At 52.4% G+C, this 115,343-nt stretch carries 84 protein-coding genes and 1 pseudogene (2 of these 85 only partly in view); 39 read left to right on the top strand and 46 right to left on the bottom strand.

Annotated elements, in window-relative coordinates; genetic code table 11:
* The 3 genes from BUB30_RS06225 to BUB30_RS06215 all read right to left on the bottom strand — a co-directional run.
* Positions 1 to 90: the 5' portion of a hypothetical protein gene (locus tag BUB30_RS06225; RefSeq protein WP_143164787.1), read on the bottom strand. Its footprint begins 102 nt before the window's first position; 90 of the gene's 192 nt are visible here — the first part of the coding sequence; it begins with the start codon at positions 88 to 90; its stop codon lies beyond the left edge, outside the window.
* Between the two features lie 67 nt (positions 91 to 157).
* Entirely contained in the window at positions 158 to 724 is a 567-nt protein-coding gene (locus BUB30_RS06220; RefSeq protein ID WP_073132005.1) for an RNA polymerase sigma factor, read from the bottom strand.
* A 504-nt stretch (positions 725 to 1,228) separates the two neighbouring features.
* Positions 1,229 to 3,574, bottom strand: coding sequence for an ABC transporter permease (locus BUB30_RS06215; RefSeq protein ID WP_178377034.1), 2,346 nt, complete (start codon positions 3,572 to 3,574; stop codon positions 1,229 to 1,231).
* Between the two features lie 220 nt (positions 3,575 to 3,794).
* On the opposite strand from BUB30_RS06215, the gene BUB30_RS06210 reads away from it, so the two are divergent.
* Together BUB30_RS06210 and BUB30_RS06205 are read left to right on the top strand one after the other, a co-directional pair.
* Positions 3,795 to 6,767, top strand: a complete 2,973-nt coding sequence (locus BUB30_RS06210) for a ligand-binding sensor domain-containing protein (RefSeq protein ID WP_073132003.1) — start codon at positions 3,795 to 3,797, stop codon at positions 6,765 to 6,767.
* Positions 6,751 to 7,383, top strand: a complete 633-nt coding sequence (locus BUB30_RS06205) for a response regulator transcription factor (RefSeq protein WP_073132002.1) — start codon at positions 6,751 to 6,753, stop codon at positions 7,381 to 7,383. The genes BUB30_RS06210 and BUB30_RS06205 overlap by 17 nt, the downstream gene beginning before the upstream one ends.
* 138 nt (positions 7,384 to 7,521) lie before the next feature.
* Here BUB30_RS06205 and BUB30_RS06200 read toward each other — a convergent pair whose 3' ends face one another.
* Together BUB30_RS06200 and BUB30_RS06195 are read right to left on the bottom strand one after the other, a co-directional pair.
* A complete protein-coding gene (locus BUB30_RS06200) occupies positions 7,522 to 7,776 on the bottom strand; it encodes a hypothetical protein (protein WP_073132000.1) in 255 nt (84 codons plus the stop codon).
* Positions 7,777 to 7,882: 106 nt separating this feature from the next.
* A complete protein-coding gene (locus tag BUB30_RS06195) occupies positions 7,883 to 9,244 on the bottom strand; it encodes a hypothetical protein (protein WP_143164786.1) in 1,362 nt (453 codons plus the stop codon).
* Between the two features lie 514 nt (positions 9,245 to 9,758).
* On the opposite strand from BUB30_RS06195, the gene BUB30_RS06190 reads away from it, so the two are divergent.
* The 4 genes from BUB30_RS06190 to BUB30_RS06175 all read left to right on the top strand — a co-directional run bounded on the left by BUB30_RS06190 (position 9,759) and on the right by BUB30_RS06175 (position 17,509).
* Positions 9,759 to 10,577: a helix-turn-helix domain-containing protein gene (locus BUB30_RS06190; protein ID WP_073131998.1), complete on the top strand. Its 819-nt coding sequence runs from the start codon at positions 9,759 to 9,761 to the stop codon at positions 10,575 to 10,577.
* Positions 10,578 to 10,616: 39 nt separating this feature from the next.
* The gene (locus BUB30_RS06185) at positions 10,617 to 12,161 is read left to right on the top strand and encodes an FAD-dependent monooxygenase (RefSeq protein ID WP_073131996.1); all 1,545 of its coding nucleotides are present in this window, start codon (positions 10,617 to 10,619) and stop codon (positions 12,159 to 12,161) included.
* 478 nt (positions 12,162 to 12,639) lie between these two features.
* A complete protein-coding gene (locus BUB30_RS06180) occupies positions 12,640 to 15,873 on the top strand; it encodes a SusC/RagA family TonB-linked outer membrane protein (protein WP_073131995.1) in 3,234 nt (1,077 codons plus the stop codon).
* 16 nt (positions 15,874 to 15,889) lie between these two features.
* Positions 15,890 to 17,509, top strand: a complete 1,620-nt coding sequence (locus tag BUB30_RS06175) for a SusD/RagB family nutrient-binding outer membrane lipoprotein (protein ID WP_073131993.1) — start codon at positions 15,890 to 15,892, stop codon at positions 17,507 to 17,509.
* Positions 17,510 to 18,387: 878 nt separating this feature from the next.
* On the opposite strand, the gene BUB30_RS06170 is transcribed toward BUB30_RS06175, so the two are convergent.
* A complete protein-coding gene (locus BUB30_RS06170; RefSeq protein WP_221408665.1) occupies positions 18,388 to 21,729 on the bottom strand; it encodes a VCBS repeat-containing protein in 3,342 nt (1,113 codons plus the stop codon).
* Positions 21,730 to 21,734: 5 nt separating this feature from the next.
* Positions 21,735 to 23,270 carry an outer membrane protein assembly factor BamB family protein gene (locus tag BUB30_RS06165; RefSeq protein ID WP_084137926.1) on the bottom strand — a complete coding sequence of 512 codons (1,536 nt, stop codon included), beginning with the start codon at positions 23,268 to 23,270 and terminating at the stop codon, positions 21,735 to 21,737.
* A 235-nt stretch (positions 23,271 to 23,505) separates the two neighbouring features.
* On the opposite strand from BUB30_RS06165, the gene BUB30_RS06160 reads away from it, so the two are divergent.
* From BUB30_RS06160 to BUB30_RS06140, 5 genes are all read left to right on the top strand, one after another.
* Positions 23,506 to 26,718 carry a VCBS repeat-containing protein gene (locus tag BUB30_RS06160; protein ID WP_245804036.1) on the top strand — a complete coding sequence of 1,071 codons (3,213 nt, stop codon included), beginning with the start codon at positions 23,506 to 23,508 and terminating at the stop codon, positions 26,716 to 26,718.
* Complete coding sequence (locus tag BUB30_RS06155; protein WP_084137925.1) at positions 26,715 to 28,025, top strand: vanadium-dependent haloperoxidase; 1,311 nt, start codon at positions 26,715 to 26,717, stop codon at positions 28,023 to 28,025. Before BUB30_RS06160 ends, BUB30_RS06155 begins: the two co-directional genes overlap by 4 nt.
* Before the next feature lie 644 nt (positions 28,026 to 28,669).
* The gene (locus tag BUB30_RS35930; protein ID WP_073131988.1) at positions 28,670 to 28,867 is read left to right on the top strand and encodes a PLD nuclease N-terminal domain-containing protein; all 198 of its coding nucleotides are present in this window, start codon (positions 28,670 to 28,672) and stop codon (positions 28,865 to 28,867) included.
* A 140-nt stretch (positions 28,868 to 29,007) separates the two neighbouring features.
* Positions 29,008 to 29,547, top strand: coding sequence for a hypothetical protein (locus BUB30_RS06145; protein WP_143164784.1), 540 nt, complete (start codon positions 29,008 to 29,010; stop codon positions 29,545 to 29,547).
* 20 nt (positions 29,548 to 29,567) lie between these two features.
* Positions 29,568 to 30,080, top strand: a complete 513-nt coding sequence (locus BUB30_RS06140) for a TPM domain-containing protein (protein WP_073131985.1) — start codon at positions 29,568 to 29,570, stop codon at positions 30,078 to 30,080.
* Positions 30,081 to 30,088: 8 nt separating this feature from the next.
* On the opposite strand, the gene BUB30_RS06135 is transcribed toward BUB30_RS06140, so the two are convergent.
* From BUB30_RS06135 to BUB30_RS06100, 10 genes are all read right to left on the bottom strand, one after another.
* Positions 30,089 to 32,263 (bottom strand): xanthine dehydrogenase family protein molybdopterin-binding subunit, encoded by a 2,175-nt coding sequence (locus tag BUB30_RS06135; protein WP_073131983.1) that lies wholly within the window; start codon positions 32,261 to 32,263, stop codon positions 30,089 to 30,091.
* Positions 32,260 to 32,727, bottom strand: coding sequence for a (2Fe-2S)-binding protein (locus BUB30_RS06130; protein WP_073131981.1), 468 nt, complete (start codon positions 32,725 to 32,727; stop codon positions 32,260 to 32,262). The genes BUB30_RS06135 and BUB30_RS06130 overlap by 4 nt, the downstream gene beginning before the upstream one ends.
* A 320-nt stretch (positions 32,728 to 33,047) precedes the next feature.
* Positions 33,048 to 34,016, bottom strand: coding sequence for a DUF2931 family protein (locus tag BUB30_RS06125; protein ID WP_073131979.1), 969 nt, complete (start codon positions 34,014 to 34,016; stop codon positions 33,048 to 33,050).
* A 422-nt stretch (positions 34,017 to 34,438) separates the two neighbouring features.
* A complete protein-coding gene (locus BUB30_RS06120) occupies positions 34,439 to 35,644 on the bottom strand; it encodes a carboxypeptidase-like regulatory domain-containing protein (RefSeq protein ID WP_073131976.1) in 1,206 nt (401 codons plus the stop codon).
* 57 nt (positions 35,645 to 35,701) lie between these two features.
* Entirely contained in the window at positions 35,702 to 35,866 is a 165-nt protein-coding gene (locus tag BUB30_RS35075; protein WP_178377032.1) for a hypothetical protein, read from the bottom strand.
* A gap of 41 nt (positions 35,867 to 35,907) precedes the next feature.
* Positions 35,908 to 36,069, bottom strand: coding sequence for a hypothetical protein (locus BUB30_RS35070; protein ID WP_178377031.1), 162 nt, complete (start codon positions 36,067 to 36,069; stop codon positions 35,908 to 35,910).
* A 54-nt stretch (positions 36,070 to 36,123) separates the two neighbouring features.
* Entirely contained in the window at positions 36,124 to 37,302 is a 1,179-nt protein-coding gene (locus BUB30_RS06115; RefSeq protein ID WP_073131975.1) for a site-2 protease family protein, read from the bottom strand.
* Complete coding sequence (locus BUB30_RS06110; RefSeq protein WP_073131973.1) at positions 37,281 to 39,188, bottom strand: prenyltransferase/squalene oxidase repeat-containing protein; 1,908 nt, start codon at positions 39,186 to 39,188, stop codon at positions 37,281 to 37,283. Before BUB30_RS06110 ends, BUB30_RS06115 begins: the two co-directional genes overlap by 22 nt.
* Positions 39,189 to 39,250: 62 nt before the next feature.
* Complete coding sequence (locus tag BUB30_RS35925) at positions 39,251 to 39,451, bottom strand: HTH domain-containing protein (RefSeq protein ID WP_073131972.1); 201 nt, start codon at positions 39,449 to 39,451, stop codon at positions 39,251 to 39,253.
* A 437-nt stretch (positions 39,452 to 39,888) separates the two neighbouring features.
* On the bottom strand, positions 39,889 to 40,977 hold the full coding sequence (locus BUB30_RS06100; RefSeq protein ID WP_073131969.1) for a phytase: 1,089 nt from the start codon (positions 40,975 to 40,977) through the stop codon (positions 39,889 to 39,891).
* A 348-nt stretch (positions 40,978 to 41,325) separates the two neighbouring features.
* Here BUB30_RS06100 and BUB30_RS06095 point away from each other — a divergent pair, with 348 nt between their 5' ends.
* Entirely contained in the window at positions 41,326 to 42,276 is a 951-nt protein-coding gene (locus tag BUB30_RS06095) for an aldo/keto reductase (protein ID WP_073131967.1), read from the top strand.
* A 119-nt stretch (positions 42,277 to 42,395) separates the two neighbouring features.
* Here the strand turns inward: BUB30_RS06095 and BUB30_RS06090 are convergent, their stop codons facing one another.
* From BUB30_RS06090 to BUB30_RS06065, 5 genes are all read right to left on the bottom strand, one after another.
* Positions 42,396 to 45,545 carry an efflux RND transporter permease subunit gene (locus BUB30_RS06090; protein WP_073131965.1) on the bottom strand — a complete coding sequence of 1,050 codons (3,150 nt, stop codon included), beginning with the start codon at positions 45,543 to 45,545 and terminating at the stop codon, positions 42,396 to 42,398.
* A gap of 25 nt (positions 45,546 to 45,570) precedes the next feature.
* Positions 45,571 to 46,704, bottom strand: coding sequence for an efflux RND transporter periplasmic adaptor subunit (locus BUB30_RS06085; RefSeq protein ID WP_073131964.1), 1,134 nt, complete (start codon positions 46,702 to 46,704; stop codon positions 45,571 to 45,573).
* Positions 46,705 to 46,722: 18 nt separating this feature from the next.
* A complete protein-coding gene (locus BUB30_RS06080; RefSeq protein WP_073131962.1) occupies positions 46,723 to 48,069 on the bottom strand; it encodes a TolC family protein in 1,347 nt (448 codons plus the stop codon).
* Between the two features lie 19 nt (positions 48,070 to 48,088).
* Positions 48,089 to 48,748, bottom strand: a complete 660-nt coding sequence (locus BUB30_RS06075; RefSeq protein ID WP_073131961.1) for a TetR/AcrR family transcriptional regulator — start codon at positions 48,746 to 48,748, stop codon at positions 48,089 to 48,091.
* An 870-nt stretch (positions 48,749 to 49,618) separates the two neighbouring features.
* Positions 49,619 to 52,729, bottom strand: coding sequence for an efflux RND transporter permease subunit (locus BUB30_RS06065; protein WP_073131957.1), 3,111 nt, complete (start codon positions 52,727 to 52,729; stop codon positions 49,619 to 49,621).
* 148 nt (positions 52,730 to 52,877) lie between these two features.
* On the opposite strand from BUB30_RS06065, the gene BUB30_RS06060 reads away from it, so the two are divergent.
* Positions 52,878 to 53,441 (top strand): NTP transferase domain-containing protein, encoded by a 564-nt coding sequence (locus tag BUB30_RS06060; RefSeq protein WP_073131956.1) that lies wholly within the window; start codon positions 52,878 to 52,880, stop codon positions 53,439 to 53,441.
* On the opposite strand, the gene BUB30_RS06055 is transcribed toward BUB30_RS06060, so the two are convergent.
* Positions 53,407 to 53,904 carry a nitrate reductase associated protein gene (locus BUB30_RS06055; RefSeq protein ID WP_073131954.1) on the bottom strand — a complete coding sequence of 166 codons (498 nt, stop codon included), beginning with the start codon at positions 53,902 to 53,904 and terminating at the stop codon, positions 53,407 to 53,409. The genes BUB30_RS06060 and BUB30_RS06055 overlap by 35 nt on opposite strands.
* A gap of 3 nt (positions 53,905 to 53,907) precedes the next feature.
* Positions 53,908 to 54,681, bottom strand: a complete 774-nt coding sequence (gene cobA, locus BUB30_RS06050) for a uroporphyrinogen-III C-methyltransferase (protein WP_073131952.1) — start codon at positions 54,679 to 54,681, stop codon at positions 53,908 to 53,910.
* Between the two features lie 106 nt (positions 54,682 to 54,787).
* Here cobA and nirB point away from each other — a divergent pair, with 106 nt between their 5' ends.
* From nirB to BUB30_RS06015, 7 genes are all read left to right on the top strand, one after another.
* Entirely contained in the window at positions 54,788 to 57,280 is a 2,493-nt protein-coding gene (nirB, locus tag BUB30_RS06045; RefSeq protein WP_073131951.1) for a nitrite reductase large subunit NirB, read from the top strand.
* 9 nt (positions 57,281 to 57,289) lie between these two features.
* Positions 57,290 to 57,670 carry a nitrite reductase small subunit NirD gene (gene nirD / locus BUB30_RS06040; RefSeq protein ID WP_073131949.1) on the top strand — a complete coding sequence of 127 codons (381 nt, stop codon included), beginning with the start codon at positions 57,290 to 57,292 and terminating at the stop codon, positions 57,668 to 57,670.
* Between the two features lie 129 nt (positions 57,671 to 57,799).
* On the top strand, positions 57,800 to 59,644 hold the full coding sequence (locus BUB30_RS06035; protein ID WP_073131948.1) for a sensor histidine kinase: 1,845 nt from the start codon (positions 57,800 to 57,802) through the stop codon (positions 59,642 to 59,644).
* 29 nt (positions 59,645 to 59,673) lie between these two features.
* Positions 59,674 to 60,333 (top strand): response regulator transcription factor, encoded by a 660-nt coding sequence (locus BUB30_RS06030; RefSeq protein ID WP_073134837.1) that lies wholly within the window; start codon positions 59,674 to 59,676, stop codon positions 60,331 to 60,333.
* A 122-nt stretch (positions 60,334 to 60,455) separates the two neighbouring features.
* Positions 60,456 to 61,778, top strand: a complete 1,323-nt coding sequence (locus BUB30_RS06025) for an MFS transporter (protein WP_073131946.1) — start codon at positions 60,456 to 60,458, stop codon at positions 61,776 to 61,778.
* A 100-nt stretch (positions 61,779 to 61,878) separates the two neighbouring features.
* Positions 61,879 to 65,388: a nitrate reductase gene (locus BUB30_RS06020; RefSeq protein WP_073131944.1), complete on the top strand. Its 3,510-nt coding sequence runs from the start codon at positions 61,879 to 61,881 to the stop codon at positions 65,386 to 65,388.
* Positions 65,389 to 65,440: 52 nt separating this feature from the next.
* Positions 65,441 to 66,892, top strand: a complete 1,452-nt coding sequence (locus tag BUB30_RS06015) for a rubredoxin domain-containing protein (protein ID WP_073131943.1) — start codon at positions 65,441 to 65,443, stop codon at positions 66,890 to 66,892.
* A gap of 380 nt (positions 66,893 to 67,272) precedes the next feature.
* Here BUB30_RS06015 and BUB30_RS06010 read toward each other — a convergent pair whose 3' ends face one another.
* Positions 67,273 to 67,794 (bottom strand): hypothetical protein, encoded by a 522-nt coding sequence (locus BUB30_RS06010; protein WP_143164783.1) that lies wholly within the window; start codon positions 67,792 to 67,794, stop codon positions 67,273 to 67,275.
* A gap of 609 nt (positions 67,795 to 68,403) precedes the next feature.
* Here BUB30_RS06010 and BUB30_RS06000 point away from each other — a divergent pair.
* Positions 68,404 to 69,030 (top strand): hypothetical protein, encoded by a 627-nt coding sequence (locus BUB30_RS06000; RefSeq protein ID WP_073131938.1) that lies wholly within the window; start codon positions 68,404 to 68,406, stop codon positions 69,028 to 69,030.
* Between the two features lie 26 nt (positions 69,031 to 69,056).
* Here the strand turns inward: BUB30_RS06000 and BUB30_RS34790 are convergent, their stop codons facing one another.
* Positions 69,057 to 69,545, bottom strand: a complete 489-nt coding sequence (locus tag BUB30_RS34790; protein WP_143164782.1) for a hypothetical protein — start codon at positions 69,543 to 69,545, stop codon at positions 69,057 to 69,059.
* A gap of 252 nt (positions 69,546 to 69,797) precedes the next feature.
* Here BUB30_RS34790 and BUB30_RS05990 point away from each other — a divergent pair, with 252 nt between their 5' ends.
* Positions 69,798 to 70,616 carry an SUMF1/EgtB/PvdO family nonheme iron enzyme gene (locus BUB30_RS05990; RefSeq protein ID WP_073131935.1) on the top strand — a complete coding sequence of 273 codons (819 nt, stop codon included), beginning with the start codon at positions 69,798 to 69,800 and terminating at the stop codon, positions 70,614 to 70,616.
* A gap of 39 nt (positions 70,617 to 70,655) precedes the next feature.
* On the opposite strand, the gene BUB30_RS05985 is transcribed toward BUB30_RS05990, so the two are convergent.
* On the bottom strand, positions 70,656 to 71,012 hold the full coding sequence (locus BUB30_RS05985) for a response regulator (RefSeq protein WP_073131933.1): 357 nt from the start codon (positions 71,010 to 71,012) through the stop codon (positions 70,656 to 70,658).
* A gap of 388 nt (positions 71,013 to 71,400) precedes the next feature.
* On the opposite strand from BUB30_RS05985, the gene BUB30_RS05980 reads away from it, so the two are divergent.
* The 6 genes from BUB30_RS05980 (at position 71,401) to BUB30_RS05955 (ending at position 78,060) form a co-directional block, all read left to right on the top strand.
* Positions 71,401 to 72,366 carry a TolB-like translocation protein gene (locus BUB30_RS05980; RefSeq protein ID WP_073131931.1) on the top strand — a complete coding sequence of 322 codons (966 nt, stop codon included), beginning with the start codon at positions 71,401 to 71,403 and terminating at the stop codon, positions 72,364 to 72,366.
* A 333-nt stretch (positions 72,367 to 72,699) separates the two neighbouring features.
* Positions 72,700 to 73,449, top strand: a complete 750-nt coding sequence (locus tag BUB30_RS05975; RefSeq protein ID WP_073131930.1) for a sensor histidine kinase — start codon at positions 72,700 to 72,702, stop codon at positions 73,447 to 73,449.
* Positions 73,415 to 74,134 (top strand): LytR/AlgR family response regulator transcription factor, encoded by a 720-nt coding sequence (locus BUB30_RS05970; RefSeq protein ID WP_073131928.1) that lies wholly within the window; start codon positions 73,415 to 73,417, stop codon positions 74,132 to 74,134. Before BUB30_RS05975 ends, BUB30_RS05970 begins: the two co-directional genes overlap by 35 nt.
* Positions 74,135 to 74,287: 153 nt before the next feature.
* Positions 74,288 to 76,558 (top strand): cation:proton antiporter domain-containing protein, encoded by a 2,271-nt coding sequence (locus BUB30_RS05965; RefSeq protein WP_073131927.1) that lies wholly within the window; start codon positions 74,288 to 74,290, stop codon positions 76,556 to 76,558.
* A gap of 147 nt (positions 76,559 to 76,705) precedes the next feature.
* Complete coding sequence (locus BUB30_RS05960; RefSeq protein ID WP_143164781.1) at positions 76,706 to 76,996, top strand: hypothetical protein; 291 nt, start codon at positions 76,706 to 76,708, stop codon at positions 76,994 to 76,996.
* A 44-nt stretch (positions 76,997 to 77,040) separates the two neighbouring features.
* Complete coding sequence (locus BUB30_RS05955) at positions 77,041 to 78,060, top strand: NHL repeat-containing protein (RefSeq protein WP_073131924.1); 1,020 nt, start codon at positions 77,041 to 77,043, stop codon at positions 78,058 to 78,060.
* Here BUB30_RS05955 and BUB30_RS05950 read toward each other — a convergent pair.
* The 4 genes from BUB30_RS05950 to BUB30_RS05935 form a co-directional block, all read right to left on the bottom strand.
* Positions 78,055 to 78,864 (bottom strand): hypothetical protein, encoded by an 810-nt coding sequence (locus BUB30_RS05950; protein ID WP_143164780.1) that lies wholly within the window; start codon positions 78,862 to 78,864, stop codon positions 78,055 to 78,057. The two genes, BUB30_RS05955 and BUB30_RS05950, sit on opposite strands and share 6 nt — an antisense overlap.
* Before the next feature lie 148 nt (positions 78,865 to 79,012).
* Positions 79,013 to 79,609 (bottom strand): hypothetical protein, encoded by a 597-nt coding sequence (locus BUB30_RS05945; protein ID WP_143164779.1) that lies wholly within the window; start codon positions 79,607 to 79,609, stop codon positions 79,013 to 79,015.
* Positions 79,610 to 79,694: 85 nt separating this feature from the next.
* The gene (locus tag BUB30_RS05940; RefSeq protein ID WP_073131919.1) at positions 79,695 to 80,111 is read right to left on the bottom strand and encodes a hypothetical protein; all 417 of its coding nucleotides are present in this window, start codon (positions 80,109 to 80,111) and stop codon (positions 79,695 to 79,697) included.
* Positions 80,112 to 80,176: 65 nt separating this feature from the next.
* Positions 80,177 to 80,899: a hypothetical protein gene (locus BUB30_RS05935; RefSeq protein WP_073131917.1), complete on the bottom strand. Its 723-nt coding sequence runs from the start codon at positions 80,897 to 80,899 to the stop codon at positions 80,177 to 80,179.
* 190 nt (positions 80,900 to 81,089) lie between these two features.
* Between BUB30_RS05935 and BUB30_RS05930 the strand changes: the two genes are divergently transcribed.
* Positions 81,090 to 82,793, top strand: a complete 1,704-nt coding sequence (locus BUB30_RS05930; protein WP_073131916.1) for an amidohydrolase — start codon at positions 81,090 to 81,092, stop codon at positions 82,791 to 82,793.
* A gap of 388 nt (positions 82,794 to 83,181) precedes the next feature.
* On the opposite strand, the gene BUB30_RS05925 is transcribed toward BUB30_RS05930, so the two are convergent.
* The gene (locus tag BUB30_RS05925; RefSeq protein WP_073134835.1) at positions 83,182 to 83,586 is read right to left on the bottom strand and encodes a hypothetical protein; all 405 of its coding nucleotides are present in this window, start codon (positions 83,584 to 83,586) and stop codon (positions 83,182 to 83,184) included.
* 160 nt (positions 83,587 to 83,746) lie between these two features.
* On the opposite strand from BUB30_RS05925, the gene BUB30_RS05920 reads away from it, so the two are divergent.
* Together BUB30_RS05920 and BUB30_RS05915 are read left to right on the top strand one after the other, a co-directional pair.
* The gene (locus BUB30_RS05920; RefSeq protein ID WP_073131914.1) at positions 83,747 to 84,424 is read left to right on the top strand and encodes a head GIN domain-containing protein; all 678 of its coding nucleotides are present in this window, start codon (positions 83,747 to 83,749) and stop codon (positions 84,422 to 84,424) included.
* A gap of 66 nt (positions 84,425 to 84,490) precedes the next feature.
* Positions 84,491 to 85,282, top strand: a complete 792-nt coding sequence (locus BUB30_RS05915; RefSeq protein ID WP_073131912.1) for a sterol desaturase family protein — start codon at positions 84,491 to 84,493, stop codon at positions 85,280 to 85,282.
* Here BUB30_RS05915 and BUB30_RS05910 read toward each other — a convergent pair.
* Positions 85,279 to 86,106, bottom strand: coding sequence for a hypothetical protein (locus BUB30_RS05910; RefSeq protein ID WP_073131911.1), 828 nt, complete (start codon positions 86,104 to 86,106; stop codon positions 85,279 to 85,281). The two genes, BUB30_RS05915 and BUB30_RS05910, sit on opposite strands and share 4 nt — an antisense overlap.
* A 368-nt stretch (positions 86,107 to 86,474) precedes the next feature.
* Here BUB30_RS05910 and BUB30_RS05905 point away from each other — a divergent pair, with 368 nt between their 5' ends.
* Entirely contained in the window at positions 86,475 to 88,637 is a 2,163-nt protein-coding gene (locus BUB30_RS05905) for a glutamine synthetase III family protein (RefSeq protein WP_073131909.1), read from the top strand.
* A gap of 121 nt (positions 88,638 to 88,758) precedes the next feature.
* Positions 88,759 to 90,249 (top strand): M28 family peptidase, encoded by a 1,491-nt coding sequence (locus tag BUB30_RS05900; RefSeq protein ID WP_073131908.1) that lies wholly within the window; start codon positions 88,759 to 88,761, stop codon positions 90,247 to 90,249.
* Here BUB30_RS05900 and BUB30_RS05895 read toward each other — a convergent pair.
* Together BUB30_RS05895 and BUB30_RS05890 are read right to left on the bottom strand one after the other, a co-directional pair.
* Entirely contained in the window at positions 90,246 to 91,139 is an 894-nt protein-coding gene (locus tag BUB30_RS05895; protein ID WP_073131906.1) for an alpha/beta fold hydrolase, read from the bottom strand. The genes BUB30_RS05900 and BUB30_RS05895 overlap by 4 nt on opposite strands.
* A 2-nt stretch (positions 91,140 to 91,141) precedes the next feature.
* Complete coding sequence (locus tag BUB30_RS05890; protein ID WP_073131904.1) at positions 91,142 to 92,794, bottom strand: S41 family peptidase; 1,653 nt, start codon at positions 92,792 to 92,794, stop codon at positions 91,142 to 91,144.
* A 157-nt stretch (positions 92,795 to 92,951) separates the two neighbouring features.
* Here BUB30_RS05890 and BUB30_RS05885 point away from each other — a divergent pair, with 157 nt between their 5' ends.
* Positions 92,952 to 95,927 carry a M16 family metallopeptidase gene (locus BUB30_RS05885; RefSeq protein ID WP_073131902.1) on the top strand — a complete coding sequence of 992 codons (2,976 nt, stop codon included), beginning with the start codon at positions 92,952 to 92,954 and terminating at the stop codon, positions 95,925 to 95,927.
* 161 nt (positions 95,928 to 96,088) lie between these two features.
* On the opposite strand, the gene BUB30_RS05880 is transcribed toward BUB30_RS05885, so the two are convergent.
* From BUB30_RS05880 to BUB30_RS05855, 6 genes are all read right to left on the bottom strand, one after another.
* Positions 96,089 to 97,159: a dipeptidase gene (locus BUB30_RS05880; protein ID WP_073131901.1), complete on the bottom strand. Its 1,071-nt coding sequence runs from the start codon at positions 97,157 to 97,159 to the stop codon at positions 96,089 to 96,091.
* Positions 97,160 to 97,192: 33 nt separating this feature from the next.
* Positions 97,193 to 98,302: a D-TA family PLP-dependent enzyme gene (locus BUB30_RS05875; RefSeq protein ID WP_073131899.1), complete on the bottom strand. Its 1,110-nt coding sequence runs from the start codon at positions 98,300 to 98,302 to the stop codon at positions 97,193 to 97,195.
* Positions 98,303 to 98,305: 3 nt separating this feature from the next.
* Positions 98,306 to 98,776, bottom strand: coding sequence for a RidA family protein (locus BUB30_RS05870; RefSeq protein WP_073134833.1), 471 nt, complete (start codon positions 98,774 to 98,776; stop codon positions 98,306 to 98,308).
* Between the two features lie 377 nt (positions 98,777 to 99,153).
* Positions 99,154 to 100,467, bottom strand: a complete 1,314-nt coding sequence (locus BUB30_RS05865; RefSeq protein WP_073131898.1) for a gluconate:H+ symporter — start codon at positions 100,465 to 100,467, stop codon at positions 99,154 to 99,156.
* Positions 100,468 to 100,566: 99 nt separating this feature from the next.
* Positions 100,567 to 100,791 carry a hypothetical protein gene (locus tag BUB30_RS05860; RefSeq protein WP_073131896.1) on the bottom strand — a complete coding sequence of 75 codons (225 nt, stop codon included), beginning with the start codon at positions 100,789 to 100,791 and terminating at the stop codon, positions 100,567 to 100,569.
* Positions 100,792 to 100,843: 52 nt separating this feature from the next.
* Positions 100,844 to 101,845 (bottom strand): 3-oxoacyl-ACP synthase III family protein, encoded by a 1,002-nt coding sequence (locus BUB30_RS05855; RefSeq protein ID WP_073131894.1) that lies wholly within the window; start codon positions 101,843 to 101,845, stop codon positions 100,844 to 100,846.
* A gap of 669 nt (positions 101,846 to 102,514) precedes the next feature.
* Here BUB30_RS05855 and BUB30_RS05845 point away from each other — a divergent pair.
* Positions 102,515 to 104,023, top strand: coding sequence for a hypothetical protein (locus BUB30_RS05845; protein WP_073131891.1), 1,509 nt, complete (start codon positions 102,515 to 102,517; stop codon positions 104,021 to 104,023).
* Between the two features lie 20 nt (positions 104,024 to 104,043).
* Positions 104,044 to 104,604, top strand: a complete 561-nt coding sequence (locus BUB30_RS05840) for a hypothetical protein (RefSeq protein WP_143164778.1) — start codon at positions 104,044 to 104,046, stop codon at positions 104,602 to 104,604.
* Positions 104,605 to 104,764: 160 nt separating this feature from the next.
* Here the strand turns inward: BUB30_RS05840 and BUB30_RS05835 are convergent, their stop codons facing one another.
* Together BUB30_RS05835 and surE are read right to left on the bottom strand one after the other, a co-directional pair.
* Entirely contained in the window at positions 104,765 to 105,142 is a 378-nt protein-coding gene (locus BUB30_RS05835; protein WP_143164777.1) for a hypothetical protein, read from the bottom strand.
* Between the two features lie 183 nt (positions 105,143 to 105,325).
* On the bottom strand, positions 105,326 to 106,063 hold the full coding sequence (gene surE, locus BUB30_RS05830; RefSeq protein ID WP_073131886.1) for a 5'/3'-nucleotidase SurE: 738 nt from the start codon (positions 106,061 to 106,063) through the stop codon (positions 105,326 to 105,328).
* A gap of 89 nt (positions 106,064 to 106,152) precedes the next feature.
* On the opposite strand from surE, the gene BUB30_RS05825 reads away from it, so the two are divergent.
* Both BUB30_RS05825 and treS read left to right on the top strand, forming a co-directional pair.
* Entirely contained in the window at positions 106,153 to 107,061 is a 909-nt protein-coding gene (locus BUB30_RS05825; protein WP_073131885.1) for a diacylglycerol/lipid kinase family protein, read from the top strand.
* An 18-nt stretch (positions 107,062 to 107,079) separates the two neighbouring features.
* The gene (gene treS / locus BUB30_RS05820; protein WP_073131883.1) at positions 107,080 to 110,439 is read left to right on the top strand and encodes a maltose alpha-D-glucosyltransferase; all 3,360 of its coding nucleotides are present in this window, start codon (positions 107,080 to 107,082) and stop codon (positions 110,437 to 110,439) included.
* Positions 110,440 to 110,481: 42 nt separating this feature from the next.
* Here the strand turns inward: treS and BUB30_RS05815 are convergent, their stop codons facing one another.
* Both BUB30_RS05815 and BUB30_RS05810 read right to left on the bottom strand, forming a co-directional pair.
* Positions 110,482 to 110,820, bottom strand: coding sequence for a hypothetical protein (locus tag BUB30_RS05815; protein ID WP_073131882.1), 339 nt, complete (start codon positions 110,818 to 110,820; stop codon positions 110,482 to 110,484).
* 454 nt (positions 110,821 to 111,274) lie between these two features.
* Positions 111,275 to 113,443 carry a PAS domain-containing protein gene (locus BUB30_RS05810; RefSeq protein ID WP_073131880.1) on the bottom strand — a complete coding sequence of 723 codons (2,169 nt, stop codon included), beginning with the start codon at positions 113,441 to 113,443 and terminating at the stop codon, positions 111,275 to 111,277.
* Positions 113,444 to 113,848: 405 nt separating this feature from the next.
* Here BUB30_RS05810 and BUB30_RS35590 point away from each other — a divergent pair.
* A pseudogene (locus BUB30_RS35590) lies at positions 113,849 to 114,349 on the top strand (DUF6252 family protein); the annotation flags it as partial.
* 15 nt (positions 114,350 to 114,364) lie between these two features.
* Here BUB30_RS35590 and BUB30_RS35885 read toward each other — a convergent pair.
* Positions 114,365 to 115,343 carry the 3' portion of a Calx-beta domain-containing protein gene (locus BUB30_RS35885; protein WP_073131877.1) on the bottom strand. 182 nt of this gene lie beyond the right edge of the window, so 979 of the gene's 1,161 nt are visible here — the last part of the coding sequence; the start codon falls outside the window, past its right edge; its stop codon occupies positions 114,365 to 114,367.

Here is a 115,343-nt window from a genome sequence, read left to right as displayed (position 1 = left end):
CATCAGGATCATCAGCACCACGACGATCACCACATAGATCAGCGCCCGAAGCGTTCGCTGCCAGCGTTGGTTGCGTTCGTGGCGTGCCATAAGCTTCGCATAGTTCCGGTACCGTGCCAGGTTTCCGGAACTTGGTTTTTGCCGCCGAAGTCTTATCTCATTCCTTCCCATCGTACTTGATCCGTAAGTTAAAATTCTGACGTAATCTATCCAACGCACGGTAGGCGCGCATTTTGGCGCCACTCTCGGTGATGTCGAGGATGAAGGCGATCTCTTTGAAATCCTTGTCCTCAAAAAAACGCAGCTGCAACACTTCCAGCATTTCGATGGGCAGGTTGCCCAGGTATTCCAACAGCCGCATCACGATCTCCTCATCCCAGTCCTCATTCACTTGCTCGATGAGTTCGCGCACCCGCACCTCTTCAATACTGAATACCTTGTCGTGTTTGCGTTTGCGATAGTATTTGTTCACTTCATTGCTGGCGATCTTATAGAGCCAGGCCGAGAAGGGCACACCCCTGAACTGGTAGCGGTCCAGGTTCTTTAATACACTGAGAAAGGTTTGTGAAGTCAGGTCGGCCGTAACGTCTTCGTCGTCCATCTGCCGGTAGATAAAATGGAAGATGCGGTCGAAATATTTCTCATAGAGTTCGCCGAAGGCTTTCGGATTTTTCTTGGCCCTCTCCAGGATCGCATATTCTTGCCGTATCTCCGCGTCTGTCATGCGTTACAATTGTGTTAATAATGCAAAGCTTTTGGGAAAGTCACAAGGAAACCGGCATGAATTGTAGGGCAGGGATTTTTTTTAAAACTGGGTTGGCGCTTCGATGAGGGTGGGGGTTGTGTAAATGCTTGGTGGTCATTGGGGTTTGTTGTGTGCCGGTGGCCATAGGGGAGGGATGGCAAGGATTAAGAGATTTGTTGGCGGAACGCCAACAAATGGGTGTGGGGATTAAAAATGTTGGCGGGGACACCGAAAGGTGGTGGCGCGGCGCGATGTTTTGTTGGTGGGGAACCAGCACAGGCCAATGCCCCCCGCCGTTGTTGGTGTTCTTCACCAACAACATTGGATGGCGAGCATCATGGAGTGTACTGCACGACCCAATGGAGGTCCATGTATTTGTTGCTGAATTACAACGGCACGAGTCCGAATGGGTTGTTGGTGAAGAACACCAACAACGGCGATGGGGATGCCGTTATGTGCTCTTCACCAACATGAATTTCATGACTATTCGTTTCGCAAGGTATCCGCCGGATTAATAAGCGCGGCCTTGATCGCCTGGAATGCCGCGGTGCCATAGGCGATGAGCAGACACATTGCCGCCGAGGTGACGATGGGCCAGATGCCGATGTCTGTCTTGTAGGCAAAGTCGTTCAGCCATTGGCTCATCACCCAATAGGCTAACGGAATCCCCACGACGATCGCGAGCAACACCAGTCGTGTGAAATCTCTTGTGATCAGCAACACGATGCTGGAGGCGGTGGCGCCCAACACTTTGCGGATGCCAATCTCTTTTGTCTTCTGTGCGGCGGAGAATGAGACCAGTCCGAGCAATCCCAGGCAGGCGATCACTACGGTGAGGCCGGCGAAGGTGGTGCTGAGCGTGCGCATGCGTTGTTCGTTTTGATAGAGGGCGGCATAGTCCTGGTCGAGGAAGGTGTATTCGAAGGGGCGGTGTGGGGTGAGGGTTTGGCAGACCTTTTTCATTTGTGCGAGGGCGGCGGGGGTGTCGGTGCCTTTCAGCTTGGCGAAGATGTAGCTGTATTGGTTTTCTTCGGTGAACAACACCAGGGGTGAGATCTTTTGGTGGAGCGGTGCGAAGTGAAAATCCTTTGCCACACCGATGATCTCACCATTGCGTCCGTTCAGGCCCACTTTAGTGCCTACGGCCTTCTCCATATCGAGGGAGAGTTCGTGCAGGGTGGATTCGTTGACGATGAAGGTGTAGCTGTTGCCCGTGGTGTCGGCTTTTGTTTTTTGCATGTCGGCCTCGGTGAAGTTGCGGCCGGCGATCAGGGTGACGCCGAGCGTGGGGATAAATTCGTCGTCGATGGCCATGGCCGTGACGATCATGCCTTGCGCGTTGGTGCTGCCTTGTTGCAGGTTGATGGAGTAGCCGCCCTTGATAGCGATGGGCGATTCCGTAGCGCGCGCTACCGACGCCACGACGCCGCTTCGAAGCAACTCGGACTTCAGGGCGGGGAATACTTTTTCGGTCTGGTGATCGAGCGGGAGGATGACGGTATTTTCTTTTTGATAACCCAGCTTTTTCGCTTGCAGATAGTCCAGTTGGCGGATCACCACCATGGTGCCCACGATGAGCATGATGGAAATGCAGAACTGGAACACCACCAGGCTTTTTCGCAGCCACACGCCTTTGCCCGATGTTTTAAAATTTCCCTTGAGCACGCTCACCGGTTTAAACGATGTGATGGCCAACGCGGGATAAGCTCCCGCCACAAAAGCGATGACCAGTGCCATGACCACGGCCGCGCTCACAAACGGCGTGCTGTACAAAAGTTTAGCGGCGAATGATTTTCCGGTGATGGTTTCGAACGCCGGCAAAGCCAACCGTGAGAGGAGGAACGCCACTGCGAGGGCCAGCAGCGTGATGATGATGGATTCGCCGATGAACTGGGTGAACAGTTGCTTACGCATGGCCCCGATCACTTTGCGGATACCCACTTCCTTCGCGCGATCGGCCGCGCGCGCTGTGGCCAGGTTCACGTAGTTGATACAGGCGATGCTCAGCACAAGAAAGGCGATGACACCAAAAATATAGACATACTGAATGCTGCCCACGGGCTGATTTTCATTCATGTCAGAACGGAGATAAATATCGGTGAGCGGGAAGAAATTGTATTTCACATAGTCGCCGGGATTGGTGAGCTCGCTGGCGAGCGCCTTCTTGACCAGCTCGGAGGTTTTATCGGTAAGTGCCCGTACATTGGTGCCGGGCGCCAGTAGCACGAAGGTTTGATAGTTGGCGCTCCACCAGATCTGTTCTTTGGCTGCGGCCAGCGAAGCGAACGAGCCGACAAAATCGAATTGCAGCAAGGAGTTGCTCGGCACATCCTCCATCACACCGGTGACGATATATTCCTTGTCGTTATTGACCTGGAGCGTTTTTCCCATGGGATCTTCCTCACCAAAATATTTTTTTGCCGTCGTGCGGGTGAGCACAACGGAGTTGGGTTGGGTGAGCGCGGTGGTGGCGTTGCCGGCGATCAGCGGGAAGGAAAAGATCTTGAAGAAGGTGCTATCGGCATAAAAGAATTTTCCTTCCTGGAAAAGCGTCTCGCCGCGGCGGACGATGAAAGGATTCCAGGATGATGGATTGTATAGACGCACGCCGGCTTCCACTTCGGCAAAGTTTTTTTCCAGCGTAGGCAGCAGGGCCGTTGGCGAGACGGCGGTCTTGGCCGTTTGTCCCCCAAAACTGTATTCCAGCGATGACCGGTAGATGCGTGCAGCTTGTTGGTGAAACTTGTCGTAGCTCAGTTCGTGCACGATCCAGGTCACCAGCAGCAAGCAGGCAGCCAATCCCAGCCCCAGGCCGGCAATATTTATCATGGAATAAGAACGATGTTTTCGCAAACTTCGTAAACTGATGAGAAGGTAGTTTCGGAACATAAAGCTGGGATTTTAGGGAAATATGATGCTAAGACTTCAAAACCATGGACGAGGTTGCACCCTCCGGTCATTAAAGTACCGGAAAGGCCCCGAAAAATTATCCCGCCACACGGGGTATAACGGGGAAGGGGAGAAGCCCGTACTTTGCAAAGTGTTCCGTATGTCCAGGGTCTGCATCACCATAATTTTCTGCTGCCTTTCCGCCATTGCGCTCCGCGCCCAGGACGACACGTTTTATTCCACCCGCAACTACACCGCCATCGACGGCCTGCCCCAATCGCAGGTGATGGGCATTTTGGAAGACAAGAACGGCTACCTCTGGGTGGGCACCACGGGAGGTGGCCTGGCCCGCTATGATGGCCGTGAATTTAAAGTATACACCACGCTCGACGGCCTGCTGGCCAACCAGGTGGTAGGCCTCCGCTTCGATCGTCACGACAACCTCTGGATCTTGCACCCCCGCGGCGTGACCCGCTTCAATGGTCTTGAATTCAAACGCTTCCAGGCACCACAACAATTGCTCACCGACCGCCAGATGCGCCGCATCTATATGCTGGGCGACACTGTGTTCATGCTCAGCAACAGCGGCATGGCCAGCAAAATTTATCAAGACTCGGCTTACTATTGGGAAAAGCCACTCTACAGAGACTACCAGGTGTGGGGATCACACCGCGCGCCGTCGGGTGAGATTTGTTCGTTCACCAGCGATGGCCTGTTCATCATCCAATCGGGAAAGGAGCGGTACACGTTCGCGGCCGGCCAGGAAGTGGGCAAGATCTATAACCTCTTCAACTACAAACGCGATGTGCTGTTCCGTTCGGCCAATGGCATGTACAAGGTCAACATCAAGACCAGAAAAGTAGAAAAGCTGGACTGGGACATGCCCAACTTTGTGCTGCTCCACGACGACAAGAGCGACGTGTTCTGGACCGTGGGTGGCAGTAATCTGCTAAAGGAAACGATGCAGGGTACGGAGATCAAACGTGACACCGTGTTGAAAGACGTGAGCATCTACCAGGCGTTGGTGGACTCCGAAGGCAACACGTGGTTTGCATCCGATGGCCGGGGCCTCTACAAATACTACCGCCAGGATTTCAAGCGCTGCAGCTCCGACAACCTGCGTGGCGTCATGACGATCCTCAACGATCGGGATGGCGCCCGGTGGATCGGTACGATGGCCAAGGGCCTCTGGAAGATCCGCCATGGCAAAATACGATCCTATGTCGACCCGAAAGAACCCACGCGCAACACCATCACCACCGTGAAGGAGGCACCGGATGGCACGATCTGGGTAGGCTCCGCATCGGGCCTTGGCAAATACAACAAAGAGCGCGACGGCTTTCAGTGGTACTCCCGCGAAGACGGCCTGCCCGGCTGGGCCGTGACCTCGCTCGCATTTGATGGCCGCGGCGTGTACGTGGGCACCGGCAACGGCCTCAGCTATTTCGATGGCAAGACCTTTACCAACTACTCCACGAAGGATGGCCTGTATACCAACGGCATCTGGACGATCCTTTATGACCGCAAGGCACAAACCCTCTTCATCGGCACCGAGATCGGGGTGAACACCTTGCAACACGGCAAGATCGGCAAGCTGCCGTTGCCCGAGATCGTGAACACGTCGGTACTGAGCATCAACAGCTACCGCGACTCGCTTTTGTTGTTGGGCACCGGAGGATCGGGGCTGATGGTGATCAAACCCTACAGCGACGTGCGCAAACTCATCACCACCCGCGACGGCCTCGCCTCTGACTTCATCTACTTTGCCGCCCCCGATGAAAAAGGCTACACCTGGATCGGCACCGAAAAAGGCATCAACCGCATCAAGCTCGACAAACGTTTTGATCTCGTAGAGAACCTGCACTTCGACTACGACAACGGCCTGACCGGGGTGGAGACCAATCAAAATGCATTCTATATCAGTCCCAAAGAAAAATACTTTGGCCTCGTGGATGGACTCTATGAATTTAACGATCACAGCACCGACCGGCCCCGCTCCTTCGACGTGCACCTCACCAACGTGGAGATCCTCTACGGCGAATACTCGCCGCGACAATACAGCGACAGCACATTCGGATTTTTCAAGATCCCCTACAACCCGTCGATGCCCCCCGACAAGAACCACCTCACCTTCACATTTAACCGGGTGGACAAGCATTACTCCAAGTCGGTAAAATTCAAATACATCCTGGAGAACTTCGACAAGACCTGGTCGCAACCCTCGGCCCAGGACATGGTAACGTATAGCAACCTGCCTCCCGGCGACTACACCTTCCGTGTGATGAGCACCAACAACGAAGGCAGTTGGGCCGACACCCGCATTGCCTACGCCTTCACCATCCGCACACCCTTCTACCGGACGGCCAGCTTTTTGCTGGGCATGTTCATCCTGGTGGGTGGCCTGGTGACCCTCATCCTTTACCTGCGCGTGAAACAACGCGTGAACCGGGTGATGATGCTGGAACGCATCCGCCAGAAAGAGCAAGACAACCTGCGCAAAGAGATTGCCCGCGACTTTCACGACGAAATGGGCAACCAACTCACGCGCATCATCAACTACGTGAGCCTGCTCAAACTCAACAGCACCAGCAATGGCAATGGCAACGGCTACGCCAATGGCCACGACCTTTATACGAAGGTGGAGGATTCTGCCAAATACCTGTACAACGGCACGCGCGATTTCATTTGGTCTATCGACCCCGTGAACGACGAGTTGTCCAAGCTCTTCATCCACATCCGCGATTTTGGCGAGAAGCTGTTCGAGGAAAAGGAGATCAACTTCAGGGCCTACAACGAAGTGCGCGAAAAAATAAAGCTGCCCTATGGTTTTAGCCGCGAGGCCAACCTCATCTTCAAGGAGGCGATGACCAATGCCTTTAAATACTCGGGTGCGTGCAACGTGGCCCTTTCCCTGAAGCGCGACGAAAGTACCGGCTTCGAGATCTGTTTTGAGGACGACGGCGTTGGATTTGCCACGGAGGACATCGAAAAATCCAACGGACTACAAAATATTCGCGATCGGGCCAGCAGGATCAATGCTGTTTTACGTATACAAAGTGCGAGGAACGAAGGAACGAAGATCATTCTCAATTTTAAACTCACTAAAACACTGAAATATGGGCTTGCCATTTAAAAAACGCGTGATGATCGTGGAAGACGATCAGGAAATCCGCAACAGCTTCACCCTGATCGTGAACAGCTCCCAGAAGTTTATGGTTGTGAACGCCTACGGCTCGGCCGAAGACGCCATCGCCAACCTGAACCGCGACAAACCCGAGATCGTGCTCATGGACATCGAACTTCCCGGTGTGAATGGGATCCACGGCACCAAAGTTATCAAAGATAAAAGCCCCCACACCGACATCATTATGGTCTCGGTCTATGAAGACAGTGAACTTGTCTTCGAGGCCCTCAAGGCCGGCGCCAGTGGCTACATCACGAAGAGCGCCAATTATATGGAACTGCTGAGCGCGCTCGACGAGATCGTGAAAGGCGGAGCCCCCATGAGCAGTCGTATCGCCCGTATGGTCATAGACAACTTCCACGTGAACCCCAATTCCCCTCTAACAAAACGCGAAACGGAGATCCTCCAGTTGATCTCCGAAGGTAAGACGTACACGCAAATCTCCGAAGAGCTGTTCATCAGCAAGGAGACCGCGAAAACCCACATCAAAAACATCTACTCCAAGCTGCAGGTAAACAGCAAATCCGAAGCGATCGCGAAAGCGAACCTGGAGAAGTTAATTTAGACGAGGTTTATTTTTGCCGCCCGGTATCCAACCCCGTTCCAAGGGGGTCGCCCCGACGCCAGTCGGGGCGGGGGGTAAACGCTCGCCCGCTTCATCGTGGGCCATTTAGGCTTGTTGCTGCTTTCGTCTCTGACGGATCTAAAAGATCCCATAAATTACTAACAATAGGTTGAGGCGTTTGAGTACCCTGGCAGAGACATCATCATAAACATACCCCTCTTCTTTAAACTTATGTCTCACCCGTTTCACGCTCCTTTTATGATGCCGTTTCTTAGCGTGAAACCCCGCATGAATTTCAGTATCCGAATGGCGCTCACCCATGCCGTAGCCATGCGCCAAAGTCGCCCCGGAGGCGACTTGCAAGATCAAAACAAGAGTAACGATTCGTGACATATCTTTGGAAGGTTACAACAATATAGTAAAAACCAGGTCCGCGCTTCGCTACAAGGCGAAACCGCGGAGAAGGGTTGACCTTCTCCGCAGTTCCCCAATGCACATGTCACCGCCGTCCGTGCATACCCCCACCGTGAAAGCCGCCGCCACCACTAAAACCACCACCCCGGACACCCTGCCATCCGGAACTATGAAATGAGCTGGCATTAAAATGCTCGTACCCACGTGTATTAAAATTCCCCGGCCTCACATTCATCTGATTCACATGACTGCTTGATCGCGCAGGACTAACCACCCGTGCGTTTTGATGGCTTGCCGCAGGTGCCGTGGGCCGGTTGCGACCACCGGTGACTACCGGCCGGTTCGCGCCGGAAAAGTGACTGTAGGCCGCATTGTTGAATCCACGAAACACATTCCGCCGGATAATATCGGTCCGGTGAATATTGTAGTAAGCATTGTAGTGATTATACAGCCCCGGATAGCGATGGTAGCCATATCCGAAAAACCAGTTCGCATAAAACCGCGAGGGCAGTCCTACCACAACAAGACCTCCACCGGGACCATAGTAAAAGCCGGTCTGATAATAGAACGGTGTCGGATACCACATCGGGCTCGTATACCAATACGGATAGCCGTACCAGTAGGGATAAGGATAGTTGTCGTAGGAATTGTTGGCGACGTAGGTGGGATTGGTATCATCCTGGTCGTACTGTTGCGCGAACTCGCCGGCCGCTTGTTTCATTTCGGTCTGGAGTTTCGGATCCTTGGCCACAGCGTCCTTATATTCTTGCAGATCTTTTGCATCCTGGTCGGTCAGTTGTTTGTTCAAATCATCGAGCTGTTGTGTGACGGCGCCGGGATTGTTTTTATAGGATTCGCCCAGGCTTACTGTAAGATCGATGTGGTCGGTCAACAAGTTCATGACATCGGGTGTCTCGATCACCTTCTTGAAATCTTGCTGCACCTGGGCCGGATATTTGGCGGTGAGCTTGTCGACCGTGGCTTGCGAGGTTTGATAGATGTCGTTGATCTTCACCAGGTCATTGAAGTGATCCTGGTACACCGCCAGGATTTGTTGTTGTATGTTTTCAGGATAGTCCTTCAACAGTGCCTTCACCTCGTCGACGCTTTTCCGGTTGCCGCTGGTCAGCGTGTTGGTCAGCTCCGGGAAGCGCGTTACCTGGTAGAACTTCTCCTGCTCTTCACGCGGATACGATGCAATAAGATCCTGGAACGACTGGCTGGTGCGGGACTGTACCCTCTCCAGCTTTACCAACACCTGCGGATATTGAGCGACATCAAGGATGGCCGCACGCATATCGCTGGAATAAGGAGCAATGGCAGAGATGATCTGGCTTTCATCTTGTGAAAGACTGTCCACCATTCCCTGCGCAAACGAAAGACTTGTAGCCGCCATGACCATGAACGACAGCATAAGCATTTTTAAATTTCTATTTAAGGTTTTCATAAGCTTCTTCCTTTCTCTTAGGATGAATTTTTTGTGGTAAAGTCACCCGCTGCTCCGCGCTATTTTATCAGCGGCAGCAAGTCATTCTCCTCTAAGCATGACGTGATTTTTTTTCACGTCTCAGATTTAGGCAGTTGTATTCGGGGGGATCACGTCTGGGCTGGGGGATGTTTGCAAGACGTTTGTCGGCAGACTTGCCGGACTGGTCTACACTTTAAAACTTTTTTAAGGTGCCTGCGTTGTGCAGCCGGCGATAGGTTTGGCGATTAAGTAGCGAGTCATTTTTACTTAAAACCCAAATAACACCTAAAAAATTCACCACACCATTGTTGAAGACCACGCCGCTGATTGAGTGCCGTTGTTGGAGTGCCGTTGTTGGAGTTCTTCTCCAACAACACAGCTTCCTCACTCATTTTTCAACCACACCTTGTGGAATAGGATAAAGTGACTAGAACGCAAGCCGCCGATGCGGTCAGACTTTTTAGGTGACAATCAAATATGCTACCTTTAAAAAATGCAGCACCAAGAATTTGAACCTCCTCAAGAACTGCGGGACACCATAAAGTGCTTTTGGTACAACCGAAGAGACTACGGGGAATCACAATCGAGCTTTGAGGTAATGCCGGATGGCTATGCTGAAATTATTTTCCATTTTGGAAGCGGCTGTAGCATCTCTGACAAGGGAAGCTTGCAGCCCTTGCCATCACCGTTTATGATGGGACTACTCAATCAGCCTGTTATTTTTTACGCAAGAAACGTTTTAGAAATTATCGGCATCCGATGCTTCCCCTGGACCGTGTTCGATTTGCTCGGACTGCCGTCGGGTAAGGACAGCGTGCGCATCTTTGAGCATCCCATCGCCCAACTTCAACCGGCGTTGAATGAATTGATTCAAGCGGGTAGGAGAGATGACGCGCTCACGCACGTGAAGCAGTATTTCCTGAACGCGCGGTCGCGCGTTGCTATGGACAGCATGCTATTCAAAGCGGGCGTTGCCATGCGGGAAGCAAATGGCACGCTGCCGGTAAGCCAGGTAGCGGCGGCCGCGCATGCAACGGTTCGGACATTGGAAAGGAAGTTCAAGCAATCTGCTGGTCACAGTGTTAAAGACGTGTCTGGACTGATGCGCTTTGAACAGGTACGAAACCAACTATGGCTTTATCCCGATTCCAACCTTGCCGCTTTAGCCCACGAGTTTGGCTATACAGATCAACCTCACCTCAGCCGGGAATTCAAACGCTACAGCGGCACTACACCCGCCGCATTTGCCAGGAAAGGAAAAAAAGAGAAACGCGTTTTGGGGAATGATTTTGTCGCGTTTCTACAAGCCTAGCGCGGGAGCATTCCGGAATTTTGTGTTTCAATCATCCTTATGACAGAAACACTTAAAAACAAAAACACCACACCAAATTTCCTTCACGATGTAATCATTTCCGGCGCAGGGCCTGTAGGTTTGTTCCTCGCCTGTGAACTGGCGTTGGCCAAATGCTCCGTCCTGGTATTGGAGAAGGCAACGGATCCCCACTCGCCTTTAAAGCAAATTCCTTTCGGGATCCGGGGACTCTCAGCACCAACCATTGAAGCCCTTTACCGGCGCGGATTGCTCAAAGAACTCGAACTACACAAACGTCTTAAAAACCCCCACCAAAACGCCAAGCAGGGTGCTCAACGACAAGTGGGACACTTTGCCGGCATTCCATTTCAGGAAGGCGACGTTGACACGTCCCAGTGGATGTATCGCCTCCCAAGCTCGACCGAAACAAGTTTAATTTCCGAAATACAGGAGATAGAAACGGTGCTGACGCGCCGCGTCACCGCCTTGGGTGTGGAGATCAAGCGCGGACTTGCTGTTACTGATGTTCATCAAACCGGGAATACCGTAACGGTTCAGTCCGGCGATCAATTTTTTCAATGCAAGTGGCTCGTGGGGTGCGATGGTAGTCGAAGCGTTGTTCGGAAGGCGGCCGGTATTGAGTTCGCCGGCACGGAACCGGAATTTACCGGTTACACCACGCTGGTTGACATGGCCGACCCGGAGAAACTCCGCCCGGGTAGAAACGTGACCGCCACCGGGATGTACTTGCAATCTCAGCCCGGCTACGTACTCATACAAGATTTTGATGGCGGAGCATTTCACAGTTCAGACATGCCCATCACCCTTGAACACCTGCAACAGGTGCTGCGCCGCGTCTCGAACACCGACGTCACGATCAGCGCCCTACACATGGCGACCACCTGGACCGACCGGTCACGACAGGCCAAGACCTATCGTAACGGACGGATCCTTTTAGCGGGCGATGCCGCGCACATTCATGCACCGCTGGGAGGCCAGGGACTTAACCTGGGATTAGGTGATGCCATGAACCTCGGCTGGAAGCTCGCCGCAACGCTCCGGGAGAAAGCGCCGGAAGGCTTGCTGGACAGTTATTACACCGAACGGTATCCCATCGGTGCGCAGGTGTTGGATTGGTCACGCGCTCAGGTGGCTATCATGAAACCCGACCCCCATGCGCGCGCACTAAACGCCGTTGTCCGCGACCTCATCCAAACACGCGACGGCGCCACCTATTTTGCCGGACGGGTGTGGGGCGTTTTCACACGCTACCCTCTCGAGGGCAACCACCCATTAACAGGCTACAGCGTTCCCAACTTCGAGTTCGAAGACGGCACATGCCTTGGCGAGCTCATGCACGATGGCCAGGGGATCCTGCTTGATTTTGATGGGAATGCTTCACTAAAAACTTTCGCGAGTGAATATGGCGACCGGGTCAAGTACATTTCAGGTCGCGCTAAAGACCCACTGGACGTAAGTGCCGCGTTGATACGCCCGGATGGAATTATCGCCTGGGCTTCTGATAACGGCGCAGATTTCAGCCAACTCCAGAAGATAGCGGCGCACTGGTTCAATCGTCGTTAAGTATTTCCATCGCAATGAACCGCTGATCATTATTGAATTTTTCTTTTTTTTTGATGGTTTTCCGGAGCGCATCCTGCTCGCGCCTGGAGAATTTCAAACTCCAAAATATTGGTTTTTGATGGTCCTTTCCGGGGTGTGCGCGTGTGCTTTGCCTGGTATTCCTTTTTTTTCAAAAACCGTCCTGGGCCGTCGTGTGCGCGCAAACGTTTACTTTTTCGGTTTGTTTATCTGATCCTTTTTTCATAAGTTAAATCATCGTTTTCGGGGACCCCCAGCCCGGCGCATTATAACAAAGTGGAGCGAAAGAATATCTGTTAGCATTCTCATAGGCTTGTTCTCAGGCATTGCCGCAAGGCATCTTGAAATGAATCGCGCGAGGATTGACTAGTTGGGATTAGGTTGAAAGGATCATTTCAAGACATTAACACGAAACCATTTTTGGTCTTTATAGTTAACTGTCCACCTAAATCTAACCCGTATGAAAAAACTCTACAGGAGCATGGGGCTGCCAATAGCCATGCTACTACTGTTCACCTCCATGGCACTGGCGCAGAACCGGACTGTGACCGGGACAATCACGGATGAGAATGGCTCTGGGATGCCCGGGGTCAATGTCATTGTAAAAGGTACGTCAGCCGGTACAACCACCGACAGCGACGGTAAGTACGCCATTGCAGTGCCAGAGGGAAACGCAACACTCGTGGTTTCCTTTATCGGCTATGCAACGCAGGAAGTTGAAGTCGGAGCGCGAACCGCCATCGACGTAAAACTGGAAAGCGATGTAAAGCAACTCAGTGAAGTGGTGGTGACCGCTCTCGGTATTGAAAGAAACACCAAAGCCCTGCAATCGTCGGTTACGCAAGTGAGCGGCGACAACTTCACACAAGCCCGCGAAAACAGCATGGTCAACGGTTTGGCTGGTCGTGTGGCCGGCGTGAACGTGACCAAGATCGCCACCGGTCCCGCGGGATCCTCGCGCGTTGTTATCCGCGGCGCGAAGTCCATTGGCACGAACACAAATAACCAGCCCCTGTATGTTATTGATGGTATACCCATGGATAACACCAACTACGGTCAGGCCGGAGTATGGGGCGGCGGCGATCAGGGCGATGGCACAAGCAGCATCAGCCCGGACGACATCCAATCGATGACCATCTTGAAGGGCGCTAGCGCGGGAGCTCTCTACGGTGCCCGGGCCGCCCAAGGTGTTATTCTCATCACCACCAAAAAAGGAAGTGCACGTAAGGGGGTGGGTATTGAGTTCAATTCCAACTTTGTATTTGAGAAAATTTACAACCTGACCGACTGGCAACACAGTTATGGTTCCGGCGCTTATACCGGCGTTGGTTCTCTCGCCAACCGCGTGTCTACCAAAGCAAGCAATCCGGAGGATGTTCAAACCGCTTTTGACAACGGATGGTATGACCAGGCCTGGGGTCCCAAATTGGATGGTTCCACCGTTTATCATTTCGACGGAAAGGCTCACCCGTATTCCTATCAGGGAGACCAGTGGGACAAATTCTATAGGACAGGAACGTCATTCACCAATAGCCTTGCATTTTCAGGAGGCAGCGAAACACAGAATTTCCGTTTTTCGATGTCCAATCTGAATAGTAAGAGCGTGATCCCCAATTCCGGTTTTGACAGGGTGAATCTCTCGCTGGCTTCGAACTCGAAGTTTGGCAAAAAATTAACCCTGACGACGAAGATCATGTACTCCAACGAGAAGGCAAAAAACCGTCCCAATGTTTCCGATTCTCCGGGCAACGGCATTCAATCCGTCTATTATATCAATAATGACTACAATATTGACGAGTACAAGGGTGATCCCAACAAACCAGGTGCGGTTTATGCGGATGGTCCTGTGCCGCTGGATGGTAAAAGTAACGGCCAGGAATTGCAGGGTTCTTCCAACTTGTGGGGACAAAATCCCTATTGGGCAGCCTACCAATTTAAAAACACCGATATGCGCGACCGCATTATCGCCTCTGGCCAATTGCGTTATGACATCACCGATTTCCTCTATGCGCAGGTGAAAGGCGGTATGGACTGGTCAACGAAACGCGGCTCGCAACTCACACCGGAAGGAACAGGCTATCAACTCGGCGGTGCGCTCACCGAATATGAGGCACGCCAGCGTGAGATCAACCTGGAATACATCGTTGGTTTTAACAAAACCTATGGCAAAATAGGTGTCAACGTGTTTGGAGGCGGCAACAAAATGACGCGGGAATATGAAAAAACCGATGCCGTCGGCAACGGCTTCAATACACCTTTCTTAGCGGCTATCAATAACGCGGCTTCGAAAACGTTCAACTATGATTATAGAAAGTCGGGTATAAACTCACTGTTTGGATCCGCAGAAATATCATGGAACAACGTTCTATACGTGACCGGTACGATTCGCAACGATTGGTTTTCGGTACTCACGCCGAGAATCAATTCGATCAGTTACCCGTCCATCGGAGCATCGTTTGTCTTCTCCGACGCGTTCACGGGTCTGCCCACCTGGTTAAGTTTCGGCAAAGTGAGGGCTTCGTGGGGGCAAGTGGGTAGTGCTTTTTCAGTCGACCCCTATAGCACCATTACACAATACACCACAGGTCTGACACACCTTAGCCGGCCCTTGGGATATTATTCTTCCGCGACAACCACGAATAATGGAAACCTGAATAACCCCGACCTCGTGCCCTACACCTCTACCGAAACAGAATTCGGTTTGGACGTGCGATTCTTTGAGAACAGACTCGGTATGGATTTAACATACTATTCTCAAAAAACAACGGACGATATCCTGAATGCTCCGATTTCGAGAGCGTCAGGTTTTGGAACCACTTCGGTGAACCTGGGCCAACTGACGAATAAAGGCGTTGAACTCTTGCTCACCGGCCAGCCTCTCCGTGGTAACCTAACGTGGGATGTGTCCCTGAACTTTGCGAAAAACAATAGTAAAATTGTATCCCTCATACCGGGAACCACGGTTTTCAACATTGAAGAGCCCCGCACCAGGACGGTGTATGTCAGCCAGATCGTAGGGCAGCCGTTTGGTACCTTAACGGGACTTAAGCAAAGAACCACAGCCGACGGACAGTTGATCTACGACAAAGACGGTGCACCACTAACGGACAATACTTACCAAATCCTGGGCTCGGGTGTTCCTAACTTCACGGGAGGATTGAACAACTCGTTTACGTACAAGCAATTCAATCTGACGTTCCTCATCGACTTCAAATCCGGTGGCAAGATCTACTCGGGCACGAACGTGCGGATGACGGAAGCCGGCTTCCACAAACAAACGCTGGCGGGAAGGGATGGCGAGGCACCCCTCCATGTCAAAGGTGTTCAAGAACTTGTAGATGACGCTGGCAACGTGACACAAGAGCCTATCGACAGAAACCTGGCACCCGGTGAGGCGCAAAACTATTGGTCTCAGTTGGGTGAACGTGCACAAGATCATTTTGTATACGATGCATCCTTTATCAAATTGAGACAGGTAACCTTTGGTTACAGCATACCCAAAGTCATGTTACAAAAAACTCCATTCCAAACGGTCTCGCTTTCCTTTGTTGCACGCAACCTGGCGATTCTATATAAGAACGCAGAGAACATTGATCCGGAATCGTCCTATACCAGCAACAACGCACAAGGTTTGGATTATTTTGGCGTGCCGCCCACGAGAACGTATGGCTTCAATTTGAGAGTAACCTTCTAATTTAAACCGAAAGACCATGAAGCAATTACATAAATACTGTCTAACGGTGATCCTCGCAGCCGTTTTTGTCGCTGGATGCGACACTGACTCTTTGCATAACATGAATACCGCGCCGCAATATGTTGACGAACTCAATTTGAATTTCTTACTCACCTCCGCGCAGCTGGGCTCGGCTTCGGGCGGCTCGGCAGGTGACAATCGCTACATCGACTGGCGCACGAATATCGGGATGTGCTCTTATGCCATACAGCAGCTTGCCAATGCCGGCGGCGGAATTGCTCCGGGCGATAAGTACACCGACAATGCAGAAACCGCCAGTGCACCGTTTCAATTCATCTACGGCGACGAATTGAACAACCTGAGTATCATTCTAAAACAAACCGACACCGGTGGCTGGGCCGAGGGTAAAAACCTAAACCTTCGCCAAGCGGCTCGTATCCTGCGTGCCTTTCTTTTCCACAGGCTCACGGACTATTACGGAAGCGTTCCATATAGCGAAGCGCTTCAGGGCGTGGATAAGATCTACTTCCCTAAGTATGACAAGCAAAAGGATATCTATGCCGACCTGTTGAAGGAGCTCGACGAAGCTTCTGCAGCCCTTAGTGATGCCAATCCGGATGAAGGCTTTGGCGCCGCTGACCTGTACTTCGATGGCGACATTGCAAAATGGAAAAAGCTTGGCTATACGCTGATGTTGCGTCTGGCCATGCGCATTTCGAATGTGGATGCTGCCACGGCCGCAACCTACGTAGGAAAAGCAGTTGCCGGTGGTGTCTTCGAAAGCAACGACGATAACGTATGGGTACCGATGGCCCTGACCCCCAGCCAATGGGTGAACCAAAACGGTATCAGCCGTGCGTTCTATCCTGGCGATGGTGGACAGCCTACCTTCCTAAGCAAGACGTTTGTCGATTGGCTGAAGGGCACCGACCTCAACGACGTTGCGGATGACGATCCACGGTTGATGATCATCAGCGGTGGCATCGGCGATTGGGTTCCTCCGAAATGGACGCCCATCACGACCGATCCTCTGAAACAAAAGGGCATGCCTAACGGCTATGATGCCGCCGGTCTCCAGGTTTACGAAAACGCTCCCAAACCCGTTGATCAAGATGTGACCTATTCCAAGATCAACCCCTTGATGCTGGACAACGATGAACCGTATATGCTCATGAACTATGCGGAAGCGGAGTTCCTGATGGCCGAGGCGGCAGAGCGCAACCTGGGTGGTCTTACTCCCGGCGATGCGCAGGAACACTATGAAGCTGGTGTGAAGGCTGCCATGCAAATGTACACGCCGTATGATGCTTCGCTAGTGGTCTCCGACGCAAAGGTGACTACCTACCTGGCCACCTATCCGTATGCCGGCACCACCCAGCAAAAACTTGAGATGATCGGAGAGCAAATGTGGGCGAGCAAATTCCTGAACTGGTGGGAAGCCTGGTCGGATTGGAGAAGAACCGGTTTCCCGGTCCTGATCCCAACCAACTACCCGGGTAACATCACTGGTGGAACGATTCCTCAGCGACTTAGATATCCGAATGAAGAAGTGGCCGGCAACCCGAAATTTAGCGAAGGTTCAACATCACCCAACCTCTACACGACCAAAGTGTGGTGGGCTGGAGGACCGGATTAGATCCCCGTTCGTGCATAATTCAAAAAGCCGTCTCATTCGAGACGGCTTTTTTTGTGTTGGTTTCGCCCCGACATGACGAAGGACTGCTGCGCGTCGATCAAAGCACGTCATTCCGCAGGCACAAGTTTCCTCGAGCTTCGCATGTGGCCCAAGGAATCCCGTGGATAGCACATTGGATCCGTGTGGTGATGTATTTCAAATCGGGGTGCGGCTGTCGGTGTTTGCCGGTATTCGTTTTAGTTCGTGCGCGGGCTATCCTGGTTCATTGCTCTCGGAATTCGGGATGTCTTGAACTTCTGGCGTAGGCATTTAGAAAACTCGTGCCTGCGACATGACGAAGGACTGCTGCACGTTGATCGAGGCACGTCATTCCGCAGGCACAAGTTTCCTCGAGCTTCGCAGGTGGCCCAAGGAATCCCGTGGATAGCACATTGGATCCGTGTGGTGATGCATTTCAAATCGGGGCTGCGGCTGTCGGTGTTTCTCGGGTTTCGTTTTAGTTCGTGCGCGGGCTATCCACGCTCAGTGCTCTCGGAATTCGGGATGTCTTGAACTTCTGGCGTAGGCATCTAAAAAACTCGTGCCTGCGACATGACGAAGGACTGCTGCGCGTGGATCAAAGCACGTCATTCCGCAGGCACAAGTTTCCTCGAGCTTCGCATGTGGCCCAAGGAATCCCGTGGATACACATTGGATCCGTGTGGTGATGTATTTCAAAATCGTTTTAGTTCGTGCGCAGGCTATCCAGGTTCAGTGCTTTCGGAATTCGGGATGTCTTGAACTTCTGGCGTAGGCATCTAAAAAACTTGTGCCTGCGACATGACGAAGGACTGCCTGCGGGCACAGGCATTTAAAACACTCGTGCCTGCGACATGACGTTAGTCGCGCTTGCGAAATACGAGTACGGAAGCATTGTTACGCGCGACAAAAATCCGTTTGCCTTGCGCCGTATTAATAACCGCAGCATCGCGCACTTCCCTTCTCAAATAAAGCGACGTATGCTCCTGGGCTTGATACGTGAACGACGTTCCATTGCCTTTCATGAACACCCCGCGACTGGCGTCATGGCGACCGGCTTGAGGTTTAAGAGCATAGAAATTTCCACCAAGCCACAAGTCGATCGCACCGTCCTGGTCGAGGTCATCGGCCAGGATGGCGAAGACGGGAGCGACTTGTGCTTCTTTGGGCAGCGGTGCCAGCCTGAAGGTTGTTCCTTCATTCCAAAGGATGGCGCTTTCTAGTGTTTCGACTTTATACACCAGCGAGCGTTCGCGGATGGCGGCGGGAAAAAGGGAGTCGTAGGTCTTGGTGGCGTAGTCGGCGTATTTGAGAATGCTTTTTCGCAGGGCAGGCAATTGACTGGTCAGTTCCAGTTTGGACACGAAGGGATAGGGGATGGTGTCGAGTGGTGGATACCAGGTGATGATGGGCTCGCTTTTGCCGTTGTCGTCGAAGTCGTTGACATACATCGCGACGGGGCGGGTGGTCGAAGCTTTGAATTTTGTGTTGAGGCCCCAGTTGCCCACCACGAAATCCAGGTCGCCATCTTTGTCGAGGTCGGCGGCGTGGATGCGGTTCCACCAGCCCGTGCTGTGGGGCACGGTGTCGGGGTCGGTGAGCAGGCCTTTGTCGTTTTTGAAGACGTGGATGGCCATCCAATCGCCGACCACAACGAGTTCTTTGAAGCCGTCGCCGTTGATGTCGGCCCAGGCGGCGTCGGTCACCATGCCCACGTTGCCCAGGGAGGGGAGCGCGATGTTGAGCCATTCGCCGCGGTCGTACTTGAGCAAATAACTTTGCGGAGGCAGGCCGTAGTTACCCGGCACGGCGCGTGCGCCCAGGAAGATTTCTGCATGGCCGTCGTGATCAAAATCTTCGGCGAGGAGGGTGGAGAAATTGCCGATGAGTTGGGGGATGGCCGTAGGGTTGGGGGAGAAGTTTCCTTTGCCATCGTTTTTGTAACAGCGCACCAGGAAATTGGAGCGATCCATTTCGGGTTCGTTTCCTCCCGAGCCGATCATGAGGTCGAGATCGCCGTCGGCATCCTGGTCGAAGAAGGCGCCACAGGTGCTTTCAAATTTCTTGTCGTTTATAAACGCCGGGGTGGGTTTGGACTGGAATGTGCCGTCACTTTTTTGGAGAAACAATTTACACGGGTCGCCCGCCGCGCCGAGCAGGACGAAGTCATCTTTGCCGTCGTGGTTCACATCGCCAGTTACCAGGCGTGGGCCTTCGGTAGACAACATCCGCGTCAGCAAAATTTCCTGATCGAAGTCGTTGTGGCGATTTTCATGGTGCGTGGCGTCGCCGTGGAGCACTTGCGCGCTGACGTCTTTAAAAGCGTTGCTGGCTTGATTTGCTGACTGCTTTGCCGGGGCCACAATTGCCTTCGCATAGTCAAGCGTGAGCGATTGATCGGCCTTCACTTGCGCGAGGGTTTCCTTCTTGCCGTCGGGCCATATCACCGTGAGTGTGTCGATGCGATCGGTTTGTCCTAACCCAAAGAGCAGCGAGGGCTCAATGCTGCTTTGAAAACCGCGCGTATTGAAATTTTGCAACGTCATGATTTGCTTGCCCATTTGCAATGTCACTTGCGCACCGATGCCAAACGGATCGCGCGCCGGTCCTTTGAATGTCGTCTTCAGATAGTGATTCTTTTCTTTTGTGTTTGTTTCGTTCCGATAGACAAAACAAGGCGTGTTGATATTGCTCACCACCAGGTCCAGGTCGCCGTCGGCATCCAGGTCGGCGTAGGACGATCCATTGCTGAAAGAGGGCTGTGCCAATCCCAGCACCTGCGCCTTGTTTTGAAAATACCAGTCGCCGGTATTTTCAAATGCATAGTTTGCCAGCGGATGCGAGGGAATGAGGGTAATGAAATCGCGGTAATCAAATTTCCCACGACGGCTGATGACCTCATTCTTTTTCTGAGCATCACCAATGAACTCGCGGAAGTCCATCGACATGATGTCGCGTTGGATGCCGTTGCTCACAAAGATGTCTTTGCGCCCGTCGTTCTCAAAATCAAAAATGAGCGCGCCCCAACTCCAGTCCGTGGCCGAAACGCCGGCTTGCAGGGCAATCTCCTGGAAGAAGCCGTGGCCATCGTTGAGGTGGAGACAATTCTGCACCATTTGATAATGGTAGTTTGCACGATATTTAGTGTCTTCCAGGTGATAGGGGTCGAAGGCGATGGTGGCTTTGAGCCGGTAGTTGTCGGCAGGCAACATGTCGGTGGTGAAGATCTCGGGGCTGCCGTCGTTGTTGAGGTCGGCGATGTCGGCACCCATGCTGGAGACGGAGCAATAGTCGATGCGGTCGATCAGTTCTTCGTGGAATTTGCCATGGCCCTGGTTGATGTAGAGATAGTCACGCTCCCAAAAGTCATTACTCACATAGATATCCGGTAAGCGATCGTTGTTCACATCGCTCACGGCCACCCCCAAACCAAAGCCCACGGCGCTGCTGTAGATGCCCGCCTCGCGGGTGACGTCGGTGAACTTCTCGCCGTCGTTGCGCATCAGCTTGTCGCCACCCGGATCGGCGTGTTCGCGCATCTTGCTGTAGAGCTCGATGCGGGCGGGGTCTTTGAAACTGTTGTTGAGGATGTAGCAGTCCAGGTCGCCGTCCTGGTCGTAGTCAAAGAAGGCGGCATGAGTGGAATAGCCTTCGTTGTTGAGGTTATAGGCTTTTGCTTTTTCGGTGAAAGAGCCGTTGCCGTTGTTGATGAAGAGTTCGTTCTCGCGAAAGGCGCCGTCAACGTCGCCGGAATTACACACGTAGATGTCGAGCCATCCGTCCGCGTTCACGTCGGCCATGGTCACGCCCGTGCTCCAGACTTTTGTTCCCGCCACGCCGGCTTTGTCGGTGATGTCTTCAAAAACAAAATGGCCTTTGTTGAGATACAGTTTATTCTTGTCCTGGTTGGAGGTGAAATAAATATCCGGTAGCCCATCGTTGTTGATGTCGCCGATGGCCACGCCGCCGCCGTTGTAGAAGTTGCGGTAGGTGAGGACGTTGAACTTCTCCTCGTCCACCACCTTGTTCACAAAGCCGATGCCGGTCACGTCCGCGCCAAGTAACGTGAAGAGGGGTGTGGTCTTGTCCGTTGCAGCGGCAGGTGTTGAGGCTTCCTTCTTGTCGCAGCCGCTGCACAAGAGCAGGAGCAGGAGGAAGGGGAGGTGGGTTCTTGTTTTTGATGATGTTGGCAAGGGTTGCACGATGCTTACGGGGTTATGTGGTCGCCGTCGAAGATGCCATCGCCAAAAGTTCCCATGTAGGCGCCCCATCGAACGGGTGTTTTCACCCGGATGGGTGTAGCGATGCGTTTGATGCGGGTTCCTAAAAACAGTAAAAGATCACCATGGTGATAATACTGGCAATGCACAATGTCCAGGTAGCCGTCGCCGTCGAGGTCTCCGATCCAGGGGGTGGAGAAAATGTTCTTGAACCCTTTGGTTTGGTCGATCACCTGCACGGCGCTTTTGCTAAAGTCGATGGCAATGAGTTTGTTTTCCATCACCGGTGGGGTCTTGCCGGCAAAACCCAACGCACAGTCGAATTCATTCACGCTGATGATGACCTCATCGCGGCCGTCGCGGTTGAGATCATAGACCACGGGCGATGAAAAACCCGTACAGCCGATGGAGTCCGTATAGGCGATCGCGCCGGTTTTGCCGTCGATGAGCACCTGGCGCGAGCCGGCACTGTTGGGCCACTGGCCGCGGCTTACAAACGTAAAAAAATCGGGAACCTCATCGTCGGTGAAATATCCCACGGCAAAGCTATTGCTGCACTCCGTGCCCTTGACGGATTGGGTCCACAGTGGTTGGAGGGTCTTGCCATCGATCGCCACGATTGTACTGCCGTGCGTGATGGCCACGATGTCGCGATAACCGTCGGCGTTGATGTCGGCGATCGAGGGTGGGGCAATAAAGCCATGACCCGTTTCGGTCGCAATGGGGGTGGCGTTGGCGAGCCGGTGTTGCAGGAGATCTTGCAGGTGGCCTGCGTATAGATGGCCGTTGATGGTTTCGCCGCCGGTACCAAAGATGAGGGTGAGATCGTTGCTTCCCGGTTGCGAAAAGCAAACGGGCGACATATAAGACTCTTTGCCATCGGGCATGGTGTCGGCGGCCAGGATGTTTCCGGTTTTGCTGTCAAAAAGCATCAGCACGCCCGGGTAGCGGTCCTTCTCCGTGTCGGGCGCGGCCGCTGCGTTGCCGCCGTTCACGGTGAGGAGGTCTCTGATGCCATCATCGTTTTGATCGGGCACGAGCACGCTGTTGTTGAAATTGAACCGCGCATATTTTAAAATGGAATCCTGCGCATGGTCCGCGACGTGATACTCCCAAAGCATGGAGCCCGTTTTGCCATCCAGCGCTTTGAGGTGAGGGGAGCGGCCTCCGATGAAAATGTCGGGGGTGCCGTCGGCATTGATGTCGCAGAAGGTGGCCGAGCCATAGACCTGATCGGTTGCGGTTTGCTTCCACAGGAGTTCGCCGGTTTTTCCATTCAGGGCGATGATGCCGTGATCGCTTTTTTGAAATTCATTTTTGCCGGCTCCCATTACCAGGTCCAGCACACCGTCGCCATCGAGGTCGGCCGCGCGCGGCGATGATTGTGAGCCGATGGTGCCGATATCTTTGGTCCACACCACTTCACTTTTTCGCCTTCCGCAACCCATGAGCAGACAGCTCATCACCACCGCAAATCCGTAGCAGCAAAGCGGGCGAAAACACACACCAGGAACACGCGGCATAGGCAAAGGATAAAGCCCAAAAAGCGGGCTTATCAAAGATCACATTTTACGGCAAAGAACCGCTACTTTTTTCCAAAAAAAACTCATCGGCAGGATACCTTATGGACGAATCTATGTTATCTTGTACGACAACCAGCCTGAACCCTTTGCCCTCATGAAAAGCCTGCATCGACAGCTTTTTTTTCTTGCCCTCCCGCTGATTTTTTGTCCCGCTCTCACATCAGCGCAAACCCCTTTGTTCGAATCGCTGCCCTTGCAAAAAACGGGAGTGACCTTCCGGAACATGCTGGAAGAAACCCCGAAGTCGAACGTGCTCACCTATGAGTATTTTTTTAACGGCGGCGGCGTGGCCGTAGGCGACGTGAACAACGATGGCCTCGACGACCTCTATTTCACGGCCAACATGAAGCCGAACGCACTCTACATCAACCAGGGAAATTTTAAATTCAAGGAGATCGCCAAAGCCGCAGGAGTGAGCTGCGACGTACCCTGGAAAACCGGTGTGACCATGGCCGATGTGAATGGCGATGGATACCTCGATCTCTATGTTTGTTATTCCGGCAAAGGCGATCCCGAAAAAAGACGCAATAAACTTTTTATCAATAACAAAGATCTCACCTTCACCGAACGCGCGGCTGAATACGGCCTGGACGACCCGGGCTACTCCACCCACGCATCTTTCTTTGACTACGACAACGACGGCGACCTGGACATGTATCTGCTCAATCACAACGTGGTCGTGATCCGCGAATTCGAATACGCCAAAGCAAAACAAACGCGCGATCCCTACGCCGGTCATAAACTTTTCCGGAACGACAACGGCCACTTCAAAGACGTGAGCGAAGCAGCCGGCGTCAAGGGCAATCCACTGGGCTTTGGTCTGGGCATCACGGTGGCCGATATCAACAAGGATGGCTGGATGGACATGTATGTCTCCAACGACTACGTTGAACCCGATTATGTCTACATCAACAACGGCGACGGCACCTTCACCGACCGCATGACGGAATACATGCAGCACATTTCCTACTTCTCGATGGGCTGCGACGTGAGCGACATCAACAACGATGCCTGGCCCGACATCTTCACCGTCGACATGCTGCCGGAAGACAACCACCGCCAAAAACTGCTCTACGGCCCGGAGAACTATGAGCAGTATGCCCTGATGGTCATGAACGGCTTCTATTTTCAGAACATGCGCAACATGCTGCACCTGAACAACGGCAACGGCACCTATAGTGAGATCGGCCAACTCGCCGGTGTTTCGAAAACCGATTGGAGCTGGGCGCCGCTGCTGGCCGACTATGACAACGATGGCTGGAAAGACCTCTTCATCACCAACGGCTATTTCCGCGACTATACAAACCGCGACTTCCTGAAATACAAAGGCGACTATTATTTTGAGAAACTAAAAGCAAACGAAAAAGCCGACACCTTCCACCTGGTCAGCACGATGACCTCGACGCCCGTGCACGACTATGCCTATCGCAACAACGGCGACCTCACGTTCACCGATGTGAGCAAAGCCTGGGGCTTTGGTGCCCCAAACTTTTCGAACGGCGCTGCCTACGCAGACCTGGACAACGACGGCGACCTGGACCTGGTGGTGAACAACGAAAATGCCACCGCCTCCATCTTCAAAAACCTCTCACGCGAACAACATCCCGACCTGCATTTCCTGCAGGTTTCACTGGCGGGAAGTGGAATGAATACGAGGGCCATTGGTGCCAAGGTGAAATTTTATACGGGCGACAAAATACAATACCAGGAACATGTTCCCGCGCGCGGTTTTCAATCCGCCGTAAGCGATCGCATGCATGTGGGATTGGGGAAGATCGGCGTGGTAGACTCCATTGCCGTCATCTGGCCTTCGGGGAAACAGGAAACTTTGCGACAAGTGAAAGCAGATCAATTCCTGATGATAAAGGAAGATGGAAACGCAAAGGCCGTCCGCCCACCCGCCGCCCATCCCAACCCGGTCTTTGAAGCAACGGATCCCCTGGTGAACTACGCCCACGTGGAGGCGGGCTTTAACGATTTCAAACGCCAGCCTCTGTTGCTCACCATGCTCACGGCCTGCGGGCCCGTGATGGCCACAGCCGATGTGAACGGCGATGGCCTCACCGATGTGTTTGTGGGGGGGACGGAAGACAACCCTGGAAAACTGTTTGTTCAAAATCCAGCGGGCTCGTTCAACGAAGTCGCGAGTCCGGTCCTCGGGAAGAAATTCACGGACTCCGATGCGCTCTTTCTCGATGTGGATGGCGACAAGGATGCTGATCTTTATATCGTCAGCGGTGGCTACAACGAATACAAAGAAAAAGCCGACGCGCTACAAGACCGCCTTTATCTCAACGATGGCAAAGGAAATTTTACCCTCGCCTCGGCGCTGCCCGACGTGCGCGTGAGCAAATCGTGCATCGCCGCAAAAGATTTTGATCACGATGGCGACCTGGATATTTTTCTGGGCGGCCGGGTCATCCCCGGAAAATATCCTGCCACGCCGGAAAGTTTCTTGTTGCGAAACCAGAATGGAAAATTTGAAAATGTAGCCGACGCCGTCGCGCCGGGATTGTCGCACATCGGGATGGTGACGGATGCGGCTTGGCTCGATATCAATGGCGATCGCTGGGAAGACCTCGTCGTGATTGGCGAATTTATGGCCATAGAAGTGTACGTGAACGAAGGAGGGAAGCGGCTGGTGCGGAGTACCGACAAATTCTTCGATCGCCCCGCCACAGGCTTGTGGAACAAAATGATTGTCTATGACTTCGACGGCGACGGCGACGACGACATCATCGCCGGCAACCTCGGGTTGAATACGCAGCTGCACGCCAGCCCCACAGAACCACTCACACTCGTGTATAAAGATTTTGACAACAACGGATCTATCGACCCGATCCTGGTCTACTATCTGCAAGGAAAACCCTACCCATTCCCCACCCGCGACGAACTCCTGGACCAGATGTATAGCATGCGCAAGAAGTTCACCAGCTATGCCTCCTATGCCGATGCCCAATTGAACGACATCTTCACCAACACCGAATTGAAGGACGCCACGATCTTGAAAGCCGAAACGCTGGAAAGTGTCTACCTGGAAAACACCTCCCAAAAACTGGTGCCACACGCCTTGCCCACGCAAGCCCAATTTGCACCCCTCTATGCTTTTGCACTCACCGACTTCAACGGCGACGGCCACATGGACCTGATTGCCGCAGGCAACCAAAGCTCGATCCGCATTCGCATGGGGGTGATCGATGCCAACTTCGGCCAACTGCTGGCCGGCGATGGCAAAGGAAACTTTCGCTATGTGCCGCAGGGAGAATCGGGGCTGACGTTTGTCGGCGACGTGAAATCGCTGGAGATGATCCGCGCCGGCCAGGACAACTACCTGTTGCTGGGCGTGAACAATGTGGGCATTACCAATTATAAACTTCGCAAGAAATGAAACTGCGCCGATACTTTGCCCTCCTGGGAATTTTGCTTTCGATCACGTCCTTTGCTCAGAAAAATGACCGACGTCACGAAGATGTTCAGTTGTTGACGGACCATGTCTTCAATCTTTCGGAGGTGATGCTGCACGACGTAGCAAATCCGCCGGCAGCGAGTCGTTTTTATGCTTATGCAATGCTGGGCGCCTACGAAGCCTCGGCCATGAGTCAGGGGACGTTGCCCGATCTGCATTTGAGATGGAAAATGTCGGCCGCAACCGCGCCGGCAAAAGGGAACACGGCCTTCTGTTCGCTCTATACCATGTTGGAAGTGGGCAGGCAATTGATGCCTTCCGGCTATTTGCTGGAGGAGAAACAGAAAAAACTCATTCAATACTTCAAAACGAAACGCAAACTCTCAACCTCCCAGGTGACAGGCCTCGTGACCTACTCGCAAGGGATTGCCGCACAGGTGGTGGCCTTAGCGCGTGCCGATCATTACAACCAGCTGAGCACCTACACGCGCTATAAACCCCAAAAAGAAGAAGGGCATTGGTTCCCTACACCGCCGGAATATATGGCGGCCGTGGAGCCCCAATGGAAAACCATTGTTCCCTTTTTCCTGGACTCCGCCGCGCAATTCGCCCCCGCACAACCCACTCCCTATAGCAAAGACACCACCAGCGCATTCTACCGTCAGATGAAAGAGGTCTATGTTACCGGTCAGCACCTGACGATCGAACAACGCGCCATTGCCAGCTTCTGGGATTGCAATCCGTTTGCCGTTAGCTACTCGGGGCACATGGCCATCGGGTTGAAGAAGATCTCCCCCGGCGGACATTGGATGGGCATTACCGGTATTGCCTGCCGCCAGACCGGCGTTTCCCTTGATTCGGCCATCCTGATCCACACCGTCGTGGCCCTCACGTTGCATGATGCGTTTATCAGTTGCTGGCAGGAGAAATATGGCAGCGATCGCATCCGGCCGGAAGCCGCCATCAATAAACTGATGGATCCCGCATGGCGCCCCTTGCTGCAGACACCTCCCTTCCCCGAATATACCAGCGGCCATAGCGTTGCGTCGGCGGCAGTGGCCGTGGTATTGACACGTTTTTTTGGAGATGGCTTTGCCTACACCGACAGTTCCGAAATATTTTTCGGCCTACCCGAACGGAAATTCACCTCGTTCCAACAAGCCGCCGAAGAGGCCGCAATATCCAGGCTGTACGGCGGCATCCATTTCCGCGACGCCTGCGAACAAGGCGCGATCCAAGGAAAAAAGGTCGGCGATTTCGTCTGGACCCGGATGTTTACTAAAAAATGATCTGGCGTTCAGGATTTTAGCCGGCATAGCCCGCAACACGATGAAGTACTAACTGCACGGGCCTCAAAGCACGTCATTCCGCAGGCACACGTTCCCTCGATCTTCGTCTGTGGCCCAAGGAATCCCGTGGATAGCGCACCGAATCTGTGTGGTGATGGATTGGTGGGCACTTTCGGTGTTTACCGGGTTTCGTTTTAATTCGTGTGCGGCTTATCCAATTTCAGTGCTTTCGAAATTCGGGATGTCTTGAATCGCGGGCGTAGGTATTTAAAACGCTTGTGCCTGCGACATGACGTGGACTGCCGCGCGTTCCTCAAAGCACGTCATTCCGCAGGCACAAGCTATCTCTGGCTTCACACGAAATCCAAGGAATCCCGCGGATAGCCCATCCAAATCCGTGCGGTGATGCATTTTCACTCGAAGCCAAGATTTTCCCTATCCACCGTATCCCATTTCCCATACACCACCACACCGCTGGTGTAGTTTTTCCACCGCCTCAAATCGCCGATATACGTGGGAAAACGTTTGTGGAGACAGCGTTTCCGCGATGAACAAATGTTTATCGATCCTTAACAAATACTTTCGAAACTTATTTGCCGTAATGCTGTTATTTGAAAGCGAAAAGAAGCGCACTACGACGATTTATGGGACCGAAGGGAATTTTGATTTCTATTTTTATACTGGCTCACCTGGCATATATCATCCCCCACTTATATGATCTGAAAACAAAAAGCAAGCGATCCAACAAATGGAAATGGACGCTGATCATTTTATTCCTCCCTTTTGTGGGTGTATTTCTTTACGACCGGACAAAGCAAAGGAGAAGACAGGCGCACTGGTAAGCACCCAAAACTCAAAACACCGACATTTTTGTAGCACTCAGGCTTTCACGGAAGCCTTGGCCGCGTCAAACCAAAGTGGTATTTTAGCCTTATAACAAAGGCGGCACTAACAAAATTGCCCGCTGGCTTGATGTTTCGTTATGAGAAATTTTTTCGGGAAGCTATGGATCGGAATGAGCATGTGCGTGCTCATCATTCCCTTATGGGCACAGCAAGGCACCGTTTTCCAGGAAGGCGACACCCTGGTGATCCAGGATGAAAGGCTCTCGCCCGATCCCTTCGCCCTGGGCAACGATCCGCTGACCTACCTCACCACCCACATCAAACAGAAACCCACCATCTCCAAACAATCGACCCATAACTTGCAGGTGGAGCAAATAGATACCGTCTTCACGCTGGCCTTTGGCGCCAACGAGTTCAACCTCTACAAATGGGAAACCAGCGAAGGGCAAAAAGGCAATTTTGTATTGACCGCGAGTGTAAAGACCGACCTTTTCAAAACCCGTCACGGCATAAAGACCGGCCAGCACAAGGCCGAAGTGATGGCGCTCCTGAAACAATACAACATCAAATCCATTCCCCATTACGTGACATTGGAAACTCCGGACTCCGGTGAATTGACGTTGGAGTTTAGAGACGATATCCTGGTGGGAATGCACTATGTGGGATCCTATGATTGATCCGCTAAAGAAATTTTCCTATGATCACAAGACTTCTGTATGCCATTCTTTTTCTATTGCCCTGCTTGTTGCAAACCTCCTGTGGAACGTCTGAGGAGCCAACCAAAATGGAAGACCGGGTGATGGATGGCGCCAACCTTTTGACAACCGATGAGGAAACCAGGCTTTTCTGGATCGTGCAGGAACTGGAGCGCAAGGTGGGGTCACAGTTGGCCATTGTCACCCTCGATAGCCTGAACGGCGTGGCCATCGAAAAATATTCCCTCAACAAGTTGAACGAAATGAGCCTGGGCCGGGATCAATATTATGATGGCGTTTTGATCACCGTGGCCCTGCGCAACAAGGAGATGCGCATTGAAGTAGGGTGGGGACTGGAGCGGATCCTTACCAACGAGAAAGCAGAACGAATAAACCTTAAACTTATGGCACCCCGGTTCAGAGAGAAAAAATTCTATGAAGGCCTCCGGGCGGCCGCAGGTGCTATCACTTTGTTGATTGAAGAAAACAAAGACCGCATCCGGAAAAGGCGATAAGAAAGTGTTCAGGCAAAAGCGTCGGCCCGCAAAGGCACTTTGCGGATCCGCTTTCCCGTAGCTGCAAAGATCGCATTCAGCACCGCCGGTACTCCCAACGCACTCGAGATCTCGCCTACGCCTCCAGGCCGCTCTTCGTCCGTCTCCACAAAGTGGACCTCCATCGCAGGACACTCGTTCATCCGCAACAATTTGTTTTGATGAAAATTGGAATAGACCGCCCGCCCGTTTTTTATAGGAAGCCCGCCGTAGAATAAGGCGGTGAGACTCCACACAATCCCACCCGTGATCTGGTTGGAGGTTCCCGAGGGATTGATCACCTTGCCGCAGTCCACACCGATGGTAACCTTGTCGACACGCAATTGATGATCGCGCACCGTCACCTCGGCAATCACCGCCACATAGCTCCCGCCATAAATGCACACGGCCATGCCCATGCCCTGACCTGCGGGCAATGCCTTGCCCCACTTCGCTTTCTCAGCGGCCAACGTAAGCACCCGGCGCAGGCGCGAACCCGAAACAGGAATAGGATCACCCACATACACGTCATCATTTCGCAAAAGCGACAACCGGAATTGGTAAGGATCTATTTTTTGGTCGGCCGCAATTTCGTCGATGAAGCATTCGTGATAAAAACGACCATGGCCCACCACACCCCGCCAGGCCGAAGACTGCACAAGCTCTTGTTGGATCATGTCCTCGAAATCGTAGCGGATGTTGGGAATGTTATAGCCCATAAAGGGCAGTTGGGGATCGGCATATTTGGCACCCCAGGTGTAGGTGCGGATCTCTTTTTCGTACCAGGCGTAAAGCTTGTTGTCTTTGTCGAGACCCACCTGGTATTCCAGGTGTTGAAACAAATGACCAAGATTGTGCAGGTGATCGTCTTCGCGGGTCCAGATCATTTTCACCGGAACATGGCCGGCTTCTTTGGAGATGAAAGCAGCCTCGACCGCCATGTCGGGATAATACCGTCTTCCAAAGCCACCGCCGGAAGGGAGAAGATGAATTTTGATCTTGTCTTCCGCAAAGCGGAACACGCGGTTCAATTCAAACACGATCAGGTGAGGCGCTTGCGTGCCCAGCCAGAGCTCGCACCCATCGGGATGGCTATGGGCTGTGCAGTTGAGGGGCTCCATGCAGGCGTGGATCTGGTGCGGGAACACGTAAGAGGCGCGCAGCGTCTTGCGGACGTGGCCAACGTCGGCCACCGCATTTTCGTCGCCGGTGTAGCCCGTGGGGTCGGTTCGGTGGAGCGCATGCTCGGCGGCGAGCGCTTCGAAATCTTCGGTGTTGTATTTTGCGTTTGGCCCTTCATCCCATTCGATCTTGAGCAGGTCTCGTCCCTTGCGTGCAGCCCAAAAAGAATCGGCCACCACCACCACGCCTTCGCGGATGTCGTGGGGCATGTAGGGCGATTCCAGTTGCAGGCCCGCGATTGGTTTTGTGGTGAAGACTTTTTTCACGCCTTTCACTTTCAACGCGTTCGTAGCATCAAAACCTTTCAACTGCCCCTTGAACACCGGGCACCGGGCGATCACGGCATAGAGCATGCCCGGCACGTTCACATCGATGCCATATTTCAGTTGCCCGGTTACAATGTCGGGGATGAGTTTGGCGGGTTTAGGTTGACCAATGATCTGGAAGTCACGTTTGTCCTTCAGCGTGGCCTCCGGGGGCGGTGCCAGCTTGCCCGCAGCACTGGCCAGCGCGCCAAAGCCAAGGCGTTGGGAGGTGGTTTTGTTGATCACCTCGTGATGTGCTGCGTAACAGTTCGCGGCCGGCGTGTTCCATTGACGGGCCGCAGCCTCGACAAGCATCTGGCGCGCAACGGCCCCCGCCAAACGGAGCCTGTCCCACTGGTAGATCATGGTGCAACTGCCGCCCGTGTCGTGTTCAAACTTTTTATCCGCCATGGGGAATTCGATCTTCACGCGTTCCCAGTCGGCACACAACTCTTCGGCTAGTATCTGGGCCATAGCCGTGGAAACACCCTGACCCATTTCGTGTTTCACAAACTGAAACAACACATCGCCTTGCGGTGTGATCTTCACGTAATCGCCCAGCACATCGCTGTCTGTCGCCACGGGCTTGCCGTCGATGTACCTGGCCATGGCATGGAAGGAGAGGAGCAGACCACCGCCGGCCAGGGCCGACGTGCGGATGAAATCGCGGCGCTTCATGGTGTTGTGGTTTGGGATGCGGCTCTTTTTATGGCGGCATGAATGCGTAGGTAGGTGCCGCAGCGGCAGAGGTTGCCCGACATGGCGCGGGTGATGTCGTCGTCGGTAGGGTGAGGCTGCTGTTCTAAGAACGCGGCAGCGGTCATGATCTGCCCCGCCTGGCAATAGCCGCACTGTGGAACATCCTCCTGCTGCCACGCGCGCTGCAACGCATGCTGGCCGTTGGGCGAGAGGCCTTCGATGGTGGTGATGTTCTTAGCACCCACCGCCGACATAGGGATAGAACACGAGCGAACTGCTTTGCCATCCAGGTGCACCGTGCAGGCGCCACACTGCGCGATGCCGCAGCCATACTTGGTGCCGGTCAGGCCCAGGAAATCGCGGATCACCCAGAGGAGCGGCATCTGAGGATCGACGTCTACTTCGCGGGAAGTTTGATTTATGTGGAGAATGAAGGTGGCCATGGGTTGATTTCTTTGCAACCATCAAGTAAGACACAAATCACATCGGATGCTCGATTTTTAGACCAAGCCGGTGTTGCGCAGGATACATCAAGGTGTCACACGACAAAAGGCGTTTGTCGCCATTGCCGCAGGTTGGGTTAATCGGCATAAAAAAGGCTACCAATTTCTTGGTAGCCCCTAGAATAAAAATATAGCGAAATGATGGTGCAACCCATCGGCGGCAAGATGCAACACGGTACTGAAATGAATTTGCAGTGGTGATTTTTTTATAGGAACGGGGAGACCTTTTTTGTACGGCCCATTCCGAAGAGTGATAGGTTTTAATGCATTTTGAATCGATTGATGAGCCACAATCCGATTTTAACCCTCGTCAAGGGAAAAACCTGCCCTTCGTAATGTGCGCTGAACTTCATGTGATGATCGCCGACGACATCAATGGGCATATAACCTGGCCTTCCTTTGTCGATTTCATGGAAAACTTCTAATAATTCCGAAGGGTCGAATTCGGCGTCCACCCACCGCTTCATCTTTGTGAATGCGAAATCTATTTTCCAGGGTAGCGGACGGACGGCATAGCCGTTTAACCCACTACCTGGAATTTGTTCTTCTTCGCCGTTTAGATAGAGACAATGGCGCTGCGTCTCGTTGTCCATTTTATAGAACTGGAGAATAAATCTGTAGTTATACTTTTTCCGGAAGAGACTCCAATGCGTGTAAGGGAGGAGACAATTTGTTTTTAGATATTCCTTTGTTTCGAAAGGTACGACATGGTCATACCACCGATTAAAAAATTGTTCTTGATTATCGCGGAATGGATTGTCGTAGAAATCGTTCGCCGCTACGAACGTTTCCACGGCCTGGAAATGTCCCACTTCAATACATCGGAGAGTGCCTCTTAAAAATACGGAGACAATGCCTCCGGGAGCCACGGCTATGACTATGCGATTGTAGCTTTCAGCGGGAAGTGGGTCGTTGGTGGGGCTTAAATTAGCAAATTTATTCTTAAAGAGTTGCTCGATCAAGCCGGCATCCAGTGGTGTTTCCAACCTCCAGAATTTCTTTTCTGCGTAGGACAACCATGTAATGAACAGTTCCGAGGGGACGCCGATACCACTGGAAAGGAGCGAGGTTCCCGGCGTGTGCCACCCGTCGTTTATGACGCCTGTTTTTGGGAGAACGGCGAGGAGTGTTTTGTCGCGAGCCAGATATCCTGAATGCACTTCGGCCGGATATCCCTTAGCGGCCACTACGGCATTAACCCAGCGATATTGTTCGGCTGACGGCTCCATTTGAAATCGTGATTTGAATTGCTTTGAAATGGAGACTTTTGCGACTTTTTCTGCAGAGCCGTTTGCATTGAAATCGAAGTGCCGGCAGGGGTGGGATTTTTGTAGCCTTCATAGGAGAGGTTTTTTGCAAAATACTCGTCATTAGAAGGCTAAGTAATTATAGTATTTTTTTTGCAGTGATTTTATATTTCGAGGTGATTTTTTAAGGAGGAAGGAGGCTGTGATGTCTTATGTTTTATGGTGACGTTGAACATTTATGTAAATTCTATAGCGAACAAAATAAAATAATAGCCCTGGCTTTGACCTGGGGTAAATGAAAAACACAATCGTCATAGAAGGCGTTGGCAACGCGTTTTCAGAACGTGACTATAAAAGTTTGAAGGCAGTCGTATGGTCAAGCGATGGATGTTCGATGTCGCTGGTCAATCCTGATCGCCTGGCTGATAATTTCCAAAAGCACCTTCTGCCTCGAAGGATTCGATAATTCCTTGCTCAATGGGCGTGCGCTTGACAATAGGATTGTCCTTCCAGAAGGCTGCATTATACCCAGCGCCTTTGATTGTCTTTAGGTCGTTTGTGTTTTTCGATACTTTTTTGAATCGGGAATTGCTCAAGGAGGCGTCATAGGTGTAGACCGTGCATAGGGATCTGGCCGATGCGGTGTGTGTTATTTCTTCTATGGTATAAGTAACTTCGAGCCCCATTCTTATGTACGACAGGGCGAATTGGCTTGCAAGCGTTTTTTGATATACGATTTCGGTAGTCAGCACCAGGTTTTGATAGGGTAACGGCTTGTGGTTGAATGTCAATTCTACACCCTGGCTTCCTAATGCCACTTTTCCGATCATTTTCATGATTCGGTTGCTTTTGCGGTCGATGAAGAGAAGACCTTCAAATGCAGGCTTCGCTAGCGTGGGGTGGGGCTTGCAGGTAATCGCCACCAGGTCACCGTCTTCAGCATTGTAGGTATTTGTGATCTCGAAGTCGTATTGATTGAGCCCTTCGCGGCTTAGGGGCAGAAGAATTTTTTTGGATGTTTCCTGGTAGACTCCGGAAAGAGAGGTGTACGCCGAAAAATTTAGAAAGTCCAGGCTTCCCTTGATGGGTCTTTTAGCAAACCGTCCCTGCGTTATTCGCCAGGTGTCGATGCCATTGTTAGTGAAACGAGTATCGTAGAAGGCTTCGAGTAATTCGATCGGCGATGAATCTACGAATGATGTTTGACGATAGAATGCCTTGCCGTATTGAAAGACTTGTTTGTCTTGCACGGCACGGTCGTAGGCCTGTTTTATGATGCTCACGGCTTCGTTACCATCGACGGTCACTTCGGTCAGGTAATGAACGGCAGGTTCCAAAAAGATAGTGATCTTTGGTGCCGGATCTTGCACCGTATAGCTGCTCCTCAGAAAGGACACATGCGACACTTCCAGTTCGACAGGCAATGCGGGAACGGTAAGCACGAACTGCCCCAATTCGTTGCTAATGGTGCCCCCTTTTCCATTCACATAACTGATGCTGGCATAGGCGACCGGGGCGTTTTGCCTGTCCTGCACGGTACCTTCAATGGTGATTTGCCCGAAGACACATGTGGGATAGATGAAAAGAAGGAGGTTGATGTAATTTTTCACAAGTCATTGTTTTGTATTTGAAAGGGGGCAGGAATTTTCATCCTGCCCATTAAGAAACTATTTAGAGGACCAGGTAGCCTTGGCGGTGGCCGTTCCGTTTGAGTTGCCTTCAGCAGAAAGCGTCCAGGTTCCGAACTCAAGTCTCTCTTCCAATTCTTCGATCTCGAAAACTCTTGCAAGATCGATTGCCGTTGTTTCCTTTTGTTTGATTTGATTTTCCATTTTGAATGTTAGATTAGATGTTTAGTACTTTTTTTGATTCTTTAGAATGTGAAGGTTGCTTTGGCCGTGGCCGTTCCGTTCGAACTGGCCTCGGCCGACAAACTCCACGATCCAAATTCGAGTCTTTCTTCAAGCTCTTCAACGGCAAAAGCCTTCGCCAGCTCGAGGTGCTCATTTTTCGATACATCGGTTTTACTTTCCATCTTGTTTAAATTTAAAGTTTCGGAATGATTTATTCGTTTTCACACAAGAAAATCTCACTCCAACAATCCTCTTGGTGACAGCTGTTTCTTTATAAGAGACCTGATAATTCTCTTCAGGGTGTTGTAAATCAAAATATAGAATAGCATCAACAGAACCATTTCCTGTTTCAAATCGGTAAACTGAAGTTCCCAAAGCAGCGCTTTTCGCACAACTAGAAATAGTCGTTGGGGGAATTCTATGACGGATACGAAGTGCGTAGAAAGAATGTATCCCATGTAGGCACCGGCAAAGACATAATTGACAACGCCATAGCAGAAAATCAGTAACGAAGTCATCGAAGGCTGAAGTTTAGGCGGCCACTGAAAAACGGATTTTAACTGCAACGTCGCCCGGTTCATCAGGTTAGGTGTATTGGTAATGTCGCACAGCAGCCAGTACCCATCAAATCGCACAAATGGGTTGAGCTCCAGGAGCGCTTTGAGGCAAATGACAAGGGCGGCCGAAACATAAACAGGATTGCTACTGTACAGACTCATCAGGCATAGCACAGCAGCATACGCCACTTCCATAAACACGCCGGCCAGATTTGTAATTATCCTGCATAACTTTGAACCCGTCCAGATCTGAGTAATGTCGGCATATACCACGGGAATAATAAAATAGAACCCAACGCCGACACCTCCGTGCCTGATCCCAAAACTTCGGCAAGCCGCAATATGACCAAGTTCGTGCACGAACAGCGAGAACCACACGAGGATAACAGGAAGAGCCAAGCCCTGATTCGTTACGGGGGCTTCCTGTGCAAGCGGATCGGTGGCCAATGAGTAGGATACTATGGTTAATGAGAACACGGCGATGAATAGGAATGGTACCAATCGGAAGGCACGCGTAATCGGCTGGGCTATTCGCCCGATGAGCTTGGCACTTAGTAACTCAATTTTTAATGAAAGATAGCCGGCCTTTTCAGTGTTCCCATTTGTATCAAATTTTCTAGCCAATCCCGTCGCTATTTCTTCAAAGAGCGGATACGATAAATGATTTTTTGACCTTTCGTTAAACTTTTTACACGCCTCTTCAGCGTTTGATGAGTTGCTTAAGGTTGCTAAGAGTAATGAAGTTTTTTCATTGATGAGGAAATTTCTTCCCCCGGGAGTGGAAGCCACCCACCGGCTTTTGTCGAAGGGGTGTACCGAGACATCTTTCAGTACTTTTATGAATGACTGTGTTTCCATGCTAACAGAGCGCCTAGCGCAGTAACGGTGGTAAAAATGCGATTGTGGTCATCAACAAGTGTATTCACGCCAAATGAACTGTTTCGCCATGATTTGACTTCGGCGCGATGAAGAACGTTGGTTGCTGGGATGGCCAGGATTCGGGTCGAAGGCCAGCTGCCGTCGACTTTTTGTTGTTGTAAAAGCCATTGTATGGACTGAACAAGATCTTTGAGGTTTTTCTTCGTGGCCAAAATAGCCTGAACGGCCAATGCCGTGTAAAATGGGTTTGGAAGATTTGTATGGTCGTCGCTCCAAAAGCCTTTCTCATGATTTCTGGTGCCTGTTAACCAGGAAAGTGCTTTTTCACACTGTTGTGTGTAGCCCGGCCGATCGTTTAAGGCTTGTATGGCCCAGGAGGTTGCGTATATGTCGCTGGTCCACCAATAGGATTCCCAAAAACCTTCAGCATGCTGACACGCAAGTAAATATTGTTCGGCCGCGATTCTTTCTTTTTTGAGATCAGCAAAACTGCCGAGGACACAGCAGGCCGCCGCTGTGACACAGGGTTTAGAACGGATCCATCCAGCAACGCTTATTTCGTCGTCCAGTTTCAGCCTCGAGCGCAACATCGCTTTGTCGACATAGGTAGCCCAGCCTCCATCCGGCTGTCTGAATAATAACCATTGGTCTAGATGCTTCTTTAACTGCGAAGAGGGGTTTTCTGTCTCATGGAGGGCAAGGGCGGCAATGGTAAAAGTCAACGTGTCGCCATCAGAAACGAGCGTATCGTTAAAAGACCCTTCAAGCGATGGTTTGAAGGGTACTTTTATGTTGTGCTTGATCAAATGGTAATACGTGTAGGCTGTGACCCAATAGTTGCTTAGCCCGGCGCTGGTCAGGAAGTCTTCCCACTGACCGTTTGGCGTGGTGTTTTGAAAGAGATACTCTGTTGCCTTTTCGATAGACAACTTTAATTGCTCGTCGAGGGCTGAGGCTCCTTTCGTTAATAGAGGAAGCGAACTCTTCGATAACTTAACCTTTGTTTTGTAGATCAAAGCATTGATTTCAGACACCTGCGCACGGCATAAGTGAAGCTCTGATTGGATATGAGAACAGAACATGTTAAGATCAAGCTCCTGCGCTATGGCTAGTGCACGATGGAAATGATGAGTGGATTCTTGCAAAAGCGTCTGGGCAATTCCAGATGTGAACAAATACTTGTATTTGAAGTCGTTACCGGATTGATGTCCCAGGGCTTGCAGGCTTGAATTGACCAGGTGAATGGCATACGTGTATTGGGACTTTGCGAGGTCAGATTTGAAGTCATCGATGTCATCCTTGAACTGATAGGCCAAATGGATGTGTTTTAAAAGTAGCTTGAGGGAATTCACCCGTTCGATATGGGAAGTTTTACCCAGGGCATCTAGCGCATCGATCAAGTTGTAAGCAAGCGTTGCCGATTTACCTTCATAAATGGTTTCGAAGAGACTTTTATCTATCGGTGGGCCTTGACTGGAAATTTTTTTCTCCAACATGACGGCCTGCGCATATTGCGTCTTTGAATGATTATACTTTGGCCAAAATGCGCTATCGGCGTCAATTAGCCACGCCAGCTCCTGGAGCGATGCTTCTATAAGGGCCATAGCCTCAAACATTGCCTTTCCCGGGCTATTCGAGTCACCGTCGGCCACGGAGTCGATGAGAAGAACACCCCTAAAATAACTGTAGTTAATAAAGGCTAGCCTTTGTAGCTCGGTTTCGGGTAAATCCGAAAACAATTTTTGGAGGTCGTCAACAATGGTAAAGTAGATCAAGTGCTTCTTGTTCGTTGCAGAATTCAGCAGTGACTCCTTTAGGTATGATCGGCGTGGGTTTTCCAGGAATTTTTCAACGAGATATTTCATGGTAACGTTATTATCTTTTCCAGGCGCTAAGAAAACTTCTTTGACGGACAAAACATGTCCCGCTAATTCGATACAATATATTTTTTTCTCTTTTTATCATACTCGATGTGCACGCCCCGCTGCCGCAAATGATGGATCATTCTTCTTATAGTTCGTTCCGAGCACTCGAATTTTGCGCACAATTGTTCGGGGGATCTCAATCCGCCTTTAACTGCCAGATCGTGTAGATAGGCTAGCCGTTCGCTGTAGATGAGAAAGTTCATAGGTTGCTATCGTTGTGGTACTCAGTTTTTGGGCATTAAAATTTTCTCGTTAGGCGTGAAACAATACATTGAGATGCGCGAAACTCTGAGGGAAAAAAACTGTAGTCGAGTTGGTGGTCGTCGGCGGTGAGGGTTACATTGAAAGCCAACTCGGCTGCTACACGTAATATCAGGGCAACCAATCTATTCCTATAACGATATCTAAAAGTATCGGAAACAGGAAAAAATTCAAAGAAAGGTGCGTAGAGGCTGGACTAAAATTGTTTAAAAAAACTATGTTACATTACACGTGGGGACACGATAGTTTGCTCATCCGGTTAGTGAACAGGATTCGTCTTTTGTGAAGGGACTTGGCGGCCTATAGTTTTTGTTACAATAATAGGTAGCACTTTTAGAATTTGACCTTTGGTGCGGTAAGGACTTGGAGCATTGCAAGATCACTGCACCTTAACCGAATCCACCACCACCTTCAACTCCTTCCCCGCAATGTCCTCCCACCGGTACAAATGAAACGTCCGGTCTAACGACCCCGCGACAAACAAACCCGACTTAAAAGTAGGATTCAACGGAGCAGTCGAAACTATGGACCCGGTACTTTCCAGCGTGGCGATATTAACGCTCTTGATCAAGGTGTGCTGATGCGGGTTGCCAGCGGCGCCTTCGCGGGAAAAGATATGAAGGCGATTGGCCTGTTGGTCGCTGACGAGAATGTACCCCGAATGGTCACTGGCCGGATAGATCGCCACGCCGCTCTGGTTCTCGGCAAAGTCTGTGTTGGCAAACAAAGCGAGCTCATCATTGCCTTTTTCAGGGTCGGCGTAATATTTTCTCACGCCAATGCCGGCATCGGTGTAATACACATAGCCAAGAGCAGGATCAACAGCCATGGCGAATACGCCTTTCTCGCCGCTATAGGTTCCAAACTTCCTGACCACCGATGCGCTGAGCGTACCGGATTTATTTTCCAACAAATATTGCCACACAAAGCCGCCATCCGTCGGGCCGTTTTTGCGGGCCACAAAGGCATAGAGTTTTCCGGTGGAGGGTTGTTTGTATAATGCCATGGCACCAGGTTCGCGAAAGCCTTCGCCGGTTTCTCCTTCAAAGACGGGCATGCCGCCGCCGTCGATTGGTTTCATGCCCGGAAGGCGAAAGGCGCGTAGGCGTTGCGTGGTGGCTTCGGTGACGATGGCCATGTCGACCGTGGAGTCGCCCAGCGCAAAGCCATAGGCTACGTCGACACTGTGGGGTTGTTTCAGGGGGATAACACAACGCTCTTTCTGCATCTTTCCCTGGAGGCCAAAAGCATAGAGTCCACCGTTCGTGTCGCTGTCCGTGCCGAGGATGAGGCTTTGTTCCGGGTTGATGGGGTTGATCCACAGGGCAGGGGTGCTGGCCGTGTAGAGCACATTGTCGGTGATGACGGGGGGCCTGATGGCGTCGGTCGCTACTTCGGCAGTGTGTTGTTGGTGACCGCAGGCGAGGAGCAGGGAGCAGGCCAGGACGGGGAGCAAACGGTTTATCATGGCGGGGAGCAGTTAGGATCCCTTCCGTCCGCATGCCGCTGGCGGCCACGTTGGGGAATCTGTTACAATTGACCATTATTTTTTTAAGTTATCAAGAGGCAAGGCCTTTTTTTGAAAGTTAATTTGGGATGGTCGGGACGAAGTTGTGCAGGGTTTGGATGGACCGCCGGGGGAAGCTTCGGTTGAAAGACAACAGCCCGTTGCATCCGGCAACAAATACCTTGAAGCGGAACGTTGCGATGAGCCTTACTGACAGTCATTCGGATAAAAATTTGAGGCTAAGAAAAACGGCAAGGTGAGCAGACGGACAAACGTTTTTTTTACCTTGAGCGCATAATCTCAAATGACATGCAAAAACGAACATTAGGTAAATCCGGGATCGCGGTGGCACCCTTGACCTTTGGCGGAAATGTTTTCGGCTGGACATTGGACGAAGCTGCCTCCTTTCAACTGCTCGATGCATTTGTAGGGGCCGGCTTCAATTTTATCGACACGGCCGATGTCTACTCCCGTTGGAAGCCCGGCAACGCCGGCGGCGAATCCGAAACCATCATCGGCCACTGGATGAAGAAACGCGGCAACCGCGCACAAGTGGTGGTGGCCACAAAGGCGGGTGGCGACATGGGGCAGGGCAAAAAAGATATTTCGAAAGCCCATATTCTACAAGCCGTTGAAAATTCGTTACGCCGCCTCCAAACCGATCATATCGACCTTTATCAAACCCATTGGGACGTGATAGAAACACCCGTTGAAGAAACCCTCGAAGCCTACGCGCAATTGGTCAAACAAGGGAAGGTACGGGCCATCGGCGCATCCAACTTCACGGCCGCGCGTTTGCAGGCCGCCCTGGAGGCGAGCCAGCGGCATGGCTATCCGCGCTATGAAACGTACCAACCCGAATACAATCTGTATGCCCGCGAAGGTTTTGAAAAAGAACTCGAGCCGCTATGTCAAAAACATGGGCTGGGCGTGATCAACTACTATTCCCTGGCCGCTGGGTTTCTCACCGGCAAATACCGTTCGGAAAGCGATTTCACAAAAAGTGCCCGCGGTGGCGGCATGGCCAAATACCTGAACCCCCGGGGCCTGAACATTTTGAAAGCGCTCGACGAAATTGCCGGTGAATACCAAACATCCCAGGCTAGCATTGCGTTGGCGTGGCTCCTGGCGCGTCCGTCGGTCACGGCCCCGATTGCCAGCGCCACAAGCCTGGAACAGTTGAACGCCTTTGTAAAGGCGACGGAGTTGAAACTAAGTGCCGAGGCCATTGCCAAACTGGACAAAGCCAGCGCATGGTGAACGGTGAATGAAAGATGAACTAGCTGGTTATAAAAAGAAAATCCCGGAGCGAATACTCCGGGATTTTTTTATTGACCTTAAAAATTAAATCAAGTCATGTCTACACTGGGCACGCGTTGTTAAGACGCTTCCAGGGCAGCTTTTCTTTCTCTTCTGCGGAAAGCGATCTTAGTGATGAATACGAACAACACCGGCACCACGAAGATGGCGAGTGAACTGGCGGCGAGCATACCCCCGGCCACCGTCCAACCAATCGTCTTGCGCGCTTCAGCACCGGCACCCGACGAGAAGGCCAGCGGCAACACTCCGAGGATGAAGGCAAGCGATGTCATGATGATGGGACGTAGACGCAACTGCACAGCTTCGAGCGTGGCAGCAACGATGTCCATTCCACGGTCAACGCGTTCCTTAGCAAACTCCACGATCAGGATGGCGTTCTTCGCCGCCAGTCCAATGAGCGTGATCAACCCGATCTGCGCATAGATGTTATTGGTCAGGCTGGGCAGGAACGTGAGGGTTAGGATGGATCCGAACGCACCGATGGGCACGGCAAACAAGACCGAGAACGGCACCGACCAGCTTTCGTACAGTGCGGCCAGGAAGAGGAACACAAATACGATCGAGATGGCGAAGATGATACCGGTGCTGTTACCCGCCTTGATCTCTTCGCGGCTCATACCGGAGAATTCATAGCTGTAGCCGGCCGGCAGCACTTGGGCGGCCACTTCACGCAGGGCCTCGATGGCCTGGCCACTGCTGTAGCCGGGTTTGGCAGCCCCCATGATCTCGGCCGTGCGATACAGGTTGAAGTGCGTGATGTTCGCAGGGGTCTCAATCACTTTCGAGGTGATGATGGCGCTAAGCGGCACCATGCCCCCGGCGCTGTTTCGAACGCGGTAGTTGCCGACGTCGGCAATGTTTCTGCGAAAGAGTGTGTCGGCCTGGGCCACCACGCGAAAGTTCCGGCCATAGATGTTGAAGTCGTTCACGTAGGCACTTCCCAACAAGGTCGACAATGTGTTGTAGGCTTCGGCCACGTTCACGCCGAGTTTCTTGGCGCGCTCCTTGTCGATGTCCACCTGGTAGCCGGGTGTGCGGGCGGTGAAGAAGGAGTAGGCCACGGCGATCTCGGGACGCTGGTTGACGGCGCCCAGGAATTGACGCATCGTAGCTTCAAATTTACGGATGTCGTCCGTGCTGGTGGTCTGCTGCAATTCAAACGTGAAACCCGACGATTGACCCAAGCCCGGAATAGCCGGCGGCGAGATGGCGAGGATACGCGCTTCCTTAATGTCGGCGGTGCGTCGTTGGATCTCGGCCATCACGGCGGGCACGCTCTCGGTTTTCGGATCGCGCTCATCCCAGTGCTTCAGGTTCACAAACACGGTGCCCGCATTCGATTTGTTGGAGAACGTAAGGATGTTCAAACCGGCCAGACCACCCACCACTTTCACGGCAGGGAGACTGCGAATACGGCTTTGGATCTCCTGCATCAGCTCGATGCTGCGCGTGGTGGAAGTTCCCTCCGGCAATTCGTAGGTCACCATCACACGCTTTTCGTCTTCCGTAGGAATAAAGCCCGTGGGTTTGTTTTTAAACAGGATGTAGAGACCGGCAAACAAGCAGATCATCATCACGATGACATAGGGTGTGCGTTTGATCCAGGAGTTCACACCGCGTGTATACGAATGCGACAGTTTGTTGAACCCGTTGTTGAAGCGATCAAAGAAATGGTCGAGGAAATTTTTCTCTTCTTCTTTCTTGGCAGGCTTCAGCATGAGCATCGACAACGCCGGGGTCAGCGACAAGGCCACAAAGGCGGAGATGATCACCGACACGGCAATGGTGATGGCAAATTGCTGATAGAGCTTGCCCACAATGCCCGGCACAAATCCCACCGGCACAAACACGGCGGCGAGGATCAGGGCGATGGCGATTACGGGACCGGAAATATCTTTCATAGCCTTCACGGTCGCGTCCTTCGGCGAAAGCTTCTCATGATCCATATTGTGCTGTATGGCTTCCACCACCACAATGGCATCGTCCACCACAATACCGATGGCCAACACGAAAGCAAACAGCGTAAGGGTATTGATCGTGAAGCCCAAGGGTATAAAGAAGATGAATGTACCGATCAGCGAAACGGGAATGGCCAACACGGGAATGAGCGTGGCGCGCCAGTTCTGCAGGAAGAGGAACACTACGATGATCACGAGCGTGAGCGCTTCCAGCAGGGTGGTGATTACTTCCTCGATGGATACTTGTACCACGGAAGTGGTCTCCAACGGAATAAGATAATCGATGTCTTTCGGAAAGTTCTTTTTCAGTTCACCCAACACGGACATCACGCCTTCGTTGGTCGTGAGCGCGTTGGCACCCGGAGCGAGGTACAGCAGCATGAAGGCGCCGCGTTTGCCATCCACAAAAGGGTTGTTGCCATAGTTGAACTTGGCCAGCTCTACGCGCGCCACATCTTTCAGGTACACCAGGTTACCTTGTGCAGGGTTCGTGCGCACAACGATGTTCTCGAAATCTTCTTTCTTGTTGATGCGGCTATTCGTGAGCACGTTGTATTCAAAAGCCTGAACGTTTCGTTGCGGGTTGCCGCCAATCGAGCCTGCAGCAATCTGCAGGTTTTGTTCGGTGAGGGCAGCCGTGACTTCGGCCGGGGTCATGTTGAGGCTGGCGAGCTTTTCGGGGTTGAGCCAAATGCGCATACCGAAGTCATCGCCAAGCGACACGATATCACCCACACCTTTCACGCGAAGCAAGGCATCTTTCAAATAGATGTTGGCGAAGTTGCCGATGAAGGTAGCGTCGTGCGTGCCATTTGGGGAATACAACGCGAGCACCAGGAAGATGCTGGGGTTGCGTTTCCGCACGGTAACACCGAGACGGCGTACCAGTTCGGGCAACGTCGGCTCGGCCACACTCACGCGGTTTTGCACGTCGAGTGTAGCGATGTCGATGTTCGTACCGATGTCGAACGTTACGGTGATCGCGCTTTGCCCGCTACCCGTACTGTTGCTGGACATGTACATCATGCCCGGGGTTCCGTTCACCTGCGTCTCGATGGCCGTGGTGGTGGTCTGTTCCACCGTCTGCGCGTCCGCCCCGGTATAGATACCGGTGATGGAAACCGTGGGCGGTGTGATGTCGGGGTATTGCGAGATGGGCAGCGTGCTCATGGCAATGAGGCCCACCAAGACGAGCACGACCGATATGACGATGGCGGTGACGGGTCTCTTTATAAATACATCTGCTATCATGGATTCTTCTGTAAGGTTATACGGGTCATTTTGTTTTGGCAGTGGCGGCGGCAGCCGGAGGCGCGGTGTTTACCACCGATCCTTCGCGAAGGTTTTGAACCCCTTCCACCACCACGGACTCATTCTCGCTGAGACCGCTTTTGATGACGATGTCTTTGCCCACCTGGGTGCCCAGCACGACTTTGCGCTGTGTCACCTTGTTGCTGTCGGCCAGCACGTAGACATAGAACTCACCCAGTTGTTCGGTCACCGCCTTGTAGGGTATGACAATGGACTTGGCCGACGAGGCCAGCACACGCAGGGTAGCGCTCATCCCAGACCGGAGCAGGTGATCGTGGTTCGGGAACACCAAACGCATTTTGATGGAACCGGTTTGCGGATCCACGGCGCGATCGATCACGCTGATGTGTCCGGGTTCCGGATACAGATCTGTTCCCACCGCGAGGCGGAAAGTGGAATCACCTTTCACACCTTTTCGGGCAAAGAGTTGTGTGAAGCGAAGGATCTCCCTTTGATCCACGGCGATATCAGCGGCGATGGGATCATCAGACGAGATCGTGTTCAGCAAGGTTTGACCGGCGGAGACCGCTGCGCCCAAACGCACATTAGAGATGCCGATGGTGCCATCGAACGGTGCGCTGATGGTTGAGTAGCGCACGTTGGTCTGCACACTGCGCATGGCCGCCTTGGCGGCATCCACCTGGCGTTGTGCCGCAGCATAGGTGGCCTCGGCATAGTCCACTTGTTGTTTGGCGATGGCATCGCTCTTGTTCAGCTCGCGATAGCGCTCCACGTCCTTCTGTGCTTTATCGAGGTTGGCCTCCTGCACTTTCAGGTTGGCCTGCGCCTGCTCGTAGGTGGCCTCGTATTGTTGCTGATCGATGGAATAGAGTTTCTGTCCTTTGTGCACTTTCGAGCCTTCCGTGAAATGGATGGCGGTGATATAGCCATTCACTTGTGCACGCAATTCCGTTTCATTGAGGGCACGAACCACCGCGGGATACTCTTCATAATAAATAGCATCCGTTGTCGTGGAAGGTTTCACCACCACGTTCACGGCGGGCGGCCCTTGTTGACCTTGCTGATTTTTCTTACCACAGGCCGCGGCCACCAGCAAGAGGCTTAGCATTGTATAGCGTTGTAATGTGTTCAATAACATATAGGGAGAAGATTTGAATTAATAGTTGATTTGTCCTAAAGCTCTTTGTACGTCAATCTTGCTGGCCAGCACCTGGTACAGCGCGTTGAAATAGTTGATGCGCGCCGTGCGCAGATCCGTTTCGGCCACCGTCACGTCGAGGTAGGCGCGTATGCCGCTTTTATATTGGAGTTGAATGACGTCGTAGACCTCGCGGGCAAGATCCACATTTTCTTTCAAGGCCAGGTAGGTGGCCAGGTTGCTCTTGTAGGCCGCCAGCGAACGGGTGTACTCCGTGCTGAGATTGCTTTCCAGGTTCTTTACCGACCAGTCCAGCTTGCGCAGCGTCCACCGTTGTTCCTGTATTTTGGCTACGCGTTTCATGCCCTGGAAAATGGGGAAGGAGAACGTGGCGCCCACATAGGAGTTGGGATACCGCTGGTTATAGAGCTCACCGAAGTTGTTGTTTTGGTAGTTCATAAAATAGGCACCAAAAGCATTCAGCGAAGGAATGAAACCCCACCAGGCGTATTTCACGTTGGCTTCCTGCAGTTCGCGTTGCGTGATCATCAATTTATAGTCGATGTGGCTTGCATAGGATAGGGTCTGCGTGGTGTCCAGTTCGATCTCGCGTTCCATCTGGAGGGTGTCGTAGGCAATTTCAAGCCCGCCCTTCACCGGGTAGCCCATGAGTGTTTTCAGCAGCTCTTGTTTATAGACCAGCATCTCCTGGTTGGTTTTCAGCGTAGCCTTGGCGTTGGCCAGCAGGATGGTGGCGCGTTTGTAGTCGGTCTTGTCCGCAACGCCGGCGTTGTATTGCGCGGTGGCATCCTTGAGGCTGCGTTGCAGGCGGATGATGTCTTCTTCGCCTACGCGGATCTGCTGGGAGGTGGCCAGCACATCATAGAAAGCCTTCGTGACATTGACCACCACGTCGATCTTGTTAGCGCTGGTGTTCTGACTGGCCTGGATCCTCACCTTGGAAGCCGTGCTCCGGGCCAGCAGCACATCGCGGTTGAAGATGGTCTGCGTGCCGGTGAATTGCAGCGACGAGGTGTTGTTGACACCAAACTTGATCGGGTTACCACCGATGATGCTGGTTTGCAGATCGATGTTTCGCTGATAGTTGGCGTTGAAATTCAGTTGAGGATACCAATCCGCCAGTTTGCCCTGGATGATCCGGTCGGTGATTTCCTGATCGGCCAAGGCTTGCTGCACCTGGGGTTGATGCGTGAGGGCATATTCCACCACCTTGTCGAGGGTGGGGTTTTGTAAGAGGCTGTCCTGCGGTGGCTGCTGCTGAGCCCTCGCCACCACGGAGAGGAGCAAGGCCGGCGCCAGGAGCCAATGAATCAGTTTTCGTTTTGTTTGCGTTGGGTGGTACATAAGGGATTGCGTCGTTCTATTATTGTTTAGCGGGTTTAGGATGATGAGGATGCTCTTCTTTACGGGTGATGCGGGGCAGAGGTTCATGAAATATGGCGTGATAAATAATTTCTTTTCGGTCCTGCAAAAATTTTCGGTAAGCGGTGTCGCTCATGCCGTGCATATTCTGCAAAACGGTTTTGGCTAACAGGGGATAGTTACACAACGAGATCAGGTTGATCACAAAATGCTCGGCCGTGATGGGCAGCAACCGTCCCTTGGCGATCTCCTCTTCGAGGTCTTTCCGGATCAGGTCGCTCGACTTGATCTTGGTCTGGCACAACACCTTCACTTTCTCGGGGTTACGCGCCGTTTCCGTGATGATGAAATTCTCGAGGAAAGGGTATTTCAACCCATACTCCACCACGATGTCGATATACAGGCTGATCTTCTCCCGGAACGGCAACGCCGACGACAGCACGGCACGCGCCTTTTCGCGCTTCTCATTGACGGCCTCCTCCAGCAGCGTGTCCATCAATTGGTCGCGCGAACGGAAATAATAGTGTATCAGGGCCCGGTTGACGCCGGCCTCGTCGGCAATCTCCTGGGTAGTCGCGTTCAAAAAGCCTTTCTGAAAAAACAGCGATTTGGCTTTCTCTTTGATCACGGCCTCCGTCTGGGCTTCGGGAATTGTACTCACTTATCTTTTATGTTTAACAAAATTGTTAAACGAAACCAACGGCATTCCGTTCCCGATTCCCACCCCAAACAGCAACTATTTTTGTGAAAGGCGATTTAAGCCCCTCCAAAGGCACCCGCACACGTTTGCTGAATAACGCCCCCGCCGTTGTTGGTGTTCTTCACCAACAACCCCATTCGGTGTGCATCCCCCATGAATCGGGTGATTCGCCCCACCACCAATCCCCATTGATGAGTTCCTGTTTATGCCCCGTTCCACGATCAACCCCATCCCATTCCGATGATTCCCACCCCGGTTGTTGGTGTCCCACCAACAACCTCCTTTCGGTGTGCCCCCATCATTAATAAGACCGGCCACATCCTGCCGCCGTTGTTGGTGTTCTTCACCAACAACTCCACTCGGTGTACATCCCCCATGAATCGGATGATCACCCCACCACCAATCCCCCTTGATAAGTTCCTGTTTATGCCCCGCTCCACGATCATACCCATTCCCATCCGATGATTCCCACCCCGGTTGTTGGTGTCCCACCAACAATCTCCCTTTCGGTGTGCCCCCCATCATCAATAAGAGGGCGCGCAAAAATCACCACAGAATGTGATGTGGCGTTTTTTTGCATGGTCTATTCAGTGCACCATGTCTTCAGATTACGCGGGGATGCTGAAAAAAGGTTGTTGGCGGAACGCCAACAACCGGGGTATTTGGACATTGGAATGGTGCTGGGTTGGAATTGTACCCGTACCCGTATATGGCGTTCACTAAAAAGTGGTGGGATGCTGAATGAGTTGTTGGTGAAGAACACCAACAACGGCGACAGGATGCTGAATGCGTTCCTGGTGAAAGACACCAACAACGGCGACATCAAAACCCTCAATCCTCGTAAACCAAATCCTTCTCGACAATCGCCTCATCCTCTTCCTCAGGATCATGATGCCGCTTTTTCCGCGCCAGGAACGAATACATCGCAGGAATAACAAACAAAGTAAGGATCAACGAAAAGATCACCCCGCCGACAATAACAAGTCCCAACGGCACGCGGCTGCTGGAGGCAGCCCCCAGCGATAACGCCAGCGGCAAAGATCCCAGCGCCATCGCGAGGCTGGTCATGAGAATGGGGCGGAGTCTTAGTTTGGAGGCTTCGATCACTGCCTCGAGTTTGTTCATGCCTTCTTCTCGTTTTTGGTTGGCGAATTCCACAATGAGGATGCCGTTTTTCGTGACGAGGCCGATGAGCATGATGATGCCGATCTCGGAGAAGATGTTGATGGTTTGTCCGAAGAGGAGCAGGGCCAGGAACGCTCCGGTCATGGCCAGGGGCACGGTGAGCATGATCACGAACGGGTCGATATAACTTTCAAATTGCGCGGCCAGCAGGAGATAGATGAGTACCAGGGCCAGCACAAAGGCAAATGCGGTGTTGCTTGAGCTTTCGGCGTAGTCGCGCGACGAGCCGCTGAGCGAGGTGGTGAAGCTGTCGTCTAACACGGTAGCGGCGATCTCTTGCATCGCTTTCACGCCGTCGCCAATGGTTTTGCCGGGCGCCAGGCCCGACGAGATGGTGGCGGAGCGGTAGCGGTTGAAGTGATAGAGGGCCGGTGGTGTCGTGGATTCTTCGATGGTGACCACATTGTCGAGCGAGATGAGGTCGCCGGACGTGGTGCGGACAAAGAGTGCTTTGAGGTCGTCGGGTTCGTCGCGGTTGATGCGGTCCACCTGGCCGATCACCTGGTATTGTTTGCCGTCTTTGGTGAAGTAGCCAAAGCGCAGGTTGCTATAGGCCAACCGTAGTGTCTCCGAGATGTCGGCCACGCTCACGCCGAGTTCGGTGGCTTTCAGGCGGTTGATGACGATGCGGAGTTCGGGCTTGTTAAATTTGAGGTCGGTGTCCACGCCCAGTAGCGTGGGGTTGTTGCCGGCAGCTTCCAGGAACTTGGGCAGGGCGGCCGTCAGCTTTTCAAAGTTGTTGTTCTGGATCACGAACTGCACGGGCTGGCCGGCGCGGCGATTCGTGGAAATGGTTTGCTCTTGTGCAACAAACGCTTTGCCCGCCGGAAACCGGTAGAGGTTTCTGTTGATCATGTTCACAACGTCTTGCTGCGAACGCTGACGCTCGTTGGGGTCGTTCAGGAAGGTGCGCACAAAACCGCTATTGACCCCGCCGCTGGTTCCGCCGCCGGCGCTGCCCGCCATGGAGTACACAATGTTTGCTTCGGGCACCGAGTCCATCACAAATTCTGTGAGGCCGTCGATGTACTTATCCATGTATTCGAACGACATCCCTTCCGGCGCCGAAACTGTCATCCGGAATTGGTTGCGGTCTTCCAGGGGCGCCAGTTCCGAAGGCAACACCTTGATCATAAAGTAGGAACCGGCTACGCAAAGCACGATGATCACGACACCCACCCAACGAACTTTCATGAAGGCGGTGAGCGATCGGCGATAGCCATTCTCCATGCCGTTGAAAAGCGGTTCGGTCAATGTATAGAACTTCGTTTTCTTCCGGTGATCACGGGTCAGTTTCACACTCAGCACGGGCGTCAAGGTCAACGACACAAAGCAGGAGATCAACACAGCGCCGGCCACCACAAACCCGAACTCCCGGAACAAACGTCCGACAAAGCCCTGCATAAAGATGATGGGCAGGAACACCACGGCCAGGGTAATGGACGTGGAGATCACGGCAAAGTAAATTTCCTTCGACCCTTCGCGGGCCGCCTTGAACTTGTTCATGCCGCCTTCCAGCTTCTTGTAAATATTCTCCGTCACCACGATGCCATCGTCCACTACCAGGCCGGTGGCCAGCACGATGCCCAGCATGGTGAGCACGTTGATAGAGAAGCCTGCCACATACATAATAAAAAACGTGGCGATGAGCGACACAGGGATATCGATCAGGGGGCGTATGGCGATGATAAAATCTCTGAAGAACAAGAAAACGATCAACACGACCAGGAGGAAGGATAGGATGAGTGTTTCCTGTACTTCGTGGATCGACCGTGTGATGAAGATCGTTTGATCGGTAGCGATGGTCAGCGTAATATCGTTGGGAACTTCTTTTTTGATCTTGTCGAGGCGCTTGTAAAATTCGTCGGCGATCTCCACATAGTTCGAACCGGGCAGGGGGATGAGGGCCACGCCGATCATGGGCACGAGCCGGCCCTTTAGCATGATCTCTTCGTTTTCAGGACCCAACACCGCGCTGCCCACGTCGCGCAAGCGAATCGAGCCGGTCGGACCCGTCTTAATGCGCACGTTGTTGAAGTCGTCTTCGGAGAACAAGCGGCCGAAGGTGCGCACCGTGAGTTCCGTGGCATCGCCCGCAATTTTTCCGGAGGGCAATTCGACGTTCTCTTTGTTCAACGCGTCCAGCACATCCAGTGGAGTAAGGCTGTAGGCGGTGAGTTTACTGGGATCGAGCCAGATCCGCATCGCGTATTTCTTTTCACCGAGGATGCGAACGTAGCTCACACCCGGAATGGTTTGAAACCGTTCCATGAGAATGTTTGTAGCGTATTCGGTGAGCTCGAGTTGATTGCGCGCGCTGCTCTGAACGGAGACTGAAATAATATAATCCGAACCGGCATCTGCTTTCGATACCTCGGGGGGAGCATCCAAATCCTGCGGCAGTTGGCGCATGGCCTGCGAAACTTTGTCGCGCACGTCGTTGGCGGCCGCTTCCAGGTCCACGCCGAGATTGAACTCGATGTTGATGCTGCTGACGCCCTGGCTGGAGTTGGACGAAATGTTCTTGATGCCGGCAATGCCGTTGATAGATTTCTCGAGGGGCTCGGTGATCTGGGATTCGATGATATCGGCATTCGCACCCGAATAGGAAGTGCGGACGCTGATGTTGGGTGGATCAATGGCAGGATAGTCGCGCACGCCCAGGAAGGAGAACCCAATGGCGCCAAAGATCACAATGATGACGTTCATCACCACGGCCAGCACGGGCCGCTTTAAGCTAAGCTCAGAAATATTCATCGTAAGGCGAAGGTACAACCGCGGGGCCTAAAAAACGGGTTTTTTTATATGAAAGGAGCGCGCTGAACCGGCCGATTCCGCTACGTGGCAACGTATTCGGACGGTATCCAGATTTGCAGGAGAAGCGGAACATGCGTTTATTAACACCATGAACATTCCCTACGGCCTGGTTCTCTCCGGCGGCAAAAGCACGCGCATGGGGAAAGACAAATCCCTGATTGCTTACCACGAGGGCAAGCCGCAGCGCCAATACGTATTCGATTTGTTATCGGATTGTTGCGAGAACGTGTTCACGTCCTGTCGCAAAGAGCAGGAAATTCCCAAACAGCTAAATCCGTTGCCCGACCGCTATGATTTTGGCGGACCCATAAACGGCATCCTCAGCGCCTTCGCCCTGCACCCGGACAAAGCCTGGCTGGTCGTGGCCGTCGATATGCCCAACATCACCTCCCGGGCCCTCCAAACCCTGCTTTCACAGCGCGACCCAAACCGTTTGGCCACCTGTTTTCTTCATCCGCTCGAAAATGCGCCCGAACCGTTGCTCACCCTCTGGGAGCCGGCAGCGTTCCCGCTTTTGTTGGAAAATGCGCAGGAAGGAAACATCAGCCCCCGGTCGTTTTTACGCTCGCCCGAAGTGAAGCACATCGCGATGGAGGATCCGACGCTTTTTGAAAATATCAATTATCCGCATCAACTGCCGCCGGGTCTTTGACCAGGTTGAACTCTTGCAACGCTTTTGCGAGGTTCTTGTGCTCGTGACCCGAACTGCTCAGTTTCAACAAGGCAAAGCGTTGCAGCGTGCTGAGGCCTTGCCATTGTGCCAGCGAAATCGCATAGCCACATTCATAAAGTTTCTGCAATAGCAATTCCGGTATCGACGAGAGCACCGACCACGGTGGATTTTCGCCAATGGCGATGGGCGTGGCTTTGTTGCCCGTGCGCCACCAGATGAGGTGCTGCAAATAGCTGCGATAGCGATCCGTTTGCTCTTCCGAATGACATGGCGCCACCGCAAGGGCTTCCCGTTCTTCGGGAGAAAACTTGCTCCACTCGGCCAGCTTCAACTTCACCCCACAAGCGTCGAGCTTAAAGCGGACAATCATCGGGATGCACCGGACATTGTCTTCGACAAAATCTTCTTCAAACTTGAAATATTCGATGGCGAGTGCCGTCATGGTTCAGCGTGTTAAAGGTTTTGCGGCATGTACAGAAACAAATTGTGAGACCTGTGGCAGGCGTTCCGTCACGACTTTGCCGATCACGATCACCGCAGGCGTTCCGATCTCTTGCAGGGCGGCTTCCGCCACGATGGTGGAGGCACAGGCTGTGATACTTTTTTGATTTATCGTAGTCGCATTTTGAACGATCGCCATGGGTTCATCAGGTGAGCGTTCCTTGCTGATGAGCGCAGCGATCTCCGGCAATTGCGACATCCCCATAAGCACCACGACCGTGGCCGACGATTGCGCCGCCAGGAAAAGATCATGACCGATCTCTCCCGAAGACAACGTGCCTGTGACCACCCAAAAACTTTCATTCACACCCCGCTTGGTCAGGGGAATACCCACGGACGCCGGTGCAGCCAACGCACTGGATATGCCCGGGATGATCTCGGCCCGCAATCCGCGCCGCGTGACGTAGGCCAGCTCTTCATGCCCTCTGCCAAAAACAAAAGGATCGCCGCCTTTTAGCCGTACCACGCAGGCGTGGCGAATGGCATAGAAGACAATGAGTTGATTGATCTCGTCTTGTGAAAATTCCTTTTTGCCTTTTCGTTTTCCGACAAACACGCGCTTACACTGGGGCGCTGCGTATTCCAGCAGCTCGGGCGCCACCAGGGCGTCATATAATATGACATCGGCTTGCTTCAGAGCTTTCACGCCTTTAACAGAGATCAGGTCCGGATCGCCAGGGCCGGCTCCCATAATGATCACCTTTCTTTCTTTGACCATAGGTTTAAAATATTTACGTAATAATACGTAAAAACATTTGTTATCTACGGCATTAAATACGTATAATTACGTAATATTTGTCCATTTATTACTTAAATCGTTTGCAATGAAACGTATCATCGTCGTAGGGAATGGAATGGTAGGCTACAAGTTTTGTGAAAAGCTACGTAAGCAAGGTGTGGCTGCCGAAGTGATCGTGTATGGAGAGGAGCCGAGGCCGGCCTATGACCGGGTGCACCTCACCAGTTTTTTCTCCGGCAAAACCGCCGAAGATCTTCTGATGGCGCCGGCATCGTGGTATGCGGAACACCATATTGTATTGCACACCGGCGAACTGGTGACAGAAATAGACCGGCAACAAAAGACCATCACTACCCATACGGGTAAAACGGACCGCTACGATTACCTGGTGCTGGCCACCGGGTCCAGCCCCTTCGTTCCTAATGTGAAGGGCGTGGAGCGCGACGGCGTGTTTGTGTATCGCACCATTGAAGACCTGAACCAGATCATTGACTATGGAAAGAAAGTGACCCGCGCGGCGGTGTTGGGAGGCGGACTGCTGGGGCTTGAAGCCGGCAAAGCGCTGGTGGACCTGGGGTTGGAGACCCACATCGTGGAGTTTGCCCCGCGTCTCATGCCGCGGCAACTCGATGAGCAGGGTTCTGTGATCCTGCAACACAAGCTTTCACAACTCGGCATTGCCGTTCACCTGAATAAGAGTACCAAAGAGATCGCCGGCAACGGCAAGCTGGACGGTCTTGAATTTGTGGATGGCTCGTTCCTTCCCATCGAAATGCTGGTGATCTCCGCCGGCATCCGCCCCCGCGACGAGGTGGCAAAAGGATGTGGCCTCGAAGTGCATCCGCGCGGTGGCGTGGTGGTGAACGACTTTTTGCAAACCAACGACGAAAATATTTTCGCCATCGGCGAAGTGGCGGTACACAACAACATGGTGTATGGCCTGGTGGCCCCGGGCTACGAAATGGCCGACATCGTGGTGCGCCAGATCGCAGGTGATTTCTCAAAGACCTTTCAAGGCTTCGACATGTCCACCAAACTGAAGCTGATGGGTGTGGATGTGGGCAGCTTTGGCGACGCGCTCGGCGAAACACCGGGGTGTATTCCCATTGCTTTCCAGGACAAACACAACGGGGTATATAAGCGCATTAACATATCGGCCGATGGAAAATATTTGTTGGGTGGCATCCTCGTGGGCGACGCCAAACAATACAACCTGTTCCACCAGATGGCGGCCAACAAGATGGCACTGCCGGCACAGCCCGAGTCGTTGATCATTGGAGCGCCGGGCAAAGGCGAAGAAGGTGCGGGCGTGAAGAACCTGCCCGACTCGGCCCAGATCTGTGCCTGTGAAAACATCACGAAAGGCGATCTCGTTTTCCAGATCACCGAAAAAGGCGTGAAGACCCTCGACGACCTCAAGCGCTCGACCAAAGCCTGCACCGGCTGCGGTGGCTGCACGCCGATGGTGAACGACATTCTCAAGATCACGCTGGAATCGCTGGGACACACGGTAAAGAAATCCATCTGCGAACATTTCGACTACACGCGCCAGGAACTATACGACATCGTCAAAATAAAAAACATAAAGACCTACGACGCCCTGCTGGACAGCCATGGCAAAGGCGATGGCTGCGAAGTGTGCAAGCCGCTGGTGGCTTCGCTGCTGGCCAGCGCGTGGAACGAACTCATTGTGTCGCAGGCCACCATTCAGGACACCAACGACAGGTTCCTGGCAAACATTCAACGCGGGGGCACTTATTCCGTAGTTCCACGCATTGCCGGGGGCGAGATCACGCCGCAGAAGCTGATGGCCATCGGGCGCATCGCTGAAAAATATGGACTCTATACCAAGATCACCGGCGGCCAGCGCATCGATATGTTCGGTGCCCGTGTGGACCAACTGCCCGAGATATGGGAAGAACTGATCGACGAAGGATTTGAAAGTGGCCACGCCTATGGCAAAGCCTTGCGCACGATCAAAAGCTGCGTTGGCTCCACGTGGTGTCGCTATGGTGTGCAAGACTCTGTATCGTTCGCCATCTATATCGAAGACCGCTACAAAGGATTACGCGCTCCGCATAAACTGAAAGGCGCCGTGTCGGGATGCATTCGCGAATGTGCCGAAGCGCAGTCGAAGGACTTTGGCATCATTGCCACCGAGAAAGGCTGGAACCTGTATGTGTGTGGCAACGGCGGCTCGCGCCCCCAGCACGCAAAATTGTTGGTGACCGACGTGGACACCGAAACGTGCGTGAAGCTGGTGGACCGCTTCCTCATGTTCTACATCCGCACCGCCGACCCGCTGACCCGCACCGCCACCTGGCTCAACAAAATGGAAGGCGGTCTGGAATACCTGCGCGACGTGATCGTGAACGACAGCCTCGGCATCGGCGAAGCGCTGGAAAAAGAAATGGCCGAACTCATCGCCAATTATGCCTGCGAATGGAAAAAGGTGGTGGAAGACCCCGCCCTGCGCGCCCAATTCAAACACTTCATCAACGAAGACAGCACCGACAGCACGCTGTCGTTCGTGGAAATGCGCGGACAGAAATGCCCGCCCGACTGGAATAAAAAATAACAAGAACGCATGGAATTACTGAACGACATCCGCTCGCTGGCCACCACCGAAAGCGACATCAAAGTATGGTACAAAGCCGCCCGCACGATCGACTTCCCGGAGAATGGAGGGGCCTGTGTGAAATACAAGGACCAGCAAATCGCCGTCTTCAATTTCTCCCGACGCAACGAATGGTATGCCTGTCAGAACCTCTGCCCGCATAAGATGCAGATGGTGTTGTCGCGGGGCATGATCGGTTCGGCAGGGGAGGAGCCCAAGGTGGCGTGCCCTTTTCACAAGAAAACATTTTCGCTGCGCAACGGCGAATGCATCAATGCCACAGAAGAAAAACTCGCCGTCTTTCCCGTGAAGGTGGAGGATGGTTTTGTTTACATAGGATTCGCCCGATAAGTATCGTTAGGTGTCAGGTTTAGGATAATATCCGTTAGGGGTAGTGCCGCCTCAGGACAGGGCGGCACTTTTTTTAAGTATGTACAGCTAAGTAAATAGGGACGAGATTTTGCGTAAATTGCTACGTATATGCACTTAAATCTTCAGTCTGGGGCCAATTCGAGGATAAAATTCAGCCGCCTGGGTACGTGGTACATCCTGGCGTTGAGTGCTATTGCCATTATTTCGATTGTAGGCCAGGTGCTGATCCAGCAGCATTTGCGCGACCAGTTCAGCGACTCGCAGGTAGTGAACGTGGCGGGGAAGCAACGCATGCTGAGCCAGAAGATCACCAAAACGGTGTTGCTGTTAAAAGCGGATCAAACCGAAAAAGAACGAAACACGCTTCGCATCAACCTGCAGGAAGCTGCGCACCTGTGGAAGATCTCCCAGGAAGGCCTCCAGGAAGGCAACGACAGTCTCCACCTCCCCGGCAACAATAGCCCGACCGTAACCGGCTTGTTCGAAGAGATCCGCGATCCCTTCACAAAACTTTACGAAAGCGCCGTCCGCATCAGCGCCGTTTTGGCGACCCACCCGCTGACAAACCTGGCTGCCCTCGACAGCGACATCCAGATCATCCTAAATCAGGAAGGCCGGTTTCTTTCCGGCATGGATGTGTTGGTGCGGCAATATGCGCGGGAAGCCGGCCAAAAGATCGACGCGCTGCGGCGCATGGAATACCTGCTCTTGTTCGTGTCACTGTTTGTGATCACGCTCGAGGTGTTGTTCATCTTCCGGCCCACGGCGCGGCAGGTGAGTCGCACGGTGAACAAGTTGAGGGCCTCCGAAAAGAATTCGCGCAAGCTGCTCACGGAAGTGGGCGCGTTATATGCCTCCCTGGAAAAATCCTACGAACAACTTTCTACGATCCACGAACCCGTGGAGAACCCGCGGCTCTATGCCAAGGCCGATCATGGGGGGAATGTGACCTTTGTTTCGGAGGCATTCACCCTTTTGTTAGGGCAACACGCCGTCGATCATGCGCGCCGTCTCAGCGACCTCTTCCAGGGCATGGCACTGGCCGACGATTGGATGGACGAAGTGGTGGACCTGGTCTCGGAGGGAAGCGCGTGGCATGGAGAATTGCGCTTCCAGGGCGCGACGCGGGAATGTTGGGTGGCCCTGGTCATTCAACCCGTGTTGGGCGCGCAGGGAAATGTAGAGGAACTGATGGTGCTGGGCAGCGACATGACCGACCGCAAGCTGGCCGAGCAACGCATGAACCGGAAGAACCGCGCCGAGATCGAGAAGACCATCAACCAGCAAAAGTTCCGGTCCGTGTTGATCCTCGAAGGACAGGAGGAAGAACGCAAACGCATCGCGATGGACATCCACGACGGCATCGGGCAGATGCTCACCTCACTCAAATATCAAATCGAATCCATCGATGTAAAGGAAGGCAAGACCGCCAGCCAGAAGATCGCCGACGCCGACCACCTCATCAAGGACGTGATCAAGGAAGTGCGCCGCGTCACCTTCAACCTCAAGCCGACCGTCCTGGGCGACTATGGCTTGCAGGCGGCGCTGAAAGTTTTTATCCACGAGATCGCCAAGCTCACCGACATCAAGCTGGTCTATAAAACCACGGGTGAAATGGAGCGATTGCCCCAGAAGGTGGAGAACAACATCTTCCGCATCATCCAGGAGGCCATCAACAACGCTATTAAATACTCCGGCGCCGACACCATCGAAGTGGTGTTGCAGCACAACGACCAGCAACTGTTGATCGTGGTGAAAGATGAAGGCAAAGGATTTGACGCGCGCATCGTGGAAGCGCGCAGCATGAACATCGAGTCGGGGAGAGGCTTTTTCAATATGTATGAGCGCACCGAATACATCAACGGAAAACTCGACATCCAATCGGCCCCGGGCCAGGGCACGACGGTGGCGTTGACCGTGCCGGTGCAGAACGCCGTGTTGCAGGAAGAATAAATTTTAAACGGGAAAGAACAACCATGTCCATGAATAAAATAAACATTGTGCTTGCCGACGACCATGTCCTGGTGCGGAACGGCATCAAGGCTATGCTGGAATCGGAGTCGTCTATTAATGTAGTAGGCGAGGCCGGCGATGGCAACGAGGCCCTGGAATCGGCCAAGGCGCTGCGGCCCGACATCCTCGTGCTCGACATCCGCATGCCCAACATGACGGGACTGGAAGCAGCCGAAAAATTAAAGCAATATGCTCCCGACACGAAAGCGGTGATCCTTTCCATGCACGATTCGGAAGAATATGTGTTGCAGGCCCTGGATGCCGGTGCCTATGGCTACCTGCTGAAGGACACCGACAAAAACGAATTCATCAAAGCGCTGAAACAGATCCATGGCGGTCACAAATATTTTAGCGGCGCCGTGTCAAACGTATTGGCCAACCGTCTGCTCCACGCCAAACCAACGGCTGGAACAGCGACGGCAGCGAAGGACGATCGCTACCACCTGACCAAACGGGAAAAAGAGATCTTGCGCATGGTCGTGGATGGAAAACACAACAAGGACATCGCCGATTCTTTGGGCAAAAGCGTGCGCACCGTGGAGACCCACCGGTTCAACATCATGAAAAAACTGGACGTGAACAACGCCGTGGATATGGTGAATAAGACCGTTAAAGAAAATCTCCTTTAATTACGTAGTTTATGCAAACGATTTCCGGTTCAGTGCACTCGTTTAAGTAAATAATTACGTATTATTACGTAAATCTTATACCTAATTTACTTACTTTTATTACGCAACAAATACGTAATAGAATGCAAGTAACCCAGCCCTCCACTTCCATCAACCTGTTGGACTTCAAAAGTGTGTCGATGCGCACTTTCCACCTTACGTGGATCACCTTCTTTGTTTGTTTCTTTGGCTGGTTTGGCATTGCGCCGCTCATGCCGGTGGTGCGCGAAGACCTGGGCCTGTCGAAAGCACAGATCGGCAACATCATCATCGCCTCGGTGTCCATCACCATTTTTGCGCGGTTGTTGTTCGGATGGCTTTGCGACAAGATCGGGCCACGCATTTCATATACCATTTTGCTGTTGGCCGGTTCGCTGCCGGTGATGTTCATCGGATTGAGCAACAGCTATGAATCGTTCCTGTTGTTCCGGCTTGCCATTGGTGTGATCGGCGCTTCGTTCGTGATCACCCAATATCACACGTCGGTGATGTTCGCACCCAACGTGGTGGGCACGGCCAATGCCACCGCCGCCGGTTGGGGAAACATGGGTGGCGGTGTGACACTCATCGTGATGCCGCTGATCTTTGGCGCTTTCGTGGGCATGGGCTATCTCGAACCTTCCGCGTGGCGCTATGCCATGGTGGTGCCGGGTGTGGCGTTGTTCATCATGGGCTTTGTTTATTATTTCTGTACACAAGATACACCCGCCGGAAATCTAAGCGACTTGAGGAAGGCCGATCCAAACTACAAGGCCAAGGCCAAGTCGGGCGAGAGCTTGCTGACGGTTTGCAAGGACTATCGCGTGTGGGCTTTGTTCCTGGCCTATGGTGCATGTTTCGGCATCGAGATCACCATCGACAATATTGCTACCCTTTATTTTGTTGACAATTTTCATTTGGGATTGAAAGAAGCGGGCATCATCGCCGGCTTGTTCGGTATGATGAACATTTTTGCCCGCGCGCTTGGCGGCATCTTTGGCGACAAGGCCGGTCGCAAGTTTGGATTGAAAGGCCGCATCGTGATCCTCAGCGCATTCCTCCTTATGGAGGGGCTAGGGCTGATGTTATTCTCTGCCATTGATGTATTGCCTTTGGCCATTGCGGTGATGCTTGGTTTTGCATTGTTCCTGAAGATGTCTAATGGAGCAACCTATTCTGTGGTACCCTTTATAAATCAACGGGCTATCGGCATGGTGTCGGGCATCGTGGGGGCCGGTGGAAATGTGGGCGCCGTGTTGGCGGGATTTCTTTTCAAGTCGGAAACGCTCTCGTATCGCGAAAGCCTGTTCATCATCGGTGTGGTGGTGGTGGGCGTGTCGGTGGTCGCCTTCCTGTTGAGTCTTCCCAAGACCCTGGAAGTACGCCAGCCGGAATTGCAACCTGCTATGGAAAAAGTTAACGCCTGAGACCGATGCGGAAATTTTACTGAAGTATAAACTCAATAACCCCGGGCTTTAGCCCGGGGTATAACACCAACACTCGAAAGGGCTTTAGCCCCGACCGCACATGCACGACACGAAGAACACCTACAAGACAACATGCTCCTACTGCGGCGTAGGCTGCGGCATCGTGGTGAAAAAAGGGCGGCGCGACAACCTGTCCCTGGAAGGCGACAAAGACCACCCCGTGAACCGCGGCATGCTCTGCTCCAAAGGCATGAACCTGCACCACGCCATGCACGACAAGCGCGACCGCCTGCTGTATCCGGAGATGCGCAAAAGTCGCCACCATCCCATGGAGCGCGTCTCGTGGGACACGGCCATGCAACGCGCCGCTGCCGTGTTCTCTTCCCTCATCAAAACCTACGGACCCAACTCCGTAGGCTTTTATGTTTCTGGACAGTGCCTCACCGAGGAGTATTATGTCGCCAACAAACTCGTAAAAGGATTTCTCGGCACCAACAACATCGACACCAACTCGCGCCTGTGCATGAGCAGTGCCGTGGCGGGCTACACCAACATGCTGGGCGAAGACGCCGTGCCCGTTTCCTACGCCGACGTAGAACTGGCCGATTGTTTTCTCATCGCCGGCGCCAACCCGGCGTGGTGCCACCCCATCCTGTTCCGACGCATCGAGGCCCACAAGCAAGCCAACCCCGATGTGAAGCTGATCATCGTGGACCCGCGCAAGACCCAAACCTGCGCCAACGCCGACTTGCACTTGCAACTCCTTCCCGGGACCGACATTTATCTCTACAACGCCATCGCCCGCGTGCTCATCGAGAACGGCGATGTGGACTATGATTTCATCAACCAACACACCGAAGGCTTCGAAGAATATCGCGCCTCGGTTTTCCAATACACCGTGGCCGAAGCCGCGCGCCACTGCGACGTCAAAGAAAGCGACATCCGGCTGGCGGCTTCCTACATTGCGGCCTCAAAAGGATTTCTGACGCTGTGGGCGATGGGGCTGAACCAAAGTGTGATCGGCGTAAAAAAGAATTTCTCACTGATCAGCCTAAACCTCATCACCGGCCACATCGGCAAACCCGGCTCGGGACCGTTTTCCCTCACCGGCCAGCCCAACGCCATGGGTGGACGCGAAGTGGGCGGTCTCGCCACGATGTTGGCGGCACACCGCACGATTGCCAATCCACAACATCGAAAAGAAGTGGCCGAGTTCTGGGGTGTAGACTCCATCTCGGACAAGCCTGGCTACACGGCCACCCAAATGATCGAAGCCCTGGAACGCGGCGACCTGAAAGCGGTGTGGATCATCTGCACTAACCCGCTGGTGAGTTTGCCCGACCTCAAACGCGCCGAGGCGGCGTTGAAGAACGCGCGCTTCGTCGTGGTACAGGACATCTCCAGGCTTTCGGACACGGTAGCTTACGCCGACCTCGTACTTCCCGCGGCAGGCCATTTTGAAAAAGAGGGAACGATGACCAACTCCGAACGCCGCATCAGTCACCTGCGTAAAATTGTGGATCCCCCCGGCGAGGCCCGTCCCGACAGCGAGATCCTTTGCACGTTTGCCAAGGCCATGGGATTTCACGGTTTCGATTTTGCATCGTCCGCGGAAATATTTGCCGAGCACGCCAGGCTGACCCAAGGAACGAACATCGACATCAGTGGGCTGTCCTATGAACGGCTGCAGACCGAAGGCACCCTGCAATGGCCGGTGCCCGATGAAACGCATGGTGGCACGCCCCGTCTTTTTACAGACCATCGCTTTTATACCCCATCAAAAAAAGCAAAATTCTTTACGCTCGACGCACCCGAAAATTTGTCGGACCCGCCGACCGCGACGCATCCGCTCATCCTTACTTCGGGCCGCATCCGCGATCAATGGCACACCATGACGAAGACGGGAAAGGTGAACCGCCTGCGTCAACACATCGACAAGCCTTTCCTGGAGATCCATCCCTTTGATGCCGCCGCCCGGAACATCCGTGAAGGCGATCCGGTGGTGATCAAGAATGAACATGGAGAGGCGCGTGTGTGTGCAAAGATCACGGAAGAAATTAAACCGGGCGTGGTCTTTATGCCCATGCATTGGGGCAAGAGCATGACCAGCGACCTGGCCCGCGTAAACAATGTGACCAGCTCGCGCGTGGACCCGATCTCGAAGGAACCCGATTTTAAATTTTCGGTCGTCGAAGTATATGCCTACCGTAGACCGGCGGAGAAAATCCTTGTCGTGGGTGCGGGCGCTGCAGCCTATCGTTTTATCTGTACCTATCGCTCCCTTAACGTGGAGGACGAGATCACCGTGATCTCGAAAGAAAAATATCCATTCTACAACCGCGTGTTGTTGCCGGAATATGTGAACGAACACCTGCCCTGGGAACGCCTGCAGAAATTTCAGGACGGCGAGTTTGAAGCGCTGAATGTGCGGTTGCAGTTGGAGAATGAAATTGTGGCGATCAACCGGAAAGAAAAAATTGCCGTCGATAGATTTGGCGAACGCCATGCCTACGACAAACTCATCCTGGCCACCGGCACGCGGGCACACGTTCCCAACGATGCCCCGGTGAAGCTCCCCGGCGTGTTCACCATGCGCACCCGGCCGGATGCTGACCGACTGAAAGCGCACCTGAAACCAAAAGGCCATGTGCTCATTGTGGGCGGTGGATTGTTGGGCTTGGAGCTTGCCGTTTCCCTGCGTGAAATAGACATCTCGGTTTCCATTTTGCAAATGAGCAGCCGTCTCATGGAACGCCAGGTGGACCAGGTAGCCGGGGAGTTGCTCCTGGAGTTTATCGAAGAGAGCGGCATTGTGGTGTACATGAACGACCAGGTGCAATCTGTCTTATTTGATGAAGCGACCGAGATGCTGGTACCACAGTTGCGCAGCGGCAAGGAGATCCAGGTGAATGCCATTGTGTATGCCGTGGGCACGCGCCCGAATATCGAGTTTGCGCTGGAGGCCGGCATTGAGTCGGGGAGGGGCATTATCGTGAACGATTATCTGCAAACCAGCGACCCCGACATCTTTGCCATCGGTGAAATTGCCGAACATCGTGGCAAGACGCTTGGCATTACGTCGGCTGCCGAAAAACAAGCCGACGTGCTGGCGCGTTTTCTCTATGGTGACGCCCAAAGTCAATACGATGGCGCGGTGCCCATGAACATCCTGAAGCTGTCGGGTCTGGACCTTTGCTCGATCGGCCTCTCCGATATCCCCGCCAACGAAAAGGACTACGACGAGATCCTGTTCATCGACATGTCGATGCGCTATTATAAAAAATGTATCATCAAAGACGACCGGCTGGTCGGCGCCATCCTGATCGGCGACAAAAGCGAGTTTGCCGAGTTCAAGTCGCTGATCGAGAACGGCACGGAGCTTTCGGAGCGCCGCATGCAGCTGCTGCGGTCGGGCAAGGCGGCCGAGCCGGTGTTGGGCAAGCTCGTGTGTTCGTGCAACCAGGTGGGTGCCGGCAATTTAGAGGCGTTGATTCGCGGCGGCTGCACAAGCCTGGGCGACCTTTGCAAGCAGTCGGGCGCTGGTTTAGGATGCGGCAGTTGCAAACCCGAGATCGCACAGATGCTGAAAACGGCAAAAGTTAGTGCGTGACCCATGGAATTGACAAATAATTCTTTTAGTATCAAAGCGGGAAACTGAAGGTATGCAAGGCGACGAAAAACGCGATCTCATCCGGGTATTTGTAAAAGGTGGCTTTCTTTCGCCGGCGGCGTTGCTGAAGATCATGGAGCTGTCTAAAAGCCTGGGCAACAAATATGTGCTCTTTGGCTCGCGGCAAGACATCATGTTCCCCCGCAACCAGGCCGGCGAGGCGCAGGTGGATGCGGTGTTCAACGCCATCAAAATTGAACACGAACTTTCGGGCGATCAATCGGTCCACCAGAACATCGTCAGCTCCTACGTGGCCGTGAACGTGGTGGACACCACGCCGTGGGTGAAGGAGGATACCTACAACGTGTTGATCGATGCCTTCGAATTCACACCGCGTCTCAAGATCAATATTGTCGACCCCCTGCAAAGCCTGGTGCCGTTGTTTTCGGGCGAGTTGAATTTTATCGCGTCGCGCGAGGAAAACTACTGGTACCTCTACATCCGCGACCCCCGCAAGGGCAACCTGCTGGAATGCTGGCCCAAGCTCATCTTTGGGCAGGACATTCCCAAGATCGCACGAGAGCTCGAAAAGATCTTCCAGGAATTCCTGCCGTTTACGACCGAGGAATTGTATCTCGTGCTAAAAAATAATTACGTACGGATCAACTATCACCCCATCACCGAAAAGCTGGCCTTCACCGACACGGCGTTTCCCTATTATGAAGGTCTGAACGCCATGCTCAACAACCAATATTGGCTGGGCTTATATTGGCGCAACAACCAATACGACATCGAATTCATGAGCGCGGCCTGCCGGCTGTGTCAGGAAACCAACATCAGCAAGATCAACATCATTCCCTGGAAGGCGTTTGTCGTGAAGGGCATCAAAGCCAGCGACCGCCTGCGGTGGCAGAAGGTGATGGGCAAGTTTGGGATCAACGAACGCCACTCCTCGCTGGAGCTCAACTGGCACTTGCCCGTGATCGACGCCGAAGCCCTCGAGTTGAAGCGCTTTCTGGTGCGCGAGCTGGATCAACAGGACATCAGCACGCATGGCCTCACCTTTTCCATAAAGACCAATCGCGAGAGTTTTCATTTCACGTCAGTGGTCATTGCCCGGAGCCAGATCGGCGGCACGACCACGGGCGAGTATTATGACATTTCTTACGCCAAGGATTTTAACCCCAACACGATCACTTATATTCCCTATGCCCGTCGTGTATCCAAAGAGTTGATCCCCGCCTTGCTTATCGAGTTGAGTAAACTCTATTTCCGCCAACTCAACCCCGAAAAAGAACCGGCCAAGTCACCCGACACTCCAGCGGTAAATGGCCATCCCGACTCCATCTATCAATGCAGCAACTGCCTGACCGTCTACGACCAAAAATACGGCGACGAGATCGCGCATGTTCCAGCAGGGACAGCGTTTAGCGAATTGCCCGAAAGCTATCGCTGTCATGTGTGCGATAGCGAAAAGAAATATTTTGTGGCCGTGAAGGAATAACGCCAGGCGCTGTTTTTTTTTCGGCACGCCATTCCCTCCACTTTCCCGAACTCCGTAGGAGTTTCCCATCATAACCCGGGTTTTAACCCGGGGAAGGGATGAAAAAAGCAAGAGCGCCACAGGAAAGTGTGATCGAGCCTCGAATGGTTTGGCGCGCAAAGGTACGCTGCATCCGAGCGCAGTGCGGTGTGCGCCATGAACGTGGCGTGCTTCTATTTTCGTGGGTGCGTGGCGCAGGTGGATCGTGGGTTCGCATACACCGGGTTGGCACCCGGTGTTATGATAGAGAACTCCTACGGAGTTCAAAAATTTGCGGCTGTGAAAGGATGATATTCGTTGAACTATTATTTTGTAAATGTGTAGGAATAGCAACCGCATTGCTATTTCTCCTTTTTTCTTAAGGTCGCAAATATAGTTACTAACTTGTGCAGCGCCTCGTCGTCAGCACCGTGACCAAATGCATGCACGTAGGTATCCCAACCATCTTTAGTGTTTGTGGCGCCGATTGCTTGGCTGGAAAAACCATTCATGCAGTCGAACAGGGTCCATTCCTCCAGCGCGTTGAATAGCGGCGCTTGCAGGGGTGCATGTGAGCAGGAATTATTTGCAACGCTGAAACGGGATGGATAATTGCCTAAATAAAATCCACCATAAAAATTTGGTATTGAGGTTGTGTCGATGGGTTTAAAGTAAAACACGGAAAAGTCCGGGCCTGTATTTTCTTTCAAAGAATAATTCGACGGGAGGTCAATCACATACCCGCTGTGAGGAACCACTTTGGTTTGCAACGGGCTCACAAAAGTAGTATCAACCGTATCACCTTCGCGTAAGGAAAGGAAGACTGCCGTGCCGAGCGCGGCCAAGACAATGCCGGCTAGTGCTATTTTTAAAATGGATGACATTTGATAATGCAATTTGAGCTGTAATCCGCAAGATGACTTAAAGACACAATTTTTCGTTTGGCCGGCTACAGCGCTTTGTTGAGAATTGTTAGCGGCGTGCTGCACGGTTGCCAGCAATGACACCTCAATACGGGTCCATGTAATATGTGCGGCTTTTCTAAACTATAATTGTGTCCAGGATGCTATCAAGCGTATCAGGCAGATGTATGGATTCACCCTGAAAGACTCCAAAAGCGATAGCCATACCGATGTATGCAACAAAACTTCATCGCATGCCATCGCATGTTTTTCGGCTTTTTGGATAGAATTTGAGAGCAGACCGCTGCTCAAATTGTCCTCATGACAACCCGCGATAAATCCCCTCCCAAGTGGTGGCCAGTTCGACCTTCATGGTTTAAACTCTTTCTACAAACCCACCCACTCTTTTATGAAAATCAAATTGATATTTAATAGCATGGTCGCCCTCTCGGTAATTTTTCTTGTTTCTTGTACGGCTGGTCAAAATGTGAGACCTAACATCGAGTCGAAAATATTGCAGTCCCAATTTGTGTCTGACGCGCTCAATAAATTCATGAAGGACGGCTACTCTGCGCAAAATGTTCCTCGTTCATGAAAACCCTTTACGGAATAGATTTTGACGGTGAATATGCAAAGATCATCCCGCTTTTTTCATCTGTCCATAGTTTGCAAGTGGAGGAAAGGGGACAAGATATCGAAATGAGGGACATCGCTGCAATGCTTGAACGCAACGAAATGGGACCGGAAACGCGTTCTTACCACCACTTGGAGAATCTTGTCAGGCTTTTTGACGACGAGCAATCCAATGCCAGTGTGATAGGTGCGTTCAATAGATTTAAGGACCAGATAATTTCAGACCCTGAACTTTCTGATTCGGAGAAACGAAGACTTGTAATGGCCCTTACAACGATCGCGAGTAACTACGATGGCATTGCAAAGGGTATCACATCAAGCATGAGGGAAGCCTCTAATGAAAGAACGCAGGGCCTTTTTAATAGAGTATGGCGTGTCATCAGGTCAGTTATCATTACGTCTACCATTGGAGCTGCTATCGGTGCAACAGAAGGACCTGTAGGCGCGATTATCGGCGCAGCGGTAACAACCACCGCGGCCGTCTCTGATGCTCAGTTCAATCACAATTGTCACTTTGCCCTTCAGTGCGACGGTGGTTGGCGCCAGGATTGCATGACGGGTGAATGCAAGCCTTACGCTCAGTAGTGAATAGAATGTTGAACCAAACGAATTTAAAATTGAAAACAAGACGATGTCTTTTGCAAAAAGCCGTGGGTGTCTTTGTGGTAACTTTGTTTCTTGGTCTTGGTCCCAGCAATGCTCAGGAGCGACCGGGAATCATTTACAGTCAAAAAGCGCAACGTGATGACAAGGTCTGGTATTTCCATGTTATGAGAGACCGGCATGGGCGGGTAACACTCACAGAAGACTCGCTCATTTTTACGAGCAGGAAGGTTTCTACCTCGTTCTTCAATTTCGCGTTTGCCTACTGCGACATTCAGTCCATCAGAACCTGGTACGCCGACATGTTCATCCCCAATCGCATCCGAATCAAAACCAAAAGCGCAGGCGCCGTGCGGCTTTTTACCTATAAGAGACGTACACTCATCCGCCTCACGCGCGAGAGAATGGCCGCATGCGCTGCGCCCTAAAACAAAACAGCAGGCCACTGCGAAACCGCAGCCCTGCTGTTTTTTGTCTAGCACAATTTTAAATTCCAATCAACGTTTTTAAAATTCCCAAAATAAAAAACTCAACCAAATCACTATTGATTGGAAGTAGCGAGTATATTGACCACAAGGAATTTTATTCGAGACAACGTTATCAAAATAAAAATGGAAGGAAGGTTAGTAATTAGCCTTGTATTGGTTGTCACAGCAAGCCTGTCAGCTTCTGCCCAATCCAAACGGCAAAAGGTCAAAACAATAGCTGAAATATTCACTCCTCCCAATGGGGTATACCTCCGCGACAGCATGTTCATTGATGAGACGGAGATTGCGAATGTTCATTACCTGGAATATCTTCACTATGTAGCGAAAGACTCCAGTGAGTCTTTCTATTTGTCACAGTTACCGGACAGCACGTGCTGGGAGCGGGGATTCACACCAGCGGACTCGGTAAGCGAGTATGTTGAGCACTATTTTCGTTACCCGGGTTATCGGTATTTCCCGGTAGTGGGCGTGTCATACGAACAGGCGATGAACTATTGTACGTGGAGAGGCAAAGCTATTTTGCTGGCGATAAAAGAAGACACCTTGCATAAAAGCTTTCCTGACCTGACGGCCTATGATTTGGAGCTCACTTTTCGCCTGCCAACAGAGGAAGAATGGGAACTCGCCGCCGCCGCGGGTCTGGATAAAATGACGTATCCGTATGGCCTCGTACGTCCCACAACTCAGCGAAAGTTTTCTTTCCGCGTTGGCAAAAAAGACGTGTGTGAATGCCTGGAGCATAATCATATTCCTTATCAGCCCTCGAGCGTTATTCACAAGATGGAATTCAAACTGCGGGAGAAGTACTATTTCAATTTAACGGACAAACCCATAGCCTGCCCGATGAACAGCGCCTTTGATTTGGGGTATATCTATGACCTGCTGCCCAACCCACTGGGGCTGTACAATATGATCGGCAATGCCGCGGAGATGACCGCCACCCGAGGCGTTGCCAAGGGCGGATCGTACCGGCATACGCTCGGGGAGTCGAACATTTCCAACAAGCAGTTGTACGAGCAGTCGGAGGCCTGGCTGGGGTTCCGGTGTATTGCTGTTGTGCGATTGAAGAAGAAATCATAACACCACCGGGTAGCTGCTCAGTTACAGGAGTGCCGGGGGTCATGCCCGTCCCTCCTTCACCAAAAGCGTAAAAGCATTTACATCAAAAGGTTTCAGCAGAATATCCTTAAACCCCGCCTGAAGAAGTTTCTTGTTCCGCGAAGGCTCCGGGTGACACGTGCAGGCCAGGGCAAGGAAATTGTTCTGTCGTATGTTTTTAAGATCGCGCAGCAGGCGGATGCCGTCCAGGTCCTCGCGCAGCATGGCGTTCACTACGGCAACATCGAACGAATGACTCAGAGCGAAGGCCACGGCTTCGGTGGCGGAAGAGAGGGTGGTGACGGTGTAGTAGGGGTTGAGCAGTTTCTTGATGATAAAACGATCTTCTTTCAAGTCATCGACCACTAACACGTGCATAAGCAATGTTTGTTTTACGCGTGCAAAGATAATGCACCGTATGGCTGCGAATGTTAAGGCTTCTTGAAGAAGACATGAAGTCTTCAGTTCCCACCCATACCGGACGTTCGAGTCGCTCTCTATCGAGTGTTCCCACGGTGCGTTCGGCAGCCCCGGCCGGGCTAGAGGCCGGGACCGTTGTAACGACATGAATCGATTCGTGCTTGACGATGTGCTTCCTTGCCTCCCTTCGACCCGCTATGCATGTGCCCATCGAATTTGAAATAAATAGCCCGGTCGCACAATTGCCGCAAAAGGTGTGAGTGCTTTGACCACGCTGAAGTAGTGAAATAAATCAATACGACGTACCTTGGACATGGCTATCACGCCAGACCTTAAATAGAAAATTATGCGTTATCTCCTCACATTCCTGTCGGTCGCCTTCGTGTATTCGTCCATCCAAGCTCAGCCAAAATCCTATGCGCACGCCGGAGCCCTGGTGCAGCCGCGCATTTTTGGTGAGGGCATCGTGAGCACCGGCGACTACGAATCTCACCCAGCATTTTCGCCGGGTGGCGATACGCTGTATTTTGTCAAGAGCGGCCCGGATATCAGCAAGTGGACCATCTGTGTTTCGTACTATAAAAATGGGGCTTGGACCGTGCCATCGATCGCACCATTCTCAGGGCAGTATATGGATGCCGATCCTTTCTTCACAAAAGACGGCAAGACTTTATATTTCATTTCCAACCGCCCCCTCAAAGCCGGCGACCCGGCCAAGGCCGACATGGACATCTGGAAAATGCTGCGCACGAAGATAGGCTGGAGTGAACCGGTCCGGATGGAAGCGCCCATCAACAGCGACAAAAGCGAATATTATCCAACCTTAACCGACAAGGGCACGCTCTACTTCGGTTCGCGGAGGGACGGCGGGTCTGGGGGCTCCGACATTTACCGCAGCGTGTTGGTCGATGGCAAATATCAGCAACCCGAAAATCTTGGCGAGGCCATCAACACGTCCGGCAGTGAATATGAACCGTTTATATTCGCCGACGAAAAGATCCTGATCTTTCTCGCCGCCCGCCCCGATCACCTCGACAACGCCGACCTCTATGTGAGCTACAACGAAAACGGAAAGTGGACTCCGGCCGAACGATTGCCCGAACCTTTCAACTCCGGGGTGACCGAGTTCTCGCCGAAGGTGTCGCGCGATGGTAAATACTTTTTCTTTGCAAGCTCGCGCAACAGAAATCCCGCCACCACAGCAAAACCCGAGACGGCCGCAGAGATGGACAAACGTCTGCACAGCGCGGGCAATGGACTTAGCGACATCTACCAGGTGGATCTCTCCGCGCTGAACCTACGCAAGCCGTAGCCCTGGCCCGGCTTCAGCGTGGTCAGGGCTAAAGCCCTGGTGAGTGGTTATCCTTGTCCCTGGCCTAAAGGCCAGGGTTATTCAGATGCTATAACGAGATTGCAGAATCTGATTGGTGTCCTAAAGTTAGGACACATCTTTATTTGAGTGATCGGAAAATCAATTGAACGAGTACCCCGGCCTTTAGGCCGGGGGTATCAACCCAATGCGTAACCGGGCTTTAGCCCTGACCTTTCCGCGCACCATCAACCACGCCGATAGCTCATCGCTGGCATGGACTGCTAGGCGGTGAAGGCAAAACCTTGTACCTTCGCTTTCTTAAACACGAAAGCTTTGTCCCCTTTTGTTTATATCCTTTCAGCCCTGGTGCTGCTGCTGGCCGCGGTGGCGATCTATTTGTGGCGCAAATTGGCGCGGGCCGAAGCGCGGCGAGAGGCGGCGCAGGCTCAGTTCGAAGTACTGGAGCGCAAAGTGAACGGACTGCAACTCGAAACGCTGGAGGCCAAGCTGAACCCACACTTGCTGCGCAACATTCTCAATTCCATACAATCGCACGCCTATCAAACGTATTTCTCCCTTCACAAGCTGTCGAACGTGCTGGACTATTTGTTGTATGAAACACGTCATCGCTATGTGACACCGAAAGAAGAGATTGAATTTGCCTTGAACCTGATCGAGATCAACAAGATAAAGGTGAGCCCGTTGTTCGAATTGAAGGTGAAAACAAAAATCGATGAGAGCGATCCCATGTATACCCAACGCGTGCTGGCCCCGCTCATTTCCGTAGACCTGATCGAAAATGCTTTCAAGCACGCCGACCTGCAGCGCGCCGATGCATTTATTTCCGTGGTGTTTGAATTGAAGGACAATACTTTTTTTCTTACCGTGTCCAACAAGATCTCCTCCAAACCCAGTATGTCCAAGGAGAAAGGCGGCATTGGCGCCGAGACACTGGCGCAGCGGCTGCGCATTATTTACCAGGACGACTTTAAACTGAACCGGTTTGTGGAGAACGATACGTACATTGCCCATTTAAAGATAGACCTGCTTGAACACAAAGTTAAGATGCTTGCTGCTCGATGACGAGCTCCCCGGGCTGACCTACCTGAAGTTGCTCTGCGAACAACTGCCGGAACTGGAAGTGGTGCGGGCCTACAACAACCCCGAAATATTCCTGAAAGAATTGCCCACGCTGGCCTTCGATCTCTGCATTCTCGACATCGAAATGCCCGGCACCAATGGCCTGCAGATCGCCGCTTTGCTGAAGGGCAAGCCCGTGATCTTTACCACCGCCTACACCGAATTTGCCGCCGACGCCTTTGACCTCGACGCCGTGGACTATGTGCGCAAACCCATCACGAAAGAGCGCCTGCAACAAGCCGTACAAAAAGTGGGACAGCGCATCAACAAGAGCGAGTCGTCCAGGAATTTTGTGCAACTCAATACCGACAAGGGGAAAACCCTTTTATTTTTTGATACCATCGGCTACGTCAGTGCTTCCGAGACCGACAGCCGCGACAAATTTGTTCAACTCACCGACGGTCATACGCTTACGCTGAAAAATATTTCCTTCGAAAAGCTGGAGGGCCTGTTGCCGGCAGCGGATTTTTGTCGTATTAACAAAAAGCAAATGATTGCTTTGAAGAGCGTTCAGCATTTTTCGCACGATCAGATCACCACAGCATTTTCCGACGCGGCGGGCAAATCCATTGTGCTTACGCTGAACGAGATCTATCGCACTGACTTCCTGAAAAAGGTAAAATTGTAAGTCCCTCGAAGGGCACGGCATTTCGTTACATTTTTTTCCGGTTTCATTACATTCTGTGACCAGCGGCCTTCATTCTTTCTCCCGCTTTTTCATATTTGCACCGGTAAATGCGTCGCACCACGGCGGTTCTACCGGACGCATAACAAAGCAAGCATGAAGAAGTTTAGAAATATATTTTTTTATATCGGCGTCATCGGCATTTTTTCGGGGTTGATGTACTGGATTGTGTTGGTGGGAGAGAAGCAAGAGGCGGGGAGAAATATCGTGGTGCGCGCCGCGGAAACCAACCCCTGGTCTGATTTTGTCACCGGGTTCAGCCACAGTCTGCACCATCCTTTGGCGGTGTTGCTGGGGCAGATCGTGACCATTATTCTGTTTGCCCGTCTCTTTGGATGGATCTGCAAAAAACTGCGGCAGCCGTCGGTCGTGGGCGAGATCATCGCGGGCATTGTGTTGGGCCCGTCATTGCTCGGCATGTACTTTCCCGAATTCTCGGCGGCCTTGTTCCCGAAGGAATCGATGGGCAACATCCAGTTCCTGAGTCAGATCGGGTTGATCCTGTTCATGTTTGTGGTGGGGATGGAGCTTGACCTGAAGGTGCTGCGCAACAAAGCGCACGAAGCGGTGGTGGTGAGCCATGCCAGCATCATCATCCCGTTTGCGCTCGGCATGGGGCTGGCCTATTTTATCTACGCATCATTTGCGCCCGAGGGCATACAGTTTTCTTCCTTCGCTTTATTTATCGGCATATCGATGAGCGTTACCGCCTTTCCGGTGTTGGCGCGCATTGTGCAGGAGCGGGGCATCCAGAAAACACGCCTGGGCACCGTCGTCATCACCTGTGCGGCAGCCGATGACATTACGGCCTGGTGCATTCTGGCGGCCGTCATTGCCATTGTGAAAGCCGGATCGTTTGTAAGCGCCCTGTATATCATGGGGCTGTCCATCGGCTATGTAGTGGTGATGTTGAACGTGATCCGCCCGTTCCTGAAACGGGTGGGCGACCTGCATGCTTCTCGCGAAAACCTGAGCAAACCGGTGGTGGCTATTTTCTTTCTCATCCTGGTGATTTCTTCTTACGCCACGGAGGTGATCGGTATCCACGCCCTGTTCGGAGCGTTTATGGCTGGCGCGGTGATGCCCGAGAACATGAAATTCCGAAACATCTTCATCGAAAAAGTGGACGATGTGGCCGTGGTGCTGCTGCTTCCCTTGTTCTTTGTATTTACAGGATTGCGAACACAGATCGGGTTGTTGAACGATCCCCATCTGTGGATGATCACCGGCGTGATCATCCTGGTGGCCGTTACGGGAAAATTCCTGGGCAGTGCGCTGGCCGCGAAGTTCGTTGGACAAAGCTGGAAAGACAGTCTGGCCATTGGCGCCCTCATGAACACCCGCGGACTGATGGAGCTGATCGTGCTCAACATCGGCTACGACCTCGGCGTGCTCACACCCCAGGTGTTTGCCATGATGGTGATCATGGCGCTGGTCACCACCGGCATGACGGGGCCCGCATTGGACATCATCAACTTCCTCTTCAAATCGAAGACCGCGGTAGTGGATGCCGAGGTGAGCCAGATCAGCAAGTTCAAGATCCTGGTTTCGTTTGGCAACCCCGAGCGGGGACGGTCCCTGCTGCGCCTCGCCAACAGCCTCACACGCAAACTCAACGGCAACGCGGCTATCACGGCCATGCACTTGTCGCCGAGCAATGAATTGAATCAGTACAATGTCGAAGAGTATGAGAAGGAGAGCTTCTCGCCTGTAGTGGAAGAATCGCACCGGCTCCAACAAAAAATAACCACCTTGTTTAAACCCACCAACGACATTGACGCAGAGATCGCGGAAGTGGCCAACCGCGGCGACTACGACCTGTTGTTGGTGGGGGTGGGCCAATCCATTTTTGAAGGCAGCTTGCTGGGAAAAGTGCTGGGTTTCACCACCCGCATCATCAACCCCAACCGTCTCCTGGGCACCGTGACGGGCAAAGAAAAATTGTTCGACAGTTCTTCGTTCGATGAACGCACCCGCTCCATCCTAAGCCGAAGCCATGTGCCGGTGGGCATCCTCATCGACAAACAACTGGAGAAAATCGACCGCGTGTTCATTCCCCTGGTGGAGCCCCGCGACAAATTTCTCATCGGCTATGCCCAACGCCTCATCAACAACGCCGAAGCCCAGATCACCATCCTTGATCTGAACGACGTGGTAAAGAACGACGCCGAGATCCGCGAATCCATCCGCGCCATCGAGCAAAACGCGCCTCAACACATCCGCCTTCTGCAAGACAAAACCATCGACAAATCCTTCCTGGCCCAGCAAGAACTGGTCATCCTCAGCCTGGAAACCTGGAAAAAGCTCATGGAATCCCACAGCGAATGGCTCAATAACACATCCTCCGTGCTCATCCTAAAACCGTAATCTCCTTAACCTCATCAAGGGCCACGCGACAAAGCTTTAGTGGAAAGGACGGCCGTGCCCGCCGAGGCTTCGGTGAGGCGGATGAAATGTTTTTTGAAAAAATCAGTAGCTTTACTACGACCCGACACCGAAGTAAATCGCTACACCATGGAAACGCACCAAATCAATCTCTCCGCCTGCACCACCTATCTGGAATTACCCCCGCAGGAACTGGAGCGTCTCCAGGAGGGCGACACGCTCGCCATCCACTGGGAATCCTTCCAGGCCATGCCCGGCTTTGTAGAACCCCATCCCTACATCCTGTCCCGCACCGACATGGCCATCGTAACGGATGCCCTGGACAACAACCTGAAAGTCTTACTGGAAGTGAGCTTCCCGCTCAACCGCTACCTGCTCACCTCCGTCAAACCCATGGGCGCCGAAAGCCTGCAGGGATAAAAAATGATCATTAACTGTCGCCAACATTTCTAAACTACAACCCTATGAAACGAAGAGCCTTTATCCAACGCGCCAGCCTCGCCTCCATAGCAACGCTCACCATCACCACCGATCTGCTGGCCCGCAAAGCCGGCCCTGTCTATGGCCAAGGCAACATGAAGTTCACGCTGGACACCCAGTGGAGTAAAGCCGATCCGCTGAAAAATCCCGTGAACGATTGCCACGAAATGGTGCAGGACGCTTCAGGAAACATCCTGCTGCTCACCAACGAAACCAAAAACAACATCATGGTCTTCAACACCTCAGGCAAGCTGCTGCAAACCTGGGGACATGAATTCCCCGGTGGTCACGGCCTCACGCTCGCCGGCGACACTCTTTTCATCACCGACACCGTGAAGCACCAGGTCTACAAGGCCAGCCTGAAAGGCGAACTCCTGCTCACCATCGATCCACCCCAGGAAGACAACCTCTATCCCAAAGCCGAACAATTCGTCCCCACCGAAGTGGCCGTCGCAGACAACGGCGATTTCTACATCGCCGACGGCTATGGTGCGCAATACATTTTGCACTATGATGCTACCGGAAAACTGAAACACTATTTCGGCGGCAGGGGAGAAGGCGATGCCAAACTTGACAACGCCCACGGCATCGTGATCGACAAACGCCAAGGCAACCCCACACTGCTGGTGACCGACCGCACGCGCAATTGCTTCAAACGTTTTTCGATGGAAGGAGAATTGATCGAGATCATTGCGTTGCCTGGAGCTTGTGTATGTCGTCCCGTGATCAAAGGCGATCATCTCTATGCCGCCGTACTTCGCTCACCCGACCTTGGCGCGGAGGGTACTGGCTTCGTGACGATATTGGACAAGAATAACAAAGTGATCTCTAATATTGGAGGAACACCACCCGTGTATGCGGATGGAAAGCTGCAACCCATGGCGCAATCGGAAAAGTTGTTTGTCCATCCCCACGATGTGTGCGTGGACAGAGATGGCAACTTGTATGTGGCACAGTGGGCGTCGGGGAAGGTGTATCCGTATAAGTTGAATCACGCGTCATAACGTTTCCATGCCGTATTTCTTCAACAGTCGTTGGTAGTAATTGCTGACGATCGGCACGCCTGCGGCTTTCTCTGCCATCCGGAGTTTGTAAAGACCATAGGTGACATCGTAAATGAGGTCATTGATCTCAAAGATGGCGACGCGGGCGATGGCGCGCTCGGTTTCGGTATTGGCCACGAGGAGTTGTAAATCGTTTTGGATGCGCAGGCGCATCGCTTCGTCCATTTTTCCCGCTCCTTGGACTGCCCTCTCTGTCGATGATTTCACCTGAATAACAATGGCATTGTCCCGAAGAAGAAACGGGCCAACGTTTAGTGCGCAGAATGAAACCTGTGTGGTAGTGTCAAAGAGGGGATCATCGAACATCGTGAGCAGTGAAATCCGGAAAGGCAGCTCGGGCTTGCTTGAATAATTTACTTTCCACAACAGGAAAACAGAGTCGCCAAAGACCTTTTTGTGCGGTGCTTCAGGGGCCGTAAGGATGGCAATGGGGGATGGGTGATAATATACTGAGGATGAACGCTTGGGTTTTGCTTTCGCCGATTCGCTGTTCAAGGAAACGGGTGGATAACTTCCACTCCCCAGCTTTCGGGCGTAGCCGGTTTCCGTCAGGATGTTGGCGTAACTTTCTTTTCCATTGACCAAAAGATTCTTGCTGTCATCATACACCAACTGCCCGGCAACTACGGGTTGTCCGCCGATGGTGACGTCGCCCGAGAATGTGAGAATGGTAAGCTGCGGTTGCTTTTGCGCGACAGCGGGAAGGCATGTCAAAAGAAAAGCCAGGAGGAGGGTGTTTTTCATGCATTCTAAAAATACCTCCATTTTCATAGTTTGCAACAAGACTCCAACCAGGAAATTACTGAATAGAGGACTTGGTTTATTTCCGTATAACAGATCGTCCGGGGCCTGAAGATTTTCGAATGACGTGAGTCTAACCGCTGCTGTGCCGTTACTTTTTTTCCTCCGTCTTACCTAGCAAGTATAATGGATTACTCCAAACAATTCTCCATTTGCTCTTGTCTTCCATCAAAAGGTCGTAATCCAATACGTGCATTTTGCTTTCGAAGGGGTCGTCAATAATGATCAGACCAAGTTTTGTGGTTTCAACCTGATCGCCATAAACGCAATATCTACATGGATAATCAAACTTAATTGACCTTGCCAACGTGAATTTATATTCCTTGTTTTCTCCAGGCGCGAACTTTACCCGGATAGGATAGTTGCCATCGCATCCTGGCCCCTCAAAAGTCATGTAATTGTTATTAATCAGGAAATTGTACCAATAAGAGCATTTCATCAGCCAAATGCTTATTGAATCGCTCGAGGTATTTTTAATCTCCAGGTTTATGTCATAGAAGGTCTGTCTAACGTAGTCCGAATTAACCACGTATTGATTTTCGCGAATGGTTCTGGCATAGCGCTCCTTCTTTTCCTTTGTCTCATAGGTTCTTTCAATTTTTATGCTGACGGTAATGGGCAAAGGGGAATCCTGAGAAATGCTTTGATAAAAGCAGATCACTAAAGCTACAATGAGAAATCCTTTCATGCTTTTGGTTTTGTATCTACTATTTCCCATGGCGTTCAACGCACCAGGACATTTGCTGGCAGGCACGCCGTTGAGTGCTGGTCTCTTATCCCCATCTACTTTCAAGCGTCTCCATGTCGTTCGTTATTAATGCAGTCACCGCGTCTCGCACATCCTCAGTTGTTTGTCCAGTCCTGTCGGAAAGAAAATTATCGTCCATATTCTTAACGAGTCCGAACAATCGTGTCACCATTTTGGGTCTTTTATAAAAGATATAGAATTCATATCCTTCCCCTTCCTCAACAACTGAAATAGATAACCCGTGTCGGGTAGAGGCATTCTCAAACTCAAGGGAGGGGGAAAAATGAATGTCACTTTCGTTAGCCCCGTTCATTTTGTCAAGAAGGTCTGTCCACGGGAACCGGTCCAGGATGTCAAGTATTTCTTCTTTTCCAATGGCTCCCATTTCAATTGGGTCCTTCTTCAATGGGTCACAAATACTGTATCTAAATATATCGGTCATGAGTTGGTTGGTTGCCCAGTCAAGTTGTTAAAAAGAAAATGCCTGGATTCTGGCTCCCGATTCCCTCACCGCCTTCTCCGCTTCTTCTTCGGCGGTCCTGCTTTCCCTTGCCCCGAATCAAAGATCAACCCAATCGAAAATTCCAACCCTGTCAGATCGATCTTCGCATCGTTATACGAAACCTGTCGCGTCTCCAGGCTGGTATTGCCACCTGTAAAGCTTCCCGTCATCGGAAATTTTGACTGCCCCATCAGGTAGTTGGTTTCCAAGGACACGCCCACGGTTTGAGTAACATAAACCGTTAGCTCAGCGCCGGCGTGATAGCCCCAGCCCGGTTTGTTTTTGAAGGTGAAGTCGCTGTTCACGACTTGCCAGTTCATGTCTTTGCGTATAGCCCGGTCCAAATTACCATAGTTGATTTTCTGACTGAAACCATAGAAGCCAAAAGCGCCCCCTTTAACATCGAACTCGACGCGCGAACCTTTTAGTTGGATCACCAACTCCACGGGCACGAGCACCGTAAAGTTCGGACCCACAATAGCGTCTTTGGTTTCGAAGGGGAGGTCTTTCACGCCCAGGCCTGACATGCGATAGAGCGACCCGCCCGTCTCGATGGCCAGGAACCGGTTGATGTCAAAGCCCAGGCCCCGGATGGAGAAGGGGCTGATGGGGGTGGAGAAGTAGCCGTTCTTGGGAATGAAGTAAGAGAACGATAACCCGAATTGTTGTGCCTGGACCGTTGAACACGCCAGCACAAAAAGAAATGACAATCCCCGCAGAAGTTTCATAAGTTTAGTTTTTAAAACGTTCATTCCGGATCCGGCTGCTAGCCGAAGTGGACCTGCGCCGTGGCCAATGATATACCGGCCGCGAAATTTTGATCCCGGAATTTGTCCGGCAAGATAAGAAGCATTTACTTCTGCCATAAATTCTGCTTAACCTTGAAGCGTCTCAACCTAAACTGAAACCCAACGCACTATGCGGAACGCATTGTTCATCCTGCTCCTTGCCGCCGTTGCCTTTTCGTGTGGCAAAAAACAAACCCCGGCCGATACGGTCATCCTCGGCGGAAAGATCTACACCATGGAAGACGCTCATCCCCAGGTAGAAGCGGTGGCGGTGACGGGCGACAAGATCGTTTTTGCAGGCACGGAAAAAGAAGCACGCGAACTCATCGGCGAAAAAACAACGGTGATCAACCTCGAAGGCAAGACCCTCACCCCGGGCTTCATCGAAGGCCACGGCCACATCATGGGCGTGGGCTACAACGAGTTGAACCTCGACCTGATGGATGTGAAAAGCTTTGACGAGATCGTTGCGCGGGTGAAAGACGCCGTCAGCAAGGCGCAGCCCGGCCAATGGATCGTGGGCCGCGGGTGGCACCAGGACAAGTGGGATGTGAAGCCCGCAAAAATGGTGAAAGGATTTCCCCTGCACCAGGCCCTGAGCGCCGTGTCGCCCAACAACCCCGTGTTTCTCCGGCATGCCAGTGGCCACGCCGGATTTGCCAACGCCAAGGCCATGGAGATCGCCGGCGTGAACCAGCTTTCGCCCGAGAAGCTGAAGAAAGAACAAAATGAAGGCGGCGAGATCCTGCGTGATGAAATGGGCAACCCAACAGGTCTGTTCAACGAACGCGCCCAATCCCTCATCGCCGACCACATCCCCGACAACACCCGCGAGACCGACGCCCAGGCCCTCGACCTGGCCCTGAAGGCCTGTCTGCGCAACGGCCTCACCGGCTTTCATGACGCCGGCGCCTCGCGCGAGAACCTGGAGCTGTTCCATGAATTCAAGAGCGATGGAAGACTGAGCGTGCGCCTCTACACGATGATCACCGGCTTCGACCGCGATCTGATCTATGAGTGGATGAAAAAGGGACCGGAGATCGACACCACGGGTTGGCTCACCATACGTTCCATCAAGCTCAACTGCGACGGCGCGCTGGGCTCGCGTGGCGCATGGCTGCTGGAACCCTACACCGACCGCCCCGATTTTTCGGGCATGGCCACGTTGTCTATGGACACCGTGTTGAAGACATCACAGATCGCGCTGCAGCATGGCTTCCAGGTGTGCTCCCACGCCATCGGCGACCGCGCCAACCGCGAGATCCTGGATCGCTATGAAAAAGCCCTCGCCGAAAATCCCGTGAAAGATCATCGCTTCCGCATCGAACACGCCCAACACATCGACCCAAAGGATCTGCCGCGATTTGCCCAGCTTGGGGTGATCGCTGCCATGCAGGCCATCCACATGTCGTCCGACCGTCCATGGGCCATCGACCGGTTGGGCGAGAAGCGGATCAAGGAGGGAGCCTATATGTGGCAGTCGCTGCTGAAGTCGGGGGCGAAGATCGTTAATGGTACCGACGCACCGGTCGAGCCGCTCAATCCGATCGCTTGCTTTTACGCGTCCGTCACCCGCAAGACCCTGAAGGGCGAGCCCGAAGGCGGCTATGAGCCGGCTGAGAAAATGACGCGCGAACAAGCCTTGCGTTCCTACACGCTGGATGCGGCATATGGCGCGTTCCAGGAAAACATGAAAGGCTCTATTGCACCAGGCAAGCTGGCGGACTTTGCCGTGTTCTCACAAGACATCATGACCGTCCCCGAGAATGATCTTTTGAAGACGGAGATCGCCATGACGATTGTAGGAGGGAAGGTAGCCTATACGAAACCCTAAGAAAGCGCGGCAGTCCTACGTCATGTCGCAGGCACAAGTGTTTTAAAAACCTACGCCCGTGATTCAAGACATCCCGAATTTCGAAAGCACTGAACCCGGATAACCTGCAGACGAACTAAAACGAACCCTGGCAAACACCGGAAGCGCCCACCCCAATCCATCACCACACAGATCCCATGCGCTATCCACGGGATTCCTTGGGCCACATGCGAAGATCGAGGAAACTCGTGCCTGCGGAATGACGTGCCTTGCACAAACACGCAGCAGTGCTTCGCGAGCGCAGGCAGAAATCAATGCACAACCCAATCCAGGAAACCAGTACAGCCGGAAGGCCATAAAAAAAGGAAGGCTTTAACCTTCCTTTTTTGTGGCTTATATAAAAAGCGAATTATGCCTTCAAGAATTTCATGGCCTTGGTCTTCACCATATCGCGGTCGGCGGTAATGGTGGGGTCGCTGTAAACGTGTTGGGACACTTCGGCTACAACGCCTTTCTTGAAACCGAGTTTTTCGGCGATGTGTTCGCAGAAAACGATCTCGCTGCGGAATACCTGTCCGTCCATTTTCATGAGTTGGATGAGGTAGTAAAGATGTTCGAACTTCTCGTCGTTGGTTAACGTATCAATACTGCCAATGGGTTTGGGGCTTGCCAGCATGGCATCCACTTCTTCTTTGCTGATGCCGTTGGCTTTGCCGATGGTATGGATCAGTTTGGATTCGCGCGAGGCCACGTTGCTGTCGCTGGCGGCGAGGTTGATCAGAACGTTTAATTCTGCTTTCTTGTCAAAAATCATGAGGCTCAGTTTGTTTTTGGAGTACAAATGTTAGAAAATGTACATTCATTTTTACTGTAAAATACGATGTTTTCGTACATCGACAAAATAATTTGCCACATCTGGCCGGGATGCAACCCTTATATTTGCGCCCGGTCTTTAGGTTAAATATCATTGCTATATGAAGAATTTATGGGCTATAATCTTACTTGTCGGGTCGACCACCCTAATCCAGGCACAATCGCAGACCCGCGCCTTGGGCAGCTTCTCGGGCGTGAAAGTAGCCGAAGGGGTCGACGTTTACCTGACCAAGGGTGACAAGGAAAGCGCCAGGGTGGAAACGGACGGCATCAAACCCGACAACGTGATCACCGAGGTTTCCGGCAGCTATCTCAAAGTGCACATGCGCGACGGGAGCCATAACAAAGGCACCGTAAAAGTATATGTCACCTATGTCAAGATCGACAAGCTATCGGCCAGCTCGGCGGGCAGTATCTATTCAGAAGGGGCCATTCAAGCGTCCACCCTGGAGATCAGCACCTCCAGCGCCGGCAACGTGGAAGTTACGGTGAACGCCGAAAGCATAGACATCAGCGCCTCCAGCGCCGGTGAAGCCGAAATAAAAGGCAAAACCAAGTCCCTCAACGCCGACGCCAGCAGCGCCGGGGAGATCGATGCCTATGACCTGGAGGCCGAGAACGTGACCGCGGGGGCCAGCAGCGCCGGATCCATCCGTATCAACGTCAGCGACGCCCTCACCGCCAAGGCCAGCAGCGGTGGCAGCATCCGCTACCGTGGCAACCCCAACAAATCCATAACCGACTCCAGCAGCGGCGGCTCTGTGAAGAAGTCGAGCTAGAAAATATTCAAAAAACCCATGACCTGACGCTAACCTCCTAACCGGGGGTTAGCGTTATCTTTAGGTATGGGCTCCACCTACTTCAGCGCCGACAAACACTTCTGGACCATCCTCCTGGTGATCCTCTTCCGCTATATTTTCCTGGCCTCGGTGGGCTTCCTGCTCTACTATGTGATCTTCCGGAAAAAGGTCTTCTACAAAAAGATCCAAACCAAGCTTCCCGCTAACCGCGACTATTATAGAGAGATCGGCTACTCCCTCATCACGGCCGTGGTCTTTGCCCTCATCGGCTATGGCGTGTTTGGCACACCGTTCGTGAAATACACCCAGACCTATTGGAAGATCGGCGACTATGGCACAGGTTATTTTATCGTCAGCATCTTCCTGATGATCCTCTTCCACGACGCCTATTTCTACTGGACCCACCGTTGGATGCATGGCAAAGGCGTCTACAAGACCGTGCACCGTGTCCACCATTTATCGACCAACCCATCCCCGTGGGCTGCCATGGCGTTCCACCCGATCGAGTCGGTCATCGAGGGGAGTGTCATTGCTTTTATTGCGATCCTGTTTCCTGTACATCCGCTGGCCATTGCCATTTTTCTGTTGTTTATGATGGTCTATAATGTATACGGCCACCTCGGTTATGAGCTTTATCCAAAGGGATTCTCAAAAAGCATCATTGGAAAATGGATCAACACTTCCGTCAACCACAACCTCCACCACCAGACGTTCCAAGGCAACTACGGCCTTTATTTTTTGTGGTGGGATCGTTGGATGGGAACGCTCCAGCCCGCTTATGACGAGCGCTTTGAAGAGGTGAAGAATCGGCGGGTAGAAGGAAACGGACGGGCCTAGGTATTAATGGCGTCCTCGTCCACCGTGTGTTCCGGAATTTCCTCAGGCGCTGGTACTGGAGAGGGTAGGGGCGTGTCTTGATGCTTAAGTTTCCACAGCCAGTACAATCCACCCAACGGTATGCCCACCGAAACGATGGAACCTGAATAGCCCATGGTATACAACGATATGCCCAAGAGGAACTGGAAATAGAGTAACTTAAAGGAAACGATACTCACAGCCGAGTAGGTTATGGTAGGTGCATTCAAAAAGATCACGGCCAGGTATTTCAACCATTTCCGATTCAATGTGCTCCTTTTGATTTGCACGATCATGTAAATGTTGAACGCGGGAATGGTGAGCGCCAACAACACAATGGCCCAAAACGGAATCATATTGGGTATCGCTGATGGGGCGCCCAACGTTCTTATGTTAAGAATTTTTTTGGATGCATCATCAAACAGAACCTCTACAACACCAAATCTCTCTTTGTTGGCAAGCTGAACAAAAGCCAATGTGGTATGGGGCGGCATGTTTTCGCTAGCATTGGTGGAGAATTTCTTTTCCGTGCTCACCAGGCTATACCGCAGTTCTGTTCCCAGGTTTCCAGCCACCACATCCCGGAACTTTACCAGACCTGCCTTCAATGAGTCGAGGTTGGTGTTTTTGGCCATCTCATGTTCCAGGGCCATGTACTCCAGGCTTTTATCATAATTCTCATGTAACAGGCAGTTAACAAACGCCTCGGTCGTATCGGTGTATTCGAACGCATTTTTGATGAAATCACAACTGGAAAACACAAAGGCAAAGAGCGGAAGAATGAAGACTCGTCGGGCTAATCTCATAACAACAGGAATAGGTATCAGTGCGAAATATAATGATTTTGGATGGCCGCCATAACGAAAATATAACAGGGCAGCTCGGCAACCGCTCTGCCACACGGATGGCCTAAACGTGACGGTTATTCCTTTGACCCCCGACTCCTAAACCCCTGGCCACTAGCCCCTGACTACTGGCTCCTGGCTTCCGGCTCCTGGCTCCTGAATTCCGCCTCCTGACTACTGAAACTCCAAAAAAACCATCCCAGCCCTTAAAAAATAACCCCAGCGCAAACGTGTTCTTAACAAAAAATTAAAATTGTGGTTGCGTTTTTAACGGTGTCTCGAAAATTCCGATAGATTTGGAAACAAATAGATCAAAATTACAACCACCTATGGCGCATTTACGATTCGATGCTCTTAAGAAACTGAGCGAACGTACCCCTGTACATGTAGACATGCCCGGCCCCAATGTCTCCAAATTTTATGGAGAACTTGTTTTCGGTTCGGAGCAGATGCGTGGAACCCTGGCCCCGGCAGTATTTAAAAAAGTAAGCCAAGCCATCAAGAACCACGAAAAAATTGATGAAGCAACCGCCGACGCAGTAGCCTCTGCTGCGAAATCCTGGGCTATGGCCAAGGGCGCGTCGCACTTCACCCACTGGTTCCAACCCATGACGGGCGGAACGGCCGAGAAGCACGATTCGTTCTTTGACGCCCTTTCCGGCATCGAAAAATTCAAAGGCAGCGAGCTGGTTCAGCAAGAGCCCGACGCTTCTTCTTTCCCCAGCGGTGGTATCCGCAGCACGTTCGAAGCCCGCGGCTACACGGCCTGGGATCCTACGTCGCCCATGTTCCTCTATGGCACCACGCTGTGTATCCCCACGGTCTTCGTATCCTACACCGGCGAGACCCTGGATGCTAAAGCGCCCCTCTTAAAAGCATTGAAAGCTGTTGACCTGGCCGCCGTAAAAGTTTGCCAGCTCTTCGACAAAGACATACAACACGTCGTGGCTTCCCTGGGAGCCGAGCAGGAATATTTCGTAGTAGACAAAGCCCTCTTCGATGCCCGTCCCGACCTGGTGATGGCAGGCCGTTCGGTGTTCGGTCATGCACCGGCCCGTGGTCAGCAAATGGAAGATCACTATTTTGGATCGATCCCTCCCCGCGTTTACGAGTTCATGAAGGACTTTGAGATCGAAGCCTGGAAATTGGGTATTCCCGTGCGCACACGTCACAACGAAGTGGCTCCCAGCCAATTTGAAGTAGCGCCCCTGTTCGAGGAAGTGAACGTGGCCAACGACCACAACCAATTGATGATGGATGTGATGATGCGCGTAGGCGAGAAACACAACCTGAAGATCATTTTCCACGAAAAACCTTTCGCCGGTCTCAACGGATCCGGTAAACACAACAACTGGTCGCTCATCACCGACACCGGTGTGAACTTATATGCGCCTACCAGCAGCGCCCGCGACAACCTCATGTTCCTCACGTTCTTCATCACCACGATCAAGGCCGTACACGAACACGCCGACCTGCTGCGCGCCAGTATCGCCACTCCGGGCAACGACTTCCGCCTTGGAGCCAACGAAGCGCCTCCCGCCATCATGTCCGTATTCATCGGTTCGCAAATGACCGCTGTGTTGGATGAGTTGGAGAAAAAAGGAAATGTGAAGATCGAGAAGGGCGACAACATGTACATGAAGCTGGGCATCGACCAGATCCCCGAGATCATCCTCGACGCTACAGACCGTAACCGTACCTCGCCGTTTGCCTTCACCGGAAACAAGTTCGAGTTCCGTGCTGTGGGTGGAAGCGACAACTGCGGAACGGCAATGACCGCTCTGAACACGATCGTGGCCGACCAACTCGAAAAATTCTTCGAAGCCGTATCGAAAGAAATCGAAAAAGGCGAAGAGAAGAGACTGGCCATCGTGAACGTGCTGCGCAAATACATCAAGGAATCCAAAGACGTTCGCTTCGAAGGCGACGGCTATTCGGAAGAGTGGGTGAAAGAAGCCGCCAAGCGCAAGCTGGGCAACGTGAAGAACATGGTTCACGCGCTCGATGCTTACACCACCAAGAAATCGGCCGACCTGTTTGAGAAACACGGCGTGATGTCGCACAAGGAAAACGAAGCCCGCGTGGAGATCAAGCTGGAGTCCTACATCAAGCGTGTGCAAATTGAAGCCCGCGTGATCGGCGACCTGGCTATGAACCACATCGTGCCCACCGCCATCAACTATCAAACCAAGCTCATCGAGAATGCTAACGGTTTGAAAGGACTTGGCGTGGACAACAAGACGGTGGTTCAAACGATCAAGGAAATTTCCGGACACATCGATACCATCAAGAACAACGTACGTGCCATGATTGAAGAGCGCAAGCGCATCAACAAAGTCACCGACACGCACAAACGCGCCATCGGCTACTGCGATGACATCAAGGAGAAATACTTCGAGGTGATTCGCGATGCCGTAGACAAACTGGAATTGCTGGTGGACAATGAAGATTGGCCATTGGTGAAGTACAGAGAGTTGTTGTTCCTCCGCTAGAACTCGAATAACTTTCCATACCTAAACCTAGACCTGTAGATTGAAAACGGATCCCTTACCCGGATCCGTTTTTTGTTTTTTAGAGGTTGTCGCTATACCTTGATGGCAAAATAAAACCCTGATGTCCATCCAGAAGTCCCTTCTTTTCCTGGCCTGCATGCTCCTCGCCGGTGCCGTCTTCGCACAGAAGAAGATCCAAAAGAACATTGAAAAGATCGTCACCGCCCCCGACGCGCTGGCCCACCTCACGTTTCTTGCCGCCGACGAAATGCGCGGCCGCGACACGGGCTCGCCCGAGATCGACATGGCGGCCAACTATCTGAAGACGCAGTTTATCCAAAATGGAATCGCCCCGGTGGACGGAAACAGCAACGGCTATTTTCAGGATTTCCCAATGGAAAAGATCATCCCACCGGTAGCGGGATCTTTTATGTTAGGGGGTACGTCGTTCGCCTGGAAGGAGGATCTGATGCCCTTGAATGGGGTGGGGGCCAACCTGCAAGGTGATGTTGTTTTTGTGGGATACGGAAACCCCCAGGATTTCGAGACCCATGACGTTCGTGGCAAAATTGTAGTGGCGTTGGCCGGTTCGCCCGAAACGGTAAGGCCCCTGCGCGCGCTGCTGCGCGAGTCGCCGGTGAAGAACAAGTTGGCCGCGGCGCATGGTGCGCTGGCCTTGGTTGAGGTGATGGCCCTGCAGGGGATGCCCTGGGCAGCGGTGCAGAGCTATTTTTCGGCAAATCGCATCGTGCTGAAAAATGATCCGTCGCAACCGCTTCCGCATGTTGTGTTACGCAACAGCGAATCGCCGGCGTTAAAAGCATTTATGGAAGCTCATCAGGCAAAAGGTGGACTGGAAGTGAAAGGGATCCCCTCCAAACCAATCCGTGGACGCAACGTGGCCGGCATCGTCCGGGGTACAGACGCCACGCTAAGCCGGCAATGGGTGGTGGTGAGCGCACACTACGATCACGTGGGCGTGAAACGCAACGACACGCCGGACTCCATCTACAACGGCGCCCGCGACAACGCCATCGGCACGGTGGCGCTATTGGAAACGGCGCGCTTTCTCAGTCAGCATCCGCCAAAGCGATCGGTGTTATTTCTGGCCTTTACGGCCGAGGAGAAGGGACTCCTGGGAAGTGAATGGTATGTGAATCACCCCCTGATGCCCCTCGAAAAAATGGTGTTTGATCTCAACTGCGACGGGGGTGGCTACAACGACACCAGTATCGCTACCGTTGTCGCCCTGAACCGTACGTCGGTGGACAAGCAAATGCAGGAGGCCTGCGCGGCATTCGGGCTGGGCTTGGGTGGAGATCCAGCGCCGGAACAGACGCTGTACGACCGCTCTGACAACGCCAGCTTCGCTCTGAAGGGCGTGCCCGCTGCCAACTTATCGCCAGGAGTGAAGACGTTTGATGAGGGGCTCATGAAATATTATCACCAGCCGCCGGATGAAGTTGGATCATTAGACATGACCTACCTGGAAAAGTTTTTCAGGGCCTTCGTGCTCACTACGTTTCGAATTGCCGACGACAAAGTTTTGCCGGTTTGGATCAAAGGTGACAAATACGAAGAGGCAGGGAAGAAATTATACGGCGCGCGTTAACGCATAGCCTTTAGCGCCATGGAATCTTTTTGAACCATTTTCAAAATGGCGTCGTGGATGAGTTCGGGGTTGCTCCAGGGCACGAAGTGATCCATGTCGTCTTTGAATACAAATTCCACCGGGGCATTCACCAACATTTTTTTGGCAAAGTCTGCGTTGGCCGCGGGCACCAGCGAATCTTTTTTTCCATGGATCACGATGACCGGGCACGTGATGTTGGACCACAGCGGCAGCATCATTTCCAACTGGGGTTTCAATTGATAGATCTCTTCATTGGAGGCGCGGAAGGAACGCGGCAAGATCCAACTGAGGAAAGGTGTTGCCAGCGGTGCGCGGAACCAGGTTTCGTTGGGTTCCAATTCCGGATCGATGGAGCCCGCCACGATGATGAGTCCGTCCACAAGCGAAGGATAGTCAATGGCCATCCGCGCAATGAGCGGCCCCCCCAGCGAGTGACCCACCAGGATGATGGGGCGATTCTTTTTATATTCTTCCAGGAGTGGTTTCAGGATCTCTCCTTGTTTCTGTAGCGACGTTTCGCCGTTTCCAAAATTGGAGTATCCAAAACCGGGGCGGTCGGTGGTAATTAAAAAAGCGCGATGCAGGAGGGACGTGTCGGCTAGAAAATCGATGAAGGCGCTGAGGGAGCCAGGCGATCCGTGCACAAAAAGCACCAGCGGTTTCAGAGAGTCGCCGGCACAGACATAGTGCATGTTGCGGAAGCCGGCTTTGTAGGTGAGCTGTTTGGCGGCGACGTGTTTCTCTTTAAAATAAGTATCGATCTCGCTGGAACTCATCCGGAAGGTCATGCACGAATGCGACACGATCATCACTGTCGCGAACAGGAACAGGAAGAACCAGCGCAATTTCCTTCCAATGCCGAAGGCCATGGCTATTGCAAGTTGAGAAGCTTTTTGTACTGGGCTGTATTGTGCAAGAGCTCTGTCGCCTTGCGGATGTCGTCGTCGTATTTAAAGCCCGCTTCGATGCCGCCTTTTTCCAGGTGATAGTGGGAGGCGATCTCTTCTTCCAGCAACATTTTGATCTCGTCCTTGTACAAGTTGAGTTCGTTCTTTTTGCTGTCGGCTATGCGCGCCTGGATTTGTTCGAGCTGTGGTTTCAGATCGGTGTAATACTTTTCTTTGTGCGCTTCTTCCGTGAATTGTTGAAGCTCATATTCCAGGTATGACTTGTAGCTGTAGTTTTTGTCTTTCATCCAAACGACGAACTGCTGATACTCTTCGTCCGACAAGGTAAAGGTCTTGGGATCGACGGCTTCGGCATGTTTGAAGGTGTATTGTGCGGCGAAGTCGAAAATGAAACCTTTTTCGAAGAGCACTTGCGTGAGCACGTGTGCTTCGTGGGCTTCGGTCTTGATGTCCGGGTCGATGCCGCCGCCGTCAAACACCGTGCGACCGGTGGCGGTCTTGAATGATTTTTTCAGCGAGTCGGGGATGGAGCCTACGCTGCCGTCTTCGCGACGGTGTGTATAATCCAGCACCTGGATGCAGCGGCCGGTAGGGGTGTAGTATTTAGCCGTGGTGACTTTCAATTGTGAATTGTAGGACAGCGGACGGCTCACTTGCACCAGTCCTTTGCCATAAGATTTTTCGCCGATGATCACACCGCGGTCATAATCCTGCAATGTGCCGGCCACAATTTCGGAAGCTGAGGCGCTGCCGCGATTGATGAGTACGCCCACGGGAATCTCGGTATCGACCGGCGCGTTCAGTGTTTCATAGTTCAAATTGTTTTCAGGAATTTTTCCTTTTGTGCTCACCACCAGCTTGCCTTTGGGGAGGAAGAGGTTGGTGATGTTCACCGCTTCGATGAGCAGACCGCCGGGATTGCCGCGGAGGTCAAGGATGGCGGCTTTTGCGCCCTGGTCTTTCAAAATGATGAGGGCGTTGCGCACTTCTTTTGCGGCGTCCGGTGTGAAGTCGGTCAATTGAATATAGCCGATGTCTTTGCCCACCATGCCATAGTAGGGCACGTTGTTCAGTTTGATTTTTTCGCGTTTGAATTCGAGGCGGATGAGTTTGTCGGCGCCCATCCGTTTCACAGTGAGGCTCACGGGCGTGCCCACCTGGCCTTTCATGAGTTGACCCGATTCTTCACGGGAGAGTTTTGACAATTCGACGTCGTCGATCTTCACCACTTCATCGCCGATCTTCAGCCCGCCGCGTTGCGCGCCATAGCCTTCCATGAGCATGGTGACGATGGTCTTGTTGCCGATCTCGCGCGTGATGGCGCCGATGCCGCCGTATTGCCCGGTGTTGATGGTGCGGAAGTCCTCCACTTCATCTTCGGGGATGTAGTTCGTGTAAGGATCCAGCGACGTGAGCATAGCGTCGATGCCGGTGCGCACGAGTTTGTTCGGGTTGATCTCGTCGACATAGAGCGCGTTGACCTCCTTAAAAAGCGTGGCAAAAATGTCGAGGTTTTTGGCGATCTCGAAGTACCGTTCCGCCGGGCGCGTGGAGGCCAGGGCAAAACAGGTGGCGGCGAGAATGGAGAGGATGATGATTCTTTTTTTCGTTATCATACGGAGACGGCACAAACTAAATCTACTACACGTAAAACCCGGAAACCCGGTTGATGCTGTTTTCGGAGAGGGAAAATTCAGCATTTAATTGGTAAAAATTGAAGGAATGTATGTTATTCTTTCGGTATTTTTAAAAACCACAGAAAAAACAAGACCTATGAAAAGAATTCCGTTGCTCGTCGCGATGCTCACCCTGTTTTTATGCGCCTGCCGCCAGGAAAAGACCCTCGAACTGAAAACCGCCGAAAGCCAGGGCTTCACCTATTCCTACGTGCCGGACGACCCTTTGAAAGTAAGGATTTACACGCTAAAGAACGGTTTGAAAGTATACCTGAGCCAATATCCATCCGAACCCCGCATTCAAACCCAGATCGCCGTAAAAGCCGGCGGCAAAAACGACCCGGCGTCGCACACCGGCCTGGCCCACTACCTGGAACACATCATGTTCAAGGGTACCGCAGATTTCGGTACCCTGAACTGGAAAGCAGAGGAAGTCTACCTCGACAGCATCGAGCAAATGTTCAATCACTACGGAACCCTGCAGGATTCGGTTGGACGGATCGGCTATTACAAACTCATCGACCAGGTGTCCAACCAAGCCTCGAAGCTGGCCATCGCCAATGAATACGACAAAATGGTGAGCGAGCTCGGCGCCACGGGCACGAATGCCTACACGACGGAGGACCGCACGGTCTACATCAACGACATTCCCTCCAATCAACTCGACAATTGGGTGCAACTGGAGGCCAATCGTTTTCAGAAGATCGTGCCCCGCCTTTTTCACACGGAACTGGAAGCCGTATACGAAGAAAAGAATCGCGGACTGGACAACGACTACTGGAAAACCTATGAAGCCCTCTACGCCGCGATTTTTCCCAAACATCCCTATGGCACGCAAACCGTGATCGGCACGATCGACCATTTGAAGAACCCGTCCATCACCGCCATCAAAGAATATTTCGATGCCTACTACCGGCCCAACAATGTCGCCATCTGCCTGAGCGGCGACCTGGACTATGACAAGACCATTGCCGCAGTCGATAAATATTTTGGTGGATGGAAGCCCAACGATAAACTTCCCGAATGGAAGAAGGTCGAAGAAGACCCCATCACCACACCGGTCACGCGCGAAGTGCTGGGCCCCGATGCCGAATGGGTAACGCTGGCCTATCGCTTCCAGGGCCGGAACAGCGACGACTACCGGATGCTGACCCTCATCAACAAGATCCTCAACAATGGCCAGGCCGGCCTGATGGATATCAACCTCAAACAAAAACAAACCGTGCTGGAGCCGCAAGCCTATGTGGACTACCTGAACGATTATTGCGTCCACGAATTCACCGCCCGCCCCCGCGAGGGCCAGACCCTGGAAAATGTACAGAAGCTGGTACAGGAACAGATCGAGTTGGTGAAGCAAGGTGCCTTTGATACCGACCTGATCGAGGCGGCGATCAACAATCTGAAAAAAGAAAAAATCGAAGCCTCTCAACAAAATTGGTCCCGCTCCGCCGACCTGGTGCTGGCCTTCACAAACGATATCCCCTGGCAAGACTTCGTGGGTGAGATCGACGCCATGCGCAAATACACAAAGGAAGACATCGTGAAATTTGCAAAGGAGCATTATGCCAACAATTATGTTGTGGTATACAAACGCACGGGCAAAGATCCGAACGCGCGCAAAGTAGAAAAGCCTTCCATCACGAAGGTGGCGCTGAACAAGGAAGACCGTTCGCCCTTTCATGTGGCGCTGATGAATAATAAAGTGGAGAAGCTACAGCCTGTGTTTTTGGATTATGACAAAGACATTCAGAAGCTGAAGATGAACAAAGATGTGGAGGTGCTCTACACGCCCAACACCGAGAACGACCTGTTCATGCTCTATTTCCTGTCGGACGTGGGCACCAACAACGACCCGCGCATGAAGGTGGCGGTGGAATACTTGCAATACCTGGGCACGGAGAATATGTCGGCAGAGGACGTGCAGAAAGAGTTTTTCAAGCTCGGATGCAACTTTGGCGTGCACGCAGCCGAAGACCGGACTTTCGTCTACCTGACGGGACTAAACGAGAACATGGACCAGGCGCTACAGCTTTTCGAAAAACTGCTTGCCCAACCTAAACCTGACGACGAAGCCCTGAAGAAATTGGTGGAAGGCATTTTCAAGCAACGCGAAGACACTAAGAAAGACAAGAGTGCGATCATGTTCGGAGGCCTGATGAGCTATGGTCTATATGGTCCCCAATCGTCGTTCACCAACGTGCTCAGCAACAAAGATCTGCGCGCCGTGACGTCAGCGGAATTGGTGTCGTTGATCCAGGACTTTACGAAAATGCAACATCGCGTGCTGTATTATGGCCCGAGGAAGACGGATGAATTCATCGCACTCCTGAATAAAGAGCACACGTTGCCCGATCAATTGAAACCGCTGCCGCCCGCCGTCGAATTTGCCATGACCGACGTGAAGAAACCTTCCGTGTATTGGGTAGACTACGATATGGTGCAGGAAGAGATCATGTTCTTGTCGAAAGGAGAGAAGTTCGATAAGGGCCGAATGCCCATCACCCAAATGTTCGACGAATATTTTGGCGGCAACATGAGCTCCCCCATCTTCCAGGAGTTGCGCGAGGCACAAGGGCTCGCTTATTCGGCTTTTGCCTACTATGGCTCGGCCGACAAAGCCGGCGACAACGACCTGTTCTATGCCTACATCGGCACACAAGCCGACAAGCAAGCGGAAGCCATGAAAGCGATGCGTAACTTATTGACTGAGTTCCCCAAGACGCAAAGCGGCTTTGATGTGGCGCGCGACGCCATCGTGAGTCGCATCGAAAGCGAACGCATCAACAAGTGGGATATCCTCTTCAACTATGAAGAAGCCCGCAAACGCGGCCTCACCTACGACATCCGCAAAGACGTCTACGACCAGGTCCTCAAATTCACCCTGGACGATGTAACGAAATTTCAACAACAATACATCAAGGGGAAGAACTTTAACGTGGTGCTGATCGGAGATAAAAGCAAGATCAAATTGAAAGACCTGCAATCCTATGGCGAAGTAAAACAACTTTCACTTGACGAGGTTTTTGGGTATGAGAAGGTGCAAAAGATAAACGTGGAGAAACCGAATCAATAACGTCAAGGTTTTTACCGCCTCACCTTCGCTAAAGCTTTGGTGAGCCAAAGAGAGACGCAAGGCGCCCTCCTTCGCTGAAGCTTCGGCGGGCAGGCAAAGTCAACGAAAAGGCTTTGCGTCTCTCTTTTGTGCCTTTGCGTCTCCGCGGTGAAAAATGCGTTTTAACGCCACGCGTTCTTTAAAAAGCGCAGCCAATTCCCATGCATCACCTTTTCAATATCTCCCGCCGAATACCCCCGTTTGGCCAATAGCGCGGGAAAGGTTTGCAAATCCGCAATGGTCTCGATATCATATGGGCTCTGCTCTTTCCCATAGCCTCCATCCAAATCCGACCCAATACCAATATGGTTAGCGTTCCCCGCCAACTGGCAGATATGATCCATGTGATCGATGAGCACCTCCAGATTACAATTCGTACTCCGTGGCGTTGAAACCCCGCGCACCCAGTTCGGCACCATCATCCAGGCATCCATCACACCACCGATCACCGCGCCCCTGGCGATGAGCTCTTTTAACTGATCGTCGTTGAACTGACGGTTGTGATCCACAATAGCCCGGCAGTTGTGATGACTGGCCCACACATGCCCGTTAAAATTATCCATCGCCTCGCGGAAGCTGTCATCACAAAGGTGTGTGGCGTCCAGGATGATGTTCAGGCGTTCCATTTCTTTTAACAGGGCCTTGCCCGGTGCCCCCATGCCTCCGGTGGCATTCGTGCCTTGCGCATAGCGCCCCGGGCCGTAGTGTGCGGGCCCGACCGCGCGAAGCCCTTGCTCGTAGGCCCGTTCCAAATGCTTGAGGGTGACGATGGAGTCGGCGCCTTCCAGGCTGCGGATATAGCCGATGGCTTTGTTGGTTTTTGGAGTCTTGTCGTTCCAATAGGCCACATGTTCTTCCAGTTCCTTCCAGTTGGTGATCGGTTTTAATTCGCCTGCCTCTTCCATCTCCCGGTACCAGGCCAGCTGCGCCTGGGTCTGGGCCCAGGCTTGGGATGGAGAGTTCCAGCCGGGAAGCGTATTCCCGGGGGCAACATAGCGCGCGATCTGGGTAGCCACCGCCACGCCGATGTCGCCCTTCCGAAGCTCCTCGAAGTTCACCACGTTGTTGCCGCGGTCGGGTTTGTCGGTCATGCCTTGTTCGCGGGCCCGCATTTCGGCAATGGGTCTCCGCAGGTCGCGGTTCCATTCCATAGCATTCATACTCAGGTCCAGGTGGGCGTCGATCGTAAACATGGGTTGTATTTTGGGTTGAAATTTTTACTCAGATCAAACCGTGATCTTCCGGTTGCGCGACAAAGTGGTCCAATAGCCTTTAACCTTTTGGTCCTCCACGAAAGCCACGCGGTCGTGTAGGGCGATGGTGGGGCAGATGTGATAGGGCACGCCATACAGGACATCGCCCACCGCATATTCTTTTCCATCTTCCACTTTCAGCACCATGTGCTCTTCGCTATGGCCCGTGGGTTGCAGGGCGCCGCCATTGAGAAAGGTTACCCGGCTGGTCAACGGATTTTCGGAAGCAATGGATTTGTGCCCCAGGTCAACGCAAATGATGCCGGGTGCCGGTTTTGAAATGACGCGGGTCACCACCAGGGCGGCAAATTTATAGTTTTGTTCTTTGAGGGTGCCGGCATAGCCGCTGTCCCAATAGATATAAGTCCCCGGACTGCATTCGATCGTCTTGCGTTTTGAATGGATCGAATAGGTGGGTGTGCCGCCGGCGACGATGGTGAGGGTCCTGCCGCTCTCTTTCCGGAGGTCGGCTTGCAATTTTTCTACTGGGGCGAATGCTTCATCGCAGCGTTGTGTGCGCACCGCCATATCGGTATCGCGGAGGTGGCCGTCGTAGGCATGGAGGCCAACGATGGTGATGCCCTCAAAGGCCTCACAGGTTTTGAAGAGCGCGAACGCATCGCCCGGTGCAATCCCTGTGCGGTTCATGCCCACGTTGAGGTCGATATAGACTGGGATGTTCTTCTTTCGTTCCAGGAAAATATCGGAGAGCTGTTTCGCCGTAGTGGCATTGTCGATCAGACAACTGAACGCTGTTTTCGGAAATCGCTGAACCAGCTCGGCGAGCCGCACGGCCTTTGGGCCAACGGGCTGATAGGCAAGTAACACATCGGGTGCACCCACCGTGCCCAGCATCTCCGCTTCAGCGATCGTTGCGCACTTAAATTTCTTTATCCCTGCCGCCAGCATCATCGCCGTTACCTCAGCTGACTTGTGTGTTTTCACATGCGGTCGCAACCGCGTCACATCGTCGATGCTGTTCACGAGGGTTTTGATATTATCGATAACACGGTCTGTATACACGGCCACTGCCGGCGTATCCAATATGTCCGCGTTTTGAAGCGTAAACCAATCCGTTTTCATAGCCTATGCAAGTTCAAACATGGCCTCAATCTCCACGGGAATGTTATCCGGCAGCGAGCCCATTCCCACAGCGCTCCGTACGCCGACGCCGTTCTCCTCACCCCAAACCTTCGCGAACAATTCGCTACAGCCGTTGATGACGAATGGATGCCGTTCAAAGTCGGGTGTGCAATTCACCATCCCCAACACTTTGATCACGCGTTTGATCTTATTGAAACTGCCGAGATTCTGCTTCAGCGTCGCCAGAATGGCAAGCCCCACTTGTTGTGCAGCGAGTTTACCTTCCTCCATGGTCATGTCCTTTCCAATGCGGCCGATGATGAGACTTTTGTCTTCCTTCACGGTGCCGTGGCCGGAGACATAAACAAAATTGCCCACGATCAAAAAGGGTTTGTAGACACCCAATGGCGTAGGGGCAGGAGGCAAAGTGAGACCGAGTTTTTCGAAATTTTGATCCGGGGATGTTGGTGACATAATGTATTGCGAGGTTAGAAATGTTTCGATCAAAAGTAGTGAAAACAGCTGCAAGAAGCCAGGAGTAACATGATCAGCACTGATGGGAGTTGGGCGCATGGAGCTGCGGTTTTGTTTGTGTGCGGGGTCAAAAAAACTTTGTTGGTGGGACACCAACGAAGGGGTGATTGCTGAAATCTTAATGATGAGGAGCATCATTAAGAACGAATATCCCAAACTTGTGGTGATGAGCATAGCGAATCCTTGGCTCTTGTTCCCACCTTTCAAATTAAGTCGTAACAAGTTCACCTGGGCCATTGACTCCACTACAAAAGCACTGACTACTGACTACTGGCTACTGAATTCCAACTCCTGGATTCTGGCTCCTGACTCCTGATTCAAATGAGCGCATTCAAAATCATCACCCCAATCAATCCCGCGACGGCTACAATCGTTTCCATGATCGACCATGATTTTATCGTGTCGCGGATGCTGAGCCCGAAATACTCTTTGAAGAGCCAAAAACCTGCGTCGTTCACGTGCGAGAACATGAGACTACCGGCTCCAATCGAGAGCACCATCAGTTCGGGGTTGACATCCGGTCGGCTCATGACGGGCATGATGATGCCCACGGCCGTGAGTCCGGCTACTGTTGCTGAACCTACGCACACGCGAATGAGGCACGCCATAGCCCATCCCAGAACAAGTGGGTGGACATCTATGCCGTTTAGTAAGTCTCCAATCTCCTGGCTGACGCCGCTGTCGATGAGGATTTGTTTCAGGGAGCCTGCGCCGCCCATGATGAGGAGCAGCATGGCGATGTCTTTTATCGATTCGCCATAGATATCCATGATGCGTTTCATCGACATGTGCATGCGCAGCCCCAGCGTGTAGGTGGCCACGGCCAGGGAAAGGATCATGACAATGGCAGGATCGCTCAGGAATGCCATCACGGCTTTCAAGGGGCCGCCTTCAGGCACGGCGCCACTGGCAAAGGTGGTGAGTCCGAGCAGAAGAACGGGAAGCAAGGAAGAGAAAATGCTAACGCCCAGGCTGGGCAACTGATCTTCGGGTAAGGGTTCCGACTTGAAGGTGCGCAACATGGGCGCGTGGATATTTTTTAATGCTTTCGAAAACAAAGGGCCGGCCAGGATCACGGTGGGGATGGCGATGAGCACGCCATACATCAACGTCTTCCCCATGTCGGCGTGAAATGCGCCCACCAGTGCTGCAGGTGAGGGGTGAGGCGGCAGGAAGCCGTGGGTCACCGACAGGGCGGCCAACATGGGCACCCCGGTGTATACAGCGGGCAGCTTGAATTTTTCGGCGACGGAAAAAATCAACGGGATCACCAACACAAAACCGACGTTGTAAAACAGCGGGATGCCGATGATGAATCCGGTGATCATGAGGGCCCACTGAATGTAGCGCTCACCAAAAAGTTTCATGAGCCCGGTGGCGATTTGTTGGGCCGCGCCGCTGTCGGCCGTGAGTTTGCCCAGCATGGCGCCACACGCCACCACGATGATGAGGGAGCCCAGCATGTCGCCCATCCCTTTCTGAATGGACCCAGTGATCTTTGCCGGTTCGATCCCCAGCAGCAATCCCGCCAGGATCGCGATCAGCAGAAAGGCGAGGAATGCGTTAAGCTTGAGACGAGTGATAAAAAGAACCAGGAGCGCAATGCAAAACAGGATGATCAGTATGGACATGTACGTGCGGTCTTAGGGAAAGATTAGGATTCGGACTTCAAATGAAATGTAAGGAAAAAATCCAATTGAACCGGTAGCGCAACCGGATGAATGCGCGGATCAGAATTTATCCGGTATCTGAATGATGCGGACCACCACTTCGTGTGGATCGCCATCCTTGTCCAGCAGGCTGAATTTCACCATCGGATTGTCGCGGCGGATGTTGCTCTCCACGTGGATCACCTGGTTGTCTTGGAGGTGTTTCTCCAGCTCCTTTTGAAGACTGTGGAGTGCATTGGCAAAATCCACTTCAAGCGGGCTGGGGTTGTAGGAGGTGGTCTTCATGATTTTTAAATCGGGTAGTTTTAGGTCAAAACCTGGTTCAGTAAGGGAATCATCACCACCGGAGCAACGCAGAAGCCCAGGTGAAACCGCTGCCAAAAGCAGCTAAACAAATTAAGTCATTTTCCTTGATTTTCCCTTCGGCCCAGGCCTCGCTCATGGCAATGGGTATGGAGGCGGCCGTGGTGTTGCCGTAGCGCATAATGTTGTTATACACCTGGCTGTCGGTCAGGGCCAGCTTTTCCTGTATGTATTGGCTGATGCGTAAGTTAGCCTGGTGGGGCACCAGCAGGTTGATATCTTCCTTTTTGAGGTGGTTGGCGTCCAGGGCCTCGTTGATCACTTCCATGAAGCGCACCACGGCGTGTTTGAACACCTGGTTGCCATTCATCACCACCTTGAACGTCGACGTGTCGGTGATCTGGTCGGGCTGCCGCTCCGCGTGGGGACGGCTGCTGCCAGGGTCTTTCACATACAGCTCCTCGGCAAAGTTGCCGTCGCTGTGGAGGTGGGTGGAAAGGATGCCGGGCTTGTCGGATGGTTGCAGGATGGCCGCCCCGGCGCCGTCGCCAAAGATCACGGCCGTGTTGCGTCCACGCGTGGTGATGTCCAGGGCCGTGGATTGAATTTCGGCTCCGATCACCAGGATGGTCTTGTACATGCCGCTCTTGATAAACTGGTCGGCTACCGAAAGGGCATAGATGAATCCCGAGCAGGCGTTACGTATGTCGAGGGCGCCGATACGACCGTCGAGACCCAGCTCGCGTTGCAGCAGCACGCCGCTGCCGGGGAAGAAATAGTCAGGGGTGATGGTGGCGAAGACGATGAAGTCGATATCCTTTTCGGTGAGTTTTGCGCGCGTCAGGGCCATGCGGGTGGCCTTGGCGGCCATGTTGGCAACGGTGTCCTTGGCGGGATCCATCCACCGGCGTTCCTGGATCCCCGTGCGCTCAATGATCCACTCGTTGTTGGTGTCCATAACGGTGGAAAGGTATTGGTTGGTGATGACGGTTTCGGGGACATGGTGGCCGAGGCCGACTATTTTGGAATAGCGCATTCGATTGTTTTTAGGGAACGCTAAGGTAACAAATGTTGCCTTAATGGCCTGATCCTCCAGAAAGGAATTCCAGGGGCTATCGGCTCGTTTTCTGGCTTCAGGGCCTCAATGGGTGTGTAAATCGTAACCGAAATAGAAACAGGTCAGGAAGTCTGTTGTCCAGCGGCCACGAAATGTGGTTGAGGATGCGTCAGAGGGTGGCCCGAAATCCCGTCCTTTTCGCGGGGAAAATCAGGCGTTGTGGTTGATAAAGAATTTAATGATCTTCGCTTATATCCATATGGATAGTTTTTGATCCTCTGATTTCCGGTAGCGGTTTGCTACGGGAAGTGATCAGATTTTTAAACTGAATCTTCAGCCGGGATTAAAACAACACTTATGGATTTCATTACTTATGCTACCAGGCTGGAATATCTGATCGATCTGGCCAGGAAAGACAAAATTCCCTCCCCTCATATCCTAGGAAAGAAGTTTGAGTGTTCTGAACGAACCGTTCGCCGGATGATCAATGTCCTGCGCGATAAAGGCTTTGTGATCAAATACGACGCAAAAAATCAAAAATATTCCTGCCTTAAATCGTGACGGACAAGTTTTGTCCGCGCGGGAACCTACTATTGTACAGCTGATGACCTTCCAGCATTTCATTAATCCTTAACCCCCAAAAGTATTATGAAAAGCATGGTAAAGATTTTTGCTTTCACACTGGTCACAGCAGTTCTACTGGCTTCATGTGATCCCCATGAAACACAACCTTCGGACCTCGCCCGATCGGATGCTGATGGCGATCTCAAAGTAATGTTTGCGAGATCGCTGGCCAAAGCCGTGGCCTCGGAACCTGCTGTGAGGCGCTTTCTGAAAACGGAAGCGCAAAAGATGATGGATGAAGACTATGATGTTGTCTATCAGTTGGTGAAAGACACCAAGTTGGGCAACAATCGCACCTTTCGAGAAAACTTACTGCCTTATTTTTCTTCGGAAGGTGATCTGGTAAAGATAGAAGACAGGCTTCCACTGTTGACCATTTTTGTGCCCATTTTACCGGAAGGCACCTTTTCGGCAGAAGCCTGGGATGTTGAAAGCCAGATCCCTGACGTAGCCATCCGGTTGCGAGGGACAAATGAAATCCCTATTGTGAAAGCTACCGGAGAGCAAATGATCCTTGAGCCTGACCTTATTCCGGGATATCCGGTCATCGTTGTTAAAAATAATGAGCGGCTGATTACGGAAAAGCAATCCGGATATCAGGACATGCAGACGACGCGAATACTAAAAGCGCCAAATGGTCTTTCTTACAGATTTGTAGATGATGTTTTTGATCGCTATCTACCAAAGCCGTCACCCAAGGAGGCCGGTGAGCAGCGCCTTACCAAGCCTCATCAGAAACTGAAGGAGGCATTCAATATTTACGGACATGCCGATGGCTGGCAGCGGGACTATATTTATTACGGCATAACACCGACTCATCCCAACGGACAATTTTCCTATGATTTTAAAGAATACATCACTTCTTTTTTATTTACTGGTGATGCACTTCTAGTCTACTATAAAATATCGGAGCAGACCGGAGATCCTGAGATTAAGTCGGGCAAAAGATCTTCGGGTTGGACAGATGGTTTTTTTGAGATCAGGTGTACAGCCGTGATTCAAGCCCAAAATGGAGTCGGTAACGAAATAAAAAGCAAGTTTCTACCCTATGGTCAGGATTTGTTTGATGTAGTTTATAAGACAAGCAAAAGAGGGATTTGGCCGTTTCGATATACATATTATTCAATTGGATCCGTAACGGCAAAGCTGGTGTTAACCAATATGCCATTGGTAAATTGGGACCTTTACGCTTATGCAGCAACGTTTAGAATTGATGTCGAAGAGGTTGATAATACAGAAGTCATCAAGTATTCGAGAATGGAAACGGTTGAATTCGCAACCAATTTTGATGTCCAGGCGACGATCCTAAAAATTGGGTTAAAGTTTGGAGGTAGTATGAGAAGAACAATTACTAACACAATAGAGACCAGCACAACAAAAGAGAGCGACGAGCTTGGGCAGGCCACTGTAAATTTTGCAGATAAAGTTTTAATAGGACAAACTCAAAATTTGTTGGTGTTGCCGTATTATGCTACGCGCGAGTACTATAACGATATTTTCTCAATAAGCATTGAGCCTAGAGTTGTTCAGTGATGATAATACATTTGAAACGTATGAGAAAATTAACAGGAAATTTTTTATTGTTTTTAGGGATCATCGCCATTTGTATAGCATGTCAGGACAAAGATGTTAATCCTGCGGAGGTTCCTCCATCCACAAAGCTTGATGGAACATATGACGTTGTCCGTATTACCTCCGACTACCCCGTCGATTTGGATCGTGATGGCAGCCTAAACGTTGATTTGCTTACAGAGACGCAGGAAGCCGGCAGAGCGTCCCGTTACTATGTAGAATTCAAAACTGAAATTCATGATCGAGACCCTGTTTTTTATGATCAAGAGATTGATCTGTGGATTCCCTTCACCAACGTTTTTAAAGACGAATCCGGCAATTTTCTGGATGTGAAATACGGCTTCACAAATTTACTGGCAAGATACCGATACGACGAAACAACCGGCCAGATATCTATCCAGGGAAATCTCGGGAATGGCGAAATAATAGGCGGCCGCCTAATTTCCGAAGACACCCTCTCGATGCAATTCAAGGCTGACTTCTACTCCACGAAAGGATGGGAAACACTACCACTGACCGGAATTTATAAACGGAGACCCTGAGCAAAACACAAAAAAAGTTGTTCGAAAATCTCGCTGCAGACATCTCGTCTGGAAAGACCCTCAAACAACTTTCCATTCGGCGGTGAACGGTTCCAACTAATATCTAAACCCTCTCACCGGGAATTGACGTTACGAAATCTTTTTCATAAAAGATTTGAGATCAATTTCGGGTCGGTTTGCCATCGGAACCGAAATGGTAGGTTCTCATTTTTCCACCGTTTTGGATTTGAAGGATGTAATGGTTGTTGCTCTTGTCTTTATAAAGCATTCCGCTTTCCCAACCTTCATATTCCGGCCCTTGCAAAGTACGCTTCAGCGAAGCGGGGACTTCGGAGGCCTCCAGGTGGATCATGTTCTTTGTATCGATTTTGCTGGTTGACGGATCCACAGCGTTCTGACTTTCCGGTTGCGGAGGCGCTACTTGTGGCGTGCTTTGCTGGGGCGTACTGCGTTGTGGCGTGCTGGTCGTGTCCACCTGGGCGTAGGTGATGGCGGACGCCAGGAGCAATCCTGCTCCCAAAAACATTAGCTTTTTCATGGCGTTATTTTTTTAAGTTTCACATTTCCTTTGCCTTACCCCGCAAAAAAAAATGCCGGTATTAAAACATTGAATACGACACATCAGAGACGTGTTTATGCAAACGGTCGTAGATCAAATAAGCAATCTGTTGATTTGTGGAGAATAATCTCCACAATCCAGGGGCGACGGAATGGAAGGAAGCTATTGCACCGGCGTCTTCTGCAGGACGGCCATCAACTCTTTTTCGTTCGTGAGGTCGAGCCGCAGGGGTGTGATGGAGACCAACCCTTTGTCTATCGCCCAGCGGTCGGTGCCTTCTTCGGCGTCTTCCAAGGGCACCACGGTGAACCAATAATGTTTGCGGCCCATCGGGTCGGTGCCGGGCACGATCTTGCCGTCGTATTGTTGCACGGCCTGGCGTGTCCATTGAATGCCGGTTGGGTTGGGGGGAAAGTTCACGTTCGCCAGGGTTAGGTTGGCGTTCTCCAGCAGCAGACCCAGAACTTTCTCGACATATGGCTCCAGGGCTTTGAAATCGGGTTCGGTCTTGCCGACGGGCGTGCTCAGTGCAATACCTTTCATACCGAGCAGGGCCGCCTGTTTTGCGCCGGCCAGGGTGCCCGAATGCCACATGGAATTGCCCAGGTTCAGCCCCATGTTGATACCCGACAGCACCACATCGGTTTGAGCCCATAAGTGCGAGCCCAGCGCCACACAATCGGCGGGCGTTCCATTCACGCGATAGGCCTCCAGCCCCTCGAAATTCACGGGCGACTTTTTATAAAACAGCGGACGCGAGGCTGTAATGGCATGCCCCATGGACGACTGCTCCACATCCGGAGCGACCACCCTAACCTCGCCAAAACGCGCAGCGATCCGCGCCAGCGCCGCAATGCCGGGACTGTAAATGCCGTCGTCGTTTGTTACCAGAATGCGCATTTGACGTGATCATTTTTTGTGTGAAACCATCTCCACACCGCTATTGGCATGCAATTATCTTCCCACAATTCGACAAACAAACCTCATACATGAAATTCGTTGAGCTGATACACAACCCAAAAGCCGGAGAAGGAGAAAATACGATGACCGAGATCGTTGCGCTCTTGAAAGAGGAAGGCTACGACTGTAGCTATTCTTCCACACCAGAGCTGGAGGAGGGCAAGAAATTCACCAAGGAGGTGGACCTGGTGGTTATTGCCGGCGGCGACGGCACCGTCCGCAAAACGGCCACCTATCTCCTGGGCAGCCGCTTGCCTTTGGCCATCCTGCCCATGGGCACGGCCAACAACATTGCGCAAACCCTCGCCATCAAGGGCGGCTATCGAAACATCATCCGCCACTGGAAAGACAGCAAATCGGTTTCTTTTGACGTGGGGAAGCTGGAAGGTCTGAAAAAGCAAACCTTTTTCCTGGAAGGCCTGGGCTTTGGCGTGTTTCCAAAGTTGATGGACGAGATTCACAGTCAAAAGAAAAACAACGGCACCCCGGAAGAGAACATGCGTGCAGCCCTGGAGTTGCTTCGCGAAATCGTGCTCACCTACAAAGCAAGACCTTGCACCATCGAAATCGACGACGCGCGCTACACGGGCACCTACATCCTCGTGGAAGTCATGAACATCAGCTCGATCGGCCCCAACCTCAGGCTGGTGCCATATGCCAATCCCGGCGACGGGGAATTTGAGGTGGTGCTCATCGCGGAATCGCAGCGCGATCAGTTTGCCGAATACCTCCAACGCAAGATCCGGGGCGTGGAGGAGCCCGTGTTCTTCAGCATACTCAAAGCAAAACGACTGAAAATATTATGGGAGGGAAAACGCGTCCACGTGGATGACACCTTCATTACGCTGGACGAGCCGACCGAAATAGACATCACCCTTCAACCGGGTGGACTGTCTTTTTTGGCGGGAGAGGAATATGGACCGGAAAAAGGAAAGTGAACGCTAAACACCAACATTATGGAAGAGAAGAAGGAAAGCGACAAAAATATTCATTGGTATAAAGATGCGATCATCTATGAACTGCACATCAAAGCTTTTCGCGACACCAACGGCGACGGCATTGGCGACTTCGGCGGCCTGCTGGAAAAACTCGACTACCTCAAAGACCTCGGCGTCACTGCCATCTGGGTGCTTCCGTTTTATCCTTCGCCGCTGAAAGACGATGGCTATGACATCGCCGACTACTACAGCATCAATCCCGCCTATGGCGACCTGGACCAATTCAAGCTCTTCCTGAAAGAGGCGCACGACCGCGACCTGAAAGTGATCACCGAACTGGTCATCAACCACACCAGCGACCACCACCCGTGGTTCCAACGCGCGCGCCTCGCTCCGAAGGGCTCACCCCACCGCGACTACTATGTCTGGACGGACGACCCCACGCAGTATAAGGACGTGCGCATCATTTTCCAAGACTTCGAAGTATCCAACTGGACGTGGGACCCGGCCGCACAACAGTTCTATTGGCACCGCTTCTTTTATCACCAGCCCGATTTGAACTACGACAACCCGCGGGTGCAGGAGGAGGTGTTCAGGATCATCGACTATTGGTGTGGGATGGGTGTTGATGGCTTCCGCCTCGATGCCGTGCCCTACCTCTTTGAACGCGAAGGCACCAACGGCGAGAACCTGGAGGAGACCCACGACTTCCTGAAAAAACTCCGCGCCCATGTGGACGAATATTATCCCGGAACCCTGTTGCTGGCCGAAGCCAACATGTGGCCCGAAGACTCGGCTTCCTATTTTGGCGACGGCGACGAGTGCCAGATGAACTATCACTTCCCCCTGATGCCCCGCATGTTCATGGCCTTGCAAACGGAAGACCGCTATCCCATCACCGACATCTTCGAACAAACCCCCGCTATACCCGACAACTGCCAGTGGGCCATTTTCCTGCGCAACCACGACGAACTGACCCTGGAGATGGTGACTGACGAAGAGCGCGACTACATGTATCGCGTTTATGTGAAAGACCCCAAGGCGCGTATCAACCTTGGTATCCGCCACCGCCTGGCCCCGCTGATGGCCAACAACCGGAGCAAGATCGAGTTGTTGAACTACCTGCTGTTCTCCCTGCCCGGCACCCCCGTTATTTATTATGGCGACGAGATAGGGATGGGCGACAATTTCTACCTGGGCGACCGAGACGGTGTTCGCACGCCCATGCAATGGTCGTCGGGACGGAACGCCGGCTTTTCAGAGACCAACCCACACCAGCTTTATCTGCCCGTGATCCTCGACCCGGACTATCACTACGAGTCGGTGAATGTCGAGATCCAAAGCAAGAACACGTCGTCGCTGTTGTGGTGGATGAAGCGCCTCATCAACAAAAGAAAACAATACAAGGCCTTTAGCCACGGTGATCTGAAATTCATCCACTGCGAAAACCCGAAAATATTGGCGTTTGTCCGCCAGCACCAGGAAGAAGTGATCCTGGTGATCGTGAACCTTTCGCGCTACATCCAACCGGCAGAGCTAGACTTGCAGGACTTCCGCGGCTATGTGCCCAAGGAAATTTTCAGCAACAACAAGTTTCCCTCCATAAAAGATGACGGCAACTATTTCTTCACGATGGGCGCGCATAGCTGTCTCTGGTATGCGTTGGAATTGGCCCATCCCAACATCGACCGCAAGGTCACCCTGCCGCATGTTAAAGTGAAAGCCTGGGCCGATCTCACCCACCGGCCCATGCAAGAATACCTTTCCGAAAAAGTATTGCCCGACTATATCCTGAAGATGCGCTGGTTTGGAGGCAAAGCCCGCGTCGTCGAGAACTTCCGCATCGTGAACCAGGCGCCAGTGCCGTTAAAGGATCACGGCATCGTTGTGTGGCTCATCGAGGTGACGTATCAATCCGGGCTCGCCGAGTTGTATCAACTGCCCGTAGCCTTTGGAAGGGGAGCCCTTGCGGCCAAGCTAAAGGACGGATGCCCGCAGTCCATTATTTGCACGTTGACCGTGCACGGCGAAGAAGGCATTCTGTATGACGCGATCTACGGCCTGGAATGGCAGGAGGTGATCTTTAAGAACCTGGCGGCAAGCCATTCGCTGTCGTGGAAGGAGGGCGCGCTGCGGTTTACGGGCAACGACGCCCTGCACCGGTACGCGTCCACCCTAAACCAACTGAAGCCCCGCGTGCTGGGGGTGGAGCAAAGCAATACCTCCATCATCTACGACAACCGTTTTTTTCTGAAGCTCTACCGCAAGGTCGACCGCGCCATCAACCCCGACGTGGAAATTTCGCAGTACCTCGGCGACAAGGTGAATTTCAGGAACGTGCCCGCCTTTGTGGGCAAGATCGAATGGCGCATCGGCAAAGAGACGATCGTGCTGGCCATGATGCAGGAAATGGTGGAAAGCAACAGCGATGCCTGGGCCTACATGCTGGACCGCCTCGACGATTTCAATGAAAAGGTGCTCACGGAAAGTGAAGGCACCTTCCTGCCGCCCCTGGAAGGAAGTCTTTACAACCCGGTGTCGTATGAAGAAGTGCCAAAGGAAATGCAGCAGTTCATCGATGCCTCATTAGCCGAACGCGTGAGGCTGTTGGGCAAGCGCACCGCCGAAATGCACCTGGCGTTGGCCCATGAAACGTCCGATCCCGATTTCAAACCCGAGCCGTATTCGCTGCACTATCAGCGTTCGTTGTTCTCGGGGTTGCAGACGTTGGTACGCGCCACCTTCCAAAGCCAGCAACGCCACCTCGCTACTTTGGCGCCGGAGGTCAGGCAACAGGCCGAAGCGGTGTTGGCACGGAAGAGTGAGATCATGCAAACCTTCCGCAACATCTATAAAAAGAAGATCGATGTGATGAAGATCCGCATCCATGGCGACTACCACCTGGGTCAGGTGTTGTTTACCGGTCGCGATTTTGTGATCACCGACTTTGAAGGCGAGCCCGCCCGCAGCTTTGGCGAGCGAAGACTGAAACGGTCGCCCCTGCGCGATGTTGCCGGGATGATTCGGTCTTTCCACTACGCGGCCTATGGAAGCTTGTTCCTCGACAACCAGATCCGCAAAGAAGACCATGCGCTGCTCATCCCGTATGTGGAGCAATGGTATCACTACATCAGCGGATTCTTTATGAAGGCCTACCGGGAAGCCGTAGACGGTGCGCCGTTTATGCCGGCCAACCCGGAAGACCTGAAGACCCTGATGACCACTTTTCTTTTGGAAAAAGCCATCTACGAATTGAACTATGAAATGAACAACCGCCCCGATTGGCTGATCATCCCCCTGCAAGGGATCCAGGAGATCCTGCACGACGCAGACGAAAACAGGGTGCCGGCCGAAGAGCCGGTGGAAGCCGATTACTAGCCGTTGGCAGGACGGTGCGCGTTAGATCTTTAGTGAAAGGAATCAGGAACAATACTTCTGAAAGACACTCCGTATTTCCTGTAACACCAGGGGATGGTCGGTCACGGGAAGGTAGGTGTTGGCATCCTTCATTTGTTTGATCAGGGAAGAATAATGTACGAGGTCCAACGTGGAAATCTGCAATTCCTTGAGGTCCCGTTTCAGGAATTCAAGTTTGATGGGACTTAGCGTGGCGATATTGAAATTTTGTTCCAGGAAAGGGACAAGGGTAGAACCCAGCAGAAATCCCGAGATAAGGCTATCCCTGGATTCGCGGATACTGTCAATAATTTTTTCGATCGAGACCTTAGAATGCTCCTGAACCTGGTGATTGTTTTCCATTGATCGTGTAAGGTGTTACAATGATAAAAAGAAAAATGTACAAGTCATCTACAGGAACAGAGTTGCAGAAGCTGAATTAAATTTGTATGGTGGATAAATCTCCGATCCATACTTTAAACGCCGGACCCAATGGACTAACGGCCCGCATACGCGGATTTATGGCCTTGGGTGGCCTTTATAGGCAGGTTTGGGATGCACTTGAACGTTTTTGATCGGCAAAAAGGATTTTCGCTTAAAAGGATGCTACCCAAGCCCGTGGGGCTTTCCATCATAACCCCCAGCGGTAGCTGGAGGTAAGCAACAATCTGCACTCAACCCGCCTTGGCGGTTACCCGAACGCGTCGACAAATCTTAACAGGACACACAGCACACAGGACACCCAACCTCATTCCCATTATTTAAAACCAACGCACTCCATCCCAAGCCAACGTAATTAACATACAACGCGCTCCTATCAAGACAACTCGATTTCTTTCAGCAACGGCAACTTCATCTTCCTCGCCTGCCGGTTATACAGCAGCGTGGCTATATCCTCATCTTCGATGTGATACCGCGCCCCCACGTATTTGACAATATTCCTCGAAGCATCCTTCACCGGCACAATGGACGCATCCACCCAATACACGCTACCATCTTTCGCTTTGTTTTTGATGATGCCCCGGAACACCCCGCCCTTTTTCAACGTCGCCCAGAATTCCTGAAACAATTCCTTCGGCATATCCGGGTGGCGGAGCATGTTGTGCGGCTTCCCGATCAACTCTTCCCGGCTATATTTCGAAACCTCACAGAGCTTGTCGTTCACAAAAGTGATGTTCCCAAACAAATCGGACTCCGAGAGAATGGTAGTTACCCCGAACACATTCTCCCGCACTTCCAGTGTCTGCCGCATGTCCGTGTTTTCGTTTTGTGCCGTCATCAACGCGGTCACGTCCTTGGCATAGCAGGCAATAGCATAGATCTTTCCTTCGGCGTCGCGAATGGGGGAGTAGTGGTTCATGTAGAAGGACTTCACTCCATTGGTCGTAAACATATCCGACACCTGAAAATGCTCGCCCGCCAATGCACGATCGTAGTAAGCCTTTTGTTGAGCACGCTGCACCTCGTCGTGGGCAAACAACGAAAGCATTTCAAACCCCTTACCCGCTTTTAGTCCCATGGCCTCCAGCGCGCCGCTGAACACTTTGTTGGAGCCGATGATCCGGTAGTCTTTGTCCATCGTGAATATGGAATCGTTCGTGGCGTTCAATACCTCCAGCAGGTATTTCTCCTTATTTTGCACCTCGGTGAGCACGCGCTGCATTTCTTCCTGTGTCGCCGAAAGTTCTTCCATGTTTTGGCGGAGTTCTTCTTCCTGCGCTTTCAACTCTTCGGTTTGCTGCTGGGCCGCATCGCGGGCGCGGGTGATCTCCGTGACGTCTTTCACGAAAACAGCAGCCGCGATGATCTCACCCTGGTCATTGCGAATGGGACTGTAAGTAACAATGTAATACGCCTCCAGGTCCTGGAATTTGTAGTGGTCGGAAACATCGAATGTTTCCCCTTCGAAAACGCGTTTGTAGAGCCCCTTGTAACGGGCCTTTTCTTCCTGGGTGGCAAACAAATTGGAAATGTCGAACCCCTTGTCGATATCCAGACCCGACCCCGAATAAGTGGCCCGAAACACTTTGTTGCAATTGATCACCTTCATGTTCCGGTCCACCGTGAGGATGGAATCTTTGGAGGCGTTGATCAGGTCGGTCATGTATTTTTCCTTGCCCTGCACCTCCTTCATCACCCGGTGCATTTCCTCTTGGGTGGCCGAGAGCTCCTCCATGTTCTGGCGCATCTCTTCTTCCTGCGAACGCATTTGTTCGGCTTGCGCGCGGCTCTCCTGCAAAAGTCTTTGCGTGCTCGTGCTCACTTTAGCGGCCGAGATGGTGGAGGCAATACTTTCTCCCAGGCGTTCTACGAATTCGATCTGGTAGTTTTTGATCTCGTTGAACGAAGCAATCTCCACGAGGCCAAACACGCGTTCCTCGATCTTCAACGGCACGATCAGCAAATTGCGCGGCAGGCCTTCGCCCAGGCCCGACGTGATACGGATGTAGTCCTTCGGGATATGTTTCAGGTAGGCGGTCGTTTTTTCCAACACTACTTGCCCGATAATGCCTTCACCCAGTTCAAACCGTTGGGTTAGAAATTTCTGACGGTTATAGGCATAGCACGCAGCCATCTCCAGGTAGACGTCCTTTTTGTCGTCGTCGTTCACGATGTAGAGTGCACCCTGGTTGGCATTCAGGTATTTCACCAACTGGCTGATGATATCGTTCGACAGTTGGGTGATGTCATTGTTCTTGGAACGCAGGATGTCAACAAACTTCGCCAGCCCTTCCGACACCCAGTTGCGTTGACGCTCTTCGGCCGAGAACTTTTTCATCTGGTCGCGCATGCTCACCAGCGACGAGGCCAGCGCATTGTCGCCGTCGGCTTCGGTGCCGGAATCATAGGGAATGTCGAGGTTGCCCTGCTCGATGGCCTTTACAAATTCCGTGGCCCCTGAAACCTGGAGCTTGTAGTTTGAAAGTTGTTGATGGAAGTCGTTCAATTTGTCCTTTTTGACAAACGAATAAGGAAATGCTTTCATGACGGCATGCGTTTTCGCAACGTTACCGACCAGCGCAGCGGTGAAGAATTTGTATTGAGCGACCGGGCGAATCCGGTGAGCAGACGGGGGAAAATAGCCGGTGAGTGGTGGGTTCGGCCGGACACTAAAAAACGGAAGGTTTACACGAACGGTCTGGACCTTCTGCTATTTTTAATTAGCCCATGTCTCGTTTTTCCATTCAGGGTTAACGTGTCAGCCAGGCTTGACGCGTGCCATGAGCAAGGGTATGAAACACCAGGCTGGATTTGGGATGGACGTTAAGACTGGAAATCCTCACGGAACGTGGCAAAACCTTACTGATTTTCATGTAAGGGGAATATCGGGCGTATCGTAAACTGAAATCCTATTGCAGTAGCACGATCTAGTTTTGGGGCACCATAAAACATGGAATTAAACGAAGATATGTCTATGAAACCCCTCGTCATTGCCCTGACCATTTATGCTGCGGTACTCTTCGCTGCCTGTACAGAACCCAAGATCATCATCATTCAATGTAACGTCTGCGAACCGGAAGACGGTCCATCCGGCGATCAACGTCCGCCGGTTGACTTTTTTATGCAGGCCACGATTGATGGAAAGCTTTGGATCGCTAATGTCGACCGCACTGGGCTAAGTACGCCCTTAAATGCGGGAGGCGAGATTGTGGTCATGGATACGGAGCGTACTTCGCAAATCACACTTCGTCTTCCGAGAGATCCTGTGATCGGACAAGTTTACCAACTCACACCACTGGGGCAGGCCGGGGAATCCAGCGCTTTTTATACACCCAATCCTTCAGGCTTGTTACCGGCCTATTACGAATCAATCGCAGGCAGCGTAACCATCAAAGGGATCAACCGGGACAAAGGAATGATCGGAGGACTATTCAACTTCACAGGCAAGGATGCTCAAACCGGTAAGCTACGGATACATGGGAATCCTGAACACACCGTCGGTAACCGTGACGTTTCTTTCAGAATTCTTGCTGTCCAGGCCGACGAAATTGAACGACCCTGTAATGACATTATTGGCCAGGTCGACTTCCATGATACTTAATTCTCCAATACCGGCTACTCCCAGATAGATGGGGCCGGGCGATGTACCATAAAAAGGCGTGTACACCGCGGTGATGTGGTTGTTGTCGGCTAAATATCCAAGGGTGGCGATTTTGTAATGCTTTGGTACGGTTGGCGGATCGTAGAACGTCAGCGTTATTTGTGAAAAATTGTGCTCTGTTCCGAGCATGACATTGGTTCCATTGTTACCGGTAAATGACGCACCCAGGGTTCCGTCAACAAGCCCCGTCCACGGCTGGCCTTCGATTTTGGCGTTCATGAAAAAGGTCTTGGAATTCTCCAGGATGTAGACCGGACGTTCGGTGTTTGCCATGCTCAAATTTGTCAAGTCAGCGAGTACAATGGAAAATGACTCCGCACCTTCGGCAAGGTTGTCTTGCCGGATAGGGATCCTGATCTGAATTTTGGTGTCCCCTGTGGCAACGGATACACTTTTTGGCGTCAACACTTCCGTGAAGTCAGTGCCTCCGGCAGATCCCGTCCGTGTCGTGTAGGTGAGGGAGGCATTCGCCGGGCTTGGTCCACTGAGCATCAACGTCACGATCGCATCACTCCCTTCGTTCGCGGTGAACAAGGGATCCATGGAAATCATCGGGATCCGGTCGGAATTCGTGATGGTGCAAAGTCCCGCCGACTTTATCAGGGAGGCGTTCTGCACGCTGGACAAAATAATATTAAAACGCTCGTCGGGTTCCTGCACGCCATCCGAGTAGGTTAGAACGCTGATGGATGTGGACAAAGAACCCGGTGCAATGAAACCTACCCCGTACGTTCCCATTGCCGAATAGTCGGTCGACACGGCCGTACCATCCCGCGTGATGTAC

The sequence above is a fragment of the Chryseolinea serpens genome (genome assembly GCF_900129725.1).
Taxonomy (GTDB): Bacteria; Bacteroidota; Bacteroidia; order Cytophagales; family Cyclobacteriaceae; genus Chryseolinea; species Chryseolinea serpens.
This window is presented reverse-complemented; position numbering and strand designations above follow the sequence as displayed.

Excerpts from the sequence above, each read along its gene's own strand:
- BUB30_RS06055 (WP_073131954.1), bottom strand. The coding sequence starts at position 53,904 with ATGACGGCACTCGCCATCGAATATTTCAAGTTTGAAGAAGATTTTGTC.
- BUB30_RS35070 (WP_178377031.1), bottom strand. The coding sequence starts at position 36,069 with ATGGAAAGTAAAACCGATGTATCGAAAAATGAGCACCTCGAGCTGGCG.
- BUB30_RS06195 (WP_143164786.1), bottom strand. The coding sequence starts at position 9,244 with ATGAAAACCTTAAATAGAAATTTAAAAATGCTTATGCTGTCGTTCATG.
- BUB30_RS06165 (WP_084137926.1), bottom strand. The coding sequence starts at position 23,270 with ATGCCGCGTGTTCCTGGTGTGTGTTTTCGCCCGCTTTGCTGCTACGGA.
- BUB30_RS35930 (WP_073131988.1), top strand. The coding sequence starts at position 28,670 with ATGGGACCGAAGGGAATTTTGATTTCTATTTTTATACTGGCTCACCTG.
- BUB30_RS06030 (WP_073134837.1), top strand. The coding sequence starts at position 59,674 with ATGAATAAAATAAACATTGTGCTTGCCGACGACCATGTCCTGGTGCGG.
- BUB30_RS06180 (WP_073131995.1), top strand. The coding sequence starts at position 12,640 with ATGAAAAAACTCTACAGGAGCATGGGGCTGCCAATAGCCATGCTACTA.
- BUB30_RS05935 (WP_073131917.1), bottom strand. The coding sequence starts at position 80,899 with ATGAAACTTCTGCGGGGATTGTCATTTCTTTTTGTGCTGGCGTGTTCA.
- BUB30_RS05880 (WP_073131901.1), bottom strand. The coding sequence starts at position 97,159 with ATGTTTACGATCGACGCCCACCTGGACCTGAGTATGAATGCTATGGAA.
- BUB30_RS06140 (WP_073131985.1), top strand. The coding sequence starts at position 29,568 with ATGATCACAAGACTTCTGTATGCCATTCTTTTTCTATTGCCCTGCTTG.
- BUB30_RS05810 (WP_073131880.1), bottom strand. The coding sequence starts at position 113,443 with ATGAAAGCATTTCCTTATTCGTTTGTCAAAAAGGACAAATTGAACGAC.
- BUB30_RS06125 (WP_073131979.1), bottom strand. The coding sequence starts at position 34,016 with ATGGAGCCGTCAGCCGAACAATATCGCTGGGTTAATGCCGTAGTGGCC.
- BUB30_RS05955 (WP_073131924.1), top strand. The coding sequence starts at position 77,041 with ATGAAACGAAGAGCCTTTATCCAACGCGCCAGCCTCGCCTCCATAGCA.
- BUB30_RS05890 (WP_073131904.1), bottom strand. The coding sequence starts at position 92,794 with ATGATAACGAAAAAAAGAATCATCATCCTCTCCATTCTCGCCGCCACC.
- BUB30_RS06025 (WP_073131946.1), top strand. The coding sequence starts at position 60,456 with ATGCAAGTAACCCAGCCCTCCACTTCCATCAACCTGTTGGACTTCAAA.
- BUB30_RS06115 (WP_073131975.1), bottom strand. The coding sequence starts at position 37,302 with ATGGAAACACAGTCATTCATAAAAGTACTGAAAGATGTCTCGGTACAC.
- BUB30_RS05905 (WP_073131909.1), top strand. The coding sequence starts at position 86,475 with ATGGCGCATTTACGATTCGATGCTCTTAAGAAACTGAGCGAACGTACC.
- BUB30_RS05895 (WP_073131906.1), bottom strand. The coding sequence starts at position 91,139 with ATGGCCTTCGGCATTGGAAGGAAATTGCGCTGGTTCTTCCTGTTCCTG.
- BUB30_RS05925 (WP_073134835.1), bottom strand. The coding sequence starts at position 83,586 with ATGATTTTTGACAAGAAAGCAGAATTAAACGTTCTGATCAACCTCGCC.
- BUB30_RS06035 (WP_073131948.1), top strand. The coding sequence starts at position 57,800 with ATGCACTTAAATCTTCAGTCTGGGGCCAATTCGAGGATAAAATTCAGC.
- surE (WP_073131886.1), bottom strand. The coding sequence starts at position 106,063 with ATGCGCATTCTGGTAACAAACGACGACGGCATTTACAGTCCCGGCATT.
- BUB30_RS06185 (WP_073131996.1), top strand. The coding sequence starts at position 10,617 with ATGACAGAAACACTTAAAAACAAAAACACCACACCAAATTTCCTTCAC.
- BUB30_RS05840 (WP_143164778.1), top strand. The coding sequence starts at position 104,044 with ATGAGAAAATTAACAGGAAATTTTTTATTGTTTTTAGGGATCATCGCC.
- BUB30_RS35075 (WP_178377032.1), bottom strand. The coding sequence starts at position 35,866 with ATGGAAAATCAAATCAAACAAAAGGAAACAACGGCAATCGATCTTGCA.
- BUB30_RS05950 (WP_143164780.1), bottom strand. The coding sequence starts at position 78,864 with ATGAAAAACACCCTCCTCCTGGCTTTTCTTTTGACATGCCTTCCCGCT.
- BUB30_RS05930 (WP_073131916.1), top strand. The coding sequence starts at position 81,090 with ATGCGGAACGCATTGTTCATCCTGCTCCTTGCCGCCGTTGCCTTTTCG.
- BUB30_RS06020 (WP_073131944.1), top strand. The coding sequence starts at position 61,879 with ATGCACGACACGAAGAACACCTACAAGACAACATGCTCCTACTGCGGC.
- BUB30_RS06000 (WP_073131938.1), top strand. The coding sequence starts at position 68,404 with ATGAAAACCCTTTACGGAATAGATTTTGACGGTGAATATGCAAAGATC.
- BUB30_RS06085 (WP_073131964.1), bottom strand. The coding sequence starts at position 46,704 with ATGTTATTGAACACATTACAACGCTATACAATGCTAAGCCTCTTGCTG.
- BUB30_RS06080 (WP_073131962.1), bottom strand. The coding sequence starts at position 48,069 with ATGTACCACCCAACGCAAACAAAACGAAAACTGATTCATTGGCTCCTG.
- BUB30_RS06015 (WP_073131943.1), top strand. The coding sequence starts at position 65,441 with ATGCAAGGCGACGAAAAACGCGATCTCATCCGGGTATTTGTAAAAGGT.
- BUB30_RS06220 (WP_073132005.1), bottom strand. The coding sequence starts at position 724 with ATGACAGACGCGGAGATACGGCAAGAATATGCGATCCTGGAGAGGGCC.
- BUB30_RS06155 (WP_084137925.1), top strand. The coding sequence starts at position 26,715 with ATGAAACTGCGCCGATACTTTGCCCTCCTGGGAATTTTGCTTTCGATC.
- BUB30_RS05980 (WP_073131931.1), top strand. The coding sequence starts at position 71,401 with ATGCGTTATCTCCTCACATTCCTGTCGGTCGCCTTCGTGTATTCGTCC.
- BUB30_RS05985 (WP_073131933.1), bottom strand. The coding sequence starts at position 71,012 with ATGCACGTGTTAGTGGTCGATGACTTGAAAGAAGATCGTTTTATCATC.
- BUB30_RS06065 (WP_073131957.1), bottom strand. The coding sequence starts at position 52,729 with ATGAATATTTCTGAGCTTAGCTTAAAGCGGCCCGTGCTGGCCGTGGTG.
- BUB30_RS05920 (WP_073131914.1), top strand. The coding sequence starts at position 83,747 with ATGAAGAATTTATGGGCTATAATCTTACTTGTCGGGTCGACCACCCTA.
- BUB30_RS05885 (WP_073131902.1), top strand. The coding sequence starts at position 92,952 with ATGAAAAGAATTCCGTTGCTCGTCGCGATGCTCACCCTGTTTTTATGC.
- BUB30_RS06200 (WP_073132000.1), bottom strand. The coding sequence starts at position 7,776 with ATGTCACGAATCGTTACTCTTGTTTTGATCTTGCAAGTCGCCTCCGGG.
- BUB30_RS05965 (WP_073131927.1), top strand. The coding sequence starts at position 74,288 with ATGAAGAAGTTTAGAAATATATTTTTTTATATCGGCGTCATCGGCATT.
- nirD (WP_073131949.1), top strand. The coding sequence starts at position 57,290 with ATGGAATTACTGAACGACATCCGCTCGCTGGCCACCACCGAAAGCGAC.
- BUB30_RS05875 (WP_073131899.1), bottom strand. The coding sequence starts at position 98,302 with ATGAAAACGGATTGGTTTACGCTTCAAAACGCGGACATATTGGATACG.
- cobA (WP_073131952.1), bottom strand. The coding sequence starts at position 54,681 with ATGGTCAAAGAAAGAAAGGTGATCATTATGGGAGCCGGCCCTGGCGAT.
- BUB30_RS05860 (WP_073131896.1), bottom strand. The coding sequence starts at position 100,791 with ATGAAGACCACCTCCTACAACCCCAGCCCGCTTGAAGTGGATTTTGCC.
- BUB30_RS05900 (WP_073131908.1), top strand. The coding sequence starts at position 88,759 with ATGTCCATCCAGAAGTCCCTTCTTTTCCTGGCCTGCATGCTCCTCGCC.
- BUB30_RS05910 (WP_073131911.1), bottom strand. The coding sequence starts at position 86,106 with ATGAGATTAGCCCGACGAGTCTTCATTCTTCCGCTCTTTGCCTTTGTG.
- BUB30_RS05825 (WP_073131885.1), top strand. The coding sequence starts at position 106,153 with ATGAAATTCGTTGAGCTGATACACAACCCAAAAGCCGGAGAAGGAGAA.
- BUB30_RS06210 (WP_073132003.1), top strand. The coding sequence starts at position 3,795 with ATGTCCAGGGTCTGCATCACCATAATTTTCTGCTGCCTTTCCGCCATT.
- BUB30_RS05960 (WP_143164781.1), top strand. The coding sequence starts at position 76,706 with ATGGAAACGCACCAAATCAATCTCTCCGCCTGCACCACCTATCTGGAA.
- BUB30_RS06110 (WP_073131973.1), bottom strand. The coding sequence starts at position 39,188 with ATGAAATATCTCGTTGAAAAATTCCTGGAAAACCCACGCCGATCATAC.
- BUB30_RS06060 (WP_073131956.1), top strand. The coding sequence starts at position 52,878 with ATGAACATTCCCTACGGCCTGGTTCTCTCCGGCGGCAAAAGCACGCGC.
- BUB30_RS06090 (WP_073131965.1), bottom strand. The coding sequence starts at position 45,545 with ATGATAGCAGATGTATTTATAAAGAGACCCGTCACCGCCATCGTCATA.
- BUB30_RS05990 (WP_073131935.1), top strand. The coding sequence starts at position 69,798 with ATGTTCATTGATGAGACGGAGATTGCGAATGTTCATTACCTGGAATAT.
- treS (WP_073131883.1), top strand. The coding sequence starts at position 107,080 with ATGGAAGAGAAGAAGGAAAGCGACAAAAATATTCATTGGTATAAAGAT.
- BUB30_RS05855 (WP_073131894.1), bottom strand. The coding sequence starts at position 101,845 with ATGCGCTATTCCAAAATAGTCGGCCTCGGCCACCATGTCCCCGAAACC.
- BUB30_RS06010 (WP_143164783.1), bottom strand. The coding sequence starts at position 67,794 with ATGTCATCCATTTTAAAAATAGCACTAGCCGGCATTGTCTTGGCCGCG.
- BUB30_RS06215 (WP_178377034.1), bottom strand. The coding sequence starts at position 3,574 with ATGATAAATATTGCCGGCCTGGGGCTGGGATTGGCTGCCTGCTTGCTG.
- BUB30_RS06095 (WP_073131967.1), top strand. The coding sequence starts at position 41,326 with ATGCAAAAACGAACATTAGGTAAATCCGGGATCGCGGTGGCACCCTTG.
- BUB30_RS06190 (WP_073131998.1), top strand. The coding sequence starts at position 9,759 with ATGCAGCACCAAGAATTTGAACCTCCTCAAGAACTGCGGGACACCATA.
- BUB30_RS06145 (WP_143164784.1), top strand. The coding sequence starts at position 29,008 with ATGAGAAATTTTTTCGGGAAGCTATGGATCGGAATGAGCATGTGCGTG.
- BUB30_RS05940 (WP_073131919.1), bottom strand. The coding sequence starts at position 80,111 with ATGACCGATATATTTAGATACAGTATTTGTGACCCATTGAAGAAGGAC.
- BUB30_RS05945 (WP_143164779.1), bottom strand. The coding sequence starts at position 79,609 with ATGAAAGGATTTCTCATTGTAGCTTTAGTGATCTGCTTTTATCAAAGC.
- BUB30_RS06175 (WP_073131993.1), top strand. The coding sequence starts at position 15,890 with ATGAAGCAATTACATAAATACTGTCTAACGGTGATCCTCGCAGCCGTT.
- BUB30_RS05835 (WP_143164777.1), bottom strand. The coding sequence starts at position 105,142 with ATGAAAAAGCTAATGTTTTTGGGAGCAGGATTGCTCCTGGCGTCCGCC.
- BUB30_RS06100 (WP_073131969.1), bottom strand. The coding sequence starts at position 40,977 with ATGATAAACCGTTTGCTCCCCGTCCTGGCCTGCTCCCTGCTCCTCGCC.
- BUB30_RS05845 (WP_073131891.1), top strand. The coding sequence starts at position 102,515 with ATGAAAAGCATGGTAAAGATTTTTGCTTTCACACTGGTCACAGCAGTT.
- BUB30_RS06205 (WP_073132002.1), top strand. The coding sequence starts at position 6,751 with ATGGGCTTGCCATTTAAAAAACGCGTGATGATCGTGGAAGACGATCAG.
- BUB30_RS35925 (WP_073131972.1), bottom strand. The coding sequence starts at position 39,451 with ATGAACTTTCTCATCTACAGCGAACGGCTAGCCTATCTACACGATCTG.
- BUB30_RS05870 (WP_073134833.1), bottom strand. The coding sequence starts at position 98,776 with ATGTCACCAACATCCCCGGATCAAAATTTCGAAAAACTCGGTCTCACT.
- nirB (WP_073131951.1), top strand. The coding sequence starts at position 54,788 with ATGAAACGTATCATCGTCGTAGGGAATGGAATGGTAGGCTACAAGTTT.
- BUB30_RS05915 (WP_073131912.1), top strand. The coding sequence starts at position 84,491 with ATGGGCTCCACCTACTTCAGCGCCGACAAACACTTCTGGACCATCCTC.
- BUB30_RS05815 (WP_073131882.1), bottom strand. The coding sequence starts at position 110,820 with ATGGAAAACAATCACCAGGTTCAGGAGCATTCTAAGGTCTCGATCGAA.
- BUB30_RS06135 (WP_073131983.1), bottom strand. The coding sequence starts at position 32,263 with ATGAAGCGCCGCGATTTCATCCGCACGTCGGCCCTGGCCGGCGGTGGT.
- BUB30_RS06130 (WP_073131981.1), bottom strand. The coding sequence starts at position 32,727 with ATGGCCACCTTCATTCTCCACATAAATCAAACTTCCCGCGAAGTAGAC.
- BUB30_RS05865 (WP_073131898.1), bottom strand. The coding sequence starts at position 100,467 with ATGTCCATACTGATCATCCTGTTTTGCATTGCGCTCCTGGTTCTTTTT.